The sequence below is a fragment of the Flavobacterium taihuense genome (assembly GCF_019351435.1).
In the GTDB taxonomy this organism is placed as follows: Bacteria; Bacteroidota; Bacteroidia; order Flavobacteriales; family Flavobacteriaceae; genus Flavobacterium; species Flavobacterium taihuense.
Genome location: NZ_JAHWYN010000012.1, coordinates 1 through 115,343, shown reverse-complemented (window position 1 = coordinate 115,343; position 115,343 = coordinate 1). Strand labels below are relative to the sequence as shown.

General features: G+C 34.2%; 94 protein-coding genes and 1 tRNA gene (1 of these 95 running past the window's edge). 48 read left to right on the top strand and 47 right to left on the bottom strand.

All coding sequences use genetic code 11. The annotated features are described in order from the left end of the window. From KZH69_RS13950 to KZH69_RS13940, 3 genes are all read right to left on the bottom strand, one after another. Positions 1-153, bottom strand: the beginning of a protein-coding gene (locus KZH69_RS13950; RefSeq protein ID WP_219318087.1) for a TetR/AcrR family transcriptional regulator. Its footprint begins 429 nt before the window's first position; the window shows 153 of its 582 coding nt (coding positions 1-153); the start codon lies at positions 151-153; its stop codon lies off the left edge, out of view. 68 nt (positions 154-221) lie between these two features. Further along, complete coding sequence (locus KZH69_RS13945; RefSeq protein WP_219318086.1) at positions 222-974, bottom strand: SDR family oxidoreductase; 753 nt, start codon at positions 972-974, stop codon at positions 222-224. Between the two features lie 39 nt (positions 975-1,013). Then, positions 1,014-1,952: an alpha/beta fold hydrolase gene (locus KZH69_RS13940; RefSeq protein ID WP_219318085.1), complete on the bottom strand. Its 939-nt coding sequence runs from the start codon at positions 1,950-1,952 to the stop codon at positions 1,014-1,016. A 264-nt stretch (positions 1,953-2,216) separates the two neighbouring features. Here KZH69_RS13940 and KZH69_RS13935 point away from each other — a divergent pair, with 264 nt between their 5' ends. Further along, positions 2,217-4,586, top strand: coding sequence for a GAF domain-containing protein (locus tag KZH69_RS13935; RefSeq protein ID WP_219318084.1), 2,370 nt, complete (start codon positions 2,217-2,219; stop codon positions 4,584-4,586). Here KZH69_RS13935 and KZH69_RS13930 read toward each other — a convergent pair. Next, a complete protein-coding gene (locus KZH69_RS13930) occupies positions 4,583-5,755 on the bottom strand; it encodes a Pycsar system effector family protein (RefSeq protein ID WP_219318083.1) in 1,173 nt (390 codons plus the stop codon). The genes KZH69_RS13935 and KZH69_RS13930 overlap by 4 nt on opposite strands. 386 nt (positions 5,756-6,141) lie before the next feature. On the opposite strand from KZH69_RS13930, the gene KZH69_RS13925 reads away from it, so the two are divergent. Continuing rightward, positions 6,142-9,810 carry a metallophosphoesterase gene (locus KZH69_RS13925; RefSeq protein ID WP_255557993.1) on the top strand — a complete coding sequence of 1,223 codons (3,669 nt, stop codon included), beginning with the start codon at positions 6,142-6,144 and terminating at the stop codon, positions 9,808-9,810. Here the strand turns inward: KZH69_RS13925 and KZH69_RS13920 are convergent. The 3 genes from KZH69_RS13920 to KZH69_RS13910 all read right to left on the bottom strand — a co-directional run bounded on the left by KZH69_RS13920 (position 9,793) and on the right by KZH69_RS13910 (position 13,405). Then, positions 9,793-10,671, bottom strand: a complete 879-nt coding sequence (locus KZH69_RS13920) for an esterase-like activity of phytase family protein (RefSeq protein ID WP_219318081.1) — start codon at positions 10,669-10,671, stop codon at positions 9,793-9,795. The genes KZH69_RS13925 and KZH69_RS13920 overlap by 18 nt on opposite strands. Positions 10,672-10,874: 203 nt before the next feature. Then, a complete protein-coding gene (locus KZH69_RS13915; protein WP_219318080.1) occupies positions 10,875-13,046 on the bottom strand; it encodes a M56 family metallopeptidase in 2,172 nt (723 codons plus the stop codon). After that, positions 13,043-13,405 (bottom strand): BlaI/MecI/CopY family transcriptional regulator, encoded by a 363-nt coding sequence (locus tag KZH69_RS13910; RefSeq protein ID WP_219318079.1) that lies wholly within the window; start codon positions 13,403-13,405, stop codon positions 13,043-13,045. Before KZH69_RS13910 ends, KZH69_RS13915 begins: the two co-directional genes overlap by 4 nt. A gap of 664 nt (positions 13,406-14,069) precedes the next feature. On the opposite strand from KZH69_RS13910, the gene KZH69_RS13905 reads away from it, so the two are divergent. The 12 genes from KZH69_RS13905 (at position 14,070) to KZH69_RS13855 (ending at position 27,460) form a co-directional block, all read left to right on the top strand. Further along, positions 14,070-14,999 carry an ABC-three component system protein gene (locus tag KZH69_RS13905; RefSeq protein WP_219318078.1) on the top strand — a complete coding sequence of 310 codons (930 nt, stop codon included), beginning with the start codon at positions 14,070-14,072 and terminating at the stop codon, positions 14,997-14,999. A gap of 3 nt (positions 15,000-15,002) precedes the next feature. Then, positions 15,003-15,254 carry an ABC-three component system middle component 6 gene (locus tag KZH69_RS13900; protein ID WP_219318077.1) on the top strand — a complete coding sequence of 84 codons (252 nt, stop codon included), beginning with the start codon at positions 15,003-15,005 and terminating at the stop codon, positions 15,252-15,254. Continuing rightward, positions 15,241-16,962, top strand: a complete 1,722-nt coding sequence (locus KZH69_RS13895; RefSeq protein ID WP_219318076.1) for a DUF2326 domain-containing protein — start codon at positions 15,241-15,243, stop codon at positions 16,960-16,962. The genes KZH69_RS13900 and KZH69_RS13895 overlap by 14 nt, the downstream gene beginning before the upstream one ends. A gap of 458 nt (positions 16,963-17,420) precedes the next feature. Further along, positions 17,421-17,999, top strand: a complete 579-nt coding sequence (locus KZH69_RS13890) for a TetR/AcrR family transcriptional regulator (RefSeq protein WP_219318075.1) — start codon at positions 17,421-17,423, stop codon at positions 17,997-17,999. Positions 18,000-18,148: 149 nt separating this feature from the next. After that, positions 18,149-19,357: an efflux RND transporter periplasmic adaptor subunit gene (locus tag KZH69_RS13885; protein WP_439649465.1), complete on the top strand. Its 1,209-nt coding sequence runs from the start codon at positions 18,149-18,151 to the stop codon at positions 19,355-19,357. 9 nt (positions 19,358-19,366) lie between these two features. Then, complete coding sequence (locus tag KZH69_RS13880) at positions 19,367-22,591, top strand: efflux RND transporter permease subunit (protein ID WP_255557987.1); 3,225 nt, start codon at positions 19,367-19,369, stop codon at positions 22,589-22,591. A gap of 64 nt (positions 22,592-22,655) precedes the next feature. Continuing rightward, the gene (locus KZH69_RS13875; protein WP_219318074.1) at positions 22,656-24,074 is read left to right on the top strand and encodes a TolC family protein; all 1,419 of its coding nucleotides are present in this window, start codon (positions 22,656-22,658) and stop codon (positions 24,072-24,074) included. A 254-nt stretch (positions 24,075-24,328) separates the two neighbouring features. Then, a complete protein-coding gene (locus KZH69_RS13870; RefSeq protein ID WP_219318073.1) occupies positions 24,329-25,435 on the top strand; it encodes an NADH:flavin oxidoreductase in 1,107 nt (368 codons plus the stop codon). Positions 25,436-25,684: 249 nt separating this feature from the next. Next, positions 25,685-25,870 carry a Thivi_2564 family membrane protein gene (locus KZH69_RS13865; protein ID WP_111408810.1) on the top strand — a complete coding sequence of 62 codons (186 nt, stop codon included), beginning with the start codon at positions 25,685-25,687 and terminating at the stop codon, positions 25,868-25,870. A 37-nt stretch (positions 25,871-25,907) separates the two neighbouring features. Then, positions 25,908-26,342: a DUF6526 family protein gene (locus tag KZH69_RS13860; RefSeq protein WP_219318072.1), complete on the top strand. Its 435-nt coding sequence runs from the start codon at positions 25,908-25,910 to the stop codon at positions 26,340-26,342. 90 nt (positions 26,343-26,432) lie between these two features. Next, entirely contained in the window at positions 26,433-26,555 is a 123-nt protein-coding gene (locus KZH69_RS20540) for a hypothetical protein (protein ID WP_255557984.1), read from the top strand. Positions 26,556-27,121: 566 nt separating this feature from the next. Next, the gene (locus KZH69_RS13855) at positions 27,122-27,460 is read left to right on the top strand and encodes a hypothetical protein (protein ID WP_219318071.1); all 339 of its coding nucleotides are present in this window, start codon (positions 27,122-27,124) and stop codon (positions 27,458-27,460) included. A 528-nt stretch (positions 27,461-27,988) separates the two neighbouring features. Here KZH69_RS13855 and KZH69_RS13850 read toward each other — a convergent pair. Next, positions 27,989-28,228, bottom strand: a complete 240-nt coding sequence (locus KZH69_RS13850; RefSeq protein WP_219318070.1) for a hypothetical protein — start codon at positions 28,226-28,228, stop codon at positions 27,989-27,991. 507 nt (positions 28,229-28,735) lie between these two features. Here KZH69_RS13850 and KZH69_RS13845 point away from each other — a divergent pair. Both KZH69_RS13845 and KZH69_RS20535 read left to right on the top strand, forming a co-directional pair. Then, a complete protein-coding gene (locus KZH69_RS13845) occupies positions 28,736-29,587 on the top strand; it encodes a DUF3943 domain-containing protein (protein WP_219318069.1) in 852 nt (283 codons plus the stop codon). A gap of 239 nt (positions 29,588-29,826) precedes the next feature. Next, complete coding sequence (locus KZH69_RS20535; RefSeq protein WP_255557979.1) at positions 29,827-29,955, top strand: hypothetical protein; 129 nt, start codon at positions 29,827-29,829, stop codon at positions 29,953-29,955. Between the two features lie 350 nt (positions 29,956-30,305). Here KZH69_RS20535 and KZH69_RS13840 read toward each other — a convergent pair whose 3' ends face one another. From KZH69_RS13840 to menD, 3 genes are all read right to left on the bottom strand, one after another. Next, the gene (locus tag KZH69_RS13840; RefSeq protein WP_219318068.1) at positions 30,306-31,160 is read right to left on the bottom strand and encodes a CvfB family protein; all 855 of its coding nucleotides are present in this window, start codon (positions 31,158-31,160) and stop codon (positions 30,306-30,308) included. A gap of 134 nt (positions 31,161-31,294) precedes the next feature. Next, positions 31,295-31,636, bottom strand: coding sequence for a DUF2853 family protein (locus KZH69_RS13835; protein ID WP_219318067.1), 342 nt, complete (start codon positions 31,634-31,636; stop codon positions 31,295-31,297). A gap of 172 nt (positions 31,637-31,808) precedes the next feature. Continuing rightward, positions 31,809-33,470 carry a 2-succinyl-5-enolpyruvyl-6-hydroxy-3-cyclohexene-1-carboxylic-acid synthase gene (menD, locus tag KZH69_RS13830; RefSeq protein WP_219318066.1) on the bottom strand — a complete coding sequence of 554 codons (1,662 nt, stop codon included), beginning with the start codon at positions 33,468-33,470 and terminating at the stop codon, positions 31,809-31,811. Positions 33,471-33,568: 98 nt separating this feature from the next. On the opposite strand from menD, the gene KZH69_RS13825 reads away from it, so the two are divergent. Next, complete coding sequence (locus KZH69_RS13825; protein ID WP_219318065.1) at positions 33,569-34,066, top strand: GNAT family N-acetyltransferase; 498 nt, start codon at positions 33,569-33,571, stop codon at positions 34,064-34,066. A gap of 190 nt (positions 34,067-34,256) precedes the next feature. Beyond that, a complete protein-coding gene (locus tag KZH69_RS13820) occupies positions 34,257-35,201 on the top strand; it encodes a tRNA dihydrouridine synthase (protein WP_219318064.1) in 945 nt (314 codons plus the stop codon). Between the two features lie 289 nt (positions 35,202-35,490). Here the strand turns inward: KZH69_RS13820 and KZH69_RS13815 are convergent, their stop codons facing one another. From KZH69_RS13815 to KZH69_RS13805, 3 genes are all read right to left on the bottom strand, one after another. Then, complete coding sequence (locus KZH69_RS13815) at positions 35,491-36,036, bottom strand: glutathione peroxidase (protein ID WP_219318063.1); 546 nt, start codon at positions 36,034-36,036, stop codon at positions 35,491-35,493. A gap of 197 nt (positions 36,037-36,233) precedes the next feature. Continuing rightward, the gene (locus KZH69_RS13810) at positions 36,234-36,428 is read right to left on the bottom strand and encodes a hypothetical protein (RefSeq protein WP_219318062.1); all 195 of its coding nucleotides are present in this window, start codon (positions 36,426-36,428) and stop codon (positions 36,234-36,236) included. Between the two features lie 181 nt (positions 36,429-36,609). Then, the gene (locus KZH69_RS13805) at positions 36,610-36,801 is read right to left on the bottom strand and encodes a hypothetical protein (RefSeq protein ID WP_219318061.1); all 192 of its coding nucleotides are present in this window, start codon (positions 36,799-36,801) and stop codon (positions 36,610-36,612) included. A gap of 237 nt (positions 36,802-37,038) precedes the next feature. On the opposite strand from KZH69_RS13805, the gene KZH69_RS13800 reads away from it, so the two are divergent. Both KZH69_RS13800 and KZH69_RS13795 read left to right on the top strand, forming a co-directional pair. After that, a complete protein-coding gene (locus KZH69_RS13800) occupies positions 37,039-37,569 on the top strand; it encodes an RNA polymerase sigma factor (protein WP_219318111.1) in 531 nt (176 codons plus the stop codon). After that, on the top strand, positions 37,569-38,351 hold the full coding sequence (locus KZH69_RS13795; protein WP_219318060.1) for an anti-sigma factor: 783 nt from the start codon (positions 37,569-37,571) through the stop codon (positions 38,349-38,351). The genes KZH69_RS13800 and KZH69_RS13795 overlap by 1 nt, the downstream gene beginning before the upstream one ends. Positions 38,352-38,764: 413 nt before the next feature. Here KZH69_RS13795 and KZH69_RS13790 read toward each other — a convergent pair whose 3' ends face one another. Further along, the gene (locus KZH69_RS13790; RefSeq protein WP_219318059.1) at positions 38,765-41,950 is read right to left on the bottom strand and encodes a cytochrome c biogenesis protein CcsA; all 3,186 of its coding nucleotides are present in this window, start codon (positions 41,948-41,950) and stop codon (positions 38,765-38,767) included. 198 nt (positions 41,951-42,148) lie between these two features. On the opposite strand from KZH69_RS13790, the gene KZH69_RS13785 reads away from it, so the two are divergent. The 6 genes from KZH69_RS13785 (at position 42,149) to KZH69_RS13760 (ending at position 46,158) form a co-directional block, all read left to right on the top strand. Further along, positions 42,149-42,910 (top strand): Rossmann-like and DUF2520 domain-containing protein, encoded by a 762-nt coding sequence (locus KZH69_RS13785; RefSeq protein ID WP_219318058.1) that lies wholly within the window; start codon positions 42,149-42,151, stop codon positions 42,908-42,910. After that, positions 42,894-43,421, top strand: coding sequence for a KdsC family phosphatase (locus KZH69_RS13780; protein WP_219318057.1), 528 nt, complete (start codon positions 42,894-42,896; stop codon positions 43,419-43,421). Before KZH69_RS13785 ends, KZH69_RS13780 begins: the two co-directional genes overlap by 17 nt. A 114-nt stretch (positions 43,422-43,535) precedes the next feature. Beyond that, positions 43,536-44,462, top strand: coding sequence for a geranylgeranylglycerol-phosphate geranylgeranyltransferase (locus KZH69_RS13775; protein WP_219318056.1), 927 nt, complete (start codon positions 43,536-43,538; stop codon positions 44,460-44,462). Continuing rightward, on the top strand, positions 44,455-45,036 hold the full coding sequence (locus tag KZH69_RS13770; RefSeq protein ID WP_219318055.1) for a Maf-like protein: 582 nt from the start codon (positions 44,455-44,457) through the stop codon (positions 45,034-45,036). Before KZH69_RS13775 ends, KZH69_RS13770 begins: the two co-directional genes overlap by 8 nt. Before the next feature lie 18 nt (positions 45,037-45,054). Further along, a complete protein-coding gene (locus KZH69_RS13765) occupies positions 45,055-45,588 on the top strand; it encodes a mechanosensitive ion channel domain-containing protein (protein WP_219318054.1) in 534 nt (177 codons plus the stop codon). A 48-nt stretch (positions 45,589-45,636) separates the two neighbouring features. Beyond that, entirely contained in the window at positions 45,637-46,158 is a 522-nt protein-coding gene (locus tag KZH69_RS13760; RefSeq protein ID WP_219318053.1) for a hypothetical protein, read from the top strand. A 100-nt stretch (positions 46,159-46,258) separates the two neighbouring features. Here KZH69_RS13760 and KZH69_RS13755 read toward each other — a convergent pair whose 3' ends face one another. After that, a complete protein-coding gene (locus KZH69_RS13755) occupies positions 46,259-47,242 on the bottom strand; it encodes an alpha/beta hydrolase (protein ID WP_219318052.1) in 984 nt (327 codons plus the stop codon). Between the two features lie 269 nt (positions 47,243-47,511). Here KZH69_RS13755 and KZH69_RS13750 point away from each other — a divergent pair, with 269 nt between their 5' ends. From KZH69_RS13750 to KZH69_RS13740, 3 genes are all read left to right on the top strand, one after another. Next, positions 47,512-50,043 (top strand): PIG-L family deacetylase, encoded by a 2,532-nt coding sequence (locus KZH69_RS13750; RefSeq protein ID WP_219318051.1) that lies wholly within the window; start codon positions 47,512-47,514, stop codon positions 50,041-50,043. Positions 50,044-50,163: 120 nt separating this feature from the next. After that, a complete protein-coding gene (locus KZH69_RS13745; RefSeq protein WP_219318050.1) occupies positions 50,164-51,909 on the top strand; it encodes a sodium:solute symporter family protein in 1,746 nt (581 codons plus the stop codon). Between the two features lie 196 nt (positions 51,910-52,105). Next, positions 52,106-53,107: a hypothetical protein gene (locus KZH69_RS13740; RefSeq protein ID WP_219318049.1), complete on the top strand. Its 1,002-nt coding sequence runs from the start codon at positions 52,106-52,108 to the stop codon at positions 53,105-53,107. A gap of 76 nt (positions 53,108-53,183) precedes the next feature. Here the strand turns inward: KZH69_RS13740 and KZH69_RS13735 are convergent, their stop codons facing one another. From KZH69_RS13735 to KZH69_RS13715, 5 genes are all read right to left on the bottom strand, one after another. Further along, complete coding sequence (locus tag KZH69_RS13735) at positions 53,184-54,029, bottom strand: DUF2911 domain-containing protein (RefSeq protein WP_219318048.1); 846 nt, start codon at positions 54,027-54,029, stop codon at positions 53,184-53,186. Positions 54,030-54,419: 390 nt separating this feature from the next. Beyond that, complete coding sequence (locus KZH69_RS13730) at positions 54,420-55,073, bottom strand: HAD family hydrolase (protein ID WP_219318047.1); 654 nt, start codon at positions 55,071-55,073, stop codon at positions 54,420-54,422. Positions 55,074-55,214: 141 nt separating this feature from the next. Next, positions 55,215-55,931, bottom strand: a complete 717-nt coding sequence (locus KZH69_RS13725; protein WP_219318046.1) for a tRNA threonylcarbamoyladenosine dehydratase — start codon at positions 55,929-55,931, stop codon at positions 55,215-55,217. Between the two features lie 23 nt (positions 55,932-55,954). Beyond that, complete coding sequence (locus KZH69_RS13720) at positions 55,955-56,608, bottom strand: TatD family hydrolase (protein ID WP_219318045.1); 654 nt, start codon at positions 56,606-56,608, stop codon at positions 55,955-55,957. Next, a complete protein-coding gene (locus KZH69_RS13715) occupies positions 56,608-57,210 on the bottom strand; it encodes a DUF1684 domain-containing protein (protein WP_219318044.1) in 603 nt (200 codons plus the stop codon). The genes KZH69_RS13720 and KZH69_RS13715 overlap by 1 nt, the downstream gene beginning before the upstream one ends. Positions 57,211-57,513: 303 nt before the next feature. Between KZH69_RS13715 and KZH69_RS13710 the strand changes: the two genes are divergently transcribed. From KZH69_RS13710 to KZH69_RS13695, 4 genes are all read left to right on the top strand, one after another. Continuing rightward, positions 57,514-58,731 (top strand): MDR family MFS transporter, encoded by a 1,218-nt coding sequence (locus KZH69_RS13710; RefSeq protein WP_219318043.1) that lies wholly within the window; start codon positions 57,514-57,516, stop codon positions 58,729-58,731. A gap of 358 nt (positions 58,732-59,089) precedes the next feature. After that, a complete protein-coding gene (locus KZH69_RS13705; protein WP_219318042.1) occupies positions 59,090-59,449 on the top strand; it encodes a BlaI/MecI/CopY family transcriptional regulator in 360 nt (119 codons plus the stop codon). A gap of 5 nt (positions 59,450-59,454) precedes the next feature. Further along, positions 59,455-61,335: a M56 family metallopeptidase gene (locus KZH69_RS13700; protein WP_219318041.1), complete on the top strand. Its 1,881-nt coding sequence runs from the start codon at positions 59,455-59,457 to the stop codon at positions 61,333-61,335. 69 nt (positions 61,336-61,404) lie between these two features. Continuing rightward, a complete protein-coding gene (locus KZH69_RS13695) occupies positions 61,405-61,545 on the top strand; it encodes an SsrA-binding protein (protein ID WP_219318040.1) in 141 nt (46 codons plus the stop codon). Positions 61,546-61,614: 69 nt separating this feature from the next. Here the strand turns inward: KZH69_RS13695 and KZH69_RS13690 are convergent, their stop codons facing one another. Further along, entirely contained in the window at positions 61,615-62,127 is a 513-nt protein-coding gene (locus KZH69_RS13690) for an adenine phosphoribosyltransferase (protein ID WP_219318039.1), read from the bottom strand. Between the two features lie 114 nt (positions 62,128-62,241). Between KZH69_RS13690 and KZH69_RS13685 the strand changes: the two genes are divergently transcribed. Together KZH69_RS13685 and KZH69_RS13680 are read left to right on the top strand one after the other, a co-directional pair. Further along, positions 62,242-62,315, top strand: a tRNA-Arg gene (locus KZH69_RS13685). Positions 62,316-62,457: 142 nt separating this feature from the next. Then, positions 62,458-62,994, top strand: a complete 537-nt coding sequence (locus tag KZH69_RS13680; protein ID WP_219318038.1) for a GNAT family N-acetyltransferase — start codon at positions 62,458-62,460, stop codon at positions 62,992-62,994. Between the two features lie 64 nt (positions 62,995-63,058). Here KZH69_RS13680 and KZH69_RS13675 read toward each other — a convergent pair whose 3' ends face one another. The 13 genes from KZH69_RS13675 to KZH69_RS13615 form a co-directional block, all read right to left on the bottom strand. Beyond that, positions 63,059-63,574: a hypothetical protein gene (locus tag KZH69_RS13675; protein ID WP_219318037.1), complete on the bottom strand. Its 516-nt coding sequence runs from the start codon at positions 63,572-63,574 to the stop codon at positions 63,059-63,061. A 422-nt stretch (positions 63,575-63,996) separates the two neighbouring features. After that, positions 63,997-65,619 carry an alpha-glucosidase gene (locus tag KZH69_RS13670; RefSeq protein WP_219318036.1) on the bottom strand — a complete coding sequence of 541 codons (1,623 nt, stop codon included), beginning with the start codon at positions 65,617-65,619 and terminating at the stop codon, positions 63,997-63,999. 11 nt (positions 65,620-65,630) lie between these two features. After that, positions 65,631-67,349 carry a glycoside hydrolase family protein gene (locus KZH69_RS13665; RefSeq protein ID WP_219318035.1) on the bottom strand — a complete coding sequence of 573 codons (1,719 nt, stop codon included), beginning with the start codon at positions 67,347-67,349 and terminating at the stop codon, positions 65,631-65,633. 32 nt (positions 67,350-67,381) lie between these two features. Next, positions 67,382-68,674: an MFS transporter gene (locus KZH69_RS13660; protein ID WP_219318034.1), complete on the bottom strand. Its 1,293-nt coding sequence runs from the start codon at positions 68,672-68,674 to the stop codon at positions 67,382-67,384. Beyond that, positions 68,667-69,728: a glycoside hydrolase family 130 protein gene (locus KZH69_RS13655; protein ID WP_219318033.1), complete on the bottom strand. Its 1,062-nt coding sequence runs from the start codon at positions 69,726-69,728 to the stop codon at positions 68,667-68,669. The genes KZH69_RS13660 and KZH69_RS13655 overlap by 8 nt, the downstream gene beginning before the upstream one ends. A gap of 33 nt (positions 69,729-69,761) precedes the next feature. Further along, positions 69,762-72,218: a hypothetical protein gene (locus KZH69_RS13650; RefSeq protein WP_219318032.1), complete on the bottom strand. Its 2,457-nt coding sequence runs from the start codon at positions 72,216-72,218 to the stop codon at positions 69,762-69,764. A gap of 176 nt (positions 72,219-72,394) precedes the next feature. Next, entirely contained in the window at positions 72,395-73,873 is a 1,479-nt protein-coding gene (locus KZH69_RS13645) for a RagB/SusD family nutrient uptake outer membrane protein (RefSeq protein WP_219318031.1), read from the bottom strand. A 10-nt stretch (positions 73,874-73,883) separates the two neighbouring features. Next, positions 73,884-76,967, bottom strand: coding sequence for a SusC/RagA family TonB-linked outer membrane protein (locus tag KZH69_RS13640; RefSeq protein ID WP_255557965.1), 3,084 nt, complete (start codon positions 76,965-76,967; stop codon positions 73,884-73,886). 208 nt (positions 76,968-77,175) lie between these two features. Continuing rightward, positions 77,176-81,360, bottom strand: a complete 4,185-nt coding sequence (locus tag KZH69_RS13635; protein ID WP_219318029.1) for a hybrid sensor histidine kinase/response regulator transcription factor — start codon at positions 81,358-81,360, stop codon at positions 77,176-77,178. Between the two features lie 578 nt (positions 81,361-81,938). After that, positions 81,939-83,375, bottom strand: coding sequence for a TolC family protein (locus KZH69_RS13630; protein ID WP_219318028.1), 1,437 nt, complete (start codon positions 83,373-83,375; stop codon positions 81,939-81,941). Further along, complete coding sequence (locus KZH69_RS13625; RefSeq protein WP_219318027.1) at positions 83,368-86,538, bottom strand: efflux RND transporter permease subunit; 3,171 nt, start codon at positions 86,536-86,538, stop codon at positions 83,368-83,370. The genes KZH69_RS13630 and KZH69_RS13625 overlap by 8 nt, the downstream gene beginning before the upstream one ends. A 23-nt stretch (positions 86,539-86,561) precedes the next feature. Next, complete coding sequence (locus KZH69_RS13620) at positions 86,562-87,644, bottom strand: efflux RND transporter periplasmic adaptor subunit (protein ID WP_219318026.1); 1,083 nt, start codon at positions 87,642-87,644, stop codon at positions 86,562-86,564. Positions 87,645-87,818: 174 nt separating this feature from the next. Next, complete coding sequence (locus KZH69_RS13615) at positions 87,819-88,214, bottom strand: hypothetical protein (RefSeq protein WP_255557962.1); 396 nt, start codon at positions 88,212-88,214, stop codon at positions 87,819-87,821. 484 nt (positions 88,215-88,698) lie between these two features. Here KZH69_RS13615 and KZH69_RS13610 point away from each other — a divergent pair, with 484 nt between their 5' ends. Then, on the top strand, positions 88,699-89,268 hold the full coding sequence (locus KZH69_RS13610) for a pentapeptide repeat-containing protein (protein ID WP_219318109.1): 570 nt from the start codon (positions 88,699-88,701) through the stop codon (positions 89,266-89,268). A 73-nt stretch (positions 89,269-89,341) separates the two neighbouring features. Here KZH69_RS13610 and KZH69_RS13605 read toward each other — a convergent pair whose 3' ends face one another. The 8 genes from KZH69_RS13605 to glyA form a co-directional block, all read right to left on the bottom strand. Continuing rightward, the gene (locus KZH69_RS13605; RefSeq protein ID WP_219318025.1) at positions 89,342-89,827 is read right to left on the bottom strand and encodes a hypothetical protein; all 486 of its coding nucleotides are present in this window, start codon (positions 89,825-89,827) and stop codon (positions 89,342-89,344) included. A gap of 230 nt (positions 89,828-90,057) precedes the next feature. After that, a complete protein-coding gene (locus KZH69_RS13600) occupies positions 90,058-90,738 on the bottom strand; it encodes an ABC transporter ATP-binding protein (RefSeq protein ID WP_219318024.1) in 681 nt (226 codons plus the stop codon). 2 nt (positions 90,739-90,740) lie between these two features. Beyond that, entirely contained in the window at positions 90,741-91,997 is a 1,257-nt protein-coding gene (locus tag KZH69_RS13595) for an ABC transporter permease (RefSeq protein ID WP_219318023.1), read from the bottom strand. Then, complete coding sequence (locus tag KZH69_RS13590) at positions 91,997-93,091, bottom strand: efflux RND transporter periplasmic adaptor subunit (protein WP_219318022.1); 1,095 nt, start codon at positions 93,089-93,091, stop codon at positions 91,997-91,999. Before KZH69_RS13590 ends, KZH69_RS13595 begins: the two co-directional genes overlap by 1 nt. Positions 93,092-93,211: 120 nt before the next feature. Continuing rightward, a complete protein-coding gene (locus KZH69_RS13585; protein ID WP_219318021.1) occupies positions 93,212-93,676 on the bottom strand; it encodes a VOC family protein in 465 nt (154 codons plus the stop codon). Between the two features lie 275 nt (positions 93,677-93,951). Continuing rightward, the gene (locus KZH69_RS13580) at positions 93,952-94,467 is read right to left on the bottom strand and encodes a GNAT family N-acetyltransferase (RefSeq protein WP_219318020.1); all 516 of its coding nucleotides are present in this window, start codon (positions 94,465-94,467) and stop codon (positions 93,952-93,954) included. A 139-nt stretch (positions 94,468-94,606) separates the two neighbouring features. Then, entirely contained in the window at positions 94,607-95,200 is a 594-nt protein-coding gene (locus tag KZH69_RS13575; RefSeq protein ID WP_219318019.1) for a MiaE family protein, read from the bottom strand. A 133-nt stretch (positions 95,201-95,333) separates the two neighbouring features. After that, positions 95,334-96,608 (bottom strand): serine hydroxymethyltransferase, encoded by a 1,275-nt coding sequence (glyA, locus tag KZH69_RS13570; protein ID WP_219318018.1) that lies wholly within the window; start codon positions 96,606-96,608, stop codon positions 95,334-95,336. 107 nt (positions 96,609-96,715) lie between these two features. Here glyA and fahA point away from each other — a divergent pair, with 107 nt between their 5' ends. Both fahA and KZH69_RS13560 read left to right on the top strand, forming a co-directional pair. Then, positions 96,716-97,999: a fumarylacetoacetase gene (gene fahA / locus KZH69_RS13565; protein WP_219318017.1), complete on the top strand. Its 1,284-nt coding sequence runs from the start codon at positions 96,716-96,718 to the stop codon at positions 97,997-97,999. Positions 98,000-98,143: 144 nt separating this feature from the next. Beyond that, positions 98,144-99,328 carry a hypothetical protein gene (locus KZH69_RS13560; protein WP_219318016.1) on the top strand — a complete coding sequence of 395 codons (1,185 nt, stop codon included), beginning with the start codon at positions 98,144-98,146 and terminating at the stop codon, positions 99,326-99,328. 131 nt (positions 99,329-99,459) lie between these two features. Here KZH69_RS13560 and KZH69_RS13555 read toward each other — a convergent pair whose 3' ends face one another. The 4 genes from KZH69_RS13555 to KZH69_RS13540 all read right to left on the bottom strand — a co-directional run bounded on the left by KZH69_RS13555 (position 99,460) and on the right by KZH69_RS13540 (position 103,301). Then, positions 99,460-100,635 (bottom strand): porin, encoded by a 1,176-nt coding sequence (locus KZH69_RS13555; protein WP_219318015.1) that lies wholly within the window; start codon positions 100,633-100,635, stop codon positions 99,460-99,462. Positions 100,636-100,646: 11 nt separating this feature from the next. After that, entirely contained in the window at positions 100,647-101,303 is a 657-nt protein-coding gene (locus KZH69_RS13550; RefSeq protein ID WP_219318014.1) for a carbonic anhydrase, read from the bottom strand. 217 nt (positions 101,304-101,520) lie between these two features. Then, entirely contained in the window at positions 101,521-101,955 is a 435-nt protein-coding gene (locus KZH69_RS13545) for a DUF8479 domain-containing protein (RefSeq protein ID WP_219318013.1), read from the bottom strand. A 119-nt stretch (positions 101,956-102,074) separates the two neighbouring features. Then, positions 102,075-103,301, bottom strand: a complete 1,227-nt coding sequence (locus tag KZH69_RS13540; RefSeq protein WP_219318012.1) for an alpha/beta hydrolase-fold protein — start codon at positions 103,299-103,301, stop codon at positions 102,075-102,077. Positions 103,302-104,141: 840 nt separating this feature from the next. Here KZH69_RS13540 and KZH69_RS13535 point away from each other — a divergent pair. The 10 genes from KZH69_RS13535 (at position 104,142) to argH (ending at position 115,193) form a co-directional block, all read left to right on the top strand. Continuing rightward, a complete protein-coding gene (locus KZH69_RS13535; RefSeq protein WP_219318011.1) occupies positions 104,142-104,780 on the top strand; it encodes a GNAT family N-acetyltransferase in 639 nt (212 codons plus the stop codon). Between the two features lie 128 nt (positions 104,781-104,908). Next, on the top strand, positions 104,909-106,102 hold the full coding sequence (locus KZH69_RS13530) for an argininosuccinate synthase (RefSeq protein WP_219318010.1): 1,194 nt from the start codon (positions 104,909-104,911) through the stop codon (positions 106,100-106,102). Positions 106,103-106,246: 144 nt separating this feature from the next. Continuing rightward, positions 106,247-107,224, top strand: coding sequence for an N-acetyl-gamma-glutamyl-phosphate reductase (argC, locus tag KZH69_RS13525; protein WP_219318009.1), 978 nt, complete (start codon positions 106,247-106,249; stop codon positions 107,222-107,224). A gap of 87 nt (positions 107,225-107,311) precedes the next feature. Then, entirely contained in the window at positions 107,312-108,451 is a 1,140-nt protein-coding gene (locus KZH69_RS13520; protein ID WP_219318008.1) for an aspartate aminotransferase family protein, read from the top strand. 175 nt (positions 108,452-108,626) lie between these two features. Next, entirely contained in the window at positions 108,627-109,823 is a 1,197-nt protein-coding gene (locus tag KZH69_RS13515; protein WP_219318007.1) for a glutamate-5-semialdehyde dehydrogenase, read from the top strand. Positions 109,824-109,999: 176 nt separating this feature from the next. Next, a complete protein-coding gene (proB, locus tag KZH69_RS13510) occupies positions 110,000-110,761 on the top strand; it encodes a glutamate 5-kinase (RefSeq protein ID WP_219318006.1) in 762 nt (253 codons plus the stop codon). 73 nt (positions 110,762-110,834) lie between these two features. Next, complete coding sequence (locus tag KZH69_RS13505) at positions 110,835-111,794, top strand: N-acetylornithine carbamoyltransferase (RefSeq protein WP_219318005.1); 960 nt, start codon at positions 110,835-110,837, stop codon at positions 111,792-111,794. Between the two features lie 91 nt (positions 111,795-111,885). Next, entirely contained in the window at positions 111,886-112,662 is a 777-nt protein-coding gene (argB, locus tag KZH69_RS13500; RefSeq protein ID WP_219318004.1) for an acetylglutamate kinase, read from the top strand. 54 nt (positions 112,663-112,716) lie between these two features. After that, the gene (locus KZH69_RS13495) at positions 112,717-113,787 is read left to right on the top strand and encodes a M20 family metallo-hydrolase (protein WP_219318003.1); all 1,071 of its coding nucleotides are present in this window, start codon (positions 112,717-112,719) and stop codon (positions 113,785-113,787) included. Positions 113,788-113,912: 125 nt separating this feature from the next. Further along, positions 113,913-115,193: an argininosuccinate lyase gene (gene argH / locus KZH69_RS13490; RefSeq protein ID WP_219318002.1), complete on the top strand. Its 1,281-nt coding sequence runs from the start codon at positions 113,913-113,915 to the stop codon at positions 115,191-115,193. Positions 115,194-115,343: the final 150 nt, after the last annotated feature.

Sequence of the window (115,343 nt, the reverse complement as noted above, 5' to 3'; positions counted from 1 at the left end):
CTTATCACCAAAAGTGTCGTAAAGACTAGATCGGCTTAGCCCTAAATGCGTTACTAAATCTTGTGCGGATGTACCATTGTATCCTTTGTTCCAAAAAATTTCTATTGCTTTATCCAAAGCATCTTCTTCATTGAATTCTTTTAATCTTGCCATAAAAGTGATTATTATAGATTTACAAAGATATCAAATCGGAACGTTCATTCTGAAATTAGAGCAAAAAATTAAACCACTGAATTTACAGTAAGTCCACCATCAACGACAATTTCGGTTCCTGTTATGAATGAAGAGTCATCTGAAGCTAAAAAACCAACTGTTTTGGCAATTTCAGAAGCTTTCCCAAAACGTTTTAAAAGAATTTTATCTCCCAAAACAGATCCAAAACCTTCAACTTCTTCTTTACTCAATCCTAATTTTCCATAAAGCGGTGTTTCAACCGGACCAGGAGAAATGGCATTGACTCTAATTTTTCTTGGTGCAAGTTCGGTTGCTAATACTCTATTGAAAGACAAAACTGCCCCTTTGCTTGCTGCATACACACTTGAATTTGGCATACCAATAGTGGCGTTAATCGAAGTATTAAAAATTATAGAACTACCGTCATTCAAAATTGGAAGTAATTTTTGAACTGTAAAATACACTCCTTTTACATTTACATTCATAATGCTGTCGTAATGTTCCTCTGAAGCAGATTCTACTGGAGCAAATGAAGCCGTTCCAGCGTTTAGAAAAATAATGTCTATTTTCCCAAATTTAGATTTTACTTCATTAACCAAATTATCAATTGATTTTAAATCGGCTTGATCTGCAACAAATCCTGTTACGTTCAATTCGCTTTCTGCTTTTATTAGAGCTTCTTTATTTCTTCCGGTGACAATCACTTTGGCACCTTGTGCAACTAATTCTGCAGCAGCTGCATACCCGATTCCACTATTTCCTCCTGTTACTAGGGCTACTTTGTTTACTAATTTTGACATTTTTTTTACTTTTAAATTATTTTTGATTTATTTATTAAATTATTTTTTATCCAAAAAGAAGTCCAACAAACCTTTTTGAACGGCAGCTGTATTTTCTTGAACCAACCAGTGACCTGAGTTGGGGACATTTGTTTCGCTCACATCATTCGCCACAAGTTTTGTGTGATCTTTTAAAAATGCAGCTGCAAAATACTGACCTCCCATAGTCAAAACTGGCATATTCAGTTTTTGTTTCATCAATTCAACATTATCTTTTTCATCTTGTTTGAAAGCACCAAACCAATGAAAACTACCGTTTGTTGCACCTTTAACAGAATAGGCACGGATAAATTCAGCTGTTTCTTCTTTTGTGAATGAATCTTTTGCGAAAGCAACTTGAGGCCAGAAGTTTGTCAAAAATTCTTTTTCTTTACCAGCTACGATATCTCCAGAAGCTGACCATCCAAAAAATCCAAACCACCATGCTGAAGCCGAAACCTGTGACCAAACTGGCTCAATTCCAGGAAGCAAAGCATCCATTAAGGCTAGTTTTTTAACTTCATTTGGATATTGAGCCGCATAAGCATAAGCAACCATCAGACCAATATCGTGACCAGCCAAATTGATTTTGTCGTAACCTAATTTTTTCACCAACTCGTGAATATCTGTAGCCATCGTTTTTTTGTCATAACCATCAGCTGGTTTATCAGACTCTCCTACTCCTCTTAAATCTGGAGCAATTACTGTAAAGTGTTTTGAAAGTTCCGGCAACAATCTGTTCCACATATACCAGTTTTGACCAAATCCATGAACCAATACTAATGGTTCTCCTTTTCCACCGATTACGTAATGAATATTTACACCATTTAAATTTGCAATCGCGTGCTTAAAATTTGCTGGAGGATTGGCAGCTTTAACGTTTTGACTTTGTGCTTCTGCTGAAACACCAAATAAAATAGCTAATGAAAACAATGCTACTTTTTTAATTAATTTTTTCATGATTGTGTTTTTTAAATATTTGATGGAGCAAAGATACAATTACGGAACGTTCGTTCCGTAATTTATTCAGTTAAACTTATGTTAATTACACATAACTAAAAATCAAGCAGTTTTAAACAGCATAATGACAATTATTAAACAATTCACAACATTCCAAACCTCTGATTTTCATTGCAAGAAAAACAACTTCATAACATAACAATAAAAAAGAAAACAACTCAATCTCTTTATTCGTAATTTTACTGTCCCATTTACAGACCAATTATGAACAATAATTTATTTACAGAGAGTCCATTCAAAACCTTAATTTCATTTCATAAATTGATTGAAAACTTAGAGGAAATAGCTTCTACCAATGTAGATTATCGCTCCAATTATGCCAAAGCCTTACTGAAAGAAATAGAACTTTTCCCTGAATTCAGAGATGGAATTGAAGATTTAAACTTCATTAAACAACACGAAGCGTTAATACATAATTTACTTGCCGATCTCTTTCCAACTGCATTAACACACAACGAGATTAAAGCGATTAGCATTCCGTTTCAGAATGTAACTTTTAATTATAGCGAAAGATTTAAAAAAATTCTTCAAAGTGCAGGAATGACATTTGACATGGAAATACGTGATTTTGAGGAAGATCAATTTTACATCTTTAATTGTATATTAATTTTAAACGCATATTATGGTCAGCATTTTGACTTCAACAGACCTTTATTTTATGATATTCCCAGCGTAAATGGTATTATGAACCATTACCGCATTTTGTATAATGCCGATTTTATCGAAATTATTCCAACCCAAAATGCACCTGTACTTTCTCAAGATGATATTGATATTTTGATGAATAACTATGACAACATCAATTTATGGAAAGAAAAATTCCCTAATGAAAGCTGGATTTTAAAAGGTTTTGGAATAATAAGTCTTATTGATGTTACAAGAGAAAATGCGATATCGAACTTAAAAAGCAATCTCCTAAAATCAGAATCATCGCAAAATAAATTAAATCTGAGTTTTGAATCCATTTTTAGATCTATTTTTAAAATTGCTGATTTAAGAATTGGTTTTATCATATACAATGAGGAAGAAGAAAAATTCACAAACCCACCTCATGAGGAGAAAGAGGTGAAAAGTTTCATCTTAAATGGATTAGAGGAAATGGATTGTAAAAACACCATTTATGGCTGTTCTCTTGAAGCTCTTTTAGCAGAAAAAAAACCGATAATAATCTCTGATATTGAACAATTTTCGAAAATCCCCGGAAATGCGAGACTTACACAACATTTACTACAGCAAAATATACAGAGCTGCATTTTTGCACCAGTAATAAAAGACGATAGCATACTTGGTATTATAGAATTGGTTTCTTCAAAACCAAAGGAACTCAACACTATTAATGCAACAAATCTAGATTTGATTTTATCGTATCTCATAGATACATTAGAACGTTATAAAACCGATATGCAAAACCAGATTGAAGCGATTATTCAAAGAGAATATACGGCCATCCATTCAAGTGTATACTGGAAATTTAGGCGAGAAGCTCTCAAATATTACCAAACGAACAGTCCAAATAAAGATTATATTTTCAAAGAAATCATATTCAAGGAAGTTTATCCTCTTTATGGACAAATTGATATCAAAGGCTCATCCGAACATCGAAATCAAACGGTTAAAGAGGATTTAAAAAACCAATTAACAACGCTGATACAGCTCTTCGAAAACCAAAAATCAAATGAAAGTCTCGTTTTATTGGAACAACGAATATTCGAATTGCAATCTTTTGATCGAGAGCTAGAATCACCATTAAAAGCAGATACAGAACAACAAATTCAGAATTATATTGAAACTGAAATTCATCCAATCCTAAGAAATACCAAAATGGATATTGAAAGTGAAATGGTAAGACAAAACTATTTTGAAAGCTTGGACGAAAAAACTGGAATGTTCTATCAAGCGAGGAAAAAATTTGATACTACAATGTCTACTATTAATAAAAAACTTGCGGCAGTCCTAGATAAAAAACAAATTGAAGCCCAACTGATCTATCCGCATTATTACGAACGTTTTAAAACCGATGGTGTAGAACACAACCTTTATATTGGCGCATCAATTGCTCCTACAAAACCATTTGACAATCTGTATTTACATAATTTAAGATTGTGGCAACTGCAAACTTTGTGCGAAATGGAAATAGAACACCACCAACTAAAAGCAACTTTACCGTATGAATTGGATGTTACTTCTTTGATTTTAGTATTTAGTTCTCCCATTTCTATCCGATTTAGAATGGATGAAAAACGTTTTGATGTAGACGGAACTTATAATGCTCGTTATGAAGTAGTCAAAAAAAGGATTGATAAAGCCAATATAAAAGGAACCAAAGAGCGAATCACCCAAAAAGAAAAAATCACGATTGTCTATTCTCACAATGCTGAAGAAAATGAATATTTGAAATACATCAAATACCTGCAATACAAAAACCTATTGGAATCTAATATTGAACAATTTGAAGTTGAAGATCTACAAGGTGTGTCGGGATTAAGAGCCTTTAGGGTAAAAGTCATCAATAATAATCTGGAAAGTTATACCCAAAACAATACCTATCAGGATTTATTGAATGAGCAAAATTAACCATCAATTGTTTTGAAAGCCAATACAAAAGCGATTACGGAAAGTACAATTCCAATCATAAAAATATTATAGGCAATTCGTAATAATCTGTATTTTTTCTCCAAAACAATTCCCAAATAATACAAATCTTTAATCATGGAATTATACAAATATTCCCGGTCTTTCATCATTTCGTTCATTGCCCATTTATAATCCTCCAAAGGCATTTTGTAAAAATTACCAAAGAACAGAAGATTCACTTTCTTATCTTCAATATCTTTTTTTGTAAAAACCCCTTTGGTTACTTTTGGCCTTGTCGAAAGGATGGCGAAAATAATAGTGATTACACTAGACATCAGCATGATAAAAGTAGGGATAACTAAATGCACATTTTTTGGGCTATCCAGTTTTGGAATCAATGTAGATAGCGCTATTGAAATAATAATTGCGTTTACCGAGAGTAAAATATTGGCCTTACTATCGGCAATGCCACTCAAACGGGTATGATTTCCTAAAGTAACCCGAAACAAAGTATCTATACCACGATCCGGTTTTTCTTCTTTCTCTTTTCTTTTATCCCCTTTTGAAAATTCTTTATTCATTTTTTTTATTTTTTTTTGAAGTCGTTTTATGTTTTTTTCTTTTAAAGGCTGCCAATGTTCCATCGCATAGGGACTATAAAACTGGTGAACCTTTGACAAAAAATACTCATTTTCTGCGGCCCATTCTATATCAGTGAATGATTTTCCTTCTACATTTTCCCATTCTTTTCTCAAACCTTCACATTCAAAAATGTAATCATCATTCAGAACATGATAATAATCGGCATCTTTTATTATTTTTTCCAAAAGAGTTTCAGGAACATATTCTTTGGCTGTTGCTTTAATCAAGCTAGAAACATTAGCAATAAACTCCTCGGATTTTCCTTTTTCCTTTAAAAAATGAGTTGCAATTTCTGTACTAGAATCTTCATGCTTTGTGCAACCATTTGTATATCCTGTATCATGAAACCAAGCCGATATCAGTAAAATTTCTTTGTCAGAAAGAGAAATTTTTTCTTCATCACACAATCTGTTCACTGCGCTAACTACGCCTGTTGTATGGTTCAAATTATGGTACGTATAAACACCGGAAAGTTTACTTTCCAGTAAATTGGATACAAAATCCTGAACTTGATTTACGAGAGTCATAAAAAAGTTTTTATAGGTCTAAATTATGAAATTGTTTTTTGAAATTCATTTTATACCGGAGAATAAACAAAAATTTATGTAATTTTTGTTTTTTTACCTTTTAAGGTTTTTATTTAAAAGTAACATCAATTAATCAATTACCTTTAAATACATTTTCTTAATTTCGTTGAAAAATGATTAAAAAACTCGACATTTCGCTAAATTTAAAATAATAAAATACTCAATAAGCTTACTGTTAAGCCTTAATAAAAAAGGTATGATTCTTGAAACTATCTAATTAAGAGCATACTTGTTTTTGGTTACTGGATAATCAAAATAATATTAAATATAAAATTATGAGATTGTTTTCAAAAAATTGTTCAATAAATTTCAGCTTCATTTTTTTAATGCTGCTTCTTCAATCTTGTGCTACACACCACTCCCAATATGGTAAAAACATAGAAAATGAGATTACACAAAATACATCGGATACCGCAAGGATTTCCCATACGTTTTTCTTAGTTGGGGATGCAGGAAACCCTAACAAAGACAAAGCTCTGGAAACATTTTCATTACTTCGAAAAAAGTTAGAAAATTCAAATAAAAAAAGTACGCTATTGTTTCTTGGCGACAATATTTATCCTAACGGATTTCCGAGTGGTGTAATCCCAGAAGAATATGCAGAGGCTCAAAACAAACTTACAAAACAGTTAGAATTATCCAAAAATTTCAAAGGAAAAACCATTTTCATCCCAGGAAATCATGATTGGAACAACGGAACTGCAGGTTTAGAACGTCAGGCAAAATTTGTAACCGATTATCTCAATGATAAAAAAGCTTTTCTGCCTCAAAAAAATTGTGGCCTAGAAGAATTAAAAATTGACAAAAACATAACTTTAATTGCTATCGACAGTCAATGGTTTCTGGAAGATTGGGACAAATACCCAACTATAAATGATAATTGCAGTATTAAAACCCGTGAAGATTTTTTTGACGAACTGGCAAGTATTTTAAATAAAAATCAAGATAAAACAATAATACTAGCACTTCATCATCCTCTAATGAGCAATGGAACCAGCGGTGGACAATTTTCTGCCGAAAAAGAACTCTTCCCCTTCGAACAAAAAATTCCATTGCCCGTTATTGGTTCTCTATTCAATTTGACCCGAAAAACATCGGGTATCTATCCGCAGGATATTCAAAATAAAGTGTATCTCAATTTTACAAAACGGGTGAAAACGCTTTTGCAAAATCAAAGAAATGTCATCGTAGTTTCGGGTCATGACCATAATTTACAATACCTAAGTAAAAACAATATTAGACAAATCATTAGCGGTGCTGGTTCAAAATCAGAAGCTGCCAAGGCTGTGAATCCAAATGATTTTTCATACGGAGGAAATGGCTATGCAACATTGACATTATATAAAAACGTAGAAACCAAAGTATCCTTTTATGGCAATGAAAACCAACAAGAAAAACTACTTTTGGAGCAAACCATTATAAAAGTTCGGGATACCGTTGCACCAAAAAATTTGCCCATAAAATTTGCCGCAACAACTACGACCTCGATTTATTCTAATGAGATGACTCGAAAAAGCATCTTTCACAAATTCCTTTTTGGGTTACATTATCGAAAATATTATAGTTTGCCCATTGAAGCCAAAACGACTACTTTGGATACCCTTTTTGGTGGAGTCAAACCTACAAGAGAAGGCGGCGGACACCAATCAAAATCATTGCGACTGGTTGATTCCAATGGTAAAGAATATGTGATGCGTGCCCTCAAAAAAAGCACCTCCCGTTTTCTGCAATCAGTGGTTTTTAAAGATCAATTTGTTCTTAATCAATTTGATGATACTTATGCCGAAGGTTTTTTGTTTGATTTTTATACCACTTCCCACCCTTACACCCCGTTGGCTGTTGGAAATCTAGCCGACAAAATTGGCGTAGCACATACGAATCCTCTTTTATATTACATTCCAAAAGAAACAATTCTAAAAGGCTTCAATTATAATTTTGGTGATGAACTCTACCTGGTGGAAGAACAATTATCCGGCAATCAAAAAAACACAAAAAGTCTTGGAAAACCATTGGATATTATCAGCACTGATGATGTCATGAAAAATTTGCACAAAGATGAAAAATACACCATTGATGAACCCGAATATATCAAAGCCCGATTATTTGATATGCTTATTGGTGATTGGGACAGACACAGTGATCAATGGCGCTGGGGCGAATACAAAAAAGATGAAAAAATAGTGTACAAACCCATTCCGAGAGATCGAGATCAAGCCTTTACCAAATATGATGGAGCTCTGTTATCGTTATTAATGAATATGCCGGCCCTACGCCATCAACAAACTTTTAAAGAAGATATTCGCAACGTAAAATGGCTAAACCGTGAACCCTATCCACAAGATATTGCCTTATTAAAAACAACTGATGAAAAAGAATGGATAGCACAGGCCAAATACATTCAAGAACATCTTTCGGATGCTGACATTGATGGTGCTTTTACTAATTTGCCCAAAGAAGTTCAGGACGAAACGATTGAAGACATTAAACACAAACTAAAAATAAGGAAAACGAAACTACATCAGTACGCCAAAGAATATTACAGAGTACTGCAAAAAACGGTATTGATTGTTGGAACAGACAAAAAAGATAAATTTACAATAACCCACACTTCAAAAAATAACACTGAAATAGCGGTGTACAGACTAAAAAAAGAAGGTGATGAATTGCTTTACACCAAAAATTTCACTGCAGATAAAACCAAAAATATTTGGATTTACGGTTTAGATGACGATGATGTATTTGAAGTAAAAGGAGACGCTAAATCGGATATAAAAATTCGGTTAATAGGTGGGCAAAATAATGACAGCTATACCGTTGAAAACGGAAAAAAGATAAAGATCTATGATTTTAAATCCAAACCGAACAATTACACTTTGGACTCTAAAACCAAAACCTTTTTGACGGATGATTACGAGCCTAATTTATACAACTATGAAAAAGTAAAATACAATGCTTTCGCGGGATTCCCTTTTGGTGGCTACAATCCGGATGATGGCGTGAAACTAGGCATCGTGGCAACCTACACAGTAAACAAATTCAATCAATATCCATATACTCAAAGGCACGTTTTAAGAGCCAATTATTTATTTGCTACCAGCGGTTATGAATTTACTTATAACGGTTATTTTCCAAGAACAATAGGCAAATGGGATTTCGATTTGGAATCAAAATTTACGAGCCCAAACTTTACCATTAATTATTTTGGCTATGGAAATGAAACCGTAAATAATGATGATTTTTATGGAATGGATTACAATCGCGTTCGCCTGAGAACGCTAAAAGCCGCGCCTTCAATTAAAAAAGTAGGAAGATATGGAAGCGAAATTAATCTCGCCACCACTTTTGAAAAGATAAAAGTCGAAGAAACTACTGGTCGTTACATTAACATTCCAGGAGCTGTAAACCCAAATGTTTTTGATAACCAACAGTATGTGGGAGCCGCCATCAAATATAGTTTTGAGAATTATGATGTTCCATCCCTACCGACAATGGGATTTGGATTTTCGGTGGCGGTCAGTTGGAAAATGAATGTGAATCATACACAAACCAACTTTCCAACATTAGACGCAAAGATAAATTTCAATCATAAAATTGATTCAAAAGGACAGCTTGTTTTAGCCACTATACTTAAATCAAAAGTACTTTTCAATAATAATTTCGAGTTCTATCAAGGAGCAACTTTAGGCGGTGATTATGATTTGAGAGGTTTCAGAAACGAACGTTTCTTGGGAAAATCGTCTTTCTATCAAAGCACAGACTTACGCTGGAACATCGGAAAAATTAAAAAGAGTATTATACCGATGTCGTACGGAATTTTAGGAGGTTATGATTATGGAAGAGTTTGGCTAGATGGCGAGGACTCCCATAAATGGCACCAATCCGTTGGTGGGGGAATATGGCTCAATGGACTCAATGTAATTACAGGCCGAATTACCTATTTCAAAGGTACCGATGATCGAGCCAGAGTTACTTTTGGTTTAGGGTATGGATTTTAATGCATTAAGATTCACTTGATAAACATTCCCTCCAATTTTATTGGTCTTTTCATCAGCAATAATCAAGGTTTCATTATTTTTGAAACAAATCGCTTCTTTTTGCGAAAAATGATCTAATTTAAATGCCGTTTGTGTTCCTTTTAGAAAATTATCTCCTTTAAAATTCTCCAATATTACAATTTTATCATGAGTCAAAAGAACCACTTTGGATGCATCTGGGCTAATCGTTGCACTTGTTAAAGCGCAATGATTATAATTATCGCAGGTTTTTAATTTCCCCATTAAAACCGCTTGATGAAAACCACCTTTATTTGGAACTTTATATACTAAAACAGTACCATCAAATCCTTTGCTTCGGTTTTTAGTAAAGAGATAAAAATTGTTTTTGATCTCAAAAAAACCTTCTACATCAAAGAACAATTTAGTTTTCTTGGGCGGAAATTCTTTTTGTTCGGGATACGAAAACGAAATTTTATAAGCCGGAATGGCATTTTCCTGATTCAAGGAATTTTTATTTATTTTATAAATGCACAAATCTTTTCGAACATTATCATTATTACCAAAATCACCAATGTACAAATTTCCCGCCGCATCTTTGGTGATGTCTTCCCAATCTATATTTAAGGTGTTTTCGATAGTTATAGCTTTCTCAACATCTCCATTATTGGCATTCAACCCATAGATTTTATTGGCATTCCCGCTATCTTCCAATGTCCAAAATAAATTACCTTTTTCTGTAAAAACAATTCCCGAAACTTCTTTTAGTTTTTTGGGTAAGCTATACAGTTTAGTAAGTGCTTCAGAACCATGCTGGCAAGCAATTAATATAAAAACAATTACAAAAGAGACACAATTTTTCATAGTTTCATGTATAGTCACAAAAATAACTCATAATAGCTTACCATTTCAATTGAGAGAATGATAATCAATCATAATTTTTTGAAATAAAAAAGCCCATTCCTTTCGGTTTGGGCTTCTGCTTATTTTAGTCTTACAATTTGATTGTTTCTTTGTTTTAAAACTGTATTAACAGTTTTATAGGTAACGAAATTAACTGTTTGTTGTTAATTGACACCAACAACAGCTTTCAATTCCATATACTTTTCAAGGGTTTTAAAGTTGTGTCCCTTTTGTTTCATGGATTTAATAAAGGAAGGCGAAACTCCCATCGATTTTGCTCCTACAACATCGTCAATATTCACGTCATTAAACCCTAGATTTTTGTATTCTTTAATTAAATCAGAAGTTATATTTTGTGACTTCAGGTCAACTAAATCATCAATTTTGATGGTATTGAAACCTGCTTTTTCAAAATCACTAATGTATTTTGAAGTAATATTTAATGACTTCAAAGTTATAAGATCATCTATATTGATGTTTTTATAACCTAACTTTTCATAATCACTAATATATTTTGAAGTAATATTTAATGACTTCAAAGATATAAGATCATCTATATTGATGTTTTTATAGCCTAACTTTTCAAACTCACTGATGTAATTTGGCGTAATATTTAAAGATTTCAAAGATATAAGATCATCATTCGAAAGATCCTTATACCCTAAAGCTTTAAAAGAATCTATAAATTCCTTATCGATATTCATTGATTTTAATGCAATGATATTATCCCCCGTTTCATCATCGTCATTGCCATTAGTCGAATTGTGAAAATCAGTAATAAATTTACCATTAACACCTTGAGATTTTAATGCAATAATATTATCAGCAGTAATGTTTTTATATCCAGCTTGGCGTATTTCGTCAATAAAGGCTTTATCTATGTTCATTGATTTAAAAGGAATCAAATCATCCAAGTCAAAATCGGGAATATCAGCTTGTTTAATAGAAGTAATATATTCCTCATTCGCACCTAATGCAGCCAACGGAATCAATTGATCTTTATCAACATTCTTGTATCCGTTTTTCTTCAGCATTTTTAAATACGAAACTTTCACGTTTACCATAAAGAAAGCCATAAGATCACTTTCATCTGCAACTGCAACTCCTTCTTTAGCCATTGATGCACTGAAATTCTTGTCAGCAGTAAATTTATAAGTTCCCATTCCGTTGTTACCTTCAAATTTTCCTTCAAAATTGATGGTTCCCGCTTCGCGTGTCAAGGTAAATTCGCCTTTCATGTCCTTTGTCAGTCCTTTCAATTCACTTAGCTGAAAAGTAGTTGAAGAATTATTATCGTCACCGTTTCTAAATTGAATATTGACAGTATTCCCTTTGATAACAGCAAACCAGCTGCCTTCTGTTTCCATACCGCTTTGAATGTTTGATTGCTCCTTAGGCACTTCATTTAAATTTGGGTTTTGACCTTGCGCTACCGGCTGATTAAAAAGGCAGACAAGCAAAACCAACAAAGGCAACAGGAAAAAATATTTCCATGTGGTGTGCACGCTTGATTTTTTTGAATTCATCATAATGATTCGTTTTTTGATTAATGATTGATTATAGTTAGTTGTAAGACTCAACGGAAAATGGGGCGCCGCCACTTTGAGCAGGCTAAACTGATAACTCTCTTTTTCAACAGTGTCTTGTTGCAGCATTTCGTTATCAGTCAAAAATTCAAGATTACTCTCCAATGCTTTTCGCCATTGCCAGGCAAAAGGATTAAACCACTGAAAAATAATAACGGCTTCGGCAAGCAATAAATCAACAGTATGTTTTTGCTCAATATGAATTTTTTCATGCAGCAAAATCTGATTGTATGTTTCCCACTCGTATTTTTCGGGATTGATAAAAATATTGTTGGCAAATGAACAAGGAGCTTTGTCACCAGTGATTTCGACAATGCGGAATTTCCCATCCTGAATTGCCGATAATGAATACGCTCTGTACAGCAACACACAAGCCTGCATTAAAAAGTTAAGACCAAATAGCAGCACACCAAACCAATACAAATAAACCAGCCATTGCAGTAACAAGTCCGCATCAAAGGTCTGTGTGGCCTGTTCGACAATAACTTCCTGCACTGGAGGTTCTTTTAGCACAATATCCTGACTTTTGCCAACAGCCGTTTTTGCCAAAGGAACGTGCTTTTCTACTGCAACTTTTCGTAAGGACAATTGCTGCGGAATAGGAAGCAGCGGCAATATAAAAGCCAAAATCATACAGCCAAGCAAGACAAATCTGTTCAAGTGGAAGAACGTTTCTTTCTGTAAAAGCATTTTATAAAACAAAAGACAAGCAGAAAGAATTAGCGCTGTGTACAAAATATACGGTATCATACTTTATCTTTTTTAATGATGTTTACAATTTCATCCAACTCCTTTTCGGTAAGCTTTTGCTCTTTGGCAAAAAAAGCAAGCATTCGGGGATATGAATTATCAAAATACTGGCTCACGACATCCTTCAGCGCAAATTGCTGATACTCTTCTCTGCTGATAACTGGGAAAAAACAATGCATATTCCCAGTCGTTTCATGATTCAAGAACCCTTTTTCTTCAAGTATCTTCACAATTGTTGCCACACTGTTGTAATGCGGTTTCGGGTCCGGCAGCAATGGAATTATATCTCTAATAAAGGCTTTGTTCAAATCCCAAAAGACCTGCATGATCTGTTCTTCTCGTTTAGCTAGTTTTATCATAGTATAAAAATATTTCGACAAATATAACTACTAATTAATTAGTATCAAAACTAATTGATTAATATTTTAACTAATTATTTAGTGGAGATACTAATTCCTTAATAATAAAGTCAAATAATAAGCTTTTAAATTAGAAGTCTTAAACCACAAAGCCACTCGAATCGATGTTAAAAAAGAAAAAGAAATCGATGATATAATTGAAATATTCGGCGATTTGAATTCAAATGATAAACTGGTGAAAATTGCCTGCGAAGAAATTAAAGAAGGTGACGATATAAAAGAATAGTTTATAATTTGGTTGAAAAGTGCTGTAAGACTTAGGTTTTATGGCACTTTTTTTTAGGAGCTAATTCCTGCTATTCGCTTGTATCTTTTCATCCGCAAAAAAACGGATAAAAAGGATACCGCTCATATCAAGGCTAGGCCTTTTGTGATTTAATAATGTTTTATTATTTCATCAAATGTTAATAAAGTTCTTCTGATAATTTATAAAAAATTTCCTTATATTAGCTAAATAAACATCAGCAGAATTACAGCACAAAGTCAGCCCAAATTAGATTTTATCGCTGGTATATAAGTTGTTTACACCTTAATATGAGTAGAAAAAGTAACATATGTTTGAGGCTTTTTACTTAATTTGCAATTATAATTATCAAAAACAGAAATGACAAGGGAAGAAAAATATCTTGGTAGAATCATATTAAAAAACAAATTTTATGAAGCAGACAAGCAATCATACGAAGATTTGTTTACAAAAATAATGCAAAATCAAGATTCTGACTTCAAGCAAATTAAACCACAAGGAAGTCTTGGAGATGGTAAGTGTGATGGTTTTAATGTAAAAACTGGGGAATATTATCAAGTGTATGCTCCAGAAGATTTAACAGGAAATGAAGCTACATTACTTTCAAAAATGGACGCCTCTATTATTGGATTACTAGATTTTTGGAAAGAAAAAGGATTTGATGTTAAACAATTTAATTATGTAGTAAAAGATAATTATCGAAATGTTTACGCTCTAATATATACAAATGCAAAAGCAATTGCAAAAAAACATCAAATTAAATGTGAAGTTAAAACCTGTAAAGATTTAGAAGATATTTTTATGGAGTTTAATTTAGAAGAAATGGAATATATTTTAGGAGGTATGATTCCAAATCCTGATAATATTTCAAATTTTGAATATGATATAATGAATGAAGTAGTAAATCATTTAAAAGAACGAAAATCGAGAAATATATTAGAGAAAATACCATCAAATCCTAACTTTGATAATAAAATTATTTTTAATTCATTGAGTGATGTTATAAGTGAAATTCTAAATATTGCACAAAGACAGAATTATGCTATAAATGATTTTTTTCAATTAAATAGTAGATTTATTAAGGAAGATTTAAGAGAGATATTTACTACTTTATATGAAGAAGCAAAAGAATTAATTCCTGAAAGCGAAACTAAAAATGACGAGATTTTTCTTTATATTGTTGAAAAATCAAGTCCGAATGACAAACATAACACTCAAGATGCTATCTTTGTACTTATGGCTTATTATTTTGAATATTGTGATATCTTTGAAACACCAACTAACAATTAATTTATGATTTTACCTTCAAAACATATTAGATTTTCAGAATCATTACTTGGTTTAGGCGGTATATTATTAAGTTTCATTAATGAACCTAAAACAGTTGATGATATTTGGTTCAAATATTCTGAAATAAATAATTCTAAAAAAGGATTTCCTGCATATCACAATTTTGATAATGTTATTCTAGCTTTAAACTATCTTTATCTTATTGGAGCAATATTCATAGACAATAACGGAAAAATTCACAATGCGGTTAATTGAATTAAGAGCAAATAAAAAATCTTTTCATACTGTTACATTTAATCCAAATGGTATAACGGTTATTGCTGCTATAAAAGAAACGGAAGACCAAAAAAAAACATATAATAGTGTTGGTAAGTCACTTACTATTGCATTAATACATTTTTGCTTGGGTTCAAATTCTAATAAAGAATTTTTAAAATTAGAAGATTGGATATTCACTCTTGATTTTAAAATTGGAAGTGAAGAGTTTACTTCAGTTCGTTCAACAATCAATCAAAAAGAAATTGAGTTAAATGGTGAAAAATATACCTTAAAAGAATTTAATAAAATTTTAGAAGAAAAACTTTTTCGAATAAAAGAAAATACAAAATATGTTACTTTTAGAAGTTTAATACCTCGTTTTATTAGATATGGAGAGGACGGTTATATTTCAAACGATAGATATATTAAAAAAGAAAATCCATTAGCTACACTTTTAAACAATGCATTTTTATTAGGTCTAGACACAGATTTAATTCTAAAAAAAGCTGATTTAAGAGAGAAAGAGTTAAATATAAGTAAACTAAAAGCACAATTAAACAATCCAGAATTTAAAGCAATTTTTGGAACAGAGAATAAAAAAGATTTAGAAATTAAGATTGTTGAGCTTGAAACACTTATTAATAGATATAAAAAAAGCATTGAAGAATTTGTTATTGCCGAAGACTATAATTCAATAAGAAAAGAAGCTGATAAGATTTCTTATGACCTGAAAAATCTAAAGAATAAAGCTTCTAAATTGCAAATAGCAATTTCTAATATTGATAAAAGTTTAGAAATTCAACCTGACATATCAAAAGAGCAAATAATACAATTGTATGAAAATGCAAAATTTGAACTTGGCGAAATGGTAATAAAAAAATTGGCAGAATTAGAACAATTTAATAGCCAAATTTTAGATAATAGAAAGAGAAAATTAATTCAAGAAAAAAGAGATTTTGAATTTCAACTATTAGAGATTAGTAAAACAATTTCTGTGCTTGGTAGTCAAGAAGATGAAAAGTTGCAATATCTGAATTCAACAGGTGCATTAGATGATTACACTAAACTAAATCAAGCATTAAGTGATAATGAAAAGAAGTTACATTCATTATTACAATATAAAAAACTAGAATCAGATTATAAATTGTTTGTTGAAGAAAACAAAAAAGATTTTACAAATGAAAATATAATAACTGCTAAATATATTGAACAAGTAGATGATTTAATAAAAGAAAATATAATTCTTTTTAAATATTTTGTTGAAAAATTTTATTCTGAAAAAAATTCTGGAATAACAATTTTAAACAATGAAGGGAAAAATGCAACTAGATTTGATATAAAAGCTAAAATTCAGGATGATGCTGGAAATGCTGTTAAAGAAGTGAAAATATTCTGTTATGATTGGACTATACTAAAAGGTAAACACAACCACAATTTAAATTTTTTATTTCACGATAGTAAAATTACTGGTGATATGGATACTCGACAAGTTAAAACTATGTTTGAAGTAGCAAATAATGAATGTAAACTTAATGATTTTCAATATATTATTTCATTAAATCAAAGTGTAATTGAAAGTTTAAAAAGTGAAATGACAATTGAAGAACATAAAGAATTAGTTACAGATCGAATTAAGCTTATATTAAGTGATAAGTCCCCTGAAGAAAAATTACTTGGAATACAAATAGATTTGAATTACGAATAGTAGCTAAATAAAAAGGCGATCGCACAACAGCGGTTTCAAGCAATTTTTTTTTGATTAATTTAAGTTGATTTGGTATTTGGGGTGATTTGGCAAACCCGCTCCCGCGCTCTCATCACCGTCATCACAAATATAAAGAATTGTATTTCGAGAGTTTTTAAAGAAAATAGATAACATATCACATATTGTCGCTGACACATTATTATCATGCGGCTCCTTAATCACCCACTGGTGCTCGTTTGCAACGAGTGCCTACTTAAAACTTGTAAAAACAACTCATAGCGTTTACAACGCGGTTAACAAACATATGAGCTTCCCCTAATTCTGCAACAAATAGAATCCCAATCTTGGGTTATAACCTCTTCAAAAAATAACTCTTTTGAAAAAAATGAAAAAAATATTGATTCTGAAACGCTTGTTTCAAAAATAGTTTTACATTTGCAAAATAATATTTAAGTCTTATGGCTAGATGTGTAGAATTTAACGAGGTCGAAAAAATTGAAAAAGCAATGAATGTCTTTTGGGAAAAAGGATATAATGCTACTTCTATGCAGGACTTGGTGGATGCTATGCAGATCAACAGAAGCAGTTTGTACAACACCATTGGCGACAAACACCAATTATTTATGAAATGCATTGGCAATTATTTTGATAATGCTATGTGCGAATTAAAAGAAAAAGTAGCCAAAGAAACATCGGCCAAAGCAGCATTGGTTAAGATTATTACTGATAAGGCAGAGTGGGTTGTATCCTGTGACAAAGGCTGTCTGGGAATGAAAACTATTTTTGAAATTGCTCCGGATGATTATACCGTCCGAAATCAGATGAGTAAAAACAATGATATTTTCATTGAATTTATGGCTACAATAGTTCAAAAAGCTATGGATGACAAAGAAATGGATGATACCGAAGATGCAGCGTTAATGGCTGAATACATTGCGACTTCTTTTACAGGATGGAAGCAATCGTATATCCTTCATGGAAATCCAATAAAAATCAAAAAAATGTCAGAATTCCTCATTAAAAATATATTTAAATAACCCATTTTTTTTTACCTAATTTCTGGAACGTTTATTTCAGATAATAATATAGAACAAGCATACGCATTTTTAAATTACAGCATTGATTCTGAAACGATTATTCCAGAATTAACGCTATACTAAATACTAACCTTTAAATAAAAAACACGATGAATTCTGAAACGATTATTCCAGATACGATATTATCCAAGACCAACTTTAATCCAATTCCAATCATGAAAAAAATTACCTTCTTAAGCTTACTAGCTGTATTCATAATCAGCTGTGCAGATAAATCGCAAGCACCTGTTGCTGCGCCCGCTCCCCTCCTGCCTGTTATGGCAGTAACTACTGAAAACACTACAACTGATGCTGAATATCCTGCAGCCATACAGGGAACTGTGGATGTGGAAATCCGTCCGCAGGTAAGCGGAAATTTAGACCGTGTTTTGGTCGATGAAGGCGCTTATGTTAACAAAGGACAGACATTATTCAAAATAAACGAACGCCCTTACCGTGAGCAATTAAACAATGCTTTGGCCAGTCTTCATGCTGCCGAAGCTTCTTATATCAACGCACAGCTTGAGGTTGACAAACTAACTCCATTAGTTGAAAACAAAGTGGTTTCTGATTATCAGCTGAAATCGGCTAAAGCTTCCCAGAAAATTGCTGCTGCCAATATCGAACAGGCCAAAGCAATCGCAGCTTCAGCAAAAATCAATTTAGGATATACCAATATTACAGCTCCCGTAAATGGCTACATTGGAAGACTGCCTAAAAAACAAGGAAGTTTAGTTTCCGCAACCGATATTGAGGCACTAACAACGCTTTCAGATGTTCAGGAAGTGTATGCATATTTTTCGTTGAGTGAAACTGATTTTATCCAATTTAAATCAAAATATGCAGGAAACAGCATTGGCGACAAAATCAAAAAACTGCCTCCTGTGACTTTAATCTTAGCTGATAACAGTGCTTATCCGCAAACGGGGAAAATCGATATGGTCGATGGACAATTCGATAAAACCACTGGAGCAATTACTGTGAGAGCGACATTCCCAAATCCATACAAAACTTTACGTTCTGGGAATACAGGAAAAATCCGTTTAGGATTACAGCATGACGATGCTATTTTGGTACCGCAATCGGCTACCATAGAAATGCAGGACAAAGTTTTTGTATTTACGGTAAACAACGAAAACAAAGTTACCAAAATGGCTATTACAGTTATCGGCAAAAGCGGTGCTAACTACCTCATCAAAGACGGCGTAAAATCGGGTGATCAAATTGTATTAAGCGGTATCGACAAACTTCAGGAAGGACAATTAATACAGCCTGAGAAATCAGCAGCAAAAATTGCTCAAATCATTAACAAAAAATAATTTCTACAGATGTTCAAAATATTTATACAAAGACCCGTACTGGCAACCGTTATCTCCATTTTACTGGTGATATTAGGAGTACTTGGACTTACGAAATTGCCATTACAACAGTTTCCAGATATTGCGCCTCCATCGGTTTTGGTGACGGCGGTTTATCCGGGAGCCAACGCAGAAACGGTTTTGCGTTCTGTTGCACCATCGCTGGAAGAATCTATAAATGGTGTGGAGAATATGACGTACATGAGCTCGACTGCCAGTAATGACGGAACTTTAGCGATTACGGTTTTCTTTAAATTGGGTACAGATGCCGATCAGGCGGCAGTCAATGTGCAGAACAGAGTGGCGCAGGCTACAAGCCAATTGCCTGCCGAAGTCGTACAGCAAGGAGTTATCACCGCAAAACAGCAAAACAGTTTTATCATGGCAATCGGTATGTATACCGAAGATGAATCCAAATATGACCAAACGTTTGTTGCCAATTATGCGCAGATCAATATTATTCCTGAAATCAAACGTATTCCAGGAGTTGGTGCTTCCAGTATTTTTGGCGGTGTAAAAGATTACTCCATGAGAGTTTGGCTGAATCCAACACAAATGTCCACTCATAATGTGACGCCAAATGAAATTATGGCAGCGATTCAGGACAAAAGTTTGGAAGCTGCTCCTGGTAAATTTGGAGAAAGAAGCACCGAAGTTTTCGAATATGTGATTAAATACAAAGGAAAACTAACCAAGCCTGAAGATTATCAAAATATTGCCATACGTTCCAATTCTGATGGTTCCATACTTCGATTAAAAGATGTGGCAAGAGTTGAACTTGGCGCCTACTCCTACAACAGTTTGACTCGTTTGAATGGTAAAAAAGGAATCGTAATTGGTGTGATTCAACTGGCGGGTTCTAACTCAAATGATATTCAGATTGCGATTAACAAATTGATGGTTAAAGCCTCAAAAGATTTTCCTGCCGGAATAAAACACAATATTTTCTACAGCACAAAAGTTTCTCTAGATCAGTCTATTGAGCAAGTGGAGCATACTTTGCTTGAAGCTTTTATACTGGTATTTATAGTTGTTTTCATCTTTTTACAGGATTTCAGATCGACTTTAATCCCTGCAATTGCTGTACCTGTAGCGATTTTAGGAACATTCTTCTTCATGCAGTTATTCGGATTTTCGATAAATCTTTTAACTCTTTTCGCTTTAATCTTGGCCATTGGTATTGTGGTCGATGATGCAATTGTCGTCGTCGAAGCCGTCCATGCCAAAATGGAACATAAACATTTGTCCCCAAAAGTAGCAACGCATGAAGCGATGCATGAAATTACAGGTGCGATTATTTCGATTACGCTGGTAATGGCTGCGGTATTCCTGCCGGTTGGTTTTATGGAAGGTTCAACGGGAGTTTTCTATCGTCAGTTTGCTTTCACTATGGCGATTGCGATTGTAATTTCAGCTGTTAATGCTTTGACTTTAAGTCCTGCCCTAGCCGCTTTGTTTTTGAAAGACAATCACGCTAACGGAGATGCTACTTATGTAAAAAAAGGATTTAAAGAGAAATTCTTTACCGGATTCAACAATAGTTTTGAATCGTTAACCAACCGTTATGTTGGCGGGCTAAAATTCTTAATTCGTAATAAATGGGTTAGTTTAGGAGGATTGGCATTAATAACTATTGCAACTATTGTAATGGTAAAAACTACTCCATCTGGATTTATTCCAACAGAAGATCAAGGATTTATTGCAATTGCAGTTAACACTCCTTCGGGAACTTCTCTAGACGGAACTCAAAAAGTAATGACTAAAGCCGAAAATACTTTAAGAGGTTTGGAATCTTCAAGATTTGTAACTGCCATTTCAGGTTTCAACTTATTGACGAATTCGACAAGTCCATCATCGGCAGTTGTTTTTGTATTACTTAAACCAAATGAAGAACGCGGAAGCATTAAAAATATTGATGAAATAATGAATCAGGTTCGTGGCAAATTAGGTGCGATTTCAGAAGGTAGTTTCTTCGTATTTAGTTTCCCAACTGTACCCGGTTTTAGTAATGTTGAAGCTTTGGATTTAGTATTGCAAGACAAAACCGGAGGCAAACTGGATAAGTTTAGCGGAATTTCGCAGACATTCATTGGAGAATTGATGAAACGCCCAGAAATAGCTGTTGCTTTTACCAGTTTCAAAGCCGATTATCCTCAACTGCAATTGGACATTAATGACGAGAAAGCCGATCAATTGGGCGTAAAAGTGAAAGACATTCTGCAGACAATGCAGGCTTATTTTGGTAGTGCACAAGCATCAGACTTTAACCGATTTGGGAAATATTACAGAGTGGTTGTTCAGGCAGATATTGCCGACAGAGCAGATCCCACAGCGATTGACCGTGTATTTGTAAAAAATAAAAACGGCGAAATGGTTCCGATAAATACTTTGGTAAAACTGTCTCGTATTTATGGTTCTGAAACCGCTTCGAGATACAATTTGTTTAATTCGATTTCGGTGAATGCGATTCCGAAACCTGGATTTAGTTCTGGAGACGCCATCAAAGCAATTGAAGAAGTGGCAAAGCAGCAATTACCTGCAGGTTACAGTTATGAATTCTCAGGGCAAACCCGCGAAGAGATTTCTTCGGGAGGACAATCAACTACGATTTTCTTACTGTGTCTGATATTCATTTACTTCCTGCTTGCTGCGCAGTACGAGAGTTACATTTTGCCTTTGGCAGTAATCTTCTCCATCCCAGCAGGAATCTTTGGAGTATTTGTAGCCATTGGATTAACTGGAATCGAAAATAACATTTATGTTCAAGTTGCCTTGGTAATGCTTATCGGATTGCTCGCCAAGAATGCGATTCTGATTGTAGAGTTTGCGGTCCAAAAAAGAAAATCAGGCCAGGCATTAGTCAAAGCTTCGATAGATGCTGCCAAATTGCGTTTACGACCAATTATAATGACATCGATGGCTTTCGTTGTTGGATTAATTCCAATGATGTACGCCACAGGTCCATCGGCTCAGGGTAACCATTCTATTAGTATTGGTGCCGCCGGAGGAATGGTTTCGGGAGTAATTCTAGGGTTATTAATCATCCCGGTTTTATTCATCGTATTCCAATATTTACAAGAAAAAGTTACTGGAAAACCAGTAGCTGTAACTCATAACCACGAAAATAAAAATGGAAAATTACATCACAACAATTCTGGTGACAATCATCATCAGCCTCACATACATAGCGTATAAAGTGTCAAAAGATCTTGAAACCAAAAAAGATACCTGTCCAGAAATTTAATTACGAAAAAGTAAAATGAAAAACTATATAACCAAAACCGTGATGATCGTCATTTTGATTACCACAATAATATCCTGTACTGTTTCTAAGGATATTGAAACTCCAAAAGATGCCTTTCCTGAGAATTTCAGGAATGCATCGGTTTCAAAAGATACGGCAAGTATTGGTGATGTGGAGTGGAAAAATTTCTTTACAGAAAGAGATATTATTCAGCTTATTGATAGTGCCGTGGTCAGAAATAACGATTTACAGATCGCTACTAAAAACATAGAAATTGCACAATACAGATTCACACAATCCAAATGGGGAAATGTACCGCAGGCCAATTTATTTGTAACCGCCAATACCAATAATCCTTCTGATAACAGTTTTACCGGAAGAACTCTGGATCAGGCTTTGGGTGCAAAACATATTGATGATTTTTCTACGGGAGTTTCTCTTTCGTGGGAAGCGGATATTTGGGGTAAAATTAAAAACCAGAAAAAAGGCGCTTTTGCCAGTTATCTTCAATCGGAAGAAGTAAAAAAAGCATTGCAGACTACTATTGTTGCCAATGTTTCAAGCGGATATTACAACCTTTTGATGCTGGACGCACAATTAGAAATCGCTAAGAAAAATGTGCAGTTAATAGACAGCACCACCACTATCATCAAATTGAAATTTGATGCCGGTCAGGTAACTTCATTAGCTATCCAGCAGTCGGAAGCGCAAAAATTAAATGCGGCGCAATTGGTTCCTTTGTTGGAACAAAACATTGCGATTCAGGAAAATGCTTTGAGTGTTTTGACGGGTTCTTTCCCGAATTCGAAAAAAAGAAGCATTGCTCTTAGTACAATTGAAGTGAAAAATAATGCTTCAATCGGAATTCCCTCTTCATTAGTAAGCAGAAGACCAGATGTAAAAAGTGCCGAATTGGCCTTAAAAAATGCGAATGCAACTGTTGGAATCACAAAAGCCGATTTGTATCCAGCACTTAGAATTACAGCTCAAGGCGGATTAAATTCGTTTGAATCCAGCAATTGGTTCAATATTCCTGCTTCCTTATTTGGAACTGTTGCGGGAGGTTTAACACAGCCTTTGCTGAATAACAAAAAACTAAAAACACAATATAATATTGCTGTGGCCGAAAGAGAAATAGCAGTTTTAAATTTCAGACAATCTGTATTAGTTGCTGTTAGCGAAGTATCGAATGCTTTAATAAGGGTCGAAAAATTAAACCAGCAACAGTATTTTCTTCAGGAACGCGTGAAAACATTGCATCAGGCTATCAAGAATTCGAAAATGTTATTTCAAAACGGAATGGCAGAATATCTGGAAGTACTGTCTGCGCAGGCCAATTTACTGCAGAGCGAACTAGAACTGGCAGATATAAAAAGAGCACAGCTCACCGCCAATACGGAATTGTACCGTGCATTGGGCGGAGGCTGGAGATGATAATGGGCCACAGATGAAACGGATTAAACTGATTAACACGGATTTTTTTTGAATGCTGTTAAAAAAACAAAATGCTCTCTTTTAGCCCCGATTGAAGTGGAAATCCTTATAAGCCGGGGTTCGGCTTATAAGATTGTAACGAAAAGCGGGACAATACTTGCTGAAAATGCCTCATATTTCTGCTCCAAAAATTAATAATAAAGTTCAAATTTTTAATTCACAAAACAAATTAATAATCTAAATTACAAATAGTTATGAGTACAACTAATTTATTTTCGCCCTTCAGCCTGAAGACACTGAATCTTAAAAACAGAATCGTAATGGCGCCAATGACGCGCTCCTTTTCTCCAAACGGAATTCCTACTGATAAAGTAGCTACTTACTATCAAAAAAGAGCGGAAGGTGAAGCTGGTTTAATATTATCTGAAGGAACTGTTATCGACAGACCGTCTTCATCCAATGATGGAAATGTTCCTCACTTTTATGGCGATGAAGCATTAAAAGGATGGAAAAAAGTGATTGATAAAGTACATGCAGGCGGAGGTCAAATGGGACCGCAAATCTGGCACATGGGAATTATGGACAATCATCATTCGGGTTGGGTTCCGCCAGTTCCTTTTGAAGGTCCATCGGGATTAAACCGTCCTGATTTTAATAACGGAAATACGATGTCTGAAAAAGACATTGAAGACACGATTATTGCCTTCGGAAAAGCAGCTGCCGATGCCAAAAGATTAGGTTTTGACACTATCGAAATTCACGGTGCGCACGGTTATCTGATTGACCAGTTCTTTAGAGCTGAAACCAATTTACGTACTGATATTTACGGTGGGAAAACATTGAAGGAACGCAATCGTTTTGCTGTTGAAGTGGTGAAAGAAATCAGAAAACAAGTAGGAAATGATTTTGCTGTGATTATGCGTTTCTCTCAATTCAAACCTTCTGATTACAATTATAAACTAGCAAAAACACCTCAGGAATTAGACGCTTGGCTTACGCCTCTTGTGGATGCCGGAGTTGATATTCTGCATTGTTCACAGCGCCGTTTCTGGGAACCTGAATTTGAAAAATCGGATTTGAATTTTGCTGGCTGGGCCAAAAAAGTAACAGGAGCTGCAACCATTACCGTTGGTTCTGTTGGACTTTCAGGAGATTTCTTTGGTGCTTTTGCAGGCGAAAGTTCTGAGCCTGCCTCTTTGGATGAATTGACAAGACGTTTCGATAGAGGCGATTTTGATTTGGTTGCCGTTGGAAGACCTTTACTATCTGACCCAAATTGGACTGCAAAAATAAAATCCGGAAAAATGGATCAGCTTGTTGGATTCAGTAAAGAAGCTTTAGCCGAATTGATATTGGAATAAATTTACAGATAAGTAAGCTGTATTAGCAGCTGAACAGCCGAGATAATACCCTTTTTAATTATTTAATTTGATGAGCGTTGCAAGACTTCGGTTTGGCAGCGTTTCTTCATTTAATCAGCTTTCCAATTAGTAAAAATAGTACAGAACAATTGCTTAAGAATTGAATTATACAACACTTTTAAATAATTATGTAAAGGGATTCAATAAAAAGTGAAATAAATTTGAATTTAACTTTAAAACTTCAATGTTATGCCATTAGTTACCGTATTGCTCGTATTAATTATTGTTGGTGTCCTTCTTTGGCTCATTAACACTTATATCCCGATGGATTCTAAAATCAAAAATATCTTTAACATAGTCGTTGTAATCTTTGTTATTATCTGGCTGCTTAAAGTATTTGGAATTTTTGATAATCTAATGAATGTACATGTGTAAAGTATATCTCGGAGCATAATATAAAAAAAGCAAGAGCATGAAAAAACAATTCTTCAAAAATCACATTCAATATTATACACCGCATCATTTTATTTATTATCCGGTTGTGATGACGTTGTTGGCTTTTAGTCTGTATTTCATTTTCACTTCAGAAGATAAATTGATTTGGACTTTTATTAGTGCTGTTTTTATTGTGTTGTTTTTTCTAGCTTTTATGCTGCGTCAACATTATGCACTTACTTTACAAAATAGAATTGTACGCTTGGAGCTCCGATACCGCTATTTTTCGCTTACCGGAAAAAGACTAGAGAATTTTGAGCAACGATTAAAAGATGATCAGTTATTTGCTTTACGATTTGCTCCGGATGATGAATTAATAGCACTCGTTGAAAAAACGCTTTTTGAAAATCTTTCGGGAACTGAAATTAAAAAAGCAATTAAAAACTGGAAAGGGGATTACAACAGAGTTTAAATACTAACAACTGCAGACAAACTTGTACAATCTGAGGATTCAACTTCGCTTGGCCTATACCATCTGCTTGGCTTACATTCTTAAAAATGTATGCGAGCCGTTGGAAGACCTTCAATTTCTAATCCAAATTCGACGGCAAAAATAAAATCCGGAAAAACGGAGCAATTGATAGGATTTAATAAAGAAGCTTTAGTCGAACTGATATTAAAATAAATTTTACAGACAAGTTAATTGTTACAAGTTAAAACAGAGAGAAATTTTAAGGATTTCTTTCTGTTTTATTTATGTTTTTTTGCACTAGTTTTGTTGAACCTCCTGTCGATAAATCTAATTTTAAAAACTTATAAATTTATATTACCAATGAGCAAAAAATTTTAAACATAGTTATCCCTGGATTTGTTATTTGCTTCATTCTCATCAAGTATTAAATCTGAATTTCAGTAAATGTTCTTTTGGAAAATTCAAAGTGTTTAAATCGCAGACCATTTAAAACTCTTCACTGGACAAACCGACAGTGTACTTTTCCTTATTTATTTCCCTATAAACGATACAAATTTAAATACTCAACATTGAACAGTCAGCCTGAACAAAATAATAGATTTCGGACAACAATAATCTTTAGCATTCATTAGTTGAAGGATTTTATCCCCTAATGATCTATGCTAATTTTAAATGAGAAAGAACATCGAATTTATTTTTATCCAAAAATGAATTTCCCTTTTAATTTCAAATTTTATACACAACTATTTTATAAGTTTACAAAAATCAATTACCATAAAATGAAAAAAAATCTAATTATCCCCGTTTTACTAGTAATGCTCGGTTGTGCCGAAAATAAAAACACTTATAATAGCAGTACACCATTTAACCAAAGTGAAATTAAAAAAACAATTAAAACTATTGAAGGGGATGTCCTTGAAATAAATCAAGGCAAAGACGGATATACAGCAAAATTAAAAACCAATACTGAAGAAATTTATTTTGTTACCATAAGCCATGCTAACCTTAATAATCCAACTCAATACAAGAATGCGAAAGTAGGCGAAAAACTAAAAGTTTCAGGAGAATTATGGAAGATGAAAAACGAGAATCAAATCACCGTTCGTGAAATTTTATAACCACCCTTTTGGATATAAAGACTTAGCGTGGAGTTATCATTAAAAACAAAACTCTAATTTTAGACCATGAAAGAAATATTAATTTGTCAATTCGTTTAAATCTTAAATAAATGACCTACAATCTATTCCCAAGAAAATCTATAAAATATATTTTAGCTATTTGCTGTTAATTGTTTTTTATCAATTTGCTTAAAACATTGGGTTAATGTATTCTTAAAAAAAATCACAGACTAACAAAAGTTATCTTTCAATTGAAATAATGAATAAAGGTTTGTTTTTATTTGTGATATTTTGTTCAGATTTGTGCCTAAAAATATGCAAACTCGATTAAAAATCGGGCTATAAATTCCGATATCGGGAAGTAATTCAACAGTAATTTCTATCCAAATTTAATTCAAAACCAAAAAAATAAACATTCACATTCTCATCAAAATTTTAAAAAAAAATCATCAGTATTGAAAGGAATGTGTTCATCAGGGTCTTTAACGTGGGCATTTACTCTTGGCGGATTGAATAAACCCCAGTAACTTAAATATAATTAAATTCATCAAAACTTGCAGCCCAATCGATCAGCAACAAACGAAATTCATCGATCTCGTTTCGCAATAACAGAATATAATCTTTGTCCGTGGTACTTTCTTCAAAACGCAAACTCACTGTATGAACGTACAAACCGCGTGCTTCTTTTCGAATAATCACAGCGTTTTCGATACGTAAAGCATGCAAATCACTTGCTTCAGTACCCACTATCTTTCCTGGGATAATCATTGCATCTTCCACCATAAACCGAACAGTTGTTTCCTCCAGAAATTTGTTTCTTTCGCGATAATTTGTATCAAGTCTTTGGCAAACTTAAATATTTGTTCCGCTTTTGAATAAATTGACATTTGATGGGTTTTATCTGATTTTGGCATACTTATATTTTCCAGTCCATTTTATACCTGAAATATACAAACAAACAATAACTCCCTTTCATTTAAAAAAAACTTTGCAACCTTTCAAATAAAACTAACCTATTTATGCAATATAGCACTGTTTTTTAGATATTTAGATTTTTGCAGAACAATGAGTCCAAAATTCACTTCATTAATATAAGATTAAGATAAAAAAAACAATCGCAATGTTCCTATTAATTAATTATATTTGCGCCGTTTAAAAACTTAACAAATTCAATCTGGAACTGGTTGCAATTCAATAGTTATAGATAAAAAACTCTTTTATAATTTTAAACAAAACAAGTATTTGCCCTCTTTTTAACAGTATTTAATCCATAAAATGAATTCATTTAAAACCATTCTTTTCGCAATTCTAGTTTTACTTTCAGGGAATACTACTTTTTCACAACAAATAGACCAATCTGTAACCAATCAAACACTCTCTCTTTCAGAAAATACAATTGCTTCTTCTTATTCTCAGAAAGAGAATATAGAAAATACAAGCACGTACAATATGCTTACTCTGGGTGATACCACACTAGTACAACAGAACACTGTCACTTACCCTCCTGTCAAAAGAGATTACACCAGGTTGAGTTATAATACCGCTATGTATGTAGGAGCAACTGTTATTGCGTTTGGTGTACTTTATGCTATGCCAGAGAGTGTCACCAATTGGGACAAAGAGGCGATGAAAGAAAACGGGATTACTTATAAATGGAAGCAAAATGTAAAGGCAGGGCCAGTTTGGGACAATGATGATTGGGTTTTAAACTGGGTTACACATCCTTATTCCGGAGGAGTTTATTATATGACTGCCAGAAGTAGTGGCTTCAATATTTTTGAATCCTTTTTGTACTCCGCTTTTATGTCCACTTTTTTCTGGGAGTATGGAATTGAAGCCTTTGCCGAAATTCCATCTAAACAAGATTTAATTATAACACCAGTATTAGGTTCTGTGGTAGGAGAAGGATTTTTCTATGCCAAAAAAAGTATTTTAAGACACGATAAAAAAGTATTGAATTCAAAAGTATTAGGTTATACCTCATTATTTTTGATAGATCCTTTCAATACTTTATTAGACAGTTTTGGTTACAAAGAAACAACAACACAATTAAATTTGGCACCAATAGGTTTTGATAAAGGAGCAGACAAAGCCATTTGGGGACTCAATTTTAGTATGCAATTTTAATTAATACGAATTTACAATAAACTGCATATCAAATTATTAAATTATTTCTTTCAATAAAAAACAAAAGTGTTAAAGTTCAAATTAAGAAAATAAATATATTTTTTTTTAACAATCATAAATTAAATTATTGATTACTTTTAACTCATGCTAATCATTATTCTATAGTTAAACCAACGTTAGTTATTAATTCAGATTAGCACAGAGTTTTTCACTGATTTATAAACCTAAAAAATGATTTTTTGAGTGAATTTGAAATTATTGTCGCTTCTATTTTGATGGTTTTAAATTATATATTTTTTTTAAAAACTATTTCAAAATATTGGCAAATAAATAAAGCTTTTGCCCAAATAGTAATTAATAAAAAGTAACACCTAAAGGTTAAGTAAAAGATTTACAATCCAACTACTTTATGCAAGTATAACATTATTGATTGTAAACTTTAAATGTATAATCAACCAATGGTTTTATTGTGAAATTTATACCTTACTACATAAAGTAACTGTTTTGATTTATAGACAAGCCATTTAATAAAGTGATTTACACTTTATAGTTACTTGTATAAGATATACGTTAAGTATATAAGGTGCTTGAATATACTTTTTAAAATGTAGGAAAATGTTTTATTTTTGTTTATATCTATAAGGTACAAACAAAAGTAAAAAGAGAAAGACTAATCAAAATGATTAGTCTTTCTTTTTTTATACCACTTATATTGGCATTATTCCTTAACCAAGTAGATTCCATCTTCTTTTATCTCAATTAATTTTTCTTTATACAAAGCACCAATAGCTTTTTTAAAGGTTTTTTTGCTCATCTTTAAAACTGTTTTAATGTCTTCTGGATGCGAATTATCTGTTAAACGCAAAAATCCTTTACTGGCTCTTAATTCGTCCAGAATCTTTTCGGCATTAGGCTCTATACTTTGATAGCCTTGAATTTGCAACGAAACATCAATCTTGTTATCTGGTCTTATATTCTTGATATATCCTCGCATACGATCTCCTGTACGAATAGCGTCGTCATAAACTTCGTCTTTATATAACAAACCTTTGTATTTTTCATTGATGATGACATTGATTCCCAATTCAGTAATATGCGAAACGATTAAATCGACTTCTTCACCCTTTTCAACAGTAAGGTGGTCGTTTTTTAAAAACTGGTTCAACTTACTGGATGCCACCAAACGGTTGGTTTTTTCATCCATATAAAGATAGACCAAATAACGTTTTCCCTTCTCCATAGGACGAGCTTGTTCTTTGAACGGAACCAATATATCTTTCTCCATACCCCAATCCATAAAAGCACCTATTTGGTTGATATAATTCACACGTAAAAGAGCGAACTCATTCAAAAGTATATAAGGTTCCAATGTTGTGGCAACTGGGCGTTCTTCATGATCCAAATACACAAAAACAATAAGCTCCTCGCCTATTTCAAATTCATTGGGCACATATTTATTAGGTAAAAGTATATCGTGTATTCCTTCTGGGTCTTTTTCTGGGTTGCCCAAAAACAAACCCACTTTGGTATCACGCAATATCGTTAGCGTATTGTATTTTCCTATTTCAATCATTTTTATCGAGATTCTAAGTTGTTTCCAACTAAGTTTAATGTGCAAAGGTACGAACTTTGAAAATGAGATTTATAAAAACATTCTCAATAAAAAAAGCGTCTTGGAAAGACGCTTTTTAAATGATTTTAATAATTTTAATTGTAAGCACTTTCTTTACCAAAATGCAGCGCCAATAAATAATAAAAAACGGCTCTGTATTTATTTTTATTTGATTTTCCATATTGTTCCAAAACAGCATCAATTCCTTTTTGAAGTTCGGGTCCGTCTGATAAACCTAATTTTTTAATCAAAAAATTATTTTTTACCGTAGCAATTTCAGATTGTTGTGTTCCTGCTATAATGGAAGAATCCGGATTGTATATAGAAGGACCACAACCTGTTGTTACTTTTACCAATAAATCCATATCTGGAGTAATCCCACATTTTTCTTTCAGGTCTGCTGCATACTTTACAATTAATTTGTCTTTTGCACTCATAAAAATATATTTAAGGTTTGCATTTATTACAACTACCTCAAATTTAATGATTTATTATCAAACTGTGCGATTTTTATTCATTATTTTTTCATAAAATTTTGATTTTAAAAAAGAAAAAACATATTATTCAGCAGGAGTCCATGCTGCCGTATATTTAAGTAAAATAGCACAATTAGACTAACTCTTTAAAATACTGCAATAAAACGGTGTTATTTTCTAATGTAGGTGTAAAAACTTCTAGTATAGTTGGTTTATCATTTTGGGCATATAAAGAATCCAATCCTTTGGACAGACTCATCTCATCATTGGCAATCACATAATCCAATCCATACATTTTGGCTAAATGTTCAGCAGTCAAGCTATGTGAAGTTTCAAAAAATGTATTAAAAACTGGCGTTTCATCGTGTCCAGGCAAAATTCTAAAAATACCGCCACCTCCATTATTAATCAAAATGATTTTAAAATTTTTCTGTATGTAATTGTTCCAAAGGGCGTTGCTGTCGTATAAAAAACCAATATCTCCTGTTACAAAAACTGTCTGTTTTGCATTGGCTACAGCCGCACCAATAGCGGTTGAAGTACTCCCGTCAATTCCGCTGGTCCCTCTATTACAATACACTTCGATTGAAGGGTCAATAGGAATTAATTGAGCATAACGAATAGCAGAGCTGTTACTAATTTGCAATTGACTGTTTTGAGGCAAAGTTGAAATCACTTTCTCAAAAACCTTGAAATCAGTAAAAGGTATTTTAGACAAATAGATTTCGTGTTTTTCTTTGCGTAAGGCTTTAACCGCATTCAATTGAGCAAAATAATTACTGTCAATTTTTGTTGTTAAAGGCAAAAAGACATTAAAAAAAGTATTAGGATCAACTTCAAAATGACGAGTCAAACAACCAAATGTGTCATAGGCCCTCAAAGTATCAATGTGCCAATGGTGTTTGGGTTTGTATTTTCTCAAAAAAGCTTTAATACGCTTGGAAACAACCATTCCGCCAAAAGTGACTAAAATTTCAGGTTGAAAAGCCTCGAAATCTTCTGCTGTAAAGGGGGTAATAATAGTGTCGATATTGCTTATAAAATTTGGATGACAGACATTCGAAGTATTTTCAGTCATCACAACAACCGATTCATCATTTGCAAAAGCATCAATCGCATTTTTAGCAATTGCATTAGGATCGTTTACTCCTATCAATATCAATTTTCGGGTAGCTTTATTCCAAAGAGTAGCATATTCCTGCAAGTCTTTGGTTTCAATCATCTGAGGTACTTTTGCTGAAGCAAAAACTGCACTGTTAACACTCAGTTCGGAAACCGTTTCATATAATGGCTCCTCAAATGGAGCGTTGATATGAACAGGCCCTTTTTTATCAATAGCAGTATTGATGGCTTCATTTATCTTACAATCGTTTTCTTCCGAGACTGTTTCCAATAAATTGGCATTATATAAAGAATGATTGGCAAATACATTTTCCTGACGAATGGTTTGTCCATCACCAATATCAATTTTGCTTTGCGGCCTGTCTGCCGAAATCACAATCAACGGAATCTGGCTGTAGAATGCTTCTGCAAAAGCAGGATAATAGTTCAACAATGCCGATCCAGAAGTACAAACAAGTACGGTAGGCTTTCGGGTTTGCTGCGCTATTCCCAAAGCAAAAAAAGCAGCGGCACGCTCGTCGGCAATGCTGTAACATTGAAAAGCAGGATTACTAGCAAAACCTATAGTAAGAGGCGCATTTCTTGAACCTGGAGATATGATAATGTTGGTGATTTCTTTGGCTAAAAAAATTCGAAGGATGCTCTGTGCTAAAGGTATTTTGGGGTAAATCATTTGTATATTTTTCTGATTACAAAGTTACAAACTTGCGATTGCATTTCCGTTCATTTCGGGCTATTTTTCTTAAATTTGAAAACAATAAATAGCTAAAGATGAAAATCAAACTAAGACCATATCAAACCGAAGACACACAAGCCATATTGGATATTATCAATTATAATATTCTAAACTCAACTGCCTTGTACGATTACAACATTCGAACTTACGAACAGCAAAAAGCAATATTAGAAGAAAAAATCAATAAACATTTTCCAATAATTGTAGCAAAACTGGATGGTAAAGTAGTAGGTTTTGGTATGTATAGTGAATTCCGATTTCGAGAAGCTTATAAATATACTGTAGAGCATTCTGTTTATGTAGATAAAGATTATCACGGAAAAGGGATTGGAAAATTGCTATTATACGAATTAATCCAATTGGCCAAAAGCCAAAAATTACATACTATGATTGCAGTGATCGATTCTGAAAATCAAAGCAGTGTTGATTTTCACGAGAAATTTGGATTTAAAACCGTTGGAATAATCAAAGAATCCGGTTATAAATTTGATCGTTGGTTACATTCGGTTTTTATGCAATTGATTTTGGAGTAAAATTTTTAAACTCAGATTTCACACCCGAGCGACAGTGAACTGACGAAGTAAATTGACACAGATTCGTTTGTGAAAATCTGTGAATCCCTATAACCATAGGGAATGTCAAATTTATAATTTTTCTAGAATAAAATCAAGTCTAAAAGTATAACCGTATAAAGAATAGTATCTTTGCGTTTTTACAACTACTATGAGCTTTACTTTGCTTTCTTCTCCCTTACAAGGGTTTACCGATTTTCGTTTTCGAAATGCCATCCATAAATATTTTGGCGGAATCGACACTTATTACTCGCCATATATTCGTTTGAACGGAAAATTGGTTATAAAATCTTCTTACGAACGCGATTTGCTTCCTGAAAACAACATTGGTCTTGAGGTAATTCCGCAAATAATCACCAATGATGCCGATGAGTTTTTATTTGTGGCTAAATATGTAAAAGAACTTGGTTATAAAGAATTAAACTGGAATTTAGGTTGTCCGTATCCAATGGTGACGAAATCCGGTATGGGTTCCGGACTTATCAGCAATACCGAAAAAATCAATCATATTCTGGAAAGAGCCCATAACGAAACCGACATTATCGTGTCTATGAAAATGCGTTTGGGATATGATACCACTGAAGAAATTCTCGATGTTTTGCCTATTTTGGATAAATACCCCATTAAGAATATTGCCATTCACGCCCGAATTGGTAAACAACTGTATAAAGGTGGAGTGCATTTGGACGCATTTCAGCAATGTATCGATAACACCAAACACAAATTGTACTATAACGGCGATATTACTACCGTGGGCAAATTTCATGAAATGCGAGAACGCTTTCCCTCCATTGACCATTGGATGATTGGGAGAGGATTGATCGCCGATCCTTTTTTGCCGAGTATGATTAAAAGCAATGCTTTAGAATATCCCAAAAACAAAATGGAATTGTTCAGTGCTTTTCATGACACACTCTACCAGGGATATAGTGAATCATTATCCGGACAAACTCATATTCTATTGAAAATGCATCATTTATGGGAATACTTTTCGGGTATATTTTCAGATCCACATAAGGTCCACAAAAACATTAAAAAATCCAAAAGCATTCGCAATTACGAAGCTACCGTTAAAGAAGTTATTGCTAAAGGGTAGTTTTGATTTTTAAACCGTTGGGTGAAATCCAAATAAAGTAAAAATTTAACCACATAGAACCATAGATTAATGCTAAATAGGCAAAGAATAAATAGAAATAGCGCTATTTCACACATAGAATAGCTATGTGAATAGTAAAACGTCTATTTTTTTCTTTTAAAAAATACAAATTCTATGTTTCTACGTGGTAAAAAATATTTTCACCCAACAGGTTGATTTGTTAGTTAAATACCATAAAAAAAGAGCTTGACTAGCAAACTCTCTTTTTTTTGATTGATAACTGTGGAATTTATCCTTTTACCCAATTTACAATGTTTTCATCCATTGGTTTTACTTTAGAAAGATATACCTTAACTAATTCTCCTTTTTCGTTTATAAGGTATTTTTGAAAATTCCACTCTACTTTAGAATCTTGAACACCATTTTTAGCTTTTTGAGTCAAAAATTTATACATTTCACACATATCATCCCCTTTTACAGAAACTTTACTCATCATAGGGAAAGTCACACCATAATTGGCTTGACAAAATGTTTTAATCTCTGCATTGGTTCCTGGCTCTTGACCACCAAAGTTATTGGCAGGGAATCCAACAATTACAAAACCCTTATCTTTATACTGTTTGTACAAGGCTTCCAATTCTTTGTATTGAGGTGTATAACCACACTCAGAAGCGGTATTGACAATTAATACTTTTTTACCTTTTAACGAAGCAAAATCAAAAGTATTTCCTGATAAATCTTCGACTTTAAATTGATAAATGTTTTGTTTCACTTGTGCTTGAATTTGGATACTAAAAAAGAACATCGCGCAAATCGCTACTACTATTTTTTTCATAGATTTTATTTTTATATAAAATTAAGCATTTATTTATGTTATCATAATTTATTTTACTTGAACAAAAGTTAATTAAAACAGAAAATCCAGCATCAATAAACATACTAGGGTTTCAAAGAAATTAAATTTAGGACTAAAATTTATAAATCATTCCAACTTTCAAGAAAAATGCTGCTCTTGGTGTAAATGAATTTCTTCTATATTGGCCGTTTCGTTTCGTTCTTCAATCTGGATTCTGTGATAAGTTGATTTTCATTCCATTCCGAAATAAATAAATTTTCAACCGTCACTCCAAAGACCATCTTTTTGAAGGTATAATTGATAATAAAATCGGTTATAAAATAGCCGTCTGTTACTATCGAATTATATTCATTGGCCGGGAGGTCTTTCATAAATCTTTAATGTAAACCACCCAAAAAAAATTTCGAGTATTGAAAACCTAAACTTCCCGTAGAAGTAAAATCGAGAGTCCGTGGAATATATCTTCCTCATGAGGCTCATTAATGCCTCTTGCTTGCGTATAATTGGAATCGAATTGAAAAAGAAAAAAATACTTAGCTGGTAGCGAATTCCTCAATCTTGAATATTACCTCCTATCTTGCCGATGTTAAACTCTACCTTAACATTTTCTTTAAACGTTGCCATTGTTGTTGCATTTGAACTTAATGTCACTGCCATATCCTGACATCGTTCCCAAACATCAATGAAATCCCCTGCTACTAAAATTAAGCCTGAGATCACCACTAGTGATAAACCTAATAACATTTTTTTATTTTGCTATAATGTAAAAGTTATAAAAGCATTTACGGAATTGGATGCATTTTGGTACTAAAAAAGTGAATGAAAAATTAAAATATTTTTCATTTATTTGATTAACAGTATTTTAAAAACGAAAAAAATATATAATTTTATTTCAAAAAAAACAAAGTTGTTGCATTAAGAAATATAATCTGCTATTTATTAAAGGAATTGTATATGTTTGTAACCACTAAAAAAGATAATATGACTCAAGATGAATTGTTAGTTTTAATTCACCAGAAAGATGAAAAAGCATTTACCTATCTCTATGATATGTATTCCAAAAGTCTATTTTCGGTAATTAACGTATTGGTAAAAAACAGAGAAGAAGCTGAAGACGTACTCCAAGAAGTATTTGTCAAAATATGGAAAAATATTGATTCCTATAACGAGAGTAAAGGGCGATTCTATACGTGGATACTCAATATTGCCCGAAACACTTCAATAGATAAATTAAGATCCAAAAATTTTAATGACAGTCAAAAAAACCTTTCTTCCGATAATTTCGTACATCTCTTAGACGACAGCAATAAACTGGTAAACAAAATCGATACAATTGGGATTCAGGAGTTTGTCAAAAAACTAAAACCAAAATGTATTCAAATTATAGATTTACTTTTTTTTAAAGGATACACCCAACAGGAAGCTTCAGACGAATTGGCGATTCCTCTTGGTACCGTAAAGACACAAAACAGAAATTGTATTAACGATTTAAGACTATATTTGAAACTATAATGGATACAAAAGAATATATAGAATCAGGCATTTTAGAACTTTATGTGTACGGTTTACTCAGTGAAGCCGAAAACATAGAAGTGAGTACTATGGCAAAAAATCATCCCGAAATAAACGATGAAATCATAGCTATTGAGAAAGGAATTGTTGCTTTATCCTCTAGTTTTTCTCCTTTCCATTCGGTTGCCAATTTTGAAAAGATAAAAGCCAAACTCGAACTCAAACATTCTCGTGTTATCCAAATGAAACAGAGAAATTGGTCCAATTATATGGGCTGGGCTGCAGCCATTCTATTATTGATTGGAATCGGTTACCAGTACCAAAAATTAGGACAAACCAATAATCAAGTAGTGACTATTGGTAACGAAAAAGAGAAACTCACTAAAGAATTAAACTTTTTAGAACAAAAAAATAAAGCAGCAGAAACTAGTTTAGCAGTAATTAGAGATCAAAAAAATACAGTGGTGGCCCTTAGCGGACAGGCTGTAAATCCGAAGTCATTTGCTAAAGTCTATTGGAACAAAGAAACCAAAGTAGTTTACGTAGATGCAGCTGGATTACCTGAACCGCCAAAAGGAATGGTTTATCAGGTTTGGGCCTTAAAACTGAATCCGTTAACCCCTACAAGTATTGGTTTGTTAGAAGATTACAATACTAATAATCAAAAAATATTTGCAGTTGAAGATGTTGGTAGTGCAGAAGCTTTCGGAATTACATTAGAACCTGCAGGAGGAAGTTTGACACCAACAATGGAACAATTGTACACACTTGGAAAAGTTTAGTTTCAGTTGACGAAACCTTTTTCTCAAAAACACTCATTTCAATAGCTATTGAAATGAGTGTTTTTTTTTTTAATATTTAATGCTAAAAAAAAAAAGATGTTCCTTTCAGAACATCTTTTAACCAAATAATTGATAATTTTATTAGGAGATCCCCAATGTAAAACATAACCTACTGATATTTAAAATATAAAAATACCTAATAAAATTACCTTTGAATAGATATTTAAAGATAATAATAAAACACTAAAAAAATCTATAAAATTCATATTTAATCGATTAATTACAACTATATTAACAGAAAGTAAGTTTTTCAGCATTTAATTATTAAGACTTTACAGCAATTGAAAAGGTTTTATAAAAAAAGGTTCAACAGTTAAGCTGAACCTTTTTTAATTTTAAGACAATTACTGAAGCTACTTCTTATAAAACTTTCTGTATTTTGGATAAGTAATAGCTCCAATTAAAGAAATTGTTCCTAATGAATACCAAATCCAACTCAATGAATGTGCTTCCCCACTAGCGTATGAATGTAATCCCACCAAATGAAAGTTAACTCCGTAATAAGTGAACAAAATAGAGATAAACGCAAACATACTCATTAAGTTAAATATCCATTTTCCTCTCAATGAAGGCACAAATCGAGCATGAATCACAAAAGCATACACCATAATACTGATCAATGCCCAAGTTTCTTTTGGGTCCCATCCCCAGTAACGCCCCCAACTTTCATTAGCCCATTGTCCTCCAAGGAAGTTTCCAATAGTTAACATTATTAAACCTATCGTCAATGACATTTCGTTGATATACGTAATTTCTTTGATATTCAAATCCATTTTGGCTTTGTTCTTTTCATTGGTAAAAAAGATTAAAACCAGTGACACAAAACCTAATATCATTCCCAAAGCAAATGGTCCGTAACTGGCCACAATAACTGCCACGTGAATCATCAGCCAATAGGAATTAAGAACGGGTTGCAAGTTGGCAATCTCCGGATCAATCCAGTTGGCATAAGCTGCAGCGAGTATCATCGCAGCTACAAACGCCGCCGAAGCTACTGTTAATTTTGATCTAATATCAAATGCCAACCCAAAGAACATCGTCGCCCAAGCCACATAAACGATAGCTTCATAAGCATTACTCCAAGGTGCATGCCCCGATATATACCAACGCGCTCCCAATGTGATTGTGTGCAATACAAAAAGCAAAGCAATAATTACGTGCATCGAATTCACAAAAATATTTAATAGTTTAGACTCTTTAAAGATTTTAAGAATAGTAAAAAACAACATCAAAATAGCAGCAAATAGATAGGCAAAAGGTAATTTTTGCAATAAATCATATTTGTTATAAGTAATTTCCAAATTAATTTTATCGTCACTTGGTCTTACTTTGCTACCGAACTTTTTTTGAAAACCGTTGATGCTTTCCAATAATTCATCGGCCGTTTTATAATTTTTGGTTTCGATCGCATGACCTAGTGTTCCAAAATAAAGAGGTAAAATACTTTTGGTATAGGTAGAATCCATTCCTTTTAAACCAGCATGCTCCAGTTCTAGATACGAAATCCATTTATTGCCCGGATCATTCGGTATTGGAAAAATCCTCAATATGCTTCCGCTCAAAGCCGATTCCATCAAGTTTACCTTCTTATCGGTTTCGATAAAATCTTTTTCAAACTGATTTGGATTCCCGGCTTTATACGCGGCATCCAAATAAGGTAATAATTTATAATTGCCTTTTTCATCAAAGAAAGAGATGAAAGGAGCATACTTATCTTTGTAGTCAACTCCAATAATTTTGCGAATACTGTCGTTTCCAGGCTTGATATAAATAAGCGGAATTTCAATCCACAATTGGGCGCTTTGCGTCATTGACAAAAATACCTGATCAGAGTTCATTCCATTGTAAGTATCCGAGTGACTTACTTTACGCAACAATTCAGATGAAAAAGTATTAATTGGTTTCATTCTGCCACCAGCATCTTGTATAACCAACCTTCCAAATTTTGCTGCATGTTCTGGTGTAACTGTATAAGCTGTCAACACCGAATCCAATTGCATTTGGGTTGGTTTTATTCGTACATGACCTGTACTTTCATTATGCGAATGTTCGGTTTCATCTTCAGAATGATTATGCTGTTGTGCAAAACCAGTCAAACTAAACAACAATACCAAAATTGTCATCAACTTTGCTTTTTTATCCTTCACTACTTCTAATTTTCTTTTCAAATCAGCAAAGCGGGAATGTTTGGTAAACATAATCGCCATCATTGCAAAAAACAACATAAAATAACCAATATAAGTTATGGTAGTTCCCCAATAATCGTGATTTACGGACAAAACCGTTCCTTTTTCGTCCGGATCAAATGATGATTGAAAAAAACGATAGCCTCCGTGATCCAATACGTGATTCATATAAATTCTGGCATCAAATGGTTTAACAGAATCCTGAACAGTAACCTGGCTTTCAAAAGAAGAATAACTTTTCTCGGTTCCTGGGTATTTTTGAGCAATAAAATCATTTAGTTTTATCTTAAAAGGCAAAACATAGGCTTTACTTCCATAGAAAAAAGTATAATCTTTTTCACCTATTTTAACAGTTTTAGAATCACCAATTTTTCCTTTAGATCCCAATAAGGTTATCAATTCGTCTTTGCCATTGACGATAAGCTTAACCACTAAAACATCTTCATGACTTTTTTCCTTGAAATCATTTTTAGTTTCATAATCAATTACACCGGTAACTGCTGGCTCCGGAAATACAAAACGAATATCCCCAATGCTGTATAAGGATCGCATCATCAAAGGCTGCACAACATCTTTTACCACTTTTCCCTGTAGCTTATCTGCCATTCGCATAAAATCACCTTCAAAAGGCATTTGAATGGTATAACTTTCACCTGTAGTATTAATATTGATTGCACCTTCAGTAAATTTATTTAAAGAAAAAAGTACATTATGAATATTTTGTACTTCTCCTGCTTTCAAGAAATGTTCTTCACGACCACCTGCACCTGCTTCTACCAATTTAAAATACAAACTCCCTTTTGGATCGGGTTTTACGTATTCTTTGGCACCCATAATGTATTTTTCGTATTTTACTTCAAATGAATCTCCTGCAAAATCACCTTTAATTGTAAAATTATTATCAGTAACTGGCGATAACAAAACCGCCTTTTCAAAAACCCTGCGTTTCATTTCCCCCTTGTACTCTCCGTCAACAAAAAGAGTCAGGAATGTTTTGTCAGAATAAAATTGATTTTCGGCAGCGCCTTCTCGTATTGGCATCATTCCCTCAAAACTAATGTAACGCGTAATAAAAGCTCCGCCAATGATGAATATAAAAGCCAAATGAAGCATCAAAGTCGCCCACTTTTCTTTTTTAAGCAATTGATAACGCTTGATATTCCCAATGAAATTAATCATAAAAAATCCCATTATAGCTTCAAACCACCAAGTGTTATACACTAAAATTCGAGCTGTATCGGTATTGTATTTGCTTTCAATAAAAGTTCCTGTTCCCATTGCAATTGCAAAAGTCAAGAATAAAAGAGCCATTAATCGGGTAGAAAATAGGACAGAGAATAATTTTTTATCCATTTGGAAGTAAATTTCAGTTTAATAAAGTGTGGCAAAAGTACTCAAAATTGTCCACTTCTTTTAAAGCACAATTGTTAATTTAATCCAAAATTAAGGATGCTTTTTTATGCAAAAAACAATAAATCATACGCATCCTTGTTATATCTAGAGTTAAAAAATTGAAACCAACTCTTCATTTTTTTTTGTTAATTTTGCCAAATGATTAAAATAACGATTATAGGATCCGGAAATGTAGCACAACACCTGATTGATGCTTTTGCAAAAAGCAATACTATCGAAATCATTCAAGTCTTTTCAAGAAGCCAAAAACAAATCCCCCCCCTACTCGATTCGGACAAAATAACGAATGATTGGAATGCTTTGAAAGAAGCGGACCTATACATAATAGCCGTTTCAGATGATGCTATTGCAAGTGTTTCATCTCAATTGCCTTTCGAGAATCGATTAGTTGTCCATACATCCGGAAGTGCTCCTTTGAGTTCGCTAAGCGACAAGAATCACAAAGGTGTTTTTTATCCTTTACAAACTTTTACCAAAGGAAAACCAATTGATTTTAAAACCATTCCTTTTTGTCTGGAAACCCAGTTTGAAAACGATTATGCCTTATTAGAAAAAGTAGCCTCTTCTATTTCTGACAATGTTTACAAAATCGATTCACATCAACGAAAAGCCCTGCATGTGGCAGCAGTTTTTGTGAATAATTTCACTAATTATTTGTACCAATTAGGAAACGACATTTGCCAGGAAAATCATGTTCCTTTTGACATTCTGAAACCGCTAATTCTTGAAACTGCCGAAAAACTTTTGACGCTTTCACCCAAAGATGCCCAAACCGGTCCCGCAAAACGCAATGACATTTCGACAATTGAGGCACATGAATCCTTTTTATCCAATGAAAATCAATCTACTATTTATAAAATATTAACCCAATCTATACAAAATCATGGCAAAAAGCTATAAAGAAATAATGAATGATATTACTACGTTTGTGTTTGACGTAGATGGCGTACTTACTGACAGTTCTGTTTTTGTCACCAATGAAGGTGAAATCCTTAGAACAATGAATATTCGTGATGGTTACGCTATGAAAGCTGCCGTTGAAAGTGGGTATCATGTATGCATCATTTCAGGTGGAAGCAACGAAGGTGTCCGAGTGAGACTCCGTAATTTAGGAATTACCGATATTCATCTAGGAACTCCCGACAAAGTGGAAACGTTTAAAGAATATACTGATGTTTACTCCATTGACCCAGAACAAGTTTTGTATATGGGTGATGATATTCCAGATTATCATGTGATGAAATTAGTAGGATTACCTACTTGTCCACAAGATGCAAGTCCAGAAATCAAAGCTATTTCTAACTATATTTCGCATAAAAATGGTGGCAAAGGTGCTGCACGTGATGTGATTGAGCAAGTAATGAAAGTACAAGGAAAATGGATGGCTTATTTTGACGGGAAACTTGATTAATTTTAGATTGCAGAATTAAGATTGCAGAATTAAGATTGTAGATTTTAGAGTTAAGATTTTTTTAATTCATAATTTCTAATTCACAACTCATAACCAACTATTGAACCACTTAGCATGAAGTATCTCAAACTCATACGTTACCAAAACCTACTAATGCTTGCATTAATGCAGCTCCTTTTTCGTTATGGTTTTTTAAAATTTCAAAATATTCCTTTAGCGCTAAACGATTGGCAATACTGTTTACTAGTATTTGCTACAGTGATGATTGCTGCAGGTGGTTATGTGATTAACAATATTATGGATCAGGGAACCGACAATGACAACAAACCCAATCAAGTGGTTGTAGGTAAAAGCATATCCGAAACTAATGCTTATACTATTTATTTTGCTTGTACCGTTTTGGGCGTTGGTGTTGGATTTTATTTGTCGAATGTGATTGCAAAACCTGGCTTTGCAGCCATCTTTATTATCATATCGGCGACTTTATATCTTTATGCCACAAGCCTAAAACAAATGCTACTTGTAGGGAATTTTGTTGTAGCACTTTTATTGGCGTTTAGTGTACTCATCATTCCAATTTTTGATCTTTTACCTGTAATCAATCCTGAAAACCAAATCGTTATGTCCGAACTGTTTTCCGTTCTTTTAGATTATGCCTTATTTGCCTTTGTCATTAATTTTATTAGAGAAATTGTAAAGGACCTCGAAGATGTCAATGGCGATTACAATCAGGGAATGAATACATTACCTATTGCTTTGGGCATCAGCCGAACATCGAAATTAGTGTTGATTTTGAGTTTAATTCCGCTGGTATTGGTGATCTTCTATATCAAAAACTATTTTTTTGCTTTTGATTTGTATGTTGCAACACTATATACCTTAATATGTATCGTGGCTCCATTAATTTATTTTGCCGTTAAAATGGCTGATGCAAAAAAAAGCCAAGATTTTCATCATTTGAGTACGGTTTTAAAACTCATTATTTTATTCGGACTCTTCTCTATTGCCATTGTTACCTATAATATACTTCACCATGCTTAAAGAAAAACTCAAAAACTACAAACTCATATTAGCTTCGGGTTCTCCTCGAAGACAACAATTTTTTAAGGATTTAGATTTGGATTTTGAAATTCGATTGAAAGAAATTGAAGAAATTTTTCCGCCCGAATTGAAAGCCGAAGAAATCACAAATTACCTCGCACAACTGAAAGCCAATGCTTTTGAAGGTAAATTGCAACCCAATGAAATTTTAATCACAAGTGACACGATAGTTTGGCACAAAAATTGTGCTTTAGGTAAACCTAAGGACTATAAAGATGCTTTTGAAATTTTAAAGTCATTATCAAATTCGACGCATGAAGTCATTACTTCGGTTTGTTTTAAGACAAATTTGTCTTCAAATTTGATATATGAAACAACAAAAGTTACCTTTAATACGTTAACCGATGAAGCAATTCTTTATTATTTGGATAATTACAAACCTTATGATAAAGCAGGAGCCTACGGAATACAGGAATGGATTGGTTTTATCGGAGTTTCAAAAATTGAAGGTTCTTATGCCAATGTAATGGGAATGCCAACGGACAAAGTGTATGATTATTTAATTAATTTATAAAAAAAAATAAAAAATTTAATGGATTTCTTTGATCAATATCTAAAAGAGCAAATTAGTACTGGAGTTTTATTAGTGATTGTCTTTTTGTCTCGCACTGTTGTTTCAAAATTAGTAAGACGTTATGCCAAAACAAGTCATATTATTGAACGAAGAACCAATTTGGTTATCAAATATATTAATATTTTGATTACTATTTTGGCCCTAATAACCTTAATATTAATTTGGGGAGTTCAACCCAAAGATATTTTTATTACAATTTCATCAGTAGCCACGGTTATTGGAGTAGCAATGTTTGCACAATGGTCCATCTTGAGTAATATTACCTCCGGGATTATTTTGTTTTTTTCGTTTCCGTTCAAAATTGGGGATATTATCTTAATTCACGATAAAGATTTTCTTGAAGAAGGCGAAATAGAAGACATTGGCGCCTTTCATGTTACCATAAGATCAAAACAAGGAGAAATTATTATCTATCCCAATAACTTATTTTTCCAAAAAGGGATTTCAATTATTAAAAAACCTTCAAACAACAATGACGAGTTTACTGATTAACTTCAGATGTCATTTTTATCACTTAACCCAACTCTAAATTTAAATACAATGAAAACAATTAAATTATTTCTTATTGCGCTCCTGCTTTTCGCAGCGAGTTCAACACAGGCTCAAGTGTCTGTTAATGTAAACATAGGAACCCCAAATGTAAATGTACGTGTAGGAACGCCTCCTGTTTGGGGACCTGTCGGTTATGATGAAGTAGAATATTACTATTTACCGGATATCCAAGTTTATTACGATATTCGATTAGCGGAGTATATTTATTTTGGAAATGGACAATGGATCCGTTCCAGATATTTACCAAGCCATTGTAGAAACTACGACTTATATCATGGCTACAAAGTAGTTTTGAATGATTATCATGGTCATGCCCCTTATACATATTTCAATACACACAAAGTGAAATACTATAAAGGATATAAAGGGAAACCTCAAAAAAATAGAGGAGAATACAAAGTACGTTATGAAGATCATGACAATCATGATAACGACCATCATGATAATGGACATCACGACAATCATGGAGGAAAAGGAAATAATGGAAATGGCAAAGGAGGTAAACATTAATCTTATATTTCCATTGAACACAAAGAGCACTATACATGGTGCTCTTTTTTTATTAAAATCTCAAAATGTTATAGTTTTTTTTTTGCTTTTATACAGACAATTAATTTTTCATATACTTATTCAACCACTCAAAAATAGTTTCAAATACCAAATTCCGTACTGGTTTTCTGGATAATACCAAATCGTGTATAGCACCTTTAAAACCAATGATCTCTTTGTGTGGAGAATCAATTAATTTCGCCTTTTTTGTAATATCATCCACATTCAAAATAGCATCTCCTTCAAACATTTCTTCACTCCAATGCTTTGGATTAACTGATTGAATAGAATGTAAAATCAATATAGGCTTATAAACTGAAATACCATTTGCAATTTTCAAATGTCCATCATGTATGGCATTTATCCATCCTGCGTTGATAGACGGGGCAACATGAGGTTTCCATTTCAAATTATAATCCCATTCCCCAAAATCATTTTTGTGCAAACTTTTTCCGTAAAATTTTGAAAACCCAATGGGTAAAGCTATATTTGGATTTAACCTACCCAAAAAAGAAAGTAGAGGGATAACCGTTTTCTTTTGAATCCAAGGTACATTAAAATCATAAAAAGGACTATTACATATCAACACATCAAAAAGTGTCGATTCTTTTCTATCCGAAGCATACAAAGTTATTATTAGTCCGCCTGTAGAATGGCCGTATAGCACAATTTCCTGATTTCTTTCTTCTCTAATTATGCCCAGTGCGCGGTCGATATCTCCATAATATTCGGATAAGTCCCTCACATTATTTGCTCTTTGATTTTGCAAAATAGACCTCCCATATTTCCTTAAATCCAAAGCATAAAAATGAAATCCTTTCTTTAGAAATTCCTCAGCAATGATATCCTGAAAAAAATAATCATTAAAACCATGAATGCATAAAATTGCTTTGTTTACACTTGAAGAACCTCTCTTCCGAATGAGAGTAGCAGTAACTTTACCTTCAAAATCATTGGGTTGAATAATGGTCATTTGTTCGAAACCATTTTTCAAAACATCTTCCTCGTATTGCATATTCATTTTGGTTAGGTTAATTGTAGACAAAGGGTCTTTTTATTGATACAAATATATTTATTACAACATTCTCAAATTTAGCATTCTAATTTTAAATAATTGATTTAGAAAACTATTATTTTATATCAAATTTGTTAATCTTCAACACCATACTTTTAAAAAAAAACATCCTATAAATCCCAAACATTAACATAAATTTTAGAATAATGTCAAAATATTCCCATTATTAAATTAGTATTTTTGGAGTTGAACTAATCCATACTTTTCTTTTTTTTTTAGAAGTAATAAATTCCCCTTATATGCGAAAGCTTTTTTTTAAATCGTTTTTTCTTTTAGTCCTCTCTATACAAATAATAAACGCTCAAAAACCTCAAAAGCCAAATTCGGCCGACATTTACAATCAAATTCAGAAACTAAATTTTCTCGGTACTGTACTTTATATAGCAGCACATCCCGATGATGAAAACACCCGTTTAATTTCATACATGGCCAATGATGTTCATGCCAGAACAGGTTATTTATCTCTAACCAGAGGAGATGGTGGTCAAAATTTAATTGGACCACAATTAAGGGAATTGCTCGGAGTCATAAGAACTCAAGAACTATTGGAAGCAAGAAAAATAGATGGTGGAGAACAATTTTTTTCCAGAGCCAATGACTTTGGATATTCCAAAAACCCTGAAGAAACGTTACAAATTTGGGACAAAGAAAAAGTGCTTGCAGATCTTGTTTGGACCATTAGAAAATTCCAACCAGATGTTATCATCAATCGCTTTGACCATCGGTCACCAGGAACAACTCATGGACATCACACTTCATCAGCAATGCTAAGTGTTGAAGGATTTGACTTGGCGAACAATCCCGCTTCTTTTCCGGAACAATTAAAACTCATACAGCCTTGGCAACCCAAACGTGTGTTTTTTAATACCTCTTGGTGGTTTTATGGCAGTAAAGAAAAGTTTGATTCAGCTGATAAAACGAATCTAATCTCAGTTTCAACCGGAGTTTATTACCCAACTTTAGGAAAATCCAATCAGGAAATAGCAGCTTTAAGTCGCAGTAGTCATAAATCTCAAGGATTTGGAAGCACAGGAACTCGTGGTGAAGACACTGAATATCTTGAATTTCTAAAAGGAGAACCCTTAAAAGACAAATCATCAATTTTTGATGGAATCGATACAAGTTGGAACCGTGTAAAAGGAGGAAAACTAATTGGTGAATTGGTTAGCATTATTGCCAATCAGTACGATTTTAAAAATCCATCGGCTAGTATTCCAAATTTGGTAAAAGCCTATACTATGATTCAAGCTTTGGATGAAAATCATTGGAAAATAGTAAAATCTGAAGAAATAAAAAAAATCATCTCAGCTTGTTCCGGTTTGTATTTGGAAGCTGTTTCCAACTCCCAAGAAGCAACTCCTGGAAGTATTCTAAAACTGAATTTGGAAGCTATAAATAGAAGTCCCGTAGCCATGCAATTATCAAGTGTTACGACTCTACCCGACCAAAAAACCACGGTATTGAACACCGATTTAAAAAACAACACACTACAAAGCCGTGCTCTCGATTTACAATTGTCCCAATCCATAAACTACACGCAACCTTATTGGTTAAAAGAAAAAGGAACAGTAGGATTGTACACGGTGGAAGACCAAAAAAACATCGGAATTCCTGATATTATTAGAGAGACCAAAGTAATTTTTAATGTAAAAATTAATGGTATTGAAATTCCATTTGAGAGAACCGTGGTTTACAAATACAATGATGACGTAAAAGGTGAAATGTATAATTTCTTAGACATAGTTCCAGAAGTAACAACGACAATTCAAGACAAAGTCCTCCTATTTCCAAACACCAAACCCAAATACGTTGGGGTAAACATAAAATCTGGTGAAAACAACCTCAAAGGAAATTTAAAATTGGACTTACCTAAAGACTGGAAAATATCACCTACCTCTATTCCTTTTCAATTGGACAAAAAGGGAATGGAACTAACTGTTTATTTTGAAGTTACTCCTCCTGCCCAAATGAGTGAAGCAGTTGGAAAAAGTATTGCAACTGTTGAAGGAGTCACTTATGACAAAGAACAAATTAACATTAATTATGAGCATATTACCAAACAGCAGGTTTTAAAAACAGCAGAAGTAAAATGCATTCGATTTGATTTGAAAACCAACGAGGAAAAAATTGCCTATATTATGGGAGCAGGCGATGAAGTTCCCAAAAGTTTAACTCAAATGGGATATAAAGTAACCCAAGTAAAACCCGAAGAAATAACCCCCGAAAAACTCGATTCTTTTGATGTGGTTATGACCGGCGTGCGTGCTTACAACACGGTTCAGGCATTGGCAAACAAGCAAGATATTTTATTTGATTTTGTAAAAGGCGGAAAAACAATGATTGTACAATACAACACAACCGATGATTTGGTTACCACAAACATTGCCCCTTATCCGCTAAAAATATCCAGAGACCGAGTAACCGAAGAAAATGCTGAAGTTCGCTTTCTGGCGCCAAATCATCCCGCTTTGAATTATCCGAATATGATTACCCAAAATGATTTCAAAGGCTGGAAACAAGAACAGGGATTGTATTATCCAAAGGAGTTCGATAAAGCCTTCACTCCTATCATATCATCGAATGACAAAGGAGAAAGCGCCAAAGAAGGTGCTTTACTAATCGCTCCATACGGGAAAGGAAATTACATTTACACAGGATTAAGTCTATTCAGAGAATTACCGGAAGGTGTACCTGGAGCTTATAAATTGTTATCGAATATGATTTCGATTAAACCTTCAGTAAGTATTCCGAATCAAAAAATGAAACCTTAAATCAAAAACATGGACTCAAAAAAGCATAAAATTTGGTCAAAAAACTATACTTTAGTTCTGGTTGCCAACGCCCTGTTTATAATTATTTTTTATTTAATCATGAAATTATACTCATAACCTATGCAAATATTTGACTGGATTGTACTGATAGTAACACTATTATTTATTGTAATTTATGGTGCATGGAAAACACGCGGCAGCAAAAATGTTGAGGACTATATTCTTGGAAACAACGAAACGCCTTGGTTTACCGTGGGACTTTCGGTTATGGCAACCCAAGCGAGTGCAATTACTTTCCTTTCAACGCCAGGACAAGCCTATCATGACGGAATGGGATTTGTCCAATTCTATTTTGGATTACCTATTGCAATGGTGGTAATCTGCCTCACTTTTATACCTATTTACCACAAATACAAAGTTTATACTGCTTATGAATATTTAGAAAAAAGGTTCGATCTAAAAACCCGTTCCTTGGCTGCTGTTTTATTTTTGGTCCAAAGAGGTTTAGGAACTGGCATTACGATTTACGCTCCCTCTATTATTTTATCGGCATTGTTGGGCTGGAATCTTACCTATATGAATATTATCATTGGTATTTTAGTTATTATTTACACCTTTTCAGGTGGTACAAAAGCTGTCAATGTCACTCAAAAACAGCAAATGTTTGTCATTCTAGCCGGAATGGTAATTACTTTTTTCCTTATTCTTGACTATTTGCCCAATGATATGACTTTTGATAATGCGTTGCATATTGCTGGAGCCAATCAAAAAATGAATATTGTGAATTTTTCTTTTGACTTGGATGAGAAATACACTTTTTGGAGCGGAATTACAGGTGGTTTTTTTCTAGCCCTAGCTTATTTTGGTACTGACCAATCGCAAGTAGGTAGATATTTATCTGGGAAATCGGTTAGAGAAAGCCAAATGGGATTAATCATGAACGGGCTTTTAAAAGTACCCATGCAATTCTTTATTTTACTTACGGGAGTTATGGTTTTTGTATTTTTTCAATTCAATGAAACGCCTTTGAATTTTAATCCAAACAATAAAATAATTGTAGAAAACTCTATTTACAAGAAAGAGTACCAAAATTTACAAAAGGATTTAGAAAAACTATCCGAAGATGAAAAAGTAATTAATCTGTTATATATTGACCAACTCAATCAGGATTATGACAATCCCACCCTTAGAAAAGAATTAGTCGATTTGGCACTCAAAGAAAAAGAATTAAGGGCAAAGGCCAGAGAAATCATTTCAAAAGCGGATAATAAAGCCGAAACCAATGATAAAGATTATGTTTTTTTCTATTTCATACTTCATTATCTACCAAAAGGGCTTATTGGCTTATTGCTGGCGGTAATCATTTCTGCAGCTATGTCTTCAACAGCTTCAGGCCTTAATGCACTAGCATCGACAACAGCCATTGATATCTACAAGCGTAATCTCAAAGAAGAAAAAACCGAGAAACATTACCTTAATGCTTCCAAACTTTTTACTCTAATGTGGGGAATTATTGCTATTGCTTTTGCTTGTATCGCCACGCTTTTTGAAAATCTAATACAACTTGTAAACATAATCGGTTCCATTTTTTATGGTACTGTTTTGGGAATTTTCTTGGTTGGTTTTTATACCAAAAAAATACGCGGAAAATCAATCTACTATAGTGCTATCATTAGCCAAATAGCTATTTTTATCATCTATTATTTCACCAATTTCATTTATGTAAGTGGAGCCGAAAAACTAGGATATTTATGGCTTAATTTTATTGGGGCGTTACTCACCATAATATTGTCTTATTTGTTGCAAACTACACTATTTAAGAGTGAAAAACAAACCACTTTAGGAGATCAAAATAGGGTCGCATAAAAATCTTATACACTACAAAACAAAATTCCGCCAAGTTCTAAAAAAGACGAGACGGGATTTTCTGTTTTAAATCCTTTTTAGAATATATTAGGATTTAAAGATTATTGAATTATTCATAAAAAATAATACGAAAAATATTAAAAAATAATTTAAAAAATATAAATTTGGCTTCAAATTTTAACTAAACTATTTAGTAATGAAATCAATAAATCTTTTTTGCTTTGCCTTATTTTTTCAACTGCTCTGCGGAAGTACCACTTATGCCCAATTTGGTATTTCAACTGATATATTAAAACTTGGGGCTTCAACCCTAGGTATTGATAAAATATTCAAAAAACCAGCAGCCATTACGACGGCTTTCGAAGATGTGAATAAAGATGGTTCGCAAATGCCTAATTTTTTCAAATTAGAAGTAGCACAGCCTTTATATTTATTACCAAAAGCGACCAATGGCGGTTTTGTACTTTGCGCCGGCTATTATGAAATGATTAATAAAAGTTACTGTTTGCATGCTGGTACATTTGCGCCATCAACCGGTGACGGGTATATGTATGCTCCAACTAATGGTTCAAAAAAAGAAATTGTTACGGCGATACTAAAGAGTGCTGAAAATCATCCGGAAATTCATCAACATGATATACAAATTTTGTTATGGGCCATCATTGCCAAAACAAAATTCATCAATTTTAGTACTGAGGTAAAACTGACTGCTGTTACTCTACTTACAAAAAAACAATTAACACAACTGGAGGATGGAGCGCTTGGATTTTTGCCTGATGATATTATCAATGAAGCCAAATCAAAGCTACCCGAAAGTGTACAAACTGTCTTTGAAGCAGAAAACAATATTCGTGGCTTAATTACTTCTGGAAATTATACGTATCAGGAAATGGAAAAATATGCCATTCTAGCTGGATTTGCACCTCCTAGAACAGATTACCCCAGCGGGATATGGACTTTGCATCCAGATGGGTATTATATACGTTACATCCCATCAGGTTATTCAGTAACCAAAGTTCAGATTTACGTTCCCAAAGAACTCATTGATGGTTTAAAAGGAAAAAGCCTTATTTATGACGCAACAAATGATATTGCCTGCCCAGCAAATACAGGATCTCAAAGGTTGGCACAAACCAATGAACCTTTAAATCCAGATTATTCAATTATCATTAAGACAGTATGTAACGGTGTAAATTAATATTAGAAAACTGTTAACACAAAAAAATCCCGTTTCCTCTTAAGAAGAAACGGGATTTTCATATTCATTTTATTGTTTATTTTTTACTCCACTCTGAAATGCTTTCTCTATTCATTTTTACATAATCCTGATTTTTGGCTGCTTCAGCAGCTGCCAGAGAAATAGTAGCCGTTTCAATCGCTCCTTTTTTGTCGCCTAATTTGGCTTGAATCAATGATTTCAAACGAGTGTACCAATAAGGTTTTTCGGTACTCATATTCAAAGCTTTATCAACGTAATTCAACGCTTTTGCATTATCACCATTTGATTGATAAATATATTGCGCTGCCGAAAAATAGTCCGCTGATGTTGGCCCCGCCAAGATTTTTTCAATATTAGCCAATGTTACTTTTTGGGTCGGCACCTCAAATTTCATCGAAACTGAAGAATTTTCCCAAGCCATATCTAAGTCTGCAGAATCAGCAGTCAAATTTCCAATACCAATCGTAAAAGACTCCACTGGTTTTTGCAAGGATTCTTCTTTTACCGTAGTTCTCAAAACTACATTAGCTTCATTCCAAACTTCCGGATTTCCCCAATTGTTTGTAGTAGAATAAAAAATCACTTCCCAACTTTCAATTTTAGGAATCGTATACAAAGCATATTTTCCTTTTGGCAACGTTTTACCGTCGATTACAACATCTTCACTAAAAGAAATTGTAGTATTTTCATTGGCACCTGTTCTCCAAACTTTTCCAAAAGGAACCAAATTACCAAACACCGCTCTTCCTCGCGCCGCCGGTCTGCAATAAACGATTTCTACGTCTGTCAATCCAACTGTTTGAAAAACTGTTGCTTTTGGACTTGCTTGAGGAGTTTTCAATTGAGCCTCAGTAATAAAGGGTGCTATAATAAATGCTAATACAATAAGTGCTTTTTTCATTATTATTGGTTTAAGTGTTTCCTCAAATTTACAAATTCAAAAAGCTTTAAATGTTAATATTTCCTTAATTCAAAAAATAGTTATTACACTGTTTTCTTTAAATTCCATCTCTGCAAAAAACAAAAAAAACACCCCAACAGCAAACTAAGAAATCATATAAGCTTTATAAAAAATTATGTAACAACAGAAAAGAGGTTCCAGTTTAAGTTTGCAATGTAATTAAATCAAATTTAATTAATAATGACGTGATTATTTTTAACAATAGTCAACTTTATAAAAAACTACTATCATGGAAAATCAAAAAATAATACTCCAAAAAGTAAAATATCTTTTTTTTAAAAGCATGTTCTACTGTTTTGAAATTCGATATATGTTTAATTTATAAACTCATTAGTACTGTGATACTTTTTCAAAACTCAATTCATCAAAATGATTGACAACCACATCTGCCAATGTTAAATCTTGGTCTTTGGAATGAAAACTATTGTACCCAATACAAAAAATACCGGCAGATTTAGCTGCTTTTACACCATTGGTACTATCTTCAATAACGATGCAATTCTCTTTTGGAGCTACTGACAAAGAAGCAGCGTGCAAAAAAATTGCAGGATGTGGTTTTGATTTTGGGAAATCTTCGCCACTCACTATATGAGTAAAATACTGATGCAAATCAAATCGGCGAAAAACTCGGTCAATAGTCACTTTTGAAGCTGATGAAGCCACAATTAACTGCATTCCGTTTTGATGAAAATCTTTAATTAAATGCTCTACTCCTTCCAGCAATGCCAAGTCTTCTTTACTATCAAAAGCATCGTTAAAAATGGATCTTTTCCTCAAAATTAAATCTTCCACATCCTGTTCCAATTGGAAATGTTCTTTCAATTTCTGAAAAGTATTGCGTGTCGATAATCCTGTAAAAGAAGTGTACATTTCCTCTGGAACTTCAATATTGAGTTCACCAAATTGTTTGTAATAAGCATAACGGTGTACGAGTTCTGTATCAACAATTACACCATCCATGTCGAAAATTACGGTTTGTATCATTAAAATTTTAGTTTAAATTGTTTAAAGTTTTATTTTGTTTCAAATTGTTTAATGAAAGTCGTTTAACATTGATAAAACATTCTCTGAAATTTCGTTTTACCCCAACCTCAAACTTTTTAACTCTTAAACAATGCAAACTTTTTACTCTTTTTTAAGCAAATATCGAATCACCGTTTCTGCAGCATACAATCCGAATAATCCTGGCATATAGCTATTGGTTCCGTAGAACGATTTCTTGAAATTGGAACCATCGGTCATTTTTAAACTTGACTCATCCTGAATTTCAGAAGAAAAAACCACTTTCACTTTATTGATTTTTTCTTTTTTTAGACGCTTTCTGATGGTTTTAGCAAAATAGCAATTGATTGTTTTAGAAATATCAGTCACCTTTACTTTGGAAGCGTCCATTTTACCACCAGCTCCCATGCTGCTTAGGATTCTTACACGCTTTCTTTTGGCAGCGATAATCAAATTTAGTTTTGGCGTAACACTGTCAATACAATCTAAAACATAGTCATATTCAGGCATAACAATTTCGTAGGCACGCTCTGGTGAAAGAAACTCTTTTATTCTTATCAAATTCAATTCGGGATTGATATCCATCAATCGGTCCCCCACAACATCCACTTTAGGCAGCCCCACAGTTGAATGCAAAGCTGGTAATTGTCTGTTTATATTGGTAATATCCACAACATCTCCGTCTACAATGGTCATCGTCCCCACTCCTGCCCTTGCTAAAAATTCGGCTGCAAAAGACCCCACACCGCCAAGTCCCACGACCATTACGTGGGCATTCTGTAAATTTTGTAATCCTTCTTTTTTAAATAATAGTTCGGCTCTTTCTGTCCACTCTGCCATATTTATTCGTTTTAATTTTATTCTTAAAGTTGCTTTTTAAAAACGGTTGCAAAATTACTGTTTATTTGCTGTTTGAGTACCTCCATACTCCAATTTTTATAGTTGGCTGCCAAGGCATATACTTCTTCAATTCCTTCTTCAACAGTATCGGTCTCCAAAAAAAATCGATCATTGGGAATACTTTCGAAAACTATTTCTAATTCCGGATTGCGCAATAAGTATTTTCCAAACGAAATATAAAATCCATTATCAATCAATTCCTTAGCCACTTGTTTGTTTTTTGAAAAACCGTGAATAATCATCGGAACTGCAATTTTTAAACGTTTCTTGGTTGCAATTACCTCCTGAAAAGCAGCCACACAATGAATTACAACTGGTTTATTCTGTTTTTGTGCCAAAAGTAATTGTTTTTCAAAAACTATTTGCTGCAGCTCTAACGGAATTTCGATGCGTTTGTCCAATCCGCATTCGCCTAGAGCTATACAATTGGGCTCTTGCAATTTGCTTTCAATGATTTGCAAATCAGAATCCAATCTTTCTTTATCGATATACCAGGGATGAATCCCAATAGAATAAAACGAGATCGTTGGATCAAATTCCTGTGGATATTGATTGACGAGTTCTAAAACCGTGTCCTGATTCGTAAATTTGTGAGTGTGTAAATTAAAATATTTCATTAGTCATGAAATTTCTTTACACCCGCTTTGATTTCGATAGCCAAATCGTTTTCCAAAGGTACTTTTGGACAAGAATATTTATGACTGTAAGCACAATACGGGTTGTACGATAAATTGAAATCTATAATTATGGTATTTCCAGATGGAATTTTCAAGTCAATGTATTTCCCTCCTATATAACTCTCTTTTCCGGAGGTCAAATCCGAAAAGGGTAAAAACATATAGTCTTTGTATTCCTCTTTTTTGGAGAGTTCAATATTGCGGTAAATATTCAGTTTAAACTCTCTTCCTTCAAGCTGAAAACGGGCTTCACCGTATTTTACATACAATGGCTTTCTGGCAGTTGAAGTTGGCATTTCAAACGGTTTTTCATCCTCAGTTCTGATGAATTGAGCAAACGCAAAAGCTTTTTCATTTATAGGATAAAAGTCCAACGACTTGAAATGGGCTAAATCTTCAGGTAACAACGGACTTGTCTTGGCATCTGCATATTCGGCATTGAGGTCTTTTTGAAATTTTTCGACAACTGCCGTATCAAATTTTTCTTGAGTGAAACCTACATTAAATGAAGCTAATAAAACTAAAGCCAGTATAATTCTCATTTTTCAAAATTTTAAGCAAAAATAGTTTAAAGTTACAAAGCCACAAAGTTTATATTTAGAGAAACAAATATCTTGAAACACTATAAATATCTCTCTAGCCCAGATTACTTCACTTAGATTTTATTTTCACAGGAGTTCAGTGAACTTCGTTTGAAACGAAAATCCTTTTTATTTTTTCTTTAAAAATAAAAAGATTACTTCACTCGCTTTTATTTTTTTTGTGTTCAGTGAATACATTTGCAGTGTATAGCTGGAAATAGCTCCTAAAAAACTTTGTAGATTTGCAATATAAGAATTTACTACATGCTCAAAACTGCTCTCGGTCGCTACATCAACAATTTCAAAGGATTCACACGCGAAGTCTGGATACTGGCTTTGATCACTTTTGTCAATAGAGCGGGTACGATGGTACTACCGTTTTTATCCAAATATTTAAAGGAAAATTTACACTTTACCTATGGCGAAGTGGGATGGATTATGGTTGCCTTTGGCTTGGGGTCTATGTTGGGTTCTTGGCTAGGAGGTAAATTGACCGATAAAATTGGGTTTTACAAAATCATGATTTTTAGCCTTTTTACGAGTGGAATTTTATTTTTTATCCTGCAATACATCACCTCTTTTTGGGGATTATGTTTTGGAATGTTTATCATCATGGCAATTTCTGATATGTTTCGCCCCGCCATGTTCGTTTCCTTGAGCGTGTATGCAAAACCTGAAAACAGAGTTCGAGCCTTGTCCCTAGTACGATTGGCAGTCAATCTGGGTTTTACGGCCGGCCCCACATTAGGCGGGTTGATTATTTTAGGAATGGGATATCGCGGTCTGTTTTGGGTCGATGGAAGCTCGTGTATCATCGCGATTTTGATATTTGCCTTCTACATCAAAGAGAAAAAGAAAATCCCAATTGCCATAGAGGATGCTGCGACTAAAATCGCTCCCAGATCCATTTACAAAGACAAACCTTTTTGGTTGCTGTTGTTCATCAGTTTTATTACGGCCATGGTCTTTTTCCAAATATTCACCACACTTCCTTTATATCACCATGAGAAATTTGGCCTTAGTGAGTTCCAAACTGGAATGCTCCTTTCCGTCAACGGACTATTGGTTTTCCTTTTAGAAATGCCTATCGTCAGTAGATTGGAACGCAAAAAAGCCAACAAAATCAAGAACATCGGCTATGGCTCCTTATGCATTGCGGCAGGATATTACATTTTGTTATTCGATTCTTGGGTAGGTATTTTAGTCATCAGTATTGTATTGCTTACTTTGGGCGAAATATTTTCCTTCCCTTTTGCCAATGCCGTTGCCATCAATCGAGCACCAAAAGGCCAAGAAGGTCAATATATGGGACTTTACACTATGAGTTTCAGTCTGGCACACATTGCCAGTTCCAAAACAGGACTCGAAATTATTGCTCATTTTGGTTATTTCGTGAATTGGTTTATAATGGGAAGCCTCGGAATATTAGCATTACTTTGCGGCATTTGGCTCAACAAAATGATACAGCACGAGCAAAAATAACAATCTACTTCAGCAACAATTCAAGGCACGTTTGGGCGTGACCCCATTAAGAAAAAGAGCCAACTTATAGCAATGCATATTCGGCTCTTTTCCTTAATGCGGTCGGGTCATCCGCGCTACTTCGGTAGCTTGCTCCTACCCCTCACGCAGTAAACCACAACTATTGTATTCCAAAAGATATTTTGTGCTTTTACCGTTTACTATACATAAATCTTAACAAGTTTTAGAAACCTTTTAGGATAAAACCACATCCCAATCCCAATAAAACCAATATAAAACTAAAATTTTAGTTAAATAACTATATTTATAGTTTGCAAACTAAAAATATAGTTGTAAGTTTGTTTCAAATTAAATCATCATGCAAAAACTAACAAACAAAGAAGAAGAAATCATGCACATTTTATGGAAGCTCAAAAAAGCATTCGTAAAAGAAGTCATGGCCGAAATCACAGAGGACCAACCGCATTACAATACGTTATCCACAATTATACGTAACCTTGAAGAAAAAGGATATGTTTCGTATAATGCCTTTGGAAATACCCATCAATATTACCCAATAGTGACATTAGAAGATTACAGAAAACGATTTATGAGTACTGCCATTGATAATTATTTCAACAGTTCGTATAAAAATATGGTTTCCTTTTTTGCCAAAGAAGAAAAAATAACTGCGGCTGAGCTAAGAGAAATTCTGGACATGATTGAACAAAAACAATAACAAACATGGAAACACTATTCCTATATATTGCAAAATCCAGCGGACTGATAGCCATGTTTTACATCGCCTACTATTTTCTGTTGCGAAAAGAGACTTTTTTTACCGCAAATCGTTGGTATCTTTTAGCCGGTTTGCTAACCTCCGTGATTTTGCCTTGGATAGTTTTTACCACTATTGTTTGGGTAGAACCAACACCAAGCACTATTGATTGGTCCAAAGTCCCTCATAGTGTTCCAATACAAAAAGAAAGTTTTGAAATCAACTGGTATATTGTTTTAGCAGCAGCTTATGCTATTGGAACTGTGTTATTTTTAATCCAGTTTGGATTGGACTATTATCATCTTAATCGCGTTTTAAAAGGCAAAAACATTCAGCAACAAGCCGACCATAAATTCATTGATGTAAAAGAGAATATCGCTCCTTTTTCCTATTTCAACACTATTGTTTACAACTCATCACTGTATAACGAGTCTGAAATGGAAAGCATACTCGAACATGAAAAAGTACACAGCGAGCAATACCACACTATAGACGTCTTAATCACACGTTTCTTTTGCATCCTTTTTTGGTTCAATCCTTTTATTTGGTTGTACAAAAAAGCCATTTTGCAAAACTTGGAATTCATCGCCGACAATGAAGCTACCAAAAATTTATCCGACAAAAAAGCGTACCAACTCACGCTTTTAAAAATAACAGCGCACGAAAATTGTGTTGTGCTTACCAATCATTTTTATCAATCATTAATCAAAAAACGAATCGTTATGTTAAACAAAAATCAATCAAAAAAATGGAATTCCTGGAAGTATGTTTTGATACTTCCGGCTTTAGTTGGCTTTGTGTTATTATTTCAAATGGAAGTTATAGCAAAGGAAAAAAATCACAATCCCAAAATAGAACAAACCACTTCAAAAGATGAAGATGTTTACCAAATCACTAAGAATACCACCGAAGCGGAATTGAAACAAAAAGCAGAAATTCTTAGCGAAAAATATGATATAAAAACTACCTTTTCAAAAGTAAAAAGAAACTCAAATAATGAATTAATTGGTTTAAAAATTAAACTACAAAAAGGAAAAGAAATAGCTACCGTAATGGAAGTGAATAGTAGCGAACCCATAAAAGATTTTGCAATAGCCATTTCCAAAAATGATAATGGAACCACCAATATTGGTATCGTTACAGAGAAAAATAAAACGAACGATAAATTAGTTCAAGAAAACGAAATTATAGTTTCTAATACATCTATTCCAGCCGACACTCAAATTTATATCAACGGATCAAAATCAGATAAAGCCGAAATGGATAAATTAGATCCAAACGAAATTGCAACTGTAAATGTTAACAAAAATGATAACAAACAAGAAATCAGAATTATCACAAAAAAGTTTGCGAAAATAGGTAGCGAGAATGATATTTACATCAATGATAAAAAAGTAAATCAAGATGAATTAGACCATTTAGACCAAGGTACAATCGAAAGAATGGATGTAAATAAGGAGGGGAAAACAATCCGAATTATAACAAAAAACAGAACCTATAATCAAGATAAAAACATGCCTGTTCCTCCAGTACCTCCTACTCCTCCAGTCATGAAATTTAAAACTCCAGCTCCTCCTGCATTCCCGAAAGCACCTAAAGCGCCAAAAGGAGATCCTATAAACGGAGACAAAAAAGCATGGAAAGAGTTCGAAAATAAAATGGAAGACTATGAGGCCAAAATGAAAAAAATGGAACCTCAAATGGAAGCTTTTGATAAACAAATGGCTGAATTTGACAAACAAATGGAACCTTACAACAAAGAAATGGAAGCTTTCGAAGCAAAAATGAAAGTTTACGAAAAACAAATGGAGGAATATCAATCCAAATTGGATAAAGAAAACAATTAATCCCATAAAACTCAAAAAGACGGTCACTATCAAGACCGTCTTTTTTATATCTTTGAAAAAAATAGAACTATGTTTAAAATCCTTGCCCAAATCAACAAACTTATTTTACCAAGTTTTACCAAACAAAGACTGGACATATCTAAAGCTAACAAATGGCAAATGGCGATTATAGGGTATCGTTATTACGTTACAACCAGAGCGCTTGGCTAAATTGCAGTATGCAGATTTCAGTCTGCAGTAATCAGTATAATCTGCCTTCTAAATTCTGTTACCTGAAAACTAATACGTCATTGCCGCGAAGATCTCGTTTCCTACTATCTTTTCCCTTCCTTTCAAGAAAGTGATTTCCATCAGGAAATTGCATTGTACAATTACGCCTCCTAATCGTTCAACCAATTCGCAAACTGCTTTTGCCGTTCCTCCAGTAGCCAAAACATCATCATGAATCAAAATTCTATCTCCTTTTTGAATGGCATCGATGTGAATTTCGAGCGTATCGTTACCATATTCTAAATCATATGAAGCCGAAATAGTATCAAAAGGCAGTTTATTGGGTTTTCGAACAGGAATAAAACCCACATTTAATTCCTGTGCCAAAAGCATCCCAAAGAAAAAACCTCGGCTTTCTACGCCAATAACCTTATTTATTTTTTTATCTTTTACCGTGGAAAGCAATATTTCTAAACATTCTTTCCTTGCATTTACATCGATTAGCAATGGAGTGATGTCTTTAAATACAATCCCTTCTTTTGGAAATCCTTGAATATCACGTATATAATTCTTTAAGCTCATTTTTTTTAATTTTTATGCAAATTCATGCTTGCAAGATACATATTTATTCCTATATTTGCACCCGCAAACAAGTTCAATGTACAGCATTAAAAACAATGAATAAGTAAGCAAAATGGCCTTGTGGCGCAACTGAATAGCGCACTTGATTACGGCTCAAGAGGTTACTGGTTTGAATCCAGTCAAGGTCACAAAAAATTCCCTAAAACTTGATTTTCAAGGTTTAGGGAATTTTTATTTACACATCCAGCTAATATGAGGTCAGCAATAAATTTAATTCCCAACTACTATTGTTATACATTTACCCTCTAAGTAATGTCCTGAACAAAAAAAATGCAACAATTGATTACGATTAAAGAATGCCAAAAGAGTCAGCTTGATTTATTATTTGAAATTGCCCTACAAACCTATAACGATAGCTATCCGTATTTATGGTCGGATGAAGGTACATGGTATCTAGACGCATTTTATAGAAAAACAGAATTTGAAAAGGAGCTTTCAGCACCCAATGTTTTTTATTTTTTGGTATATGATGCGCGCAAGATAATAGGCTATCTAAAATTAAAACAGAATGCAATTCCCCCCTATCCACAAGAGCTCTGTACTGAAATAGAAAAACTGTACCTCCTAAAAGAATATACCGGGAAAGGAATTGGAAAGACCCTAATAAAATTTATAATTTCTCTGTCTAAGGAACACTGTCGCCCCGTTGTTTGGCTTAAGGTTATGGAAAGCAGCCCAGCGAAATATCTTTATGCGAAATATGGATTCAAACAAACCGATAAAAGCTATTTGGATTACCCTGCAATGAAAAAAGAATACCGATGGCTACTCACTATGGTATACCAGATTGAAGATATTTCAGTTTAGGCTACGCAATACTCTATTTACGAATATCGGATTAAAAAAAGCTGCTAGATAACGTATTACTAATCTATTGCTTTTTCTTTCCCTCATTAACAATTAGTTTCAAAGAATTGATATAATCAGTATCAAATTCTATAACTCTTATTTTGTTTAGCTTAAAACTCATTTCACCTTCAAATTCCCCTTCGGTTCCCAAAAAATCAATTACCAATTCTTTCTCATTTAGTTCTATGAGTTTACCGAGATAAACAGCTTTATCAGACTTTTTTTCAATCTGAAAAATTTCATATTTTTTGGCTAAAAAATGTATAATTGAAGACAAATCTTTCAGCGGAATTATTTCCTCCGCACTAGTTTTTAAACCTTTAAGTTTAATTACTTTTTCTGTGAATTCATGATCCTTGTCTTGAATGATTGACTTTACATTTACGTTTTTTAATATCGTATAACCATCAATAATAAAATCAAAAGGATTATTTTTTAGTAAAATCCAATCTTCTGTCCAATCAATAAGAAAGCCGCTAAAGATTTCTTTTTTGTCTTCAAATTCTATTGAAATCAATTGTCGTAAGTATTTTTCCATCTTTATTTTAATTTCGATAGCCGTTTATTAGTAACTCCTGTTCGTCTAAAGAACCTCAAACGAACTATATTTTATTAAATACAACGTAAATATATAGGATTTAAACACAATTAAAAATTGTTTTTGAATGGTAATCCTCGGGTGACAGATAGATGGGAAGTAAAATACGCATCAAGTACTTATTCAAAATAGACAATTTTAATTAATCTAGACTATTATCAAAATCATCATTTTGACAAAGCAAGGCAAAGAAATGAATAGTTGAATCGTTTTAATTTGCAGATTCATGGTTCAGATTCTCTGCTTTCTAAAAGATCAGAGCCCCCCTTATCCATTTAAAATATAGATAATTAATTCATAATAAGCCTTTTTTACATGCAAAATTTGAAATATTCTAATTAGAGAATTACCATTTTCTAATTCTAGTTTTTATAAATAATAAAATCATTTGTTTTTAAATTGATGCTACCCATTAAAATTTTACTCATTTTTGGAAGGTTTATTTTCTTTTCCGAACCAAAGTTAATTTCAACCGTAATTGTATCACCTTCAAAAGATCGGGTGTACAAAATTTGGTTGTCTTTATACTCAAGTCTATTGTAATTGCCATATTGCAAGACTTTTTCATTATTTCTTAAGGCTATCAACTTTTTGTAACGATTAAGAATTGAATTTTCATTGTTTAATAACTCCTCTACATTGTTTTTTTGATAATCAGAATTAATTTTAATCCATGCTTTCTGATTTGAAAATCCAGCAAAAGGATTATCATTCCACTGCATCGGACTACGTGATTTATCACGATTGTGTTCATTTCCTTCCAAAAGTGCTTCAACTGGATTTTTCCCTTTGGCAAGTGCCAATTCATAATGTGTTTTTCCTTGAATATCAACCATTTCTTCCAGATTATTCGCGATAATATTATGCATCCCGATTTCTTCTCCATAATAAACAAAAGGTACTCCTTTGGCGGTAAGCATCAAGGTCGCTAATGCTAAAGCTCTGTCTGGATTTCCATCTGCCAATCGATCAATCATTCTGGGCATATCATGACTTCCAAAAAACAAGGTTGGATAATTACTCATGTTTTTCTCCATGCTTTGCAACTCTTCAAAAATGCGTTGTGACGAAAATGTTTTGATGCTCCCAAAGTTGAAATTAAAAACTACATCCAGTAATTCCTGTGATTGGTATTGTTTCAGGACTTCAATTTTGTCGCTTCCAATTTCTCCAACTATAAAACGATTATCGTACTCGTTCACGGTCGATTTTATGATTCGCATGGCATTTTTAACACCAGCTTGATCAATATCATTTAGGTGCTGTTGTTGACCATCTTTAAAAGGATTGTCGTTTGTAATTCCATCAGTGTTTAAAAAATTAATAACATCCAATCGAAATCCATCTATACCGGTATCCAGCCAAAATCGGAGCACTTTCTGCACCTCAGCCACCACTTTTGGATTCGACCAATTGAGATCTGCCATTCTTACATCAAACTTATGATAGTAATACTGATCCGTCTCTGCCTCTTTTTCCCAAGCCGTTCCTCCAAAAAATGATTCCCAATTGTTTGGTTGATCTTTCCATATATAATAATCCCGATACGGATTGTCTTTTGATTTTCGAGATTCTTGAAACCATTTGCAATCGGTTGAAGTATGATTCAAAACCATATCCATTATCACTTTTATTCCTCTTTTGTGGGCTTCCTTCAGGAAAACATCAAAATCAGCTTTGTTACCATAAGTGGGATCAACCTCATAATAATTAGCAATGTCATATCCATTATCCACTTTTGGCGAAGTGAGAAAAGGAGTCAACCAAATACCCTTTATACCTAGCGATTGCAAGTAATCTAACTTCGCAGTCATTCCTCTAAAATCACCATAACCATCGCCGTTGCTATCCGCATAACTTGGCATATAGATTTGGTAAAAAACAGATTCTTTCCACCATTTCTTTTCTGTGTTCTGTGCTTTTAAAGAAGCCGAGTCAGATATAAAGAAAGAAAGGAGCACTATAATTATTAATTTAGATTGCATAAGCAAAACTTTTAATTTTTCAGTTGAAAATTATAATCCACCACAACACCATTTACCAACATTTTAGAGCCCGAGTAAGTGATTTTTCCATTAGCAGGAACGACTACAATTACAGCTGAATTTAATGCCGCGATTTTAATATTTGCGGATGCTGAAACATTTTTGACTACAAAAGTTCCAGAAACGGTATTGTATAAATTCACTTTTTTACCTTTTTCAGCTTTCAAAGAAACCGTTTTGTCCGTCGTATATGGGTTGTAATACAAGAACGAAGGATAGGCTTTGTCATGGAAAAAATCGGTTGCCAGTAAATTCAATTGCAAGATTCCATCAACATCAGTTGTCTTGATAATACTGCCAAAGATTCCCACATGTGCACTACCATACACACTTAATTGTGATTCTTCTGGGTTTTTACCGGGAACCCAAAGCGGTCCATCTCCTTGTGCAACGGGAGCTGGTACATAATCATATTTATCGTAATTCGATTTTTTAATCATTCCTTCATAGGCTATTACTCCTTTTCCTGCTTCGGCCAATTGCGGAATTGTTTCATGCTCATCTGGCATGTATTTTGGATAAAAAAAACGAGATGCATTTGCTGCATTTAACATCCATTTTCCAATAGCGGATGCATATGATTGATTGTATCGCACCATTGGTACCAATGGCCAAGCCATATCATAGGTATTCATCAAAAAGCCATAACCTCCATGATCCACTGTACTTCCTACAATACCTGAAATATCAAACCCATTCCAATTTCCGACTAATACGCCCCAACCTTCGCGACATACAGCGGTTCCATCAAAAGTCCAACCCAACATTTTATCGGTATCATAATGCGTTCCTTCTTCGGCATTCATTTTTGCTGATAAATATGCTCCAAACGGCATTAATAATTCATACGTTGGATTTATTTTTTGCGATTCTAAAGCAGCCATCGCACTTTTTGCTCCTTTTAAATATTTTGGATCCTTAAATTTTTTATAGGCGGAATATAAAACCCAAGCATGTCCCGCTGCAGCATCCGGTTGTGCGCAGATAGTGTTTTTCATGGGTTTCATTTTGGCGTAATCAAAATAGGAATAATCATAATTGCCATTCAAAACCACATCGGCCTCATAAAATTTATCGGCAATTTTTCTAGCCATTTTTTCCAATCCAGGCTCGTTTGGATATTTGTCATATATAGCATAAAACAATAGATTAGGGTAAACATCATACCACCAATCTCGTCCATAACCACCTCCCAATAAAGCTACTTCGGGGCATGTATTATTCATCATAATATCCCAACTGGTTTCGCTGTTGAAATAATTTTTGGTCATTCCGACATAGTTCAATTTCTGCTGATTTGTTTTGTCAATCCCTACCAAACTGGCCCCCAAAGTAGCTCCCATAGTGGCCAGAGCCTCGTGAAACATTCCTTTATTGTTCGTTCCTTGACGCACATCTGCCATTGCTGTATATAATCCCACTACTTCTTGCGGGTAATTTTTTCGGCTATTGTCTTTCCAAACTAAAGGCCAATATTTTCCTTTGGCATTAAAATCAAACACCGTTTTATCAAAACGAAGTGCCAATTCCTTATAATCAATAATTTCCAAATGAGCAGGAATATTGGGCATTTGCTCTACACGAGCTATCTTTTTTTGTGCAACTTGTGCTTTTATACTGGTGCTTAAAAATAGCAACCCCAAAATGGCAATTTTAAAATAAGTTTTCATCAATTAAATTTTAGAATAAAGATTAACGATTTTTAAACAATATGTTCTGCCACATGATCTAGAACTTTAAGATCAATAGATTCCTCTTTTTCCGGAGAAAGTATATTCCCTTCGGCAATTATTTTTTTACTGATATAAATAGAGCACAATTGTAAAAGCGCAATAATACCAATGGCATAACGCAAGGCAAAATCTTCGGAAAGAGTATAATACAAAACCAAGAATGTTCCAGCTCCGCAAAGTCTACCAACATACAAACCCGCTTCGTGATTTAATATATAAGTGAATTCCCCTCTTTTTTCAATATGGGAAACAATATCAATAACTCTCAACTGAATCGGAAAATAAGCTAAATCCATTAACGGTTTGGCTATCAACAATAGCAGCAAGAATATGATCACACCAGTTTTATTATAAAAGAATCCATTTAAACAAGCGCCTAGAGCAAAAAGTATAAGTCCTACGGCGAATATTTTTATTCTGTCTGATGGTTTAGAAAAACGTCCTATAAGGTAAATAACGATTGCTGCCAAAATTGCTCCTATCGATTGTGCATTCCCCAATGCGCCTTCTTCTCCCAATAATTTAAAAATAAGCATCGCAGGAGCGGTTACCAAGAATCCTTGTGCCAAACCTTTGAAGGTAGCTAAAGATAATAGTTTATACCATAACGGATGAAACTTGAAAAAAATATATTGTTTCTGTGCGGGGTTCTCAAATTTACCTCTAAAACAAACAATTGAAGCCACAATTGTAATAAGAAAAACAACTCCCGTAATAATAATATAAGCGCTATGTTTTTCTGCTTCTCCAGTTTTGGATTGAATAAACCAACCTATAGTGGCGGGAATTACAATGGCAATTATGGTATAGAAAAAAGTCTCCAAGCCATAATAATAATTACGGTTTTTGTCATTTGTAATAGCCAATGCCAAATAATCCCTGTTTGACCAATACAAACCGAACGACATTCCCATCGTGATCCCAGCGATTCCGATACCGGTTAAATCCAATATCTTGAACGACATCATGATAATCATGGCAACACCGCTCATCATCATTCCCAAGGAATACAATTTACGGATATTAAAATGTTTCAGCAAAAAACCATTTAATAAAAAAGTAAGCGGTATTCCGGTATAAATGGCCAATTGGTAAATAACAACTTTGGAGGTGTCATTGGAGTTTCTCATGATGTAGGCTGCCACAAAAATATCAATTACAGGCAACACCAAAGCATACACCAAATTGGTAAAAATTAGGATTCGAAAATTACGGGTCTGGCTTTGAAAATGATCAATTTCAGTTTGGATTTTTTTAAACATGGTTAAATTTTAAAAGTGAATAGATTTCTTTTATTGAAAATTTAGCACCACACACAAATTCATCCGAAGCACCATAGTAAATAGTAATGGTATCTCCGTCTGGTTCTACAATGTGACCGTTTGTGAACACTACATTCCCAAAGAAACCGCTTAATTCGTATTCTTCTGTAGGAATCATAATAGGTAATTCTGTTTGGGCAATTACTTTTGAAGGATCTTCTAAGTCCATTAAGAATGCACCCAAACAATACTGATGATTTTCATTGGCACCATGATAAATTGACAACCATCCCTTTTCTGTTTTTATTGGAGCAGCACCGGCGCCAACTCTTTTGCTGTCCCAAAGCCCTTTTCTAGTTTTGATAATGCATTTATGATTTCCCCAGTGCAACCCGTCCGGTGATGAGGCAATCCAGATATAGTTTCCGCCTATATCCACACTGCTAGGGCGATGAAGAGCATAGAACAGACCGTTTATTTTTTCTTCAAAAATGGCACAATCTTTATTGTGAGCCGGCAAAATCATTCCGTGTTTCTCAAATGTTTTCCAATCTGTGGTCGTGCGTAACCCTACTCCAACCCCATTGTCTGAAACTGATGTAAAAGTTAAATAGTATTTTCCGTCGATTAATGCCACTCTGCAATCTTCGATTCCAAAAGTTTCAAGCATTCCCTCACCAACTAAAAGAGGATAACCTTTTGGTTCGTAAAAATTGATTCCATCTTCGCTGCACAGCAATCTTAAATGAGAAAGTGTCGTAAGATAATCAACGCCTTTATAGTTAATTACCCTGGCATCGGTAGCGATTAACTCGGGATCATTGGTAGGAATTTCAATAATTTCGGTGCCGGTTTCGGTAAGAATGGGAAAAGAAATCACTCCTTCTTTTTGTTCGGGTCTCTCGGCAACTCTTACCAATAGCCAAGTTTTACCTTCGTATTGAAATACACCTGGATTTAACAAACAAGTAATTTGCAAGCCATCGGTACTCGCCGGCAAATCCTTTGGTGATAATAATGGGTTTTGTTCGAATCGTTTTGCTATGTCTTTCATTCTTTTCAATTTTAGTTTTTTATTTTTTACATCTTAGTTTTTAAAGTCTGGATCCATCTTTGGTGTTCTGCTGCCTATAACTTCATCTGCCATCAGAATGAATACATTCCAACACAGACCTCTCGTTGAAGGCCACCATGAATCGGTTGTTGTCCATTTTGTTGGTATAAATTCTTTGCTGTAAGGCCATTGTGGATTGAGATTAATCTCGGCCCAAGCTCTATTCTCCATCATTTTTTGGGCATTCTTCCATCCATGTTTTGCTCCGACTACATAAGCACAATATTCAGCACGAAACCAACTTCCTCCATTGTAATATATCCCGTCATTAGCCCCTCCAACATAATTTGATTTTCCAAATTCACCAAAAGGCTGGTAATCGGTATTCATAAACGAATATCCTTTTTTATCTTTAGTCAGTTGAATAATTAAAGGTGCCGTTGTACCGTATTCCGGATGGGGAGAATTGGGCACTTTATTGAGCAATGGAATTTGGTTCAAATGATTTACGACCATTTCATCTGTCAAAATAGTACGTTTGAACAACCAAAGAGAATAGAATTCGGGCTCTAGATCAGTTATTGCTATAATGTCTGGGAATTGTTTGTCGTATAAAAGGTGTTTTCTTTTTACATCATAAAAATTACGGTATTCTGCTTCTGCTTTTTCAATATAGGAATCAGATATTTCATAACCCAATTCTTTGATGGTTCGCAGAGCAATCGCCAGCATTCCTTGATTGACGGCAAGTCTGTCCGTTTTTGGATTAAAATCAAGAACATCCACCTGGCACAAAGGGAAATGCGATTTACATTTTCCGTCTTTGTCATCGTCAAACTCATTCAAAACAAAATCGACAGCTTTCTGAATTTTATCTTTTGGCAATTCAACACCAAAACGTCTCTTATTCATCATAGCCCAAATCAGAAATTGAATAGTGGCTTCGTTGTCTTTTACTTCAATCGAACCCATATAAGGCGTTATAATGGTACCAACTGCTCCTTTTTGATTTTGGGTTTGCGCCCATTTATTCCAAATAGACAGATTGAGTTCCTTATTATAACTTGACACTATCGAAAAAAAAGAATCTCTATTATACATATCAGGCGAATAGTTCATATTTGGAACATTGAAAGGCGAAAAATCGTCAATCGAAGTAATCCAGGTAAGCATATTAAAATTAGCATACATCATTTTTTCTATTTCAGAGCCTTCAAATTTTTTGGCTTCCGCCAAACGGGTTTGAGAAGAAATAACAAAATCATGATGATTGGTAAATGGCTCAACAAAAATGTACGTTGTTTTTGTCACCGTTTCGCCCATAGCTATTTTATTATAAGGCTCTATGGACGGGTCATGTGCTACAATTTGAAGATTCTTTATCTGAAGTGAACAGTCTTTTGCATCATTTGCTCCAATAAACAACGAAACGCTGTCATTTTCAATATAAGGAACCAAAATACTTCCTTTGAAAAGTGTCCACTCCTTTTCTTGAGTGGGAAACTTATCGATGTATTTTATTCCGTTTTCTAATTCAACTGTTTTCTTACCGTTTTTGATTCTGAACAATTTTAATGCAAGTGGCGTAGATCCTTTAGAAAGGAATGAAACCGTATATATTTTTTGATCTTTGAAAGGAGCAATCATTTCAAAACCAGATTGCTCATTTGAATTAATATTTAATTTATAAATACTGTCATTTTTACTAATTTCAACTGAACCAACTTTCTTATATTGATTATTGAGTTGTAATTTTAGTTCTTTTCCCGAATCTAAATTATAAAGTTCACCAAAGCTTTGTTTGATATAATTTTGATTTCTAGCTCTTTCCTCTAAAGTTGCCACCGACACTAAATTAGGATCTGGAAGTTTTCTCATCCCAACAAATCCGCCGCCATGACCGTTAAAGCGTCTTCGTGTGGTTCTTGTATAATGATTTTTATAGCCTGCGTCCATCAAGAAACCAACTACCTGATTATCTGGCGTAACAAATCCAGCTGAAGGAAACATTTCATGTGCAAAACCTCCCTGAAAATTATCATATTCAAAGGTTACATATTTTGAAGGTACCTGTGCAGGTTTTGACGTTTCGGTCAAAGTATAATATATAATTGGCATCCCCGTTTGGGTAATGTCGATGCTCTTTTTTACAATATTTTTATTAATGACTTCATACGAAACGATAACCGAAATATTCAAATCAAAGTCTGCTAGATAGGTTTTTCGGGTTAGTTCTATAGTATTTGAATCCCCCTTCCACTCTGCTCCCGTCCAATTCTTTATACTGGTTTTTTCACTAAAATCAGTATTTGCCATATCTAGCGAAAACTCTTCTGTATTATTAACCAAAAGCTGATTTCCATTATAAACAGCAACATTATAACCTTGTATATCATCGCCTACAACTTTTAAATTAATATTCTGGCTTGACGAAATCGTTCCGACAAAACAGAATAGTAAAATAGAAAGGGTATTTAAAAATTTACACATAGTAAAATGTTTTATTATTTATTAGGCTAATCAGAGCTCTACATTATAGCTGGATTCGTCTTTGTTAGATGGGTATTTTGTCTTATTAAAAAAGAGAAGCAGCAATTTTTTTAATTGCAACTGCTGCTTCTCATAACTAACATATTTAAATTACCAAATTCATTTAAACTAACAATTTAATATCCAGGATTTTGCTTTAAAAGTCCTGCCGAAGCATCCACTTCTGATTGAGGAATAGGATACAACATATGTTTGTCTTGGAAATTTTTGCCATGTGCAGTCATCACTTGTTTAGCAATCCCCCATCTTTTTAAATCAGGCATTCTTTGATTTTCAAAACCAAGTTCAGCTCTTCTTTCAGAAATCAACCAATTTTTAATAGTCGCTTTATCTGTAGATGCACCTCTGTCTGGCAGTGTTCCTGCAGGTACAGGAGTTCCGTCAACAGTAACTGTGTTTCTGGCTCTTGTTCTAATTTGGTTTATGATACTAATAGCACCTGAATAATCACCCGTTTCGTTAAGTGCTTCTGCTTTCCAAAGCAAAACATCGGCATAACGAATAAGTACTTTGTTGTTTGACGCATCATCATCTCCTTTATTGCTGCCATCTGTGGTACCTAAAAGTTTATTAACCCACTGTTGAGGTGCATTCACGGTATATAACTTTCTAGGGTCATTAGGCTCAAATGAAGCCAAGAAATCATCACTTGGAGCAAAGAATCCCCATCCAAGAGGAGCACAAATTCCATTTCCTTTTCTTGGATCTGCTTGCTTAACGTGATTATAAGAGAAGATAACTTCGTTGTCTGCATATTCAGTACTGAAATTATCAAAATAATTGGCATCCAAACTAAAAAAACCAGTAGCTTCCAATTCTGACACTAATGTAGTTACACCCGTCCAATCCTTATTGTACAAAGCAGTTTTGGCAAGAAGTGCAATGGCTGCTCCTTTAGAAACTCTCCATTTTTCTGTATCGGATCCGTATTTTGAATTTGGTAAAAGTGATTTTGCTTTTTCCAAGTCCGTTTTAATTTGACTCCATACCGTCTCTTTTGGTGCTCTTACTGCCAAATCAAAAGCTTCTTGATATGTTTTTACAGGGGAAAGAAGTAAAGGCACATCTCCAAAATTAGTCACCAACGAAAAATAATAGTACGAACGTAAAAAATAAGCTTCACCAATCAATTGATTTTTTCTTTCGGTTGTGATTCCGGTAATTTTCTCAATATCTTCATTTAATAGAAAACTTAATGCAATATTGGTTCTTTTTATCCCTTCGTAATCGTATTTCCAAAGTCCATTTGGCCCTCCATTTGTCGAAGTAAAAGTAAAGTTATTAATCTCATCCATCCAAGGCTGATCTCCATCGGGAGACCATTTTTTCTCCATATCATCGGATGCGATATCATCTATTACAATATCATTTTGAAACACCAAACCACCATTCCAATCCCATTCGGCCAACTGGTTCAATTTATTGGATAACATATCATAAGACGATGTTACTGAACTTTCTACAGAGGCCAATGTTGGTTTAGAATTCGCCTGTTCCAAAGTTAACGCACCTACAGGTTCTGTGGTAAGTTCATCTTGGCAACTTGTTAATGACGCTAGCGAAATCATAATCGCTGTTATATATGTATATTTCATGGTTCGCTTATTAAATTTTAAATTTTAAACCTATTAGGATTGAAGTAGATTGAGGATAAGTTCCTTGATCTATGAAAGAAGTCGATTCTGGATCCAAACCAGTATAGTTCGTGAAAGTCAACAAATTTTGACCTGATACATACATTCTTAAATACGTATCACCTATGATTTTTGGATCAAAAGTATAACCGATCTCAAGATTTTTTAATCGTAAATACGACGCATCTTCAACAAAAACGCTGGAAACTTGGCTTCCTCCATTATCATTAAGTGTATTACGTGGAGTGGTATTACTTGTTCCTTCTCCATTCCATGCTCCCAATACTGCAGTAGTAGAATTGAAAGGACGGCTATCATAATCCAAAATTTGTTTTAAATCGTTGTAACGATCTACACCTGAAACCCCTTGGAAAAGGAATGACATATCAAATCTTTTATATTCGGCATTAAATGAGAAACCGTATGTTACTTTTGGTATTGAACTTCCAATGAACGTTCTGTCATCAGCATTAATTTGACCATCTCCATTTAAATCTTTAAACTTAATATCACCCGGTTTTGCTCCGTTTTCATTAGAGAATAAAGTAGAAGATACTTCGGCAGCATTTTGATAAATTCCATCAAATTGTAGTCCGTAATAAGAACTGATAGGTTGTCCAACTACCGTTTTAGTATGGCTCTTGTCATCAACAATCTCCGTAACATATTGCTGAAGTTGCTCCACATTATTTTTTAGTGTGGCAATGTTTGCATTGATTCCGTATTTAAAATCGTGGTCGTTATTTTGGAAATTAGCTCCAAATTCAAAACCTTTATTAGTTACTACACCTGCATTAACATAAGTTCTGTTAATTTGACCAACGGTAGATGATGGTAAGCCTACAGTCAATAAAATATCATCGGTAGTCTTATCAAAATAATCTGCTGAGAAAGTCAGTTTATTATCCAATACACTCAAATCAGCACCAAAGTTAGTTTGTGTAGTAGTTTCCCATTTTAAATCTGGATTACCGTAACGAACTATATTCACGATACCGCCTGTTTCGGTAACAAGAGTTTCATAGGCATTATTAGGGATTTCTTGATTACCTGATTGTCCCCAACTGGCTCTCCATTTTAAATTAGAAATCCATTTTGCATTTTCCATGAATTTTTCTTTAGACATTACCCATCCTCCAGAAACAGAAGGGAAATAACCCCATTTGTTGTTAGGTCCAAAACGAGAAGAACCGTCAGCTCTTATGGTACCTGAAACTAAATATTTATTGTCATATCCATAATTAGCAGATCCAAAGAAAGAAATAAGATTCCAACTTTCTGCAGATCCTGAACTGTGTTTATTGACATCGCTTCCATAATCAAGATAACGGAAAGGATCAGTGGTATTATTATAATTTTGTCTGCTTCCACCTACTGCAGACTGGTCGTATGATACAGTTTCAGATCCTAATAATGCACTAATACTGTGTTTGTCAGCAATAGTTTTAGTGTAATTCAAAGTATTTGCAAAAGTAAACGTAGTCGCTTCACCTCTATTTTCATTCAAGCTTGAAGGTCTATTTTGCCTACCTTGTCCAGGATACGTTTCATTTGCACTATTGTCGTTATCATCTCCAAAATTTTCTCCAAAAGCTTTGTTATGATCGAAAGTGATTTCAGCTCCCAAATTACTTTTGAATTTCAGTGATTTATCAGCTAAGAACGCATATTCACCATATACATTCCCAAAAGTTTTAAAAGCAGAACGTACATCATCTGTAAAATGAACTATTGCAAGTGGATTTGACGTAAATTCATAATTTTGACTCCAGCCTCCATTAGGATTGTTATTCAAATAAAAAGGTAAATCGGTGTACGGATCATTTGCTTTATAAGTTGGATTATTTACATCTTTATAAACTCCTAAAACCGATGGACGCAATAAAGCATGTCTAATTACCCCTGGAGCGTCTCCGCTTGAAGACATTTTATCTTGTCTAGTACTAGTTATCTGAAGATTTGTTCCAACTTTGAAACGATCTGTAACTTCGGTATTAATATTGGTTCTAAAATTAATACGTCTGTAGGTGTCATTGTCACCAACCACTATACCATCCTGTCCAAAATAACCACCAGATATTAAATATTGTGTTTTCTCTGAACCTCCACTAACCGAAAGCTGTAAATTATTAGTTCTTCCAGAAGTAAATAATTGGTCCAACCAATTGGTATCCGATAATGGTATTCCATTAACGTTTCCGTTAGTTTGATCTGTTTTATATGGGCTAATTGCCCCAGCCGGATTATTATTAGAATTATGCCAAGCCTGATCCATTACTGTCAAATACTGATTAGCATTTAGCATTTTAGGAAGATTTGTAGCAAAATTGGTTCCGGAGTAATATTCTACATCAATATTCGATTTCCCTTTAGAACCACTTTTAGTCGTAAGAATTACAACCCCACCTGCAGATCTGGAACCGTAAATTGCGGTAGCAGCAGCATCTTTTAATACAGTCATCGATTTTACGTCAGACATATTCAAGAAAGAAATATCACGGGTTGCAACACCATCAACAACATAAAGTACGTCGTTGTTCCCTAGTGTACCTTCTCCTCTAATACGTATTTTAAGGCCATCTCCAGGAGCACCTGTATTCGCAGAAACAGAAACACCGGCAACTTGTCCTTGCAAAGCCTGACCTACATCAGCCACTTTTGTTTTAGCCAATTCACCCATGTCTACTTGTGCTACGGCACCTGTTATTGATTGCTTTTTTTGACTTGAATACCCTACAACAATTACTTCATCTAATTTTTGCGAGTCGCTTTCTAATTTAGCATTCACTACAGCTTGTCCATTAACAGCAATTTCTCTGTTTTTGTATCCAATATAACTAAATACCAAAACAGCATCAGCACTTACATTATTTAAACTATAGTTTCCATCAAAATCTGTTGAAGTACTTAAAGAGGTTCCTTTTACAACAACATTCACCTGAGGTATTGGACCGCTGCTATCCGAAACGTTCCCTTTTACCGATTGAGCATGCATTATGCTTCCTGACACTATTATTCCAAACAGGAACAAATTATAAATAATTTTCTTTCTCATCATAAGGAATTATTAAATTGATTGCTAATTCGAGTTAAATTTTTCATGTTAATAAAAATTAGGTTGATTAAATGCGTTAATAGTTTTTTTTATAATCAAAAAACGATTTCGTAAATTTATTCAGTAGACACAAAAAAAGGTGTACACTATTTCATCAAAAGTGTACACCTTTTAAAAAAGTGTTGATTTTCAGTATTTTAAAACTTATTTAGTACTTTCCTTTGTACTTCAACTGATAGTTTTTAGGCGTTGTATTATACATTTTATTAAACTCACGATAAAAATAGGAACGGTTATTAAAACCGGATTGGTAGCACACCTCAGATACTGTAAGTACATTTTTACGTAAAAGTTCTGCTGCATATTTTAATCGTATCGTTCGAATTAAATCTCCCGGAGTAAAGCCAAAAATCTGTTTCACTTTTCGATACAATTGCGAATTACTGATGCCTAATTCTTTTTCAATAAACAAGCTTTGAAGATTTTCATTGTCAATATTGGAACGAATCAGTTCAATCACTTTTTTTACAAAATCTTTTTCATCATTATTTATCGGTAGCGTAGACAGATTTTCTGTAAGTGTGTCTTGTGTAAAATGCTTTAGTATTAATTCTTTTTCTTCAAGAAGCTTCTGTATTCGTATTAACAAATGGTCCGGGTAAAAAGGTTTCGGAATATAAGAATTGGCACCACTTTCCAGTCCCTCAATTCTATGGATAACGGAATCTTTTGCGGTAAGCATAATAAAGGGAATATGACAGGTCTTAATATCCTGCTTGATTTTTTTACAAAGTTCTACCCCATCCATCATCGGCATCATTACATCGCTGATAATAATGTCGGGCATTTCCTTTTCAAGAATCTCAAGGGCTTCCAGTCCATTATAAGCAGGTATGATTTTGTATTTTTCCCCTAATAAATCATTAAGAAACAAATGAATTTCCTTCTCGTCCTCAACAAGTAAAATTGTTTGGCGAGTGTCTTGAATATCTTCTAATGAAACAATTTTATCAGGTGTATCATCCGACTTGTTCGGAATCTCTTCTAGAATATTTTTAAGATGATGCGAAATCAAAATCGGGCTTACTTCTACATCTAATTCTTTTTCGGTAAAAGATTCTTTACTACAAGGAATGAGAACGGTAAAAGTGGTCTGTTCATTAGCTATGCTTGAAACCAGAATTTCACCTCTCAATACGGTCACCAGTTTTTTAATATAAGCCAATCCTATACCGGTCCTAAACAAATCATTGTCTGGCGCTTTATTTGTATCCGACAGAAAAAATCGATCAAATAACGAGTCTAATTTCTCTTTCGGAATTCCGCTCCCAGTATTTACTATTGTAATGTTCAACCTTTTGGAATCATCCTGAAGCGTAAACTTAACATCAATTTTCCCTTTTATTGGAGTGTATTTGAATGCGTTTGACATCAAATTAAAAACTATTTTTTCGATCTTATCTTTGTCAAACCAGCCTTGTAATGCAGATGGAATGTCAAGATTATAATCAATCTTTTTATCCAATGCCCATTCATCAAACAATTCGGCGATTTGTTCTACCAAACTGACAAGATCAAATTCTCTTGCTGTTATCTCCAGATAATCGTATTCCGCTTTTCGAAACTCCAATAATTGTTGTGTCAAAAACAATAACCGTGACGAATTGCGCTGAATCATCTGCAGAAACTTTTGATTGCGTTCGCTAAGATTTGCCGTTTCAGATAGTTTTTGAACAGGACCAACAATCAAAGTCAAAGGAGTCTGAAATTCATGGGCAATATTCGTAAAAAAAGTAAGCCTGTTTTCGTGCAGTTCTTCCTCTCTTTTTCTAAAAAGAATATTTTGGCTCAATGATTGACGCTTTTTGTAATAACTCAGCACAAAAAGCACAAAAAGGGTTGTTAGTATCAAATAGATTACAATAGCCAGATTGGATTGCCAAAACACGGGTTTAACCCTAATATCAATAGCATGAACCGGTTTACTCCAAACCCCGTCGCTATTGGACCATTTTATCCATAAAGAATAATTCCCCTTTGGAACGTTTGTAAAGGAAATAATTCTTCGATTATTAATCGTGTTCCAACCCTTATCGAAATGCATTAATTGATAGGCATATTGGCATTTTTCACTGTTAACATAGGTAAGAGCCGCCAATTCAATATCAAAAAAGTTTTGATTATGGTCCAAAACAATGGAGGGATTTGTCTTGGAATCGGGAGATATCACAAGTCCTTGATAATATGGAATAGGCTGATTTTGGCCACTGATTTTATCTATCAAAATATCAGGAATAACGGAAGATTCTTTTATTTTTTGGGGCAAAAAATAATTAAATCCTTTTATTCCGCCCATAAAAATAAAATCAGACTTCTGATCTTGATAAAATGCACCATCAGCAAATTCATTATTCTGAAGACCCTCGTTTTTAGTGTAATTAATGAACTTAAAACTGTTAGGATTAAAATTGGACAAACCAAAATTTGTACTTATCCAAAGATTGGATTTTTTGTCGGCAACAATTCCATGGATGGTATTATTGGGCAATCCTTCTTTGACGGTAAAGCTCTTAAAAACGGCGTTGCCATTGTTCTTTAAATCTTCCAATACATTCAAACCAAAACTTGTTCCTATCCAAAGTCGGTTATTTACGTCTGTCTGCAAACACAAAATATCATTGTTGGATAAACTTTTTGGATCATTTTTGATATTTTTATAAGTGTAAAATTCTTCTGTTTTTTTATCAAAAAGATTAAGGCCCCCCAATCGCGTTCCAATCCAAAGCTGATTGTCGTTCCTAGGAACTATGGAGAAAATAATATTACTGCTTAGTGATTTTGCTTTGTTGCTATCGGCAAGATATCGCTTGAATTCCGTTACTTTCAATTTGTCTCCAGAACGCTCAATTTTGCAGCGAATCATTCCATAGCCATTAGTTCCAAGCCATATAAATCCATTTATATCCTGCGAAATAGTGTAAGTTGACTTAAAATAATCACATTTTTCATTCCCATCTATAGCTGACCAATTAATAAGTTTAGATTTTTTAAGGTCAAAAACCGTAACTCCATCTCCATCTGTACCAACAAAAACAAGATTATCTTGACCCTTGCATAAAGCAAATACAGCATTATTTATTGAGCTGTTACTTTCGTTGAAGTTTTGATACTGTAATGCTTTTTCCGGATCTAGATAAAAATTAGAGGAAAAACGAAACAATCCTTTTCCTTTTGTACCAACCAAAAAAGAATTCCCGTCCACTTCCAGAAATGTTCTGATAATTCCCCCATCCAGCTCAGGAACTTGCGCTTTTGAAATTAAATTAAAAGCTTTTTTCTGTGGATATATTTTAAATAAGCCATCTCCATCGGTTCCTGTCCAAAGCACATTTTCACTTCCTTGCAATAATGTGGTAACCTTTTGACTCTTCAGATATTTTAACCATGGTTTGGAAACGATATTTCCGGAATTATCCAGTATAAAATACCCAGATTTATCAGAAAGTACAATACCCTCTGGAATATGACCAATGATATTGTCAATTTTTTGAGTTGAAAGAATTTGATTTTTATTATCGGATAAAGAATGTAAAAAAGCATTTCCTGAATTTGGAATGATGCAGACTTTTTGATTGGAAATCACTTCAAACGTTCGAATTCTTTTTGAGATTAATTCTACTTTTGAAATTATATTTTTCCCATCATTGGCTTTTTTAAGAGACAAAGCATAGAGTTCATCGTTCTCTAACAAGACCAATAATTCTCCTGTTGGAGAAAATTTCATTTTTTTGACCGCTTTTGTCGAAAATTTTTCACCTGTCAACAATTTAAAAGCAGTGCCGTCAAAATAACCAATCCCCCACTCTTTTACGGCGCAAAACACTTTTTTGGAAGCATCCAATGCCATGTTAAATTCTGATTCTGATAATGGCGGTTTATTTTCTCTGGAAAAGTAAAATCGCTGGAATGCATCTGTTTTTTTATTATAACGATTAATACCATGAATGGTCAATATCCAAATCTGACCAGCATTATCTTCATCTATTTTCAGGATTACCTGATTACTCAGGCTGTTTTCATTGTCCAACTCAGGTCTGAAAATCTTGAAACTATTTCCGTCATATCGGTTCAATCCATCCCAGGTTCCAATCCAAAGTAAATTCTCGGAATCCTGAAAAATAGCATTAACGGAACTATTGGACAAACCTTTGGTATTATCCAATTGCTCCAACGAATATTTTAAATCTGAAGTCTTGGATGAATCTAAAATTAGTTTATTGTTAATCTCGATTCTTTTAGTCAATCGATTATCCCGATATGAAGTATTCTCTTTATGATCACATGAAATAAATCCTGCAAAAATAAAGCTGACGAATATAATTTTAATTTTCAATTTAATAAGGATTTTATATTTTTTTTTGAAATCAACCATGTGATTATTAGCCCTATCACAAACATTCTTTTCGTTCCTTTTCTTAAGATGCATACAATAATCGGATTATTTTGAAGAAGTAGAACTAATACAAGAAAAAAGTTTTCTTGAAGGAATCGAAATAATTATCAAGTAACCAAATGTACAAAAAAAGACAAGCTCTTTAAATCATTCCTGAAATAGTTTGTGGGTTGTGCTAACAGGTCACTAAGTACAAACCTTTTAGATACTGTTACTCTGCTGAATTAATAAAATAGAAAAAATGTGTAGCTGTAAGTCCATATTTAACAACTGTTTTGTAGAACTAAAACAATACTGAAAATGTGTCGCCTAGCCCTGATGGGAACGACATCCTTTTTATCCCGTCTCGTCTTTAGGGACGAGACGGGATAAAAAGATATAGTGGACAGCAGGACTGATGTAGTTGATTGCAAAATTTTCTGCTCCTAAAATTCAATTGCACATAATAACTGTTAATAAAAAAAAAGCCTTAAACATTTTTCAATGTTTAAGGCTTAATCACAATTATAACAACCGAATTATTTCCAACCTCCACCTAAGTCTCTATACACAAGTACGGAGGCGTTGAGTTGTTCTTTTTTCGTATCTATGAGTTCGAGTTTCGATTCTAATGCATCGCGTTGAGTCATCAAAACTTCAAAATAATCGGCTTTGGCTGACTTGAATAAATCTCCAGCCACATCAATCGAACGATTCATTGCAACCACTTCCTGCGATTTTAGATCATAACTTTTTTCTAAATTATTAATTTTGGAAAGTTGGGTTGATACTTCCAAATACGCATTTAGAATGGTACGCTCGTAGTTGTACAAAGCTTGAAGTTGCCGCGCATTGGCAGTGCTATACTCCGCTTTGATGGCATTTCGGTTAATCAACGGTGCAGCCAAATCTCCAGCTAATGAATACAATAACGACTCAGGAAGCGTAAAAAGATAAGACGGTTTAAAGGCATTAATACCTATAGCCGCTGTAATATCAAGAGAAGGATAAAACTCAGCACGTGCTACTTTTACATCCAACTTTGCCGCTTCTAGTTCTAATTCGGCTTGTTTGATATCGGGACGATTGGCCAACAATTGCGATGGAATCCCAGAATTGATTACCGAAGGCATCAAACCCATGAAATTAGTTTTGTCCCTTCTTATTTCCTGTGGATATTGTCCAAGTAAGAAATTGATTTTATTCTCTGTTTCTTTTATGTTTTGAAGAATATCGAACTCCATGCTTTTGGAAGCCAAGACCTCAGCCTGAAACTTTTGAACGGCCAATTCGGTCGTTCTAGCAGCTTCCTTCTGAATTTTCACAACTTCTAAAGCGTTTGTTTGCAATTCGATATTTTTTCTAACAATCTCCAACTGGCTGTCTAGAGCCAGTAATTCATAATACGAATCGGCCACCTCAGAGATAAGATTCGTTATCACAAAGTTTTTCCCTTCAACCGTTGATAAATATCGGCTCACTGCCGCTTTCTTGGAATTACGCAGTTTTTTCCAGATATCAACTTCCCAATGGGCATAAGCCGCCAGTTTGAAATCGCTCAACGGGTCTGGCATTTCCTTACCAGGTTTTATTTCTGTGGATGCATCTCCGGCTCCCTGACTGGTGTACCTTCCCACTTTTTCAATTCCTGCTCCTGCTCCAATACCAACGGTTGGTAAAAGCAAGCCTTTCTTTACCCGGATGTCGTTTTTGGCGATTTCAATTTCCTGCAAAGTGATCAGCAATTCCTGATTGTTTTTCAGGGCTGTATCAATCAAATTTACCAGATTTGAGTCTTTAAAGTAAGTACGCCATGGGGTGGTCGATGTATTGGTTGTATCTGTCCCCATACTCTTATCGAAAGATTCCGGAACAGTCTTGTTTTCAGCCAATGGCGCATTAGCTGGTGCACAACTTACCACCGCCAGGCAAATGCCCAGCGGGATAAGATATTGATATAACTTTATTTTATACATGGTGATCAATTTCTTCGGTTAATGGATTATTATTTTGTTTTTTGACCATCTTGATTTTTGCTGCAATACTACCAAATATGTAATACAAGCCAGGTATTAGCAATACTCCTATAACAGTTCCTAGAAGCATCCCGCCAAGAGCCGCTGTACCAATTGTTCGGTTTCCAATTTTACCTGGACCAGAAGCAAAAACTAACGGTATTAGCCCCGCAATAAATGCAAATGATGTCATTAATATCGGACGGAATCTTACTTTGGCGCCTTCCATAGCAGCTTCTATTATTGTTGATCCGGATTCGTGTTTTTGGACAGCAAATTCTACAATCAAAACGGCATTCTTACCCAACAATCCAATAAGCATTACAAAGGCTACTTGAGCATAAATATTGTTTTCTAATCCGCAGATTGTCAGTAATAAGTATGAACCAAAAATACCCGCAGGTAGCGATAGAATTACCGCGAATGGCAATACAAAACTTTCATATTGTGCCGCTAAAACTAAATAAACAAAAAGCAAACAGATTAAGAAAATATAAATAGCTTCGTTACCGCGACCTACTTCATCCTTGGAAATACCTGCCCAATCAATACCAAATCCTCTTGGCAATGATTTTTCTGCCACTTCTTGAATTGCCTTAATAGATTCTCCGCTACTGTATCCAGGTGCAGATTGACCACTTATTTCAGAAGAATTAAACATATTATGCCTTGTAATTTCAGACAATCCATATACTTTGTCCATATGCATAAATGCTGAAAACGGTACCATTTCATCGCGATTGTTTTTTACATACAATTTCAAAATATCTTCCGGCATAGCTCTATATTCGGGAGATGTTTGAACAATGACTTTGTACTGTCGGTCGTATTTAATAAAACTGATTTCATAGTTACTACCCACTAATGTAGAAAGCGTATTCATCGCACTATCGATTGAAACTCCTTTTTGCTGAGCAATATCGTTGTCTATTCGCATCATATATTGCGGAAAACTAGCGCTATAAAAACTAAATACTGATGCTAATTCTTGTCGTTTATTCAAAACCTTTACAAAATCATTGGTCACTGTTTCCATTTTTTTGTAATCGCCAGATCCTGCTTTATCAAGCAAACGCAATTCAAAACCTCCCGCAGCACCATAACCCGGTACCGCTGGTGGTTGAAAAAATTCAAGTGTAGCACCTTTAATGTTTTTAGATTTTTCTTCTAGCTCTTTCATTATCTCATTGGCAGAATGTTTACGATCTTCCCAACTTTTTAAGTTAACCAAACAAGTTCCAGAATTGGACCCTGTTCCCTCGGTTAGAATTTCGAATCCAGCCAATGCCGATACTGATTTTACACCCTCTATTTTTTCTGCAACTTTTTGCAATTTTAGAGCGACATCATTGGTTCTTTCTAAAGAGGAACCAGGAGGTGTTTGTATGATAGCGTAGAACATTCCTTGGTCTTCGTTTGGAATAAACCCTGTTGGAAGATTATTGTTCAAGAAAAATATTCCAACACAAAAAGTAATAAACATTCCAAAAGTGATGGATCTTTTGTTAACGATTTTCCCCAATGCACCTTGATATCTCCCAGTAAGTTGGTTGAATTTATTGTTGAAACCATCCAAGAAATTGTTCAACGGGGTTTTCTTTCTTACAATACCGTGCGATTTTTTCAACATCATAGCACACAATGCAGGTGTAAGCGTCAATGCTACAACACCTGACAAAATAATTCCTGTTGCCATTGTGATAGAAAACTGTCTGTAGAATATCCCAACTGGACCAGACATAAACGCAACAGGTATAAACACTGCTGCCATCAAAAATGTAATCGCTATAATAGCACCACTAATTTCATGCATGGCTCTTTTAGTAGCTTTGAGTGGCCCCAGATGAGGATCTTCTTCCATCTTGGCATGTACAGCCTCGATTACGACAATGGCATCATCAACAACGACACCAATTGCCAAAACAAGTGCAAATAAAGTAACAAGATTTATTGTAATTCCGAAAAACTGCATGAAAACAAATGTTCCAACAAGTGAAACAGGAACTGCAATGGCAGGAATAATTGTCGAACGCCAATCTCCCAAAAATAAGAACACCACCAATCCCACTAATATAAATGCCTCAACTAAAGTATGAACCACTTTTTCGATAGAAGCATCAAGGAATTTTGAAGCATCATAACTTATTTCGTATTCTACCCCTTTTGGAAATGAAGATTTTTTAATTTCTGCTAATTTTTCCTTTACATCCTTAATAACTTGAGTTGCATTACTACCGTATGATTGTTTAATGGCGATTGCAGCCGAAGGTCTACCATTTAAGTTGGAATAGATATCGTACATCGAACTTCCGAATTCTATAGTAGCAACATCTTTCAGACGCAGTATTTCACCGTTAGCATTCGATTTTAAAATAATATTCCCATATTGTTCCTTAGTGGTAAATCGTCCAGAATATTTCAATACATATTCAAATGATTGGGAACGTTTCCCTGAACTTTCTCCTGTTTTACCTGGAGAAGCTTCCAAACTTTGCTGGCTCAATGCTTCCATTACTTCGTCGGCAGAGATTTTATAAGCTAACATTCGGTCTGGCTTTAACCAAACACGCATGGCATAATCCCTGTTACCAATAATATCGGCATCACCAACTCCATCTACTCTTTTAAGTTCCGAAAGTATATTGATATCCGTGAAGTTATACAAGAACTTTTGATCCATCGTTGGATCTTTACTGTACACGTTGATGTACATTAAATTATTAGATTCTTCTCTCGTAATTTTAACACCCTCACGAACGACAAGTGGCGGTAATTTATTAACCACCGATGCCACCCTGTTCTGAATGTTAATCGATGCTTGGTTTGGATCTGTACCAAGATTAAACACTACTTGTATCGAAGCTTCTCCGTCATTACCTGCGTCCGATGCAATGTATTTCATTCCAGGAACACCATTAATCGCTCTTTCTAATGGAATTACCACAGATTTAATCAATAATTCATTATTGGCTCCAGGATATTCCGCAGTGACATTTACTTTTGGAGGCGAAATAGAAGGCAATTGTGTAACAGGCAAATGGGTCATAGCCAAAATACCAAGCAAGACAATCATCAACGATATTACTATTGAAAGTACGGGTCTTTCTATAAATTTATTAAACATTTTTTATGATTTAAGTATTAAAACTATTCTGCTTTTAATTTCAAATGAGATAACACTTCTTCTGGTTTCTGATACGTGTATTCTATCTTGTCATCATCATTCACTTTTTGAACTCCTTCTAGCAGAATTTTATCATTTTTGGTAATACCGCTTTTAACCACATAGATATCTGGCATGGAACCAGCAATGGTAATTTCTTTTGATTTTACAACATTGTTCTTATCAACTACAAAAACATATATCTTATCCTGTATTTCATAAGTGGTTTTTTGTGGAATAACCAACGCATTTTTCTCTGGAACGGTCATAAGCACCGAACCTGTTTCCCCATTTTTTAAAAGTTTGTTTGGATTTGGAAATTTTGCTCTAAAGGCAATATTACCGGTTTCATTATCAAACTCACTTTCTACAAGTTCAACATTACCCTTATATTTAAAATTTTCGTTGTTAGCCAAAAGTAAACCAACTTTGTTATCAGCACGGCCTTTTACATTGGTTTGATATTCGAGATATTCAGGCTCTGAAACATTAAAATAAGCATACACCTGACTGTTGTCTGAAAGGCTGGTCAGCAATTCACCTTCATCAATAAGACTTCCCAATTTCTTAGGGATTCGGTCGATGGTTCCATCAAATGGAGCCCTGATTTCGGTAAAGGATAAATGGAGTTTTGCCAAAGCAACTTCGGCTTTAGCTTGCTCCAGTTTTGCTTGAGCCATAGCCTGTTCACTTTTTGAAACTATATTTTTATCGGCAAGACTTTTTGCGTTTTGCAATTCTATCTCTGCTCCTTTAGCTTCAGCTTGAGCTTTCAACAATTCGGCCTCATACATTTTTGGCATGATTCGGAACAAAACTTGACCTGCTTTTACAAATTGACCTTCATCAACATAAATATTTTGCAGGTATCCTTTTTCCTGGGCACGAATTTCAATATTTCGCACGGAGCGAATCTGCGAAACATATTGCTTGGTAAACGAAGTGTCAATTTGTACTGGATTGGTAACGGTAAATGTACCGGCTTCTTCTTTTTCTTCTTTTTTAGTTGTACAGCTAGCAAGGGACAACAGGGCAATTAAACCCGTGAACACGATAATTCTCTTCATGATAAAAAATGATAATTAAGCAATTAAACAGATGGAATACAGAAATTCCTTAAGGCATAAAAAACCATCAGTTACCAGCGTGAGACCTGAACCGTCATACGAGATGAGATAAATTTAATATACACCCAATAGGCATACAGGATCACACTTTTGGTAACCGATGTATAGTATATATCAAATTCTTAAAACTCCTATTCTTAGGTAAATAGGATTAGAATAGCCGCAATTGGGCGTGAAGATTTCAAGTAGTTTAGAGTAATCCTTGAAAATAAAGGTACTGGAAAATGTCAAATACCAGTGGTCTAACAAGCTATGTTTTACAGCTAAAGTTTTATTGGCACCACCATTTTTAAGATCATCGCTTCTGTGGAATTCTTCGTCTAAATCTACGTCAGCATCTTCAATTAAGACACTTCCAGGTTCAGCAGTTCTAAGTTTTACATGTTGTTTTTTTACAAAATTCCAAGAGGGAGAGTCGCTGATAGTACCAGGATGCGCAGCAGCATGAAGATACTGTCCACCACCTAGCAGAAAAACACACAGACATATGAAATTTATAATTACTCTCATTTGGCTGCGAAAATAATAAAAGATTGAAATAAAAAAACTTTTTTTTGGCATGCAAAACTGAAAAAAGTCAACGAAAACGTTTTCTTTCGTTGATAATCAGGTATGCTTTGTGTTATGTTAACAATAATTTCTTATTAAATTAATCAATAAAAAACTACAAAAAAATATTTTCTTAATCTTTTCATATAAAAAAGGGCTTTTCTTTATATGAAAAGTAGTTATTACAACAGCACTCGTCTCCTAGCCCCGATGGAAATGGCATCCTTTTCATCTCGCCTCGTTTTTAGGAACGAGACGAGATGAAAAGATATAATGTACAGCGGGAATATTGCTGTTGATTGCGGAATGCTGTGCTCCTAAAAATGTAATTGTTTCAAATAGTCTTCTTTTTTAGTGTTTTTTTCCCTTCCAGTCTTTAAAAATAATGAAAATTCGTTTCTTTGCCGATATCTATAATTTCAACTCAAAAAAACAAAACGTATTAATGCCAGAATACTTTCTAGACATCGAGTACAATAATCTCACTTATGGCGTGGATCAAGTCAATTTTAAGGAGTTTGAATGTTGTACATTTAATCACTGTACGTTTTCGGCTTGTAACTTTATTGATGTCACATTTATTGATTGTGTTTTTAATGAATGTATTTTTAGTGAAGCTAAAATCAATCATGTGGCATTGAGAACCGCAACATTCAATCGATGTGAAATTAAGGACGTGAATTTTGCGATGTGCAACAAACTCATTTTCGAAGTTCGTTTTAACAATTGTGTCCTGGATTTTTCTAAATTTTATACTTTGAAAATAAAAGGGACTCCCTTTATCAACTGCAGTTTGATTGCCGTAGATTTTATGGCAACCGATTTGACTGAAGTTCTTTTTGAAAATTGCGATTTATACCGAGCCGAATTTGCGAAAGCTACCGCCAACAAAGCTGATTTTAAAACTAGTTACAATTATACCATTGACCCAAAAACCACCAAATTGAAGAAAGCCATTTTTTCGTTGGAAGGCTTAAAAGGTTTGCTTTATAAACATGAAATCATCGTGAACTAATTTTTTGAAAAAGAAAATCACATCCCAGACCCTAAAAGTACTGACTGAAAAAATGAAATCTAAATCAACCCTTTCAGCTAATAAACTCAAGATGACTCCCTTCGGTGTGCAAAATATGTTTTGCAGTTTCAATTTCTTTAACGGAACCATTTACTAGCACCGCAAATTTTCCTTCTTTCAGATGTTCTTGGCATTTAACTACTTGTTCTTCTTTTATCCCGGTAAAAGCTAAAAGTGAAATAAAACCACCTGTAATTAGCCCCAAGTCAAGTCCCGCAATGATTCCAATAAGTGCACCAGCTCCATACAAAAAGCCGAAACCCGGAATCGCAAATACACCAATTCCAGTCAGCAAACCAATTAACGTTCCTGCTCCCATACCAACCATAGCGGGCGTTTTTTTTATGGTATCCAGTGACTTGATCTGAATATGATCTTCAATCACTTCTGCCTTGCCTAACAACGAAACATTTTCCATGGGAAAATCATTTTGGCTTAACTCCTTGATAGCATTAATCGCTTTCTCGTGGGTATCATAAATTGCAATTTGTGATTCCATAATTAATCTGTTTTTAAATTAAAAAAGATTATCCAATCCTACAATAATATTAAGTAAAGTTAAGACTTTCAATTGTTTATATTTCAATTTTTTAATTTAAAAAAACAAAAAAATATTACTTAAAATCAAAAACCGATGGTTTGGGCTTTTATAAAAATTGAAATTCCCTATTTAGGATTTCGATTATCGCTTTAAATAAAATCAAAACAAGAATTAACTGTGTAATTTCATCAAGAAATAATTCTTCCGTCTTCCATCGTAATAATTCTATTGGTTTTATTAGCAAAATCGGTGTCATGAGTAACAATGAGTAATGTTTGTTTTTTTTCTAAGGTCAATTCTTTAAAAATATCAAAAACCAGATTGCTATTTTTCTTATCTAAATTCCCCGTTGGTTCATCTCCCATTATTATCAAAGGATCGTTTATCAAAGCCCGAGCAATGGCAACACGCTGTTTTTGTCCACCACTCAATTGATTTGGCATTTTTAGCGCTTGATCTTCCATACCCAACGTTTTTAAATGCTCTAGTGCGCGATGCTCTAATTCCTGCTCTGAATATTTTGCTAATTTTAGTCCAGGCAACATTACATTCCTTAAAACATTATATTCAATTAACAAATAGTGAAACTGAAATACAAAACCAATATTTTCATTTCTTATTTGAGCTAATACTTTATCCGCCTTCCCTGTTACAAGCTCATTATGAATAAATATCTGTCCTTCATAATCGGTATCCATAGTAGACAATAAATACAATAAGGTCGATTTACCGCAACCCGATTTGCCCACAATGGAAACAAACTCGCCATGGTCAATACTCAAATCTATTGCCGATAGCACTTTAAATTTAACAGGATCATAAAAATATTTTGTTAGCCCTATGGTTTCCAATACTTTATTATTTTCCATAATTACTTTCCTCTAATAATTTCTACTGGGTCTATCCTGCTTGCTTTTGAAGCTGGAAAATAGCCCGCAATTGTGGTTGTAAATAAGGCAAAAATGATTCCTATGACATAATAAATTCCATCATAATAAATAGGATAGGTTGTAATAGTAGGCAAAGAAGTAGTCTTGAACGGAATCACATCTATAATTGAAGAAAAAATAAAACCAAACAACAATCCAAAGATGCCACCCACAAATCCAATAATTAACGAAAGAGAAATAAAAATCCACCTTACATCATTCCCTGAAAAGCCTGTAGCTTTTAGAATTGCAATACTGTCCATTTTTTCATAAATCATCATATTTAGAATATTATAAATCCCAAAACCAGCCACAATCAACAACACAACTCCCACTGCATAGGATATAATAGTCCGAACACTACTTCCTGTTTCAAATTGTGCATTAGCTGTTTTGTAATCAATGGTATCCAAATTAAATTTCTCTCGAAACTCTTTGGAAAGTTCGGGTGCAATTGTTTTGTCGTGCAATTGTATTTGAATATCGGTAATATAATTGGTGGGTTCACCTAGTAATTTTTGAGCAGTATCCAATGAAGTATAGCTCAAAACATCATCTACCTCGGCAATACCCATTTGAGAGATACCTACAATTTTAAGAGAAGATAAATTCCCACTGGGAGAAGTAATTTTAATAATATCACCTACAGTGAGCATCATTTTATCGGCAAGCCCTTTTCCAAGAATAATGCTGTTATTTTGCAGCAAATTAGTCACCTTTCCCTCAATAATGTATTCGCTAACTTTAAATATTTTCTCTTCTGACAAAACATCAATTCCATTTATAACTCCCGAAATTTCAATCGTTCCTGAATTAAAAAAAACGGGGGTTGTTATTTTTGGTGCCACATCAATAATACGCGGGTCTTTTTTTAAATAAGCAATAATAGCTTTACTGTTGTAAATCGATTTACCAATATCTTTTGGTTTTATGGATCTTATAAAATTAGTGCTGTTTTTATAAGCTTCTGTCAAAGTTATCGGCTGATGTTCTGATGGCTTTATATCGTTATATAAACGCACATGAGGTGTTCTGTTGAGCATCAAACCGTCCAAAAGGTCATTTAATCCATTCATAAAACTAACCAGAGCAATAAACATCGCAATACTAAAAGTCACTCCAATAGCGGCAACTATAGTTTGTTTGAGCCTTGCTTTAAGCAAATGCAATGCAATGTTTAAAATGAGTTTGAAGTTCATTATTCGGGTTTAAAAATAGATTCGTCTGGTTTTAGACCTTCCAAAATTTCGACTTTTTGATAATCGCTCAAGCCGGTTTTTACTTTTCTTTTTTCGTTTTTATTGACCAGAACATATTTGTTTTGAATCAAATAGTTTTTTGGAATTGTAATTACATTCTTTTTGGTTTTAATAACGATATTCGCTTCGGCAGTCAAGTTAGGATAAAGCTTAGCAGGTGGTTTTACAAAGTGAGCTTCAATTTTGAAAGTACGGGATTGCTCGGCCATAATTGGATAAATTTTATCAATTATTGCCTCAAAAACGGCTCCTTTGTAACTATCCATAGTAACATATACTTTTTGCCCGAGGATTACTCGAACCATATCGTTTTCATCGACTTCAAGTTCCAACAAAAAAGAATTGGCTTTACCAATGGTTGCTAACGGAATTTGTGGTGTAATATAAGCTCCTTCTCGAACCAACACATCAAATAATTGTCCTGAGAAAGCGCTTTTAACAGTAAAATCGTTTTGGTTTCTTTGATTGATTTTTAGTGTATTGTTATTTCTACTTTCATCATTTTTCAATTGAGCTTTGAGTTGTGCCAATTGTTTAACTGCAACTTCATATTCTAGTTTTGAAGTTTTATAAGTGAGTACTAATCTTTCGTATTCTACATCCGAAATATATTCTAACTCTTTGACTTTTTTATTCCTTTTCAGAATAGATTCATCCAAAAGCAGTTTGTTTTTTGCAGTTTGAATTTTCATTTCAATTTCGGCAAGTCGATCTTTAGCAAATTGATTATTTTCCTGACTGAGTTTGTAGACTAATGCTGCATTCTGAGTATTCAAATTAGCTTGGTCTTCGTCTAATTCGAACAACTTTTGACCCACAGATATTGTTTGTCCAACCGTTACATCTATTTTTTTTAAATTCCCATTTACTGTAGCATAAACAATATATTGCCCTTCAGCCTTTACTACACCTGACGCATAAACACTTTCTGTTACATCTCCTAAAGTGGGCTTAATCTCTCCGTTATCTTTCTTGGAACAAGCTATTATCATAAAAAAAGCTGATCCACAAACAAGTATTGATTTGAAATCCATTTTATATTTTTTTGACGCTTATTTACATACGAAAACTGACATAAATATACGACTTAAAAATATGCAAAAGACCAATGATTATTGCATAATTACTCTTTAATCAACAGTTTGATAAAATGATTATTGTACAGACATCATGTTGTCAAATCGCTTTTTGGTCTCCTCAAAACTCACGTCTTCTTTGTGCGTACTAATCATCCATTTATATCCAAATGGATCCATAACCTGCCCTACTCGATCTCCATAAAACATATCTTCGATTGCCATCACTAAGATTGCGCCTGAATCGAGTGCTTGCTGAAATACAGCATCGGCATCTTTTACATACAAACCAAAAGACATTGGGTTTCCCCCAATGGTTAATGGACTTTTGTTTCCCCAATCGATATTCTCGTCGGCCATCATCAGTAAAGAGCCTTCAATCTCTATTTCTGCATGACCAATTTTACCGTCTGGCATCAGCAATCGACCTTTTTCTATTGCTCCAAAAGCTTTTTTATAAAACTCAATAGCGTCACTGCATCCGTTGATTGTTATGTAAGCATTCAAAGAGTGCGCTCCCGGGTAAATGTGTGATGTTTGCATGTCTTCAATTTTTTTAAGTTATTATTTAGCTAATAAATCACTCTCGTAAATAGAACATTAAATATACTCATTTTTCTGTACTACAGAATGTTACATTAAATTAATATATTAAAAAAATTGATTTACTTATTTCTCCCGTAACTTCAACAGTCTTTGGTTTGAGTAAACACGATTTAAAAAATAAAGGTAATAGATCAATCCTGAACTTTATAGATAAAATCGAATGCGTTATTTTCAAAAGGGTTCTTTAAACGTATTTTAAGATTGTAACAAATTCAATATTGAATAGGAGAACTAATCGATTTCTCCATCACATAATCTTCCATTAAGTAACCATGTTCCAATTTAATATTGACTTCTTCTACAATTTCAAATCCTAATTTTTGATAGAAATACAATGCTTTATTGAATCGGTTTACGTTTAATGAAAGTGCCGTCGAATCCTTTTTTTTGGCAGCATTTTCGACAAAATCTATTAGCTTTTTGCCAATTCCTTTACCTTGGGTTTGGGGTAAAATATAAATTTTATGAATCTTGGTTTGCGTTTTTTGGTTGTAATGATGCTCATAAGAAGCAAAACCTAAAGTCTCCTCGCCTTCTTTGGCTAGTACAAAATGATGTCCTTTATTGGTAACACTATCATTTAAGGCTTCTTCATTGTAAAAAGCATGCAACATATAATCCAATTGCGCTTTCGAAAGGATTGCTCCATAGGCAGTAGGCCAAGTTTGAAACGCGATTTCTCGAATTATTGTGTAATCGTATGCTGTAGCGGGAACTATTGAAATCATTGGAGGTTAGAAATATATAAGAATACAGAAATATAGAACAAAGAAAATAGAGTATAGACTCAGAATTGAGAAATCAAAAACCAAAACTCAGAAGAAGTAATCAAGTGATCACTATAGACCTGAACAGTGAACACCATTCTCACCCATGAATCGTCTCATTCTTACCATAATTGGCAATAATGGATTCTTCAAATTCAAGCCATTCTCTCCAACGCTTTTCGACATCTATTCCCACTCCATATTTTCGGGCATAGGTAATAAAAGTGGTGTAATGACCCGCTTCACTTTCCATCAAATCTCTGTAAAAAACAGACAGTTCTTCATCTTGAATATTTTCAGAAAGTACTTTGAAACGCTCACAACTTCTGGCTTCAATCATAGCCGAAAACAACAATCGCTCTACCAAACCAGAAACACGACTACCGTCACCACTTTTTTTCATGTACAAATACAATTCATTAACATAATCGTCTTTGCGTTCACGACCAAGCTTCAAACCGCGTTTGATGATGATATTGTGGACTTGTTGAAAATGATCAATTTCTTCTTTGGCCAAAGCTAATAAATCCTTTACTAAATCCTGGTGCTCCGAATTATTCGTGATTATGGTAATGGCATTCGTAGCCGCTTTTTGTTCGCACCAAGCATGATCAGTAAGAATCTCTTCTATGTTTTTTTCAACGATGTTGACCCATCTCGGATCGGTTGGCAATTTTAATCTTAGTACTGACATTATAAAATTTGTTTAAGGTTTAAAAATTTGTTTAAAGCTTAAGTTTTTCTTGAAAACGAAAAGAGTTTAAAGTTCTAACTTTTGCACAATACAAAACCTTAAACTTTAAACTCTTTAACTTTAAAACAAAAATTTAGAACACAAAGATCGCTCTTTCGCTCATCATTTCATTTACTTCATTAGCTACTTCTTCGATAACATCCTCGTTAGTGTGATCTATCAAAACTCTATCGATTAGAGCAACAATAGTTTCCATATCTTCTTCAACAAGACCGCGAGTGGTAATTGCAGCAGTTCCCACACGGATTCCTGAAGTAACAAATGGTGATTTATCATCAAATGGAACCATGTTTTTATTTACGGTAATTTCAGCTTTTACCAATGCATTTTCGGCTTCTTTTCCAGAAATTCCTTTATTTCTAAGGTCAATCAGCATCATGTGATTGTCAGTTCCTCCAGAAATAATGTTGTACCCTCTTTTTACGAAAGCATCTGCCATAGCATTTGCATTTTTTTGCAATTGTCTAGCATAAGTAAAAAACTCATCTTGCAATGCTTCACCAAAAGCAACTGCTTTGGCCGCAATAATGTGCATTAATGGTCCACCTTGATTTCCTGGGAAAACAGCAAGATCCAATAAAGATGACATCATTCTGATTTCTCCTTTTGGTGTAGTTAAACCCCAAGGATTTTCAAAATCTTTACCCATCATGATCAAACCTCCACGTGGTCCACGCAACGTTTTGTGAGTTGTAGTTGTTACGATATGACAATGAGGAATTGGGTCATTCATCAAACCTTTGGCGATAAGCCCAGCAGGATGAGAAATATCGGCCATCAAAATAGCACCAACACTATCAGCAATCACTCTGAAACGCTCAAAATCCATATCACGAGAATAAGCCGAAGCTCCTGCAATGATTAATTTTGGTTGTTCTTTAGTAGCAATTTCTTGAATTTTATCATAGTCCAAACGACCGGTTTCTTTATCTACACCATAGAAAACAGGATTGTACAAACGTCCAGAAAAGTTTACTGGTGAACCGTGAGTTAAGTGTCCTCCGTGAGATAAATCGAAACCTAAAATTTTATCACCTGGTTTCAAGCAAGCAAAAAATACGGCTGTATTTGCTTGTGAACCTGAGTGAGGTTGTACGTTTGCATACTCAGCACCAAATAATGCTTTGGCTCTGTCGATAGCAATTTGTTCAACTACATCAACTACTTCGCATCCTCCGTAGTATCTTTTGCCTGGATAACCCTCGGCATATTTATTCGTTAAAACAGATCCAGCTGCTTCCATAACTTCGTCACTTACAAAGTTTTCAGAAGCAATAAGTTCTAGTCCGTGTATTTGTCTGTCTTGTTCTTCAAGAATGAGGTCAAAAATTTGTTCGTCGCGTTGCATTTCTTTGATTTTCGTTAATTTGACGCAAAAATACAAAAAAACGTTTGTTTAACTGTTAGATTATAATATATTTGACAAGTAATTTTCAACAAACAATTAACATTACCATGCCAATAACAGCAAACGATACCAGTAGAAAATCATGGTTAGAGGTACTGCCAGACAGTGACTTCCCCATTCAAAACATTCCGTTCGGAGTTTTTCTTACCAAAGAAAATATCGTCACGGTAGGTTCTAGAATTGGCGATTTCGCAATCGATTTAGGTGCACTACAACAATTAAATTACTTTGAAGGAATCGAATTGACAGACGATATGTTTATGCAAGATACCTTGAATGACTTTATATCTGATGGTCAAAAAACATGGCGATTAGTACGAAATAGAATTGCCGAAATTTTTGATGCAACAAATCCCGAATTAAGAGATAACCCCAAACATAGAGATATCGTAATTTTTAACATGGAAGATGTCGAAATGCAACTTCCTGTATTAATTGGTGATTATACTGACTTCTATTCTAGCAGAGAACACGCTACCAATGTTGGGAAAATGTTTCGTGATCCAGAAAATGCTTTATTACCAAACTGGCTTCATATTCCAGTAGGATACCACGGTAGAAGCTCCACTATTATTCCATCTGGAATTCCGGTACACAGACCAATGGGACAAACTTTACCAAATGGTGAAACTATGCCTGTTTTTGGTGCTTCTCGTTTGGTCGATTTCGAACTGGAAACTGCCTTTATTACAACAGACGTTAATATCATGGGAGAAAATATTCCTATTGGTGAAACCGAAGATTATATTTTCGGAATGGTTTTACTAAATGACTGGAGTGCACGCGATATTCAAAAATGGGAATATGTACCACTTGGACCATTTTTGGCTAAAAACTTTGGTTCATCAATTTCTCCATGGATAGTCACTTTAGATGCTCTTGAGCCTTTTAGAACCAAAGGACCAAAACAAGAACCAACTCCTTTTCCTTATTTACAACAAAAAGGAAAACACTCATTTGACATTAATCTTGAAGTAGCCATTGCCCCTGAAAATGCATCACCAACTGTTGTTTCCAGAACCAATTTCAAATACATGTACTGGACGATGAGTCAGCAACTGGCACACCACACGTCAAATGGATGCCGTGTTAACTCTGGTGACATGATGGGTTCCGGAACTATTTCCGGACCAACACCAGATAGCTATGGATCGATGCTGGAATTGACTTGGGGCGGAAAAAATCCAATTAAATTAAACGACGGCACCGAACGCAAATTCATAAATGACGGTGATACTGTAATTATTAAAGGATATAGTCAAAACGGACAAGTTCGTATTGGTTTTGGAGAATGTTCTAGTAAATTATTACCTCCTTTTGTAAGACAATAAACAAACAATTTTTATACCAACCGACAATTTTATAGTTGTCGGTTTTTTTTTTGAAATTTTTTATACAGAATCCACCAAAGGAATAGTAAGTTTGCAAAAAATATTTTTAAGCCAATAATTGACCTAATTCATTACCTCCATAAAATGAAAAAAATTACTCTTATAATTGCATTTTTTACAATAATTACTTCTTGTGGTGTAAAACAAACCCAAAACAATTTGGCATCCGGAAATTATGACGCCGCAATTGACATCGCACTTTCCAATTTACGTTCCAATAAAGATAAGAAAGGAAAACAAGACTATATCTATTTGCTTGAAGAGGCTTTCGCCAAAGTCAAAGAACGAGATTTGAACACCGTTTCTTTTTTGAAAAAAGAGAACAATCCACGTAATTTAGAAAAAATTTACAATACCTATTTGGCGTTACATGATCGTCAAGAGAAAATTAAACCATTGCTTCCTCTAAAATTAATCAAAGAAGAAAGAAATGCTATTTTCCCATTTGATGATTATAATGACCAAATCATCAGCAGCAAAAATGCTTTATCCAATTATTTGTACACCAATGCAAAAGCTTTGATGCTGACCAAAGACAAAATGAATTACCGCAGGGTTTATGATGATTTAATCTATTTGGACAAAATAAATCATAACTACAAGGATATTGCCGATATGCTTGATGAAGTTCAGTTGAAGGGAACTGACTATGTGATTGTATACACAAAAAATGAAACCAATATGATTATCCCTGTGGAACTTCAAAACGACTTATTGGATTTCAAAAGTTATAATTTGAATGACAAATGGACTATTTATCATAGCGAAAAACAAAAAGACATTACCTACGATTACGGTATGCTCATTAACTTCAGATCGATTTTAATTTCTCCAGAACAAATAAAAGAAAGAGAATTCACAAAAGAACGTCAAGTAGTTGACGGGAAAAGAAAACAACTCGATGCTAATGGAAAAATCGCTTTGGACAATCAAGGAAAACCTATAATGATTGATAACACGATTAATGCTATGGTAAAAATTAACGAAGTCAAACAATTTAAATCGTGTCAAATCACGGCCAAAGTAGACTACGTTGACAATAAAACTAAACAATCTATAGGATCATTCCCAATTACAAGTCAGTTCGTTTTTGAAAGTACTTTTGCGACTTACAAAGGTGATCCTCGTGCTGCCGATGATAATTACGGCCCCAATTTTTACAACAAAATAGTTCCTTTTCCTACCAGTGAACAAATGGTTTATGATACTGGCGAGGATTTAAAATCAAAAATCAATGGAGTTATCACTAACAATCAGTTTAGGAAATAAGACCTTTAAATATTACTAAAAAAGCAACTCAAAATTGAGTTGCTTTTTTTATATCTTAAAATTAACCGCAAAGTTTAGTGAACTTTGCAAAATTCTTTGCCCCCTTTGCAGTTAAACAAACACTCTTATTTTTATAATACCAACAACGGTGCAATTATACCAAAACTGAGTTGTCCAATCGTCCCATCGATTGCATTAAAATTATTTTCAGCATAAGCAGAATAATTGTATTTTTTAGCAACATAACCTACGTAAAACTTCATATTAAAATCGGTGAAAGGAGAATATTCTATTGTTGGGATAATACCATAAGAAGCCAATAAATGGTTTTCTTTACTAATATCTGGATTGCCGTTCCAGTAAGAATTGTCATTCATAAGAGTAAGCAACAAATTTACTTTTGCGCGAATCTGATATTCTGCCCTAATCCAGTTTTCAATATAGAAAACATCTTGAGCCGCATAAGGATACTTGCTTTTAATGATATTTGAAACAACTCCTTTTTGATCTAAATCCTCTTTACTGTATTGAAAATCATAATACAATACCAATTTATTGCTTTTGTATTTATTCCCAAGAGAAATAAAATTTCGGTTGGTATTTTCGGCATCAATAAAATAACTGTAGCTATAGGTAGTTTCCAATTTACCGTCAAAAAAACTGCCTTTCCAATTTCCTACTGCAGCCAAAGGTATTTTGGTAGTAGTAATTCCAGGAGGCACCGTTGTTCCAAACTGCTCTTGAAAAGTTTTAGTTCTGGAATTCAACAGCTGTAGATTAAACTTATTTTTATGATCGTTTAATGCATACGAAAGAGCTGCTCCCACCAAAAAATTGTCTCCTTTATCATTAATAGTGTTATAAGATAAAATTTCGATTGGATTCGTCAAGAGTTCGTAACCTCCCCAATCACCAATCATTTTCCCTATTGTCAGTTTCGTTTGCGGAGCGATATCAATAGCGACATATGCCATATCCACCGAACGGCTGATGTTGTCCACAGTACTTGGATCGGCAATTTTGGTGTATCGGTTTCGGAATCGAAAAGAAACTTTGTCATGAATTTTTCCTTTCACTTCAAAACGGAATTGGTTCACCGAAAAAAGAGAATTGGTATGATTACCATCGACAAAATAGTTATCAAAAGCCATACGGGTATTAAAGACAACATCCACATCTTTTAACAAGGATAGTTTTGAAGTTGGTATCAAAGGAGTTACGACTGAATTTCCTTCCTGTGTTTGTTTTTGTGCAAAAGTAAAAATGGGTAATAAAAGAAGTGTCCAATAAATAAAGTACTTTTTCATTATAAGATATTTTATTTTTTGAAAGTCACTTTACCGGATTCAATGTCATACAAAGCACCGATAATCGTAATTTTATTTTGGACAAAACGTTCTTTTAAAATTGGTTCAGCACCTCTTAAAAAAGCAACACCGTGAGCAATATTGGCATCTATAGCTTTATCAATTGATAATTTATCGGCACTGGTTAGATTTTTTTCCTCGTTCTCGTCTTCGATATAATTGATTATGTTCTTAATGTGATCCGCATGGTCATAATGCCCTTTGGAATTGATAAAAGCCTTTATGGCACCACAATCTTTGTGTCCCATAACCACAATCAATTTACAGTTCAAATGTTCGACCGCATATTCCAAACTTCCCAATTCGTAATCTCCAATCACATTTCCTGCCGTTCTAATGGAAAATATATCACCCAGACCTTGGTCAAAAACAAGTTCGGCTGGTACTCTGGAATCCGAACAACTTACAACAATGGCAAATGGGTGCTGTCCTTTTTTAAGCTCCCGAATTCTTTCGAGGGTTTCGTCGGGATGCACGGGTTTACCCGAAGCGAAGCGTCTGCTTCCCTCTTCGAGTTTTTGAAGTGGCGATAAATTGTTATTTTCAGGGTGATTACAAGCTGATAATGCGCTTATAAATAGTAGATAAAGCAGTCCTTTTTTAATCATGATAGTTTTCCTAAATTGTAACAAACCTAAGTCTATCCAGAAAAATTTAGACAAACTTATCCTTTTCAATGAGGTTGTAAATGTAGGGACATGAAACTAGTCAAATATTGATATTTATCATATTTGGCGGATTAATTGTATCTAAAGAAATTGATTATTATTCTCAAACGATATTGTTAATATGTTTTGTTATGAATTAGCAGACAAATAGACTTTATTAGTACATTTCGGGAGTCAAAGTAACAACAAACAGATTCTTTCCGTTGCTGTCCATATAGTGATAAATCACGGTGGAATCATTGTCTCTAAAAGCCTGAAGACTTGGATTTGTTTTCGAACTTGCCAATATTTCATTTTCTACAGACTTTTTCAAAGTAATAAAATCAATATTATTATCTTTTTGAACATGTACCAAAGTAAAATCGTATTGAATTGTATTATTAGGTAATATATTTACGCTTTCCATACGAATATCATCGCTAATCATTATGGGACAAACGGTATTATATTTGGCTACCAAGGCCTTGAGTTCATTACTGGCAGGTTTTTCCTTTTCAAAATAGTATTGAGCGACACCTATCAAAATTATTACTAAAATGATTTTGATTATTTTTCGAATGAGCAGTTTCTTTTTTCTTTGTTTTTCTTCCATTGCTAGCGGTATTTTATATTTACAACTAAATTTTAAATTTCCCTGTTTTTACCAAAAGTGAAATATTTGCGCCAGCAAAACTTAGGGCATACTCAAAATAGTGACGTTAAAATCTTATTTTACTTGTTTGCTTTCAGCTTCTCAAGTTTCTTTCTAGTTTCTGGAATTTCTTTCAAGGACAATGCCTTTTCAAATGCTTCTATAGCCTTTTTTGTATCATCCTTCTCAACATAAAAATCACCCATTGAATCATATGCGTTTGAACTTAATGGATAATTATCAATATTCATTTTAAAAAAACTGTACGCTTTCTCATAATGCTTACTTGCCAAAAAATTATACCCCAATAGGTTAATAGTACTTTGTGCAGGAAGTAAAGTATACTTTAGCATAGAAGACAAGGTATTGTAATGTCTTTTTATATACTCCATCGTGATTGTAGTATCACTCAATTCTTTATCTAATTCATACTTTTTAAAAACTGAGCGCAAAGCATCGTATTCGGAGATAAGCGGAACCGAAGAATGATTGTCGTCAGGATAAAATTTCCAATCCCAGATAAGACCGTCTTTCTTATTGTTTTTTAGTATTTCCTGGAAATTGAGCTTGTCAATAGCAGGCTTATTACCATTAATACCATCTTGCATAATGTTCATTCCTTTTTCCTTAGTATTTGCAGCGGCAAAAAAGAGGCTCTTGCCCGTATAATCATTTTTCTTTAGAACTTGCTCAGCCTTCTTAATTAAGACTTGATTATCCCACCATAGACTCGGATCAATCGCAACATAAGAGTTGAACAACTCAGCATGATTAATTAAAGTATTTATAACGGTTAGTCCACCTAACGAATGACCAACAAACATTCGATAAGGTTCTGTTTTGTAGGTAGCATCAATATAAGGAATCAACTCCTTTTGAATAAATGAAATAAACTTCTCACCTCCACCAGAATTCTTTAAAAAATTTTCATCTTGTCCTCCATCTGACCATGATATCGAATGAGTGGGTGTAAGATCTCTAACTCTATCAGTATTAACTATGGCTACAATAATCATTTCTGGCATCTTACCAATAGCACTCAAATATTGTGACATACCGGTTACCGAATGAAAAAAAGAATAACCATCTAAAAGGTACATAACCGGATATCTAGTTGCACTGCCACCACCTCCCGAGCTGGGAACATAAATCAGTATTTCTCTTTTTTCATTCAATATGGCCGAATGAATTGTTTGTATTGTTCCAATAGATATTTTCTTGTCGATTTGACTAGGTTCTTGTCCAAAACTAAATAAAGGAAGAACCATTAGAAGGTAAAAAATATTTTTCATAAATATTCTGCGCATTAAAAATTGCATATAAACGTTATATACTAAATAAAATCTTCCTTTAACTCTAGTACTAGAATAGAGTAGTGAAGACTCATTAATATTTTTCAAATATACTAATATCTCTTACAAATTTAAAAAAGAACCTCTGATTTGTTAGACACTTTTAACCTGAAAACTTTCTGTTTTTCCGAAAGCTGGCATACGCGAAGGATAGAAACTAGCTACCGAAGTAAGTGTATAGCTCGACGCAGTTGAGGATAGGTACTATATACACGGCACCAATAAATAAGCTCCTTTTCTCAATGGGGACAAGCCGAAACGATTTTTTGCGAATTGACGAAGTAAATAATTTTGAAACCTAATTATCTAATCAAAAGCCACACACAGGTCGAAAAAAAAAATATAACAAAAAAAAATAGCTTTTCGAACCAAATTTTCTTTTTTAATACAAAAACAATCTTATTTGTTAAAAATTTGACTTTTACAAAAATTTTAGTATTTGGTTCGAAAAATAATTATACATTTGCACCAATGAAAAATATAGGAACATATATAACATTTATCTCTCGGATAATCACACCTACGACTTCTCCCGAAGTACGGATGCTATAACTATAGCTTCCAAAGTGTATTAGTAATATATTTATTCATTTCCTTATTTTATCGTTTTGAAATTATTTCCATTTTTATTTGGATTTATACATCCAAAAAATACCACCAAACAAAATTTATCTATCTGTAATTCAATATCTTGGATTGTACTTTCTTGCATTTATCTTATATTTGATAATACAAAACCAGAACATTTCAAATTGGATTGCAGTGCATTTTTTAACCTAAAATATAACTATTGAAATGAATATTTCTATTGTAGTAACTCAGGAAGAACATTATAAGTATGCACAGGAAATATGCGATACAATAGAATCATCTGCCCTGTTGAGAGGTACTGGAATTGCCAAAAGAACACCGGAATACATCCAGAAAAAAATGGAAAAAGGTGATGCTGTTATAGCGCTTAACAACGGAATATTTGCTGGTTTTTGTTATATCGAAAGTTGGCAGCACGGTCAGTTTGTGGCGCACTCTGGCTTAATCGTACATCCGGATTACAGAAATTTAGGATTGGCAAAAAAAATAAAATCATTTGTATTCGATTATTCGCTGCAAAAATATCCGGACGCCAAAGTATTCGGAATCACAACAGGATTGGCGGTAATGAAAATAAATTCGGATTTGGGTTATAAACCAGTTCCTTTTTCAGAATTAACCAACGACCCTAGTTTTTGGAAAGGGTGCCAAACCTGCACCAACTTTGAAATACTAAAAAGTAAAGACTATAAAATGTGTTTGTGCACCGGAATGCTTTTTGACCCGAAAGAAAAACCGAAAGACCCACCCAAACACCCTTTTAATGTAAAAATCTTAAACCGATTGAAAGCCATAAAACAAGCTTTGTTTTTGTCCCCTCAAAAAGAGAAAGAGAAAAGTTAGAATTTAGATTTCAGAATGCAGTCTAAAAAACAATAAAGAAAACAAATAAACATACCAATATAAACATAATTCTTTTCCTCAAATTCATCCTCGGAGAGAATTAAGAAAAAAGAAAAACCACAATGACCATGAAAAAAGTAGTATTAGCATACAGCGGAGGATTAGACACTTCTTATTGTCTTAAATATTTGAAAAATGAAAAAGGATATGAAGTTCATACCGTATTGATTAACACTGGTGGTTTTGACGATGCCGAACTAAAGGCGATTGAAGACAGAGCTTACGAGTTAGGAAGCGCAAAGCACGCCAACCTAACTATCGTTGATAAATATTATGACAAAGCAATCAAATATTTGATTTATGGAAATGTATTAAAAAACAATACTTACCCATTATCAGTAAGTGCTGAGCGTGTTTTTCAAGCTATCGAAGCCATAAAATATGCCAAATCTGTTGGTGCGACTGCTATCGCTCACGGAAGTACCGGTGCCGGAAATGACCAAATTCGTTTTGACTTGATTTTCCAAACCATTGCTCCCGAAATCGAAATCATCACTCCTATTCGTGACTTGAAACTTTCAAGACAAGAAGAAGTGGATTATTTAGCAAAAAATGGTGTTCACTATTCTTGGGAAAAAGCACAATATTCTATCAACAAAGGTTTATGGGGAACAAGTGTTGGAGGAAAAGAAACTTTAACTTCAGGACAACCATTACCTAGTGAAGCGTATCCATCGCAATTGCAAAAAGAAGGTGAAGAAAAAGTTACGTTAGAATTCCTAAAAGGGGAATTAGTTGCTGTAAATGGAAAAGCTGACAAACCTTCAAACAATATTGTAGTTTTAGAAAAATTAGCTAGTGCTTACGCTATTGGTAGAGATATTCACGTGGGAGACACCATTATTGGAATCAAAGGAAGAGTTGGTTTTGAGGCCGCCGCTCCTTTAATCATTATCAAAGCGCACCATTTATTGGAGAAACACACTCTTGGTAAATGGCAACAATACTGGAAAGAACAACTAGGAAACTGGTACGGAATGTTATTTCACGAAGGTCAGTTTTTGGATCCAGTAATGAGAAACATCGAAACTTTCCTAGAAGACACACAAAAAACGGTAAACGGAACCGTAACTGTTTCCTTGAAACCATACCACTTCTCGTTGGACGGAATTGAGTCCAAAAATGATTTGATGAACACTGGTTTTGGCCAATACGGAGAAATGAACAATGCTTGGACTTCTGACGATGCGAAAGGATTTATCAAAATACTTGGTAATGCCCAAAATATCTTCTCATCTGTAAACAATGAAACTTACGAGTAATTTTCATTAAAAGAAAATATAAAAATTGAAGTTTTTATAAAAACTTTCACTCCTTTTTTTAAACCATTAAGAAATTAAGAGACATTAAGCTTAATGAGACTTAATTTCTTAATGGTGAAATAAAAAAAATTAAAAGTAAAAATTATGATTAATGTTGGAATAATTGGAGGTTCAGGTTATACTGCTGGAGAACTCATCAGAATATTGATGTTTCATCCCAATGCCAAACTCGATTTTGTATACAGTACAACTAATGCTGGCAAACCGCTTTCAGTAGCGCACCACGATTTGTTGGGCGATATCGAAATGAACTTTACCGATACTGTAAACCCTAATGTAAATGTGGTTTTCTTGTGTTTGGGACACGGAAAATCAAAAACATTTTTGACCGAAAATCAGTTTGCAAGCCACACCAAAATCATTGATTTAGGAAATGATTTCAGATTGCACAAAGATGAAGTTTTTGATGGTAAAAAATTCGTTTACGGCTTACCTGAATTGAACAAAGCGGCGATTAAAAACGCTCAGTTCATCGCTAATCCTGGTTGTTTTGCCACTGCTATTCAATTGGCTTTATTGCCATTGGCAGAAGCCAAATTATTGAACAGCGATGTGCATATCAACGCCACAACCGGAAGCACCGGAGCTGGAGTTGGACTTGCAGAAACGTCACATTTCAGTTGGAGAAACAACAATATGTCGCATTACAAAGCTTTTGATCACCAACATTTGGGCGAAATTTCAGAAAGTTTACACCAATTGCAGAATGATTACAAAAACGAATTGCTTTTCATTCCAAACAGAGGGGATTTTCCAAGGGGAATTTTTGCAACATTATATACCATTTGCAATGAAAGTTTAGAAGATATTGTTACCAAATACGAATTATTCTATAAAAATCAGCCTTTTGTAACGGTTACCACAACTGGCATCAATATGAAACAGGTGGTTCAGACAAATAAATGCATTATTAGTTTAGTAAAAAAAGGAAACCGGATTTTGATTACTTCGGTAATCGATAATTTAGTAAAAGGCGCCTCAGGACAAGCCATCCAAAACATGAATTTAATGTTTGGATTGGAAGAAAGTACGGGATTGCATTTGAAACCAAGCGGATTTTAATATAAAGTTGATGGTTGTTGGTCAAAAGTTGATGGAAGCACCAACTTAACCAACAACCAGCAACAACCAACCAAAAACTAAATAAAAATGAACTTATTTGACGTTTACCCATTATACAACATCACTCCTGTAAAAGCTCTAGATTGCACAATTACAGATGAAAATGGTGTGGAATATTTAGACTTATACAGTGGCCACGGAGTAATTTCGATAGGACACACACAACCGGATTATGTAGCCAAACTGAAAAATCAATTGGACAATCTGGGATTTTATTCGAATGCCATTCAAAATCCATTGCAAGTGGAATTGGCAGAAAAATTAGGCAAACTTTCAGGATGCGAGGAATACAGCTTATTCTTATGCAGTTCTGGGGCTGAAGCCAATGAAAATGCGCTAAAACTTGCTTCTTTCCATAACGGAAAGTCGAGAGTGATTGCTTTTGACAACTCTTTCCACGGAAGAACTTCGGCAGCTGTTGCCGTAACCGACAACAAAAAAATTGTCGCTCCAATCAATGCACAGCAAGTGGTTACTTTCTTGCCATTGAACAATCTTGATTTGGTGGAAGCCGAATTGAAAAAAGGTGATGTCTGCTCCGTTATTATTGAAGGAATTCAAGGAGTTGGTGGATTGGACGAAGGAACAACCGAGTTTTTCCAAGGATTGGAGAAACTTTGCAGTCAATACGAAACAGTTTTGATTTTGGACGAAGTACAATCAGGTTATGGAAGAAGCGGAAAGTTTTTTGCTTTCCAACACCACAATATTAAACCGGATATTATTACGCTTGCCAAAGGAATGGGGAACGGTTTCCCGATTGGTGGAATCTTGATTTCTCCAAAATTCACCGCTAGTCACGGATTGCTGGGAACTACCTTTGGAGGAAGTCATCTTGCTTGCGCCGCTGGTATTGCCGTTTTGGATGTAATCGAAAATCAAAAACTGATAGACAATGTAAATGACGTTTACGCCTATTTTCTTGAAGCAATTAGACAAGTTCCTGAAATTGTCAAAGTGAAAGGAAAAGGATTGATGTTGGGCGTGGAATTTGACTTTGAAGTGGGTGCTTTACGCAAAAAACTGATTGTCGAAAAACTGATTTTCACAGGAAGTGCCAACAATAAAAATCTATTGAGAATCCTTCCGCCTTTGACGGTCAAAAAGGAAGCTATTGATACATTTATAGTTGCATTAAAAGAAAGCTTAGCTGAATTGAAAGCGTAAAATTAATTACCATATAAGTCATATAAGTTCATTTAAACTGAACAAAAAAAGAGTAAATTACAAAAACTTATATAACTTATATGGTTCACTTTTTTAACAACCAACTAGCTTAAAATAAACTTATATGATTTATATGTTTTAAATTTTATTTTTTGCTTTATTAACCAAAAAACCAATGAACCATTTATTATCCATAGAAAAAAGAAACGCAGTTCTGAATCGAATGGCTGTACTCTTAGAACAAGAAAGAGCCAACATTAAAGCGATTAATCAACAGGATATGAGCAATTATTCTGGAGAGGATTTAGCTATGGAGAAACGTTTACTAGTTGATGATACTAAAATTGATGGCATGATTTTGTCTATGCAACAATTGGCTAGTCAGGAAGATCCTGTGGGACAAATTCGTTTTGATTTTACTCACGAAAACGGAATGAAAGTAACTAATAAAACTGCTGCTTTCGGAACAATAATGATTATTTACGAATCCCGACCTGATGTTACTGTTGAAGCGGGAGGAATTGCATTCAAATCCGGAAATAAAATCTTGTTGAAAGGCGGTAAAGAATCTTTGTTATCCAATTTGAAAATTGTTTCGCTTTGGCACCAAGCCTTAGAGGAAAATGAAATTGATACAAATTGGGTAGAATACTTGAATTACAACCGTGTTGAAACGCAAGCTTTCTTAGAAAAACCAACGCAAAAAGTCGATTTAATCGTACCTCGCGGCGGAGAACAATTAATTGAATTTACTAAAAAACACGCTACTTGTCCTGTAATAGTAAGCGGACGAGGAAATAACTTTGTTTATGTAAATCAAGAAGCCGATTTGAAAAAAGCGCTTGACATTATCATCAACGGAAAAACAACCAATATTGGTGTTTGCAATGCCTTAGACAAAGTTTTGATTGACACTAAATTACCTAATTGGCAAGTTTTTGCAACGGAATTGGTAGCAGAATTAAAAAAATATAATGTTGAAATTTTAGGCGATACCGCTTTCGCAAATGCAACTCAGGTGCCTGCAATTGAAAACGAGGAAATCTGGTACGAAGAATTTTTGAATTATAAAATTGTTATCGGAGTTGTAAATTCTGATGAAGAAGCGATTGAAAAAATAAACAAATATTGTGGTGGACATTCGGCTTCCATCATCACTCAAAATGATGCCATTGCTCAAGAATTCATGGAAAACGTGGATACGGCAGCGGTGTATCAAAACGCTTCTACCCGATTTACCGATGGAGGACAATTTGGCCTTGGTGGAGAATTAGCGATTAGCACTGATAAATTGCACCAACGCGGTCCCATTGGATTACAACATTTGGTGACCAATAAATGGTATATTTATGGTGACGGACAAATAAGATAAGATAAGATTGCAGATTGTTGATTAACGATTTTTGATTTCAGAATAAAGAGAAAAGAACATAGAATAAAGATTTTTAGGAAGATAAAGCTTTGCGAACATTGCGCTTTTATGTGTTCCAAATATTAAACCTTTGCGCCCCTTGCGGTAAAATCCTCAAGCGGTAAAAAAACATAAAAATGGCTAAAAAAAGAATATTACTAAAGTTAGGCAGTAACACCTTAACCAAAGAAACCAATCATATTTCGAGAGGAAAAATTGAAGACATTGGGGTGCAAATAGCCGCTTTACAAGACGAATACGAATTCATTATTGTGAGTTCAGGAGCAATTGCTGCCGCCAAACAATTTGTAAAACTGGACAACAATGATCAGGATGTTTTTGTAAAACAAGCCTTGGCATCGATTGGACAGCCACATTTGATGCGAATTTACCATGAGAATTTCAGTGATTTAGGTTTGCATATTTCCCAGTGCCTACTCTCCTACTCTGATTTTGAAAAACAACAATCCAAAGTCAACATCGTAAACACCATCAATGTATTAGTCAAAAACAGTTATATACCTATTATCAATGAAAATGATACAGTGGCAACTGACGAAATCAAATTTGGGGATAATGATAAATTGGCGGCCTTAACAGCTGTTTTATTAAATGTTGATATTCTGATTATTGCAACAAATACCAACGGAATTTACACCAAATCATCAATAAACGATGAAGTTCCAAAAACAATAGAATTGGTAATCGATTTATCGCTGTTGCAAAAAGAAATTGGCGACAAAAAATCGTCTCACGGAACAGGCGGTATGCAATCCAAAATCGATTCGGCTGCCATTGCCAAAGCTGCGAACATCGAAACATGGATTGTAAATGGACTGGAAGATAATTTTATGCTGAAGGCTTTGAATAATGAAATTGCATTTACAAAGATTGTTTAAAAATGTTTATTTTGTTAATCGTTAATTCGGTTAATCGATTAAACAAATTAACGGATAACTAAAGAAAAAAACCATGAACTTTACCTCAATAAAAGAAATAGACTCACTCCAAAAATGGGTGAAACAAGCGATAAAAATAAAACAAAATCCACTTAAGAATAAGAAACTAGGAAAAAACAAAACCTTAGTAATGTTGTTTTTCAACTCGAGTTTAAGAACACGTTTGAGTACCCAAAAAGCGGCAATAAACTTGGGCATGAATGTAATGGTAATGAACTTTGGAAGCGAGGGCTGGACTCTCGAATTCGAAGACGGAACCATTATGGATCAAGGCGCATCAGAACATATCAAAGAAGCAGCCGAAGTGGTTTCTCAATATGCCGACATCATTGCTATCAGAGCTTTTGCTGGTTTGGTTGACAAAGAAATAGACAATGCCGAAACAGTAATGAGTGGTTTCTTGAAATACGCTACTGTGCCAATTCTAAATATGGAAAGTGCAACAGGACATCCATTGCAATCCCTTGCCGATGCTATCACGATGGAAGAACACAAGACCAAGCACCGCCCAAAAGTGGTATTGTCATGGGCACCGCACCCGAGAGCGTTACCTCAGGCCGTACCTAATTCATTTGTAGAAATGATGCAATTGCAAACCGAAATGGATTTTGTGATTACACATCCAGAGGGTTATGAATTAAATCCTGAAATCACCAAAGATTCTAAAATCGAATACGACCAAGACAAAGCTTTTGAAAATGCTGATTATATTTATGCCAAAAATTGGAGTAACTATAAAGAATACGGTAAAATCACTAATTCCGACCCAAATTGGACAATTACTGCCGATAAAATGAAAGGGACCAACAATGCCAAATTCATGCACTGTTTGCCTGTAAGACGTAACGTAATTGTAACAGATGAAGTAATTGACAGTGAAAATTCGATTGTGATACAACAAGCCAATAACAGAACCTATTCAGCTCAATTGGTATTGCAAAAGATTTTGAAAAAATTAGAGAAAAGAAAATAGAACATAGACAAATAGATAATAGACATTTTAGTAAACACAAATCTAAAATCGTTAATCAACAATCATAAATCAATATGACTCCATTATCAATATGACTCCATTATCAATCATAAAAATAGGTGGCAACATCATCGACGATCCAGCCGAATTGGCACAATTCCTTACTGATTTTTCTAAAATTGAAGGATACAAAGTTCTCGTTCACGGTGGTGGAAAATCAGCTACCAAGATGGCTCAAAGTATTGGATTAGTGCCCCAAATGATCGATGGACGCCGCATCACCGATACCCCAATGCTAGACGTAGTGGTAATGATTTATGCAGGTGAAATCAACAAAAATGTAGTGGCTCAATTGCAGGGAAATCACACCAATGCTATGGGATTTTCTGGTGCCGACGGAAATTTGATTCTGTCTACCAAAAGAAATCACCCCACTATCGATTATGGTTTTGTGGGCGATGTACAAAAAGTAAATACCCCTTTATTGGAAACACTGCTAAAAAGCGGAATAACTCCAGTTTTTTGCGCCATCACACACGATGGTAAAGGACAATTACTGAATACCAATGCCGATACGATTGCCAGTGAACTGGCCATTGCCGCATCGGAAGTTTTTGAAGTAACCCTGACCTATTGTTTCGAAAAACCGGGTGTTTTATATGATGCTGAGGATGACAACTCAGTTATAGAACAAATCAACCATGAATTATATACCAAATTAAAGGCCGAAAAAGCAATACATTCCGGGATGATTCCTAAATTAGACAACTGTTTCAACAGTTTGTCCAAAGGTGTTCAGAAAATAAAAATTGGACACCACAGAATGTTGCAAAACGCAGAAGTAGTCCATACGAGTATCGAATTATAAAAACACTAACAAACCTAACCCGTTTTTAAAGCGGGTTAGGTTTCAGGAAAATATATGAAGAACATAGAAACCCTTACACAAGAAGCCATTGCGCTATTAAAATCGTTGATTGAAACTCCTTCCTTTTCAAGTGAAGAAGACCAAACAGCGCTGTTAATCGAAAATTGGTTCCGTCAAAATAGTATTCCATTCGAACGGGAAAACAACAACATTTGGGCTTACAACCAACATTTTGATAAATCCAAACCCACACTGCTACTCAACTCGCACCACGACACTGTAAAACCGAATCAAGGCTATACCAATGACCCGTTCAAAGCTATCGAAAGAGACGGTAAATTATATGGATTGGGCAGTAATGATGCTGGAGGATGTTTGGTTTCCCTTATGGCGACTTTCACTTATTTTTATGACAAAAAAAGCCTATCACACAATATCGTAATGGTTGCCTCTGCCGAGGAAGAAAGCAGCGGCAAAAAAGGACTTAACAGTGTTTTAAAACATTTACCCGAGTTGGATTGCGCCATCGTGGGCGAACCTACATTAATGCAATTGGCCGTTGCCGAAAAAGGTCTGCTGGTACTCGATCTTGTAGTCAAAGGCACTGCCAGCCACGCGGCACACAATAACCCTGACAATCCTATTTACAATGCAATGCCTGTTATCCAATGGTTCAACAGCTACCAATTCGAAAAAATATCGGAAGTTTTAGGGCCTGTAAAAATGACCGTTACGCAAATCAATGCCGGAAAACAACACAATGTAGTTCCCGCCGAATGCCATTTGGTAGTCGATATTCGTGTGAATGACTGTTACAGTAATGTCGAGATTTTAGAAACCGTCAACAAGAATTTAACTGCACAAATAACACCACGTTCGATGCATTTGAATGCTTCGTCAATCCCCATTTCACACGGTTTGGTGCAAGCCGGAATCGCATTGGGAAGAACTACCTATGGCTCGCCTACCCTTTCGGATCAATCGGTTTTGAGTTGCCAGTCCCTGAAATTGGGGCCAGGAGAATCACTTCGGTCGCACTCGGCAGACGAATTTATATATATAGACGAAATTGAAGAAGGTATCCAGTTATACATCAAAATACTTGGAGACTTCTTGAAACAATAATAATCATCCTGAGCGCAGTCGAAGGAAGAAGCTTAATCCCGCTATCCGCTACAATCTTTTGTGTCTCGATATTTATCGGGATTGAGCTTCCTCTGCGAATCTTTGTGAAATAAAAAAAACATCTTATGAAACTTTGGGAAAAAGGAATACCAACTGACAAACAAATCGAACATTTTACAGTAGGAAACGATAGAGAACTCGATTTGGTTTTGGCCAAATACGATGCATTAGGTTCTATTGCCCATGCCAAAATGTTAGGACAAATTGGGCTGCTAACAGATGCCGAAGTCGTTTCATTGGTTTTAGTATTAGACGAAATCATAAAAGACATAGTCAACGGGAATTTCGAAATTGAAGACAGTTTTGAAGACGTGCATTCCAAAATCGAATATTTACTGACAGTAAAACTTGGCGATGCCGGAAAAAAAATCCACACCGCACGTTCCCGTAACGATCAGGTTTTGGTCGATGTAAATTTATACCTTAAAGATGTGGTCAAAGAATTGAAAGAGCAGGTAAAAATGCTTTTTGATTTAATGATGGAATCGGCAGAGAAATACCAAAATGTATTATTGCCGGGTTACACACACCTTCAAATTGCAATGCCTTCCTCTTTCGGAATGTGGTTTTCCGCCTATGCCGAAAGCCTGATTGATGACATCACAATGCTAAATGCGGCTCTAAAAATTGTGGACCAAAACCCACTCGGTTCTGCTGCGGGTTACGGAAGTTCATTTCCCATAAACCGAACATTCACGACTAAAGAGTTAGGTTTTGACACTTTAAAATACAATTCGGTTGCCGCACAAATGAGTCGCGGTAAATCAGAAAAAACCGTTGCTTTTGCCATGAGCAGTGTTGCCTCTACTTTGGCAAAATTCTCTATGGATGTGTGTTTATACATGAGTCAGAATTTTGGATTCATTGGTTTACCATCACATCTTACAACAGGTTCCAGCATCATGCCGCACAAGAAAAACCCAGATGTTTTCGAATTGATTCGCGGTAAATGCAACAAAATTCAAGCCTTGCCTTATGAAATAACTTTGATTACCAACAATCTTCCAAGCGGTTACCACAGGGATTTACAGCTTTTGAAAGAAGGATTGTTTCCTGCTATTCAAAACCTGAAAGCCTGTTTGGATATTGCTATATTCTCTATCAAAGACATCACAGTAAAAGACAATATCCTGAATGACCCAAAATACAATTATCTGTTTACAGTTGATACCTTAAACGAAATGGTGGTAGCGGGAATGCCATTTAGAGACGCCTACAAAGCCGTTGCCGAGCAATTGGAAAACGGAACCTATCAATCTCCAAAAGAAACGAAACACACACACGAAGGAAGTATTAATAATTTGTGTTTGGAGGAAATAAAAGAGAAAATGAAGCTAAGTTTTTAAACTTTAGGTAGTGTCTCACTAACTGTGTAAGTTGAAAAGTTATTCTGAAAAATATTTGAGCTAATTTAAAAAGCTCAAAAATATTTTTTGGAAATAACTTTTTTGCTATTTTTAAAATTACATAGTTATGATTGACAAAGACGAATTATT

What these genes read in the sequence shown, in the direction of transcription:
- KZH69_RS13945 (WP_219318086.1), bottom strand. Translation starts at nt 974, where the DNA reads ATGTCAAAATTAGTAAACAAAGTAGCCCTAGTAACAGGAGGAAATAGT.
- KZH69_RS13940 (WP_219318085.1), bottom strand. Translation starts at nt 1,952, where the DNA reads ATGAAAAAATTAATTAAAAAAGTAGCATTGTTTTCATTAGCTATTTTA.
- KZH69_RS13935 (WP_219318084.1), top strand. Translation starts at nt 2,217, where the DNA reads ATGAACAATAATTTATTTACAGAGAGTCCATTCAAAACCTTAATTTCA.
- KZH69_RS13930 (WP_219318083.1), bottom strand. Translation starts at nt 5,755, where the DNA reads ATGACTCTCGTAAATCAAGTTCAGGATTTTGTATCCAATTTACTGGAA.
- KZH69_RS13925 (WP_255557993.1), top strand. Translation starts at nt 6,142, where the DNA reads ATGCTGCTTCTTCAATCTTGTGCTACACACCACTCCCAATATGGTAAA.
- KZH69_RS13920 (WP_219318081.1), bottom strand. Translation starts at nt 10,671, where the DNA reads ATGAAAAATTGTGTCTCTTTTGTAATTGTTTTTATATTAATTGCTTGC.
- KZH69_RS13915 (WP_219318080.1), bottom strand. Translation starts at nt 13,046, where the DNA reads ATGATACCGTATATTTTGTACACAGCGCTAATTCTTTCTGCTTGTCTT.
- KZH69_RS13910 (WP_219318079.1), bottom strand. Translation starts at nt 13,405, where the DNA reads ATGATAAAACTAGCTAAACGAGAAGAACAGATCATGCAGGTCTTTTGG.
- KZH69_RS13905 (WP_219318078.1), top strand. Translation starts at nt 14,070, where the DNA reads ATGACAAGGGAAGAAAAATATCTTGGTAGAATCATATTAAAAAACAAA.
- KZH69_RS13900 (WP_219318077.1), top strand. Translation starts at nt 15,003, where the DNA reads ATGATTTTACCTTCAAAACATATTAGATTTTCAGAATCATTACTTGGT.
- KZH69_RS13895 (WP_219318076.1), top strand. Translation starts at nt 15,241, where the DNA reads ATGCGGTTAATTGAATTAAGAGCAAATAAAAAATCTTTTCATACTGTT.
- KZH69_RS13890 (WP_219318075.1), top strand. Translation starts at nt 17,421, where the DNA reads ATGGCTAGATGTGTAGAATTTAACGAGGTCGAAAAAATTGAAAAAGCA.
- KZH69_RS13885 (WP_439649465.1), top strand. Translation starts at nt 18,149, where the DNA reads ATGAATTCTGAAACGATTATTCCAGATACGATATTATCCAAGACCAAC.
- KZH69_RS13880 (WP_255557987.1), top strand. Translation starts at nt 19,367, where the DNA reads ATGTTCAAAATATTTATACAAAGACCCGTACTGGCAACCGTTATCTCC.
- KZH69_RS13875 (WP_219318074.1), top strand. Translation starts at nt 22,656, where the DNA reads ATGAAAAACTATATAACCAAAACCGTGATGATCGTCATTTTGATTACC.
- KZH69_RS13870 (WP_219318073.1), top strand. Translation starts at nt 24,329, where the DNA reads ATGAGTACAACTAATTTATTTTCGCCCTTCAGCCTGAAGACACTGAAT.
- KZH69_RS13865 (WP_111408810.1), top strand. Translation starts at nt 25,685, where the DNA reads ATGCCATTAGTTACCGTATTGCTCGTATTAATTATTGTTGGTGTCCTT.
- KZH69_RS13860 (WP_219318072.1), top strand. Translation starts at nt 25,908, where the DNA reads ATGAAAAAACAATTCTTCAAAAATCACATTCAATATTATACACCGCAT.
- KZH69_RS20540 (WP_255557984.1), top strand. Translation starts at nt 26,433, where the DNA reads ATGCGAGCCGTTGGAAGACCTTCAATTTCTAATCCAAATTCGACGGCA.
- KZH69_RS13855 (WP_219318071.1), top strand. Translation starts at nt 27,122, where the DNA reads ATGAAAAAAAATCTAATTATCCCCGTTTTACTAGTAATGCTCGGTTGT.
- KZH69_RS13850 (WP_219318070.1), bottom strand. Translation starts at nt 28,228, where the DNA reads ATGATTATCCCAGGAAAGATAGTGGGTACTGAAGCAAGTGATTTGCAT.
- KZH69_RS13845 (WP_219318069.1), top strand. Translation starts at nt 28,736, where the DNA reads ATGAATTCATTTAAAACCATTCTTTTCGCAATTCTAGTTTTACTTTCA.
- KZH69_RS13840 (WP_219318068.1), bottom strand. Translation starts at nt 31,160, where the DNA reads ATGATTGAAATAGGAAAATACAATACGCTAACGATATTGCGTGATACC.
- KZH69_RS13835 (WP_219318067.1), bottom strand. Translation starts at nt 31,636, where the DNA reads ATGAGTGCAAAAGACAAATTAATTGTAAAGTATGCAGCAGACCTGAAA.
- menD (WP_219318066.1), bottom strand. Translation starts at nt 33,470, where the DNA reads ATGATTTACCCCAAAATACCTTTAGCACAGAGCATCCTTCGAATTTTT.
- KZH69_RS13825 (WP_219318065.1), top strand. Translation starts at nt 33,569, where the DNA reads ATGAAAATCAAACTAAGACCATATCAAACCGAAGACACACAAGCCATA.
- KZH69_RS13820 (WP_219318064.1), top strand. Translation starts at nt 34,257, where the DNA reads ATGAGCTTTACTTTGCTTTCTTCTCCCTTACAAGGGTTTACCGATTTT.
- KZH69_RS13815 (WP_219318063.1), bottom strand. Translation starts at nt 36,036, where the DNA reads ATGAAAAAAATAGTAGTAGCGATTTGCGCGATGTTCTTTTTTAGTATC.
- KZH69_RS13810 (WP_219318062.1), bottom strand. Translation starts at nt 36,428, where the DNA reads ATGAAAGACCTCCCGGCCAATGAATATAATTCGATAGTAACAGACGGC.
- KZH69_RS13805 (WP_219318061.1), bottom strand. Translation starts at nt 36,801, where the DNA reads ATGTTATTAGGTTTATCACTAGTGGTGATCTCAGGCTTAATTTTAGTA.
- KZH69_RS13800 (WP_219318111.1), top strand. Translation starts at nt 37,039, where the DNA reads ATGACTCAAGATGAATTGTTAGTTTTAATTCACCAGAAAGATGAAAAA.
- KZH69_RS13795 (WP_219318060.1), top strand. Translation starts at nt 37,569, where the DNA reads ATGGATACAAAAGAATATATAGAATCAGGCATTTTAGAACTTTATGTG.
- KZH69_RS13790 (WP_219318059.1), bottom strand. Translation starts at nt 41,950, where the DNA reads ATGGATAAAAAATTATTCTCTGTCCTATTTTCTACCCGATTAATGGCT.
- KZH69_RS13785 (WP_219318058.1), top strand. Translation starts at nt 42,149, where the DNA reads ATGATTAAAATAACGATTATAGGATCCGGAAATGTAGCACAACACCTG.
- KZH69_RS13780 (WP_219318057.1), top strand. Translation starts at nt 42,894, where the DNA reads ATGGCAAAAAGCTATAAAGAAATAATGAATGATATTACTACGTTTGTG.
- KZH69_RS13775 (WP_219318056.1), top strand. Translation starts at nt 43,536, where the DNA reads ATGAAGTATCTCAAACTCATACGTTACCAAAACCTACTAATGCTTGCA.
- KZH69_RS13770 (WP_219318055.1), top strand. Translation starts at nt 44,455, where the DNA reads ATGCTTAAAGAAAAACTCAAAAACTACAAACTCATATTAGCTTCGGGT.
- KZH69_RS13765 (WP_219318054.1), top strand. Translation starts at nt 45,055, where the DNA reads ATGGATTTCTTTGATCAATATCTAAAAGAGCAAATTAGTACTGGAGTT.
- KZH69_RS13760 (WP_219318053.1), top strand. Translation starts at nt 45,637, where the DNA reads ATGAAAACAATTAAATTATTTCTTATTGCGCTCCTGCTTTTCGCAGCG.
- KZH69_RS13750 (WP_219318051.1), top strand. Translation starts at nt 47,512, where the DNA reads ATGCGAAAGCTTTTTTTTAAATCGTTTTTTCTTTTAGTCCTCTCTATA.
- KZH69_RS13745 (WP_219318050.1), top strand. Translation starts at nt 50,164, where the DNA reads ATGCAAATATTTGACTGGATTGTACTGATAGTAACACTATTATTTATT.
- KZH69_RS13740 (WP_219318049.1), top strand. Translation starts at nt 52,106, where the DNA reads ATGAAATCAATAAATCTTTTTTGCTTTGCCTTATTTTTTCAACTGCTC.
- KZH69_RS13735 (WP_219318048.1), bottom strand. Translation starts at nt 54,029, where the DNA reads ATGAAAAAAGCACTTATTGTATTAGCATTTATTATAGCACCCTTTATT.
- KZH69_RS13730 (WP_219318047.1), bottom strand. Translation starts at nt 55,073, where the DNA reads ATGATACAAACCGTAATTTTCGACATGGATGGTGTAATTGTTGATACA.
- KZH69_RS13725 (WP_219318046.1), bottom strand. Translation starts at nt 55,931, where the DNA reads ATGGCAGAGTGGACAGAAAGAGCCGAACTATTATTTAAAAAAGAAGGA.
- KZH69_RS13720 (WP_219318045.1), bottom strand. Translation starts at nt 56,608, where the DNA reads ATGAAATATTTTAATTTACACACTCACAAATTTACGAATCAGGACACG.
- KZH69_RS13715 (WP_219318044.1), bottom strand. Translation starts at nt 57,210, where the DNA reads ATGAGAATTATACTGGCTTTAGTTTTATTAGCTTCATTTAATGTAGGT.
- KZH69_RS13710 (WP_219318043.1), top strand. Translation starts at nt 57,514, where the DNA reads ATGCTCAAAACTGCTCTCGGTCGCTACATCAACAATTTCAAAGGATTC.
- KZH69_RS13705 (WP_219318042.1), top strand. Translation starts at nt 59,090, where the DNA reads ATGCAAAAACTAACAAACAAAGAAGAAGAAATCATGCACATTTTATGG.
- KZH69_RS13700 (WP_219318041.1), top strand. Translation starts at nt 59,455, where the DNA reads ATGGAAACACTATTCCTATATATTGCAAAATCCAGCGGACTGATAGCC.
- KZH69_RS13695 (WP_219318040.1), top strand. Translation starts at nt 61,405, where the DNA reads ATGTTTAAAATCCTTGCCCAAATCAACAAACTTATTTTACCAAGTTTT.
- KZH69_RS13690 (WP_219318039.1), bottom strand. Translation starts at nt 62,127, where the DNA reads ATGAGCTTAAAGAATTATATACGTGATATTCAAGGATTTCCAAAAGAA.
- KZH69_RS13680 (WP_219318038.1), top strand. Translation starts at nt 62,458, where the DNA reads ATGCAACAATTGATTACGATTAAAGAATGCCAAAAGAGTCAGCTTGAT.
- KZH69_RS13675 (WP_219318037.1), bottom strand. Translation starts at nt 63,574, where the DNA reads ATGGAAAAATACTTACGACAATTGATTTCAATAGAATTTGAAGACAAA.
- KZH69_RS13670 (WP_219318036.1), bottom strand. Translation starts at nt 65,619, where the DNA reads ATGCAATCTAAATTAATAATTATAGTGCTCCTTTCTTTCTTTATATCT.
- KZH69_RS13665 (WP_219318035.1), bottom strand. Translation starts at nt 67,349, where the DNA reads ATGAAAACTTATTTTAAAATTGCCATTTTGGGGTTGCTATTTTTAAGC.
- KZH69_RS13660 (WP_219318034.1), bottom strand. Translation starts at nt 68,674, where the DNA reads ATGTTTAAAAAAATCCAAACTGAAATTGATCATTTTCAAAGCCAGACC.
- KZH69_RS13655 (WP_219318033.1), bottom strand. Translation starts at nt 69,728, where the DNA reads ATGAAAGACATAGCAAAACGATTCGAACAAAACCCATTATTATCACCA.
- KZH69_RS13650 (WP_219318032.1), bottom strand. Translation starts at nt 72,218, where the DNA reads ATGTGTAAATTTTTAAATACCCTTTCTATTTTACTATTCTGTTTTGTC.
- KZH69_RS13645 (WP_219318031.1), bottom strand. Translation starts at nt 73,873, where the DNA reads ATGAAATATACATATATAACAGCGATTATGATTTCGCTAGCGTCATTA.
- KZH69_RS13640 (WP_255557965.1), bottom strand. Translation starts at nt 76,967, where the DNA reads ATGAGAAAGAAAATTATTTATAATTTGTTCCTGTTTGGAATAATAGTG.
- KZH69_RS13630 (WP_219318028.1), bottom strand. Translation starts at nt 83,375, where the DNA reads ATGTATAAAATAAAGTTATATCAATATCTTATCCCGCTGGGCATTTGC.
- KZH69_RS13625 (WP_219318027.1), bottom strand. Translation starts at nt 86,538, where the DNA reads ATGTTTAATAAATTTATAGAAAGACCCGTACTTTCAATAGTAATATCG.
- KZH69_RS13620 (WP_219318026.1), bottom strand. Translation starts at nt 87,644, where the DNA reads ATGAAGAGAATTATCGTGTTCACGGGTTTAATTGCCCTGTTGTCCCTT.
- KZH69_RS13615 (WP_255557962.1), bottom strand. Translation starts at nt 88,214, where the DNA reads ATGAGAGTAATTATAAATTTCATATGTCTGTGTGTTTTTCTGCTAGGT.
- KZH69_RS13610 (WP_219318109.1), top strand. Translation starts at nt 88,699, where the DNA reads ATGCCAGAATACTTTCTAGACATCGAGTACAATAATCTCACTTATGGC.
- KZH69_RS13605 (WP_219318025.1), bottom strand. Translation starts at nt 89,827, where the DNA reads ATGGAATCACAAATTGCAATTTATGATACCCACGAGAAAGCGATTAAT.
- KZH69_RS13600 (WP_219318024.1), bottom strand. Translation starts at nt 90,738, where the DNA reads ATGGAAAATAATAAAGTATTGGAAACCATAGGGCTAACAAAATATTTT.
- KZH69_RS13595 (WP_219318023.1), bottom strand. Translation starts at nt 91,997, where the DNA reads ATGAACTTCAAACTCATTTTAAACATTGCATTGCATTTGCTTAAAGCA.
- KZH69_RS13590 (WP_219318022.1), bottom strand. Translation starts at nt 93,091, where the DNA reads ATGGATTTCAAATCAATACTTGTTTGTGGATCAGCTTTTTTTATGATA.
- KZH69_RS13585 (WP_219318021.1), bottom strand. Translation starts at nt 93,676, where the DNA reads ATGCAAACATCACACATTTACCCGGGAGCGCACTCTTTGAATGCTTAC.
- KZH69_RS13580 (WP_219318020.1), bottom strand. Translation starts at nt 94,467, where the DNA reads ATGATTTCAATAGTTCCCGCTACAGCATACGATTACACAATAATTCGA.
- KZH69_RS13575 (WP_219318019.1), bottom strand. Translation starts at nt 95,200, where the DNA reads ATGTCAGTACTAAGATTAAAATTGCCAACCGATCCGAGATGGGTCAAC.
- glyA (WP_219318018.1), bottom strand. Translation starts at nt 96,608, where the DNA reads ATGCAACGCGACGAACAAATTTTTGACCTCATTCTTGAAGAACAAGAC.
- fahA (WP_219318017.1), top strand. Translation starts at nt 96,716, where the DNA reads ATGCCAATAACAGCAAACGATACCAGTAGAAAATCATGGTTAGAGGTA.
- KZH69_RS13560 (WP_219318016.1), top strand. Translation starts at nt 98,144, where the DNA reads ATGAAAAAAATTACTCTTATAATTGCATTTTTTACAATAATTACTTCT.
- KZH69_RS13555 (WP_219318015.1), bottom strand. Translation starts at nt 100,635, where the DNA reads ATGAAAAAGTACTTTATTTATTGGACACTTCTTTTATTACCCATTTTT.
- KZH69_RS13550 (WP_219318014.1), bottom strand. Translation starts at nt 101,303, where the DNA reads ATGATTAAAAAAGGACTGCTTTATCTACTATTTATAAGCGCATTATCA.
- KZH69_RS13545 (WP_219318013.1), bottom strand. Translation starts at nt 101,955, where the DNA reads ATGGAAGAAAAACAAAGAAAAAAGAAACTGCTCATTCGAAAAATAATC.
- KZH69_RS13540 (WP_219318012.1), bottom strand. Translation starts at nt 103,301, where the DNA reads ATGCGCAGAATATTTATGAAAAATATTTTTTACCTTCTAATGGTTCTT.
- KZH69_RS13535 (WP_219318011.1), top strand. Translation starts at nt 104,142, where the DNA reads ATGAATATTTCTATTGTAGTAACTCAGGAAGAACATTATAAGTATGCA.
- KZH69_RS13530 (WP_219318010.1), top strand. Translation starts at nt 104,909, where the DNA reads ATGAAAAAAGTAGTATTAGCATACAGCGGAGGATTAGACACTTCTTAT.
- argC (WP_219318009.1), top strand. Translation starts at nt 106,247, where the DNA reads ATGATTAATGTTGGAATAATTGGAGGTTCAGGTTATACTGCTGGAGAA.
- KZH69_RS13520 (WP_219318008.1), top strand. Translation starts at nt 107,312, where the DNA reads ATGAACTTATTTGACGTTTACCCATTATACAACATCACTCCTGTAAAA.
- KZH69_RS13515 (WP_219318007.1), top strand. Translation starts at nt 108,627, where the DNA reads ATGAACCATTTATTATCCATAGAAAAAAGAAACGCAGTTCTGAATCGA.
- proB (WP_219318006.1), top strand. Translation starts at nt 110,000, where the DNA reads ATGGCTAAAAAAAGAATATTACTAAAGTTAGGCAGTAACACCTTAACC.
- KZH69_RS13505 (WP_219318005.1), top strand. Translation starts at nt 110,835, where the DNA reads ATGAACTTTACCTCAATAAAAGAAATAGACTCACTCCAAAAATGGGTG.
- argB (WP_219318004.1), top strand. Translation starts at nt 111,886, where the DNA reads ATGACTCCATTATCAATCATAAAAATAGGTGGCAACATCATCGACGAT.
- KZH69_RS13495 (WP_219318003.1), top strand. Translation starts at nt 112,717, where the DNA reads ATGAAGAACATAGAAACCCTTACACAAGAAGCCATTGCGCTATTAAAA.
- argH (WP_219318002.1), top strand. Translation starts at nt 113,913, where the DNA reads ATGAAACTTTGGGAAAAAGGAATACCAACTGACAAACAAATCGAACAT.